This is a genomic window from Duganella zoogloeoides (assembly GCF_034479515.1).
Taxonomy (GTDB): domain Bacteria; phylum Pseudomonadota; class Gammaproteobacteria; order Burkholderiales; family Burkholderiaceae_D; genus Rugamonas; species Rugamonas zoogloeoides.
Window position 1 is genome coordinate 3,265,710 of sequence record NZ_CP140152.1, and the last position, 115,343, is coordinate 3,381,052.

At 63.9% G+C, this 115,343-nt stretch carries 101 protein-coding genes, 2 tRNA genes and 2 riboswitches (2 of these 105 cut by a window edge); of the genes, 44 read left to right on the forward strand and 59 right to left on the reverse strand.

Annotation, left to right across the window (positions count from 1 at the left end; all coding sequences use genetic code 11):
- Positions 1 to 348 carry the 5' end (the start) of a 30S ribosomal protein S2 gene (gene rpsB, locus SR858_RS14380; protein WP_019919692.1) on the reverse strand. 402 nt of this gene lie to the left of the window's left edge, so only the first 348 of its 750 coding nucleotides appear in the window; it begins with the start codon at positions 346 to 348; its stop codon lies beyond the left edge, outside the window.
- 359 nt (positions 349 to 707) lie between these two features.
- Here rpsB and map point away from each other — a divergent pair, with 359 nt between their 5' ends.
- The 6 genes from map (at position 708) to SR858_RS14410 (ending at position 10,142) form a co-directional block, all read left to right on the forward strand.
- Positions 708 to 1,520 carry a type I methionyl aminopeptidase gene (map, locus tag SR858_RS14385; protein ID WP_019919693.1) on the forward strand — a complete coding sequence of 271 codons (813 nt, stop codon included), beginning with the start codon at positions 708 to 710 and terminating at the stop codon, positions 1,518 to 1,520.
- An 8-nt stretch (positions 1,521 to 1,528) separates the two neighbouring features.
- A complete protein-coding gene (locus SR858_RS14390) occupies positions 1,529 to 4,096 on the forward strand; it encodes a [protein-PII] uridylyltransferase (RefSeq protein ID WP_019919694.1) in 2,568 nt (855 codons plus the stop codon).
- Positions 4,097 to 4,132: 36 nt separating this feature from the next.
- Positions 4,133 to 4,882 (forward strand): pseudouridine synthase, encoded by a 750-nt coding sequence (locus SR858_RS14395; protein WP_026636889.1) that lies wholly within the window; start codon positions 4,133 to 4,135, stop codon positions 4,880 to 4,882.
- Between the two features lie 209 nt (positions 4,883 to 5,091).
- The gene (locus SR858_RS14400) at positions 5,092 to 5,763 is read left to right on the forward strand and encodes a flagellar brake protein (protein ID WP_019919696.1); all 672 of its coding nucleotides are present in this window, start codon (positions 5,092 to 5,094) and stop codon (positions 5,761 to 5,763) included.
- A gap of 37 nt (positions 5,764 to 5,800) precedes the next feature.
- The gene (locus SR858_RS14405; protein ID WP_026636890.1) at positions 5,801 to 9,226 is read left to right on the forward strand and encodes a hybrid sensor histidine kinase/response regulator; all 3,426 of its coding nucleotides are present in this window, start codon (positions 5,801 to 5,803) and stop codon (positions 9,224 to 9,226) included.
- Positions 9,216 to 10,142 (forward strand): response regulator transcription factor, encoded by a 927-nt coding sequence (locus SR858_RS14410; protein ID WP_019919698.1) that lies wholly within the window; start codon positions 9,216 to 9,218, stop codon positions 10,140 to 10,142. The genes SR858_RS14405 and SR858_RS14410 overlap by 11 nt, the downstream gene beginning before the upstream one ends.
- 69 nt (positions 10,143 to 10,211) lie before the next feature.
- On the opposite strand, the gene SR858_RS14415 is transcribed toward SR858_RS14410, so the two are convergent.
- The 6 genes from SR858_RS14415 to proV form a co-directional block, all read right to left on the reverse strand.
- The gene (locus SR858_RS14415; protein ID WP_322533646.1) at positions 10,212 to 12,608 is read right to left on the reverse strand and encodes a TonB-dependent siderophore receptor; all 2,397 of its coding nucleotides are present in this window, start codon (positions 12,606 to 12,608) and stop codon (positions 10,212 to 10,214) included.
- Between the two features lie 94 nt (positions 12,609 to 12,702).
- Entirely contained in the window at positions 12,703 to 13,716 is a 1,014-nt protein-coding gene (locus SR858_RS14420) for a FecR domain-containing protein (protein WP_026636891.1), read from the reverse strand.
- Positions 13,713 to 14,207 carry a sigma-70 family RNA polymerase sigma factor gene (locus SR858_RS14425; RefSeq protein WP_019919701.1) on the reverse strand — a complete coding sequence of 165 codons (495 nt, stop codon included), beginning with the start codon at positions 14,205 to 14,207 and terminating at the stop codon, positions 13,713 to 13,715. The genes SR858_RS14420 and SR858_RS14425 overlap by 4 nt, the downstream gene beginning before the upstream one ends.
- 61 nt (positions 14,208 to 14,268) lie before the next feature.
- Entirely contained in the window at positions 14,269 to 15,318 is a 1,050-nt protein-coding gene (proX, locus tag SR858_RS14430) for a glycine betaine/L-proline ABC transporter substrate-binding protein ProX (RefSeq protein WP_019919702.1), read from the reverse strand.
- 12 nt (positions 15,319 to 15,330) lie between these two features.
- On the reverse strand, positions 15,331 to 16,467 hold the full coding sequence (proW, locus tag SR858_RS14435) for a glycine betaine/L-proline ABC transporter permease ProW (protein ID WP_019919703.1): 1,137 nt from the start codon (positions 16,465 to 16,467) through the stop codon (positions 15,331 to 15,333).
- A complete protein-coding gene (gene proV / locus SR858_RS14440; protein WP_019919704.1) occupies positions 16,464 to 17,699 on the reverse strand; it encodes a glycine betaine/L-proline ABC transporter ATP-binding protein ProV in 1,236 nt (411 codons plus the stop codon). Before proV ends, proW begins: the two co-directional genes overlap by 4 nt.
- Positions 17,700 to 18,196: 497 nt before the next feature.
- On the opposite strand from proV, the gene SR858_RS14445 reads away from it, so the two are divergent.
- From SR858_RS14445 to SR858_RS14455, 3 genes are all read left to right on the forward strand, one after another.
- Positions 18,197 to 18,898 (forward strand): response regulator transcription factor, encoded by a 702-nt coding sequence (locus SR858_RS14445; protein WP_019919705.1) that lies wholly within the window; start codon positions 18,197 to 18,199, stop codon positions 18,896 to 18,898.
- Positions 18,891 to 20,177 (forward strand): sensor histidine kinase, encoded by a 1,287-nt coding sequence (locus tag SR858_RS14450; protein ID WP_019919706.1) that lies wholly within the window; start codon positions 18,891 to 18,893, stop codon positions 20,175 to 20,177. The genes SR858_RS14445 and SR858_RS14450 overlap by 8 nt, the downstream gene beginning before the upstream one ends.
- A gap of 77 nt (positions 20,178 to 20,254) precedes the next feature.
- Entirely contained in the window at positions 20,255 to 21,121 is an 867-nt protein-coding gene (locus tag SR858_RS14455) for an alpha/beta hydrolase family esterase (protein WP_019919707.1), read from the forward strand.
- Positions 21,122 to 21,278: 157 nt separating this feature from the next.
- On the opposite strand, the gene SR858_RS14460 is transcribed toward SR858_RS14455, so the two are convergent.
- Positions 21,279 to 22,148: a cupin-like domain-containing protein gene (locus SR858_RS14460; RefSeq protein ID WP_019919708.1), complete on the reverse strand. Its 870-nt coding sequence runs from the start codon at positions 22,146 to 22,148 to the stop codon at positions 21,279 to 21,281.
- Positions 22,149 to 22,238: 90 nt separating this feature from the next.
- On the opposite strand from SR858_RS14460, the gene SR858_RS14465 reads away from it, so the two are divergent.
- Entirely contained in the window at positions 22,239 to 23,039 is an 801-nt protein-coding gene (locus SR858_RS14465; RefSeq protein ID WP_026636892.1) for a substrate-binding periplasmic protein, read from the forward strand.
- Positions 23,040 to 23,042: 3 nt separating this feature from the next.
- On the opposite strand, the gene SR858_RS14470 is transcribed toward SR858_RS14465, so the two are convergent.
- Genes SR858_RS14470 through SR858_RS14485 form a run of 4 tightly spaced genes read right to left on the reverse strand, consistent with a single transcriptional unit; the run spans position 23,043 to position 27,227 of the window.
- On the reverse strand, positions 23,043 to 23,363 hold the full coding sequence (locus SR858_RS14470; RefSeq protein WP_154819691.1) for a hypothetical protein: 321 nt from the start codon (positions 23,361 to 23,363) through the stop codon (positions 23,043 to 23,045).
- A 20-nt stretch (positions 23,364 to 23,383) separates the two neighbouring features.
- Positions 23,384 to 25,909: a cbb3-type cytochrome c oxidase subunit I gene (locus tag SR858_RS14475; RefSeq protein ID WP_019919711.1), complete on the reverse strand. Its 2,526-nt coding sequence runs from the start codon at positions 25,907 to 25,909 to the stop codon at positions 23,384 to 23,386.
- Positions 25,906 to 26,865, reverse strand: coding sequence for a cytochrome c oxidase subunit II (locus SR858_RS14480; protein WP_019919712.1), 960 nt, complete (start codon positions 26,863 to 26,865; stop codon positions 25,906 to 25,908). The genes SR858_RS14475 and SR858_RS14480 overlap by 4 nt, the downstream gene beginning before the upstream one ends.
- Positions 26,862 to 27,227, reverse strand: a complete 366-nt coding sequence (locus SR858_RS14485; RefSeq protein ID WP_019919713.1) for a c-type cytochrome — start codon at positions 27,225 to 27,227, stop codon at positions 26,862 to 26,864. Before SR858_RS14485 ends, SR858_RS14480 begins: the two co-directional genes overlap by 4 nt.
- Positions 27,228 to 27,349: 122 nt before the next feature.
- On the opposite strand from SR858_RS14485, the gene SR858_RS14490 reads away from it, so the two are divergent.
- Positions 27,350 to 28,243, forward strand: coding sequence for a c-type cytochrome (locus SR858_RS14490; protein ID WP_019919714.1), 894 nt, complete (start codon positions 27,350 to 27,352; stop codon positions 28,241 to 28,243).
- Position 28,244: 1 nt separating this feature from the next.
- On the opposite strand, the gene urtE is transcribed toward SR858_RS14490, so the two are convergent.
- The 7 genes from urtE to SR858_RS14525 form a co-directional block, all read right to left on the reverse strand.
- Positions 28,245 to 28,943 (reverse strand): urea ABC transporter ATP-binding subunit UrtE, encoded by a 699-nt coding sequence (urtE, locus tag SR858_RS14495; protein ID WP_019919715.1) that lies wholly within the window; start codon positions 28,941 to 28,943, stop codon positions 28,245 to 28,247.
- Positions 28,944 to 28,954: 11 nt separating this feature from the next.
- The gene (gene urtD, locus SR858_RS14500) at positions 28,955 to 29,791 is read right to left on the reverse strand and encodes an urea ABC transporter ATP-binding protein UrtD (protein WP_019919716.1); all 837 of its coding nucleotides are present in this window, start codon (positions 29,789 to 29,791) and stop codon (positions 28,955 to 28,957) included.
- Positions 29,788 to 30,870 (reverse strand): urea ABC transporter permease subunit UrtC, encoded by a 1,083-nt coding sequence (gene urtC, locus SR858_RS14505; protein ID WP_026636894.1) that lies wholly within the window; start codon positions 30,868 to 30,870, stop codon positions 29,788 to 29,790. Before urtC ends, urtD begins: the two co-directional genes overlap by 4 nt.
- Positions 30,867 to 32,495 (reverse strand): urea ABC transporter permease subunit UrtB, encoded by a 1,629-nt coding sequence (gene urtB / locus SR858_RS14510; RefSeq protein ID WP_407654674.1) that lies wholly within the window; start codon positions 32,493 to 32,495, stop codon positions 30,867 to 30,869. The genes urtC and urtB overlap by 4 nt, the downstream gene beginning before the upstream one ends.
- Before the next feature lie 112 nt (positions 32,496 to 32,607).
- Positions 32,608 to 33,846, reverse strand: coding sequence for an urea ABC transporter substrate-binding protein (gene urtA / locus SR858_RS14515; RefSeq protein ID WP_026636895.1), 1,239 nt, complete (start codon positions 33,844 to 33,846; stop codon positions 32,608 to 32,610).
- Between the two features lie 66 nt (positions 33,847 to 33,912).
- Positions 33,913 to 35,061: a porin gene (locus tag SR858_RS14520; RefSeq protein WP_322533647.1), complete on the reverse strand. Its 1,149-nt coding sequence runs from the start codon at positions 35,059 to 35,061 to the stop codon at positions 33,913 to 33,915.
- 105 nt (positions 35,062 to 35,166) lie between these two features.
- Entirely contained in the window at positions 35,167 to 36,912 is a 1,746-nt protein-coding gene (locus SR858_RS14525; protein ID WP_019919721.1) for a S41 family peptidase, read from the reverse strand.
- A 120-nt stretch (positions 36,913 to 37,032) separates the two neighbouring features.
- On the opposite strand from SR858_RS14525, the gene SR858_RS14530 reads away from it, so the two are divergent.
- The 5 genes from SR858_RS14530 to SR858_RS14550 all read left to right on the forward strand — a co-directional run bounded on the left by SR858_RS14530 (position 37,033) and on the right by SR858_RS14550 (position 40,056).
- Positions 37,033 to 37,260, forward strand: coding sequence for a hypothetical protein (locus SR858_RS14530; RefSeq protein WP_019919722.1), 228 nt, complete (start codon positions 37,033 to 37,035; stop codon positions 37,258 to 37,260).
- A 77-nt stretch (positions 37,261 to 37,337) separates the two neighbouring features.
- On the forward strand, positions 37,338 to 38,420 hold the full coding sequence (locus tag SR858_RS14535) for a DNA topoisomerase IB (RefSeq protein WP_019919723.1): 1,083 nt from the start codon (positions 37,338 to 37,340) through the stop codon (positions 38,418 to 38,420).
- Positions 38,421 to 38,508: 88 nt separating this feature from the next.
- Positions 38,509 to 38,940: a hypothetical protein gene (locus tag SR858_RS14540; protein ID WP_019919724.1), complete on the forward strand. Its 432-nt coding sequence runs from the start codon at positions 38,509 to 38,511 to the stop codon at positions 38,938 to 38,940.
- A gap of 83 nt (positions 38,941 to 39,023) precedes the next feature.
- The gene (gene yiaA, locus SR858_RS14545) at positions 39,024 to 39,446 is read left to right on the forward strand and encodes an inner membrane protein YiaA (RefSeq protein ID WP_026636897.1); all 423 of its coding nucleotides are present in this window, start codon (positions 39,024 to 39,026) and stop codon (positions 39,444 to 39,446) included.
- A gap of 121 nt (positions 39,447 to 39,567) precedes the next feature.
- Positions 39,568 to 40,056, forward strand: a complete 489-nt coding sequence (locus SR858_RS14550) for a hypothetical protein (protein WP_154819692.1) — start codon at positions 39,568 to 39,570, stop codon at positions 40,054 to 40,056.
- A 10-nt stretch (positions 40,057 to 40,066) separates the two neighbouring features.
- On the opposite strand, the gene SR858_RS14555 is transcribed toward SR858_RS14550, so the two are convergent.
- Positions 40,067 to 41,104 (reverse strand): DUF4034 domain-containing protein, encoded by a 1,038-nt coding sequence (locus tag SR858_RS14555; RefSeq protein WP_019919727.1) that lies wholly within the window; start codon positions 41,102 to 41,104, stop codon positions 40,067 to 40,069.
- Positions 41,101 to 42,246 (reverse strand): hypothetical protein, encoded by a 1,146-nt coding sequence (locus SR858_RS14560; RefSeq protein WP_154819693.1) that lies wholly within the window; start codon positions 42,244 to 42,246, stop codon positions 41,101 to 41,103. The genes SR858_RS14555 and SR858_RS14560 overlap by 4 nt, the downstream gene beginning before the upstream one ends.
- Positions 42,247 to 42,477: 231 nt before the next feature.
- On the opposite strand from SR858_RS14560, the gene SR858_RS14565 reads away from it, so the two are divergent.
- Positions 42,478 to 45,333, forward strand: coding sequence for a M16 family metallopeptidase (locus tag SR858_RS14565; RefSeq protein WP_019919729.1), 2,856 nt, complete (start codon positions 42,478 to 42,480; stop codon positions 45,331 to 45,333).
- Here the strand turns inward: SR858_RS14565 and def are convergent, their stop codons facing one another.
- From def to SR858_RS14590, 5 genes are all read right to left on the reverse strand, one after another.
- A complete protein-coding gene (gene def, locus SR858_RS14570; protein WP_019919730.1) occupies positions 45,334 to 45,870 on the reverse strand; it encodes a peptide deformylase in 537 nt (178 codons plus the stop codon).
- Positions 45,871 to 45,880: 10 nt separating this feature from the next.
- Positions 45,881 to 48,220, reverse strand: coding sequence for an NAD-dependent DNA ligase LigA (gene ligA, locus SR858_RS14575; RefSeq protein ID WP_019919731.1), 2,340 nt, complete (start codon positions 48,218 to 48,220; stop codon positions 45,881 to 45,883).
- A 14-nt stretch (positions 48,221 to 48,234) separates the two neighbouring features.
- Positions 48,235 to 49,527: a cell division protein ZipA C-terminal FtsZ-binding domain-containing protein gene (locus SR858_RS14580; protein ID WP_019919732.1), complete on the reverse strand. Its 1,293-nt coding sequence runs from the start codon at positions 49,525 to 49,527 to the stop codon at positions 48,235 to 48,237.
- Positions 49,524 to 53,051 (reverse strand): chromosome segregation protein SMC, encoded by a 3,528-nt coding sequence (smc, locus tag SR858_RS14585; protein ID WP_026636898.1) that lies wholly within the window; start codon positions 53,049 to 53,051, stop codon positions 49,524 to 49,526. Before smc ends, SR858_RS14580 begins: the two co-directional genes overlap by 4 nt.
- 103 nt (positions 53,052 to 53,154) lie before the next feature.
- Positions 53,155 to 53,787, reverse strand: coding sequence for a phosphatase PAP2 family protein (locus tag SR858_RS14590; RefSeq protein ID WP_019919734.1), 633 nt, complete (start codon positions 53,785 to 53,787; stop codon positions 53,155 to 53,157).
- 182 nt (positions 53,788 to 53,969) lie between these two features.
- Here SR858_RS14590 and SR858_RS14595 point away from each other — a divergent pair, with 182 nt between their 5' ends.
- Entirely contained in the window at positions 53,970 to 54,599 is a 630-nt protein-coding gene (locus tag SR858_RS14595) for a LysE family translocator (protein ID WP_019919735.1), read from the forward strand.
- A gap of 20 nt (positions 54,600 to 54,619) precedes the next feature.
- On the opposite strand, the gene SR858_RS14600 is transcribed toward SR858_RS14595, so the two are convergent.
- Positions 54,620 to 55,189 (reverse strand): ATP-dependent Clp protease proteolytic subunit, encoded by a 570-nt coding sequence (locus SR858_RS14600; protein ID WP_019919736.1) that lies wholly within the window; start codon positions 55,187 to 55,189, stop codon positions 54,620 to 54,622.
- A 156-nt stretch (positions 55,190 to 55,345) separates the two neighbouring features.
- A riboswitch (glycine riboswitch) is annotated at positions 55,346 to 55,432 on the forward strand.
- Positions 55,433 to 55,451: 19 nt separating this feature from the next.
- Positions 55,452 to 55,549, forward strand: a riboswitch (glycine riboswitch).
- Positions 55,550 to 55,625: 76 nt separating this feature from the next.
- Between SR858_RS14600 and gcvT the strand changes: the two genes are divergently transcribed.
- From gcvT to gcvP, 3 genes are all read left to right on the forward strand, one after another.
- Positions 55,626 to 56,747, forward strand: coding sequence for a glycine cleavage system aminomethyltransferase GcvT (gcvT, locus tag SR858_RS14605; RefSeq protein ID WP_019919737.1), 1,122 nt, complete (start codon positions 55,626 to 55,628; stop codon positions 56,745 to 56,747).
- Positions 56,748 to 56,797: 50 nt separating this feature from the next.
- On the forward strand, positions 56,798 to 57,178 hold the full coding sequence (gcvH, locus tag SR858_RS14610) for a glycine cleavage system protein GcvH (protein ID WP_019919738.1): 381 nt from the start codon (positions 56,798 to 56,800) through the stop codon (positions 57,176 to 57,178).
- A gap of 145 nt (positions 57,179 to 57,323) precedes the next feature.
- On the forward strand, positions 57,324 to 60,218 hold the full coding sequence (gene gcvP, locus SR858_RS14615) for an aminomethyl-transferring glycine dehydrogenase (RefSeq protein WP_019919739.1): 2,895 nt from the start codon (positions 57,324 to 57,326) through the stop codon (positions 60,216 to 60,218).
- An 80-nt stretch (positions 60,219 to 60,298) separates the two neighbouring features.
- Here gcvP and SR858_RS14620 read toward each other — a convergent pair whose 3' ends face one another.
- On the reverse strand, positions 60,299 to 60,802 hold the full coding sequence (locus SR858_RS14620) for a hypothetical protein (RefSeq protein ID WP_019919740.1): 504 nt from the start codon (positions 60,800 to 60,802) through the stop codon (positions 60,299 to 60,301).
- 219 nt (positions 60,803 to 61,021) lie between these two features.
- Between SR858_RS14620 and SR858_RS14625 the strand changes: the two genes are divergently transcribed.
- The 5 genes from SR858_RS14625 to SR858_RS14645 all read left to right on the forward strand — a co-directional run bounded on the left by SR858_RS14625 (position 61,022) and on the right by SR858_RS14645 (position 64,101).
- Complete coding sequence (locus SR858_RS14625) at positions 61,022 to 61,276, forward strand: hypothetical protein (protein ID WP_019919741.1); 255 nt, start codon at positions 61,022 to 61,024, stop codon at positions 61,274 to 61,276.
- A gap of 125 nt (positions 61,277 to 61,401) precedes the next feature.
- Positions 61,402 to 61,917: a cupin domain-containing protein gene (locus tag SR858_RS14630; protein WP_019919742.1), complete on the forward strand. Its 516-nt coding sequence runs from the start codon at positions 61,402 to 61,404 to the stop codon at positions 61,915 to 61,917.
- Positions 61,914 to 62,552: a CDP-alcohol phosphatidyltransferase family protein gene (locus SR858_RS14635; protein ID WP_019919743.1), complete on the forward strand. Its 639-nt coding sequence runs from the start codon at positions 61,914 to 61,916 to the stop codon at positions 62,550 to 62,552. Before SR858_RS14630 ends, SR858_RS14635 begins: the two co-directional genes overlap by 4 nt.
- Positions 62,549 to 63,163: a lysophospholipid acyltransferase family protein gene (locus SR858_RS14640; RefSeq protein WP_019919744.1), complete on the forward strand. Its 615-nt coding sequence runs from the start codon at positions 62,549 to 62,551 to the stop codon at positions 63,161 to 63,163. The genes SR858_RS14635 and SR858_RS14640 overlap by 4 nt, the downstream gene beginning before the upstream one ends.
- Complete coding sequence (locus SR858_RS14645; RefSeq protein ID WP_019919745.1) at positions 63,160 to 64,101, forward strand: phosphatidate cytidylyltransferase; 942 nt, start codon at positions 63,160 to 63,162, stop codon at positions 64,099 to 64,101. The genes SR858_RS14640 and SR858_RS14645 overlap by 4 nt, the downstream gene beginning before the upstream one ends.
- On the opposite strand, the gene SR858_RS14650 is transcribed toward SR858_RS14645, so the two are convergent.
- A complete protein-coding gene (locus SR858_RS14650; RefSeq protein ID WP_019919746.1) occupies positions 64,098 to 65,201 on the reverse strand; it encodes a PQQ-dependent sugar dehydrogenase in 1,104 nt (367 codons plus the stop codon). The genes SR858_RS14645 and SR858_RS14650 overlap by 4 nt on opposite strands.
- 82 nt (positions 65,202 to 65,283) lie before the next feature.
- Positions 65,284 to 66,486 (reverse strand): MCP four helix bundle domain-containing protein, encoded by a 1,203-nt coding sequence (locus SR858_RS14655; RefSeq protein WP_019919747.1) that lies wholly within the window; start codon positions 66,484 to 66,486, stop codon positions 65,284 to 65,286.
- Positions 66,487 to 66,628: 142 nt separating this feature from the next.
- Between SR858_RS14655 and SR858_RS14660 the strand changes: the two genes are divergently transcribed.
- Entirely contained in the window at positions 66,629 to 66,958 is a 330-nt protein-coding gene (locus SR858_RS14660) for a DUF6677 family protein (protein ID WP_019919748.1), read from the forward strand.
- Here the strand turns inward: SR858_RS14660 and SR858_RS14665 are convergent, their stop codons facing one another.
- The 5 genes from SR858_RS14665 to SR858_RS14685 all read right to left on the reverse strand — a co-directional run bounded on the left by SR858_RS14665 (position 66,959) and on the right by SR858_RS14685 (position 71,451).
- The gene (locus SR858_RS14665) at positions 66,959 to 68,395 is read right to left on the reverse strand and encodes a hypothetical protein (RefSeq protein ID WP_154819694.1); all 1,437 of its coding nucleotides are present in this window, start codon (positions 68,393 to 68,395) and stop codon (positions 66,959 to 66,961) included.
- Positions 68,392 to 69,267 carry an ABC transporter ATP-binding protein gene (locus tag SR858_RS14670; RefSeq protein WP_019919750.1) on the reverse strand — a complete coding sequence of 292 codons (876 nt, stop codon included), beginning with the start codon at positions 69,265 to 69,267 and terminating at the stop codon, positions 68,392 to 68,394. Before SR858_RS14670 ends, SR858_RS14665 begins: the two co-directional genes overlap by 4 nt.
- A 38-nt stretch (positions 69,268 to 69,305) precedes the next feature.
- Positions 69,306 to 70,739: a hypothetical protein gene (locus SR858_RS14675; protein ID WP_019919751.1), complete on the reverse strand. Its 1,434-nt coding sequence runs from the start codon at positions 70,737 to 70,739 to the stop codon at positions 69,306 to 69,308.
- Positions 70,736 to 71,134 (reverse strand): GntR family transcriptional regulator, encoded by a 399-nt coding sequence (locus SR858_RS14680; RefSeq protein ID WP_019919752.1) that lies wholly within the window; start codon positions 71,132 to 71,134, stop codon positions 70,736 to 70,738. The genes SR858_RS14675 and SR858_RS14680 overlap by 4 nt, the downstream gene beginning before the upstream one ends.
- Before the next feature lie 68 nt (positions 71,135 to 71,202).
- The gene (locus SR858_RS14685; RefSeq protein ID WP_019919753.1) at positions 71,203 to 71,451 is read right to left on the reverse strand and encodes a hypothetical protein; all 249 of its coding nucleotides are present in this window, start codon (positions 71,449 to 71,451) and stop codon (positions 71,203 to 71,205) included.
- A gap of 100 nt (positions 71,452 to 71,551) precedes the next feature.
- Between SR858_RS14685 and SR858_RS14690 the strand changes: the two genes are divergently transcribed.
- From SR858_RS14690 to SR858_RS14705, 4 genes are read left to right on the forward strand one after another with little or no spacing between them, the layout of a single operon-like run.
- Entirely contained in the window at positions 71,552 to 72,025 is a 474-nt protein-coding gene (locus SR858_RS14690) for a DUF421 domain-containing protein (protein WP_019919754.1), read from the forward strand.
- A gap of 8 nt (positions 72,026 to 72,033) precedes the next feature.
- Positions 72,034 to 72,819, forward strand: a complete 786-nt coding sequence (gene xth, locus SR858_RS14695; RefSeq protein ID WP_019919755.1) for an exodeoxyribonuclease III — start codon at positions 72,034 to 72,036, stop codon at positions 72,817 to 72,819.
- Entirely contained in the window at positions 72,819 to 73,640 is an 822-nt protein-coding gene (locus SR858_RS14700; RefSeq protein ID WP_019919756.1) for a histidine phosphatase family protein, read from the forward strand. Before xth ends, SR858_RS14700 begins: the two co-directional genes overlap by 1 nt.
- Positions 73,637 to 74,599: an NAD(P)H-hydrate dehydratase gene (locus SR858_RS14705; protein ID WP_019919757.1), complete on the forward strand. Its 963-nt coding sequence runs from the start codon at positions 73,637 to 73,639 to the stop codon at positions 74,597 to 74,599. The genes SR858_RS14700 and SR858_RS14705 overlap by 4 nt, the downstream gene beginning before the upstream one ends.
- Before the next feature lie 108 nt (positions 74,600 to 74,707).
- On the opposite strand, the gene SR858_RS14710 is transcribed toward SR858_RS14705, so the two are convergent.
- From SR858_RS14710 to SR858_RS14740, 7 genes are all read right to left on the reverse strand, one after another.
- The gene (locus SR858_RS14710) at positions 74,708 to 76,396 is read right to left on the reverse strand and encodes a peptide chain release factor 3 (RefSeq protein ID WP_019919758.1); all 1,689 of its coding nucleotides are present in this window, start codon (positions 76,394 to 76,396) and stop codon (positions 74,708 to 74,710) included.
- 79 nt (positions 76,397 to 76,475) lie between these two features.
- Positions 76,476 to 81,146 (reverse strand): pilus assembly protein, encoded by a 4,671-nt coding sequence (locus SR858_RS14715; protein WP_040377333.1) that lies wholly within the window; start codon positions 81,144 to 81,146, stop codon positions 76,476 to 76,478.
- 2 nt (positions 81,147 to 81,148) lie between these two features.
- Positions 81,149 to 81,718, reverse strand: coding sequence for a pilus assembly PilX family protein (locus tag SR858_RS14720; protein ID WP_154819695.1), 570 nt, complete (start codon positions 81,716 to 81,718; stop codon positions 81,149 to 81,151).
- Positions 81,715 to 82,950, reverse strand: a complete 1,236-nt coding sequence (locus tag SR858_RS14725; RefSeq protein WP_322533648.1) for a PilW family protein — start codon at positions 82,948 to 82,950, stop codon at positions 81,715 to 81,717. Before SR858_RS14725 ends, SR858_RS14720 begins: the two co-directional genes overlap by 4 nt.
- Positions 82,922 to 83,446 carry a type IV pilus modification PilV family protein gene (locus SR858_RS14730; RefSeq protein ID WP_322533649.1) on the reverse strand — a complete coding sequence of 175 codons (525 nt, stop codon included), beginning with the start codon at positions 83,444 to 83,446 and terminating at the stop codon, positions 82,922 to 82,924. The genes SR858_RS14725 and SR858_RS14730 overlap by 29 nt, the downstream gene beginning before the upstream one ends.
- Positions 83,443 to 84,081: a pilus assembly FimT family protein gene (locus SR858_RS14735; RefSeq protein WP_019919763.1), complete on the reverse strand. Its 639-nt coding sequence runs from the start codon at positions 84,079 to 84,081 to the stop codon at positions 83,443 to 83,445. The genes SR858_RS14730 and SR858_RS14735 overlap by 4 nt, the downstream gene beginning before the upstream one ends.
- The gene (locus tag SR858_RS14740) at positions 84,069 to 84,497 is read right to left on the reverse strand and encodes a type IV pilin protein (RefSeq protein WP_019919764.1); all 429 of its coding nucleotides are present in this window, start codon (positions 84,495 to 84,497) and stop codon (positions 84,069 to 84,071) included. Before SR858_RS14740 ends, SR858_RS14735 begins: the two co-directional genes overlap by 13 nt.
- A gap of 166 nt (positions 84,498 to 84,663) precedes the next feature.
- Here SR858_RS14740 and SR858_RS14745 point away from each other — a divergent pair, with 166 nt between their 5' ends.
- Together SR858_RS14745 and SR858_RS14750 are read left to right on the forward strand one after the other, a co-directional pair.
- Positions 84,664 to 84,975 (forward strand): cupin, encoded by a 312-nt coding sequence (locus tag SR858_RS14745; RefSeq protein ID WP_019919765.1) that lies wholly within the window; start codon positions 84,664 to 84,666, stop codon positions 84,973 to 84,975.
- Positions 84,972 to 85,367: a hypothetical protein gene (locus tag SR858_RS14750; protein WP_154819696.1), complete on the forward strand. Its 396-nt coding sequence runs from the start codon at positions 84,972 to 84,974 to the stop codon at positions 85,365 to 85,367. The genes SR858_RS14745 and SR858_RS14750 overlap by 4 nt, the downstream gene beginning before the upstream one ends.
- A gap of 104 nt (positions 85,368 to 85,471) precedes the next feature.
- On the opposite strand, the gene SR858_RS14755 is transcribed toward SR858_RS14750, so the two are convergent.
- Together SR858_RS14755 and SR858_RS14760 are read right to left on the reverse strand one after the other, a co-directional pair.
- On the reverse strand, positions 85,472 to 86,539 hold the full coding sequence (locus SR858_RS14755) for a sensor histidine kinase (protein ID WP_019919766.1): 1,068 nt from the start codon (positions 86,537 to 86,539) through the stop codon (positions 85,472 to 85,474).
- The gene (locus SR858_RS14760) at positions 86,536 to 87,228 is read right to left on the reverse strand and encodes a response regulator transcription factor (protein ID WP_019919767.1); all 693 of its coding nucleotides are present in this window, start codon (positions 87,226 to 87,228) and stop codon (positions 86,536 to 86,538) included. Before SR858_RS14760 ends, SR858_RS14755 begins: the two co-directional genes overlap by 4 nt.
- Positions 87,229 to 87,470: 242 nt before the next feature.
- Here SR858_RS14760 and SR858_RS14765 point away from each other — a divergent pair, with 242 nt between their 5' ends.
- A complete protein-coding gene (locus tag SR858_RS14765) occupies positions 87,471 to 88,277 on the forward strand; it encodes a Crp/Fnr family transcriptional regulator (protein WP_019919768.1) in 807 nt (268 codons plus the stop codon).
- A gap of 152 nt (positions 88,278 to 88,429) precedes the next feature.
- Here SR858_RS14765 and SR858_RS14770 read toward each other — a convergent pair whose 3' ends face one another.
- The 12 genes from SR858_RS14770 to SR858_RS14825 form a co-directional block, all read right to left on the reverse strand.
- On the reverse strand, positions 88,430 to 89,890 hold the full coding sequence (locus tag SR858_RS14770; protein ID WP_019919769.1) for a CHASE3 domain-containing protein: 1,461 nt from the start codon (positions 89,888 to 89,890) through the stop codon (positions 88,430 to 88,432).
- 152 nt (positions 89,891 to 90,042) lie between these two features.
- Complete coding sequence (locus SR858_RS14775; RefSeq protein ID WP_026636903.1) at positions 90,043 to 90,675, reverse strand: response regulator; 633 nt, start codon at positions 90,673 to 90,675, stop codon at positions 90,043 to 90,045.
- Positions 90,676 to 90,832: 157 nt separating this feature from the next.
- A complete protein-coding gene (locus SR858_RS14780; RefSeq protein WP_026636904.1) occupies positions 90,833 to 91,252 on the reverse strand; it encodes a MerR family transcriptional regulator in 420 nt (139 codons plus the stop codon).
- A gap of 16 nt (positions 91,253 to 91,268) precedes the next feature.
- On the reverse strand, positions 91,269 to 91,616 hold the full coding sequence (locus SR858_RS14785) for an integration host factor subunit alpha (RefSeq protein WP_019919772.1): 348 nt from the start codon (positions 91,614 to 91,616) through the stop codon (positions 91,269 to 91,271).
- Between the two features lie 191 nt (positions 91,617 to 91,807).
- Positions 91,808 to 94,234: a phenylalanine--tRNA ligase subunit beta gene (gene pheT, locus SR858_RS14790; protein WP_019919773.1), complete on the reverse strand. Its 2,427-nt coding sequence runs from the start codon at positions 94,232 to 94,234 to the stop codon at positions 91,808 to 91,810.
- 68 nt (positions 94,235 to 94,302) lie between these two features.
- Positions 94,303 to 95,322 carry a phenylalanine--tRNA ligase subunit alpha gene (pheS, locus tag SR858_RS14795; protein WP_019919774.1) on the reverse strand — a complete coding sequence of 340 codons (1,020 nt, stop codon included), beginning with the start codon at positions 95,320 to 95,322 and terminating at the stop codon, positions 94,303 to 94,305.
- Positions 95,323 to 95,417: 95 nt separating this feature from the next.
- Positions 95,418 to 95,777, reverse strand: a complete 360-nt coding sequence (rplT, locus tag SR858_RS14800) for a 50S ribosomal protein L20 (protein ID WP_026636905.1) — start codon at positions 95,775 to 95,777, stop codon at positions 95,418 to 95,420.
- A gap of 26 nt (positions 95,778 to 95,803) precedes the next feature.
- Complete coding sequence (rpmI, locus tag SR858_RS14805; RefSeq protein ID WP_026636906.1) at positions 95,804 to 96,001, reverse strand: 50S ribosomal protein L35; 198 nt, start codon at positions 95,999 to 96,001, stop codon at positions 95,804 to 95,806.
- 217 nt (positions 96,002 to 96,218) lie between these two features.
- Positions 96,219 to 96,758, reverse strand: coding sequence for a translation initiation factor IF-3 (gene infC, locus SR858_RS14810; RefSeq protein WP_255360930.1), 540 nt, complete (start codon positions 96,756 to 96,758; stop codon positions 96,219 to 96,221).
- Between the two features lie 20 nt (positions 96,759 to 96,778).
- Positions 96,779 to 98,686, reverse strand: coding sequence for a threonine--tRNA ligase (gene thrS / locus SR858_RS14815; RefSeq protein ID WP_019919778.1), 1,908 nt, complete (start codon positions 98,684 to 98,686; stop codon positions 96,779 to 96,781).
- Between the two features lie 197 nt (positions 98,687 to 98,883).
- Positions 98,884 to 98,960 (reverse strand) — tRNA-Val (locus SR858_RS14820).
- A 57-nt stretch (positions 98,961 to 99,017) separates the two neighbouring features.
- A tRNA-Val gene (locus tag SR858_RS14825) sits at positions 99,018 to 99,094 on the reverse strand.
- A 139-nt stretch (positions 99,095 to 99,233) separates the two neighbouring features.
- Here SR858_RS14825 and SR858_RS14830 point away from each other — a divergent pair.
- From SR858_RS14830 to SR858_RS14860, 7 genes are all read left to right on the forward strand, one after another.
- A complete protein-coding gene (locus SR858_RS14830) occupies positions 99,234 to 100,193 on the forward strand; it encodes a cation diffusion facilitator family transporter (protein WP_051120245.1) in 960 nt (319 codons plus the stop codon).
- Positions 100,190 to 102,097, forward strand: coding sequence for a hypothetical protein (locus SR858_RS14835; protein WP_019919780.1), 1,908 nt, complete (start codon positions 100,190 to 100,192; stop codon positions 102,095 to 102,097). Before SR858_RS14830 ends, SR858_RS14835 begins: the two co-directional genes overlap by 4 nt.
- Complete coding sequence (locus SR858_RS14840) at positions 102,094 to 103,218, forward strand: hypothetical protein (protein ID WP_019919781.1); 1,125 nt, start codon at positions 102,094 to 102,096, stop codon at positions 103,216 to 103,218. Before SR858_RS14835 ends, SR858_RS14840 begins: the two co-directional genes overlap by 4 nt.
- Before the next feature lie 4 nt (positions 103,219 to 103,222).
- Positions 103,223 to 104,413, forward strand: a complete 1,191-nt coding sequence (locus SR858_RS14845; protein WP_154819697.1) for a hypothetical protein — start codon at positions 103,223 to 103,225, stop codon at positions 104,411 to 104,413.
- A gap of 4 nt (positions 104,414 to 104,417) precedes the next feature.
- Positions 104,418 to 105,068, forward strand: coding sequence for a CatA-like O-acetyltransferase (locus SR858_RS14850; protein ID WP_019919783.1), 651 nt, complete (start codon positions 104,418 to 104,420; stop codon positions 105,066 to 105,068).
- Positions 105,069 to 105,185: 117 nt separating this feature from the next.
- Positions 105,186 to 107,054, forward strand: a complete 1,869-nt coding sequence (locus SR858_RS14855; protein WP_154819698.1) for a hypothetical protein — start codon at positions 105,186 to 105,188, stop codon at positions 107,052 to 107,054.
- 97 nt (positions 107,055 to 107,151) lie between these two features.
- On the forward strand, positions 107,152 to 108,453 hold the full coding sequence (locus SR858_RS14860) for a TraB/GumN family protein (protein ID WP_019919785.1): 1,302 nt from the start codon (positions 107,152 to 107,154) through the stop codon (positions 108,451 to 108,453).
- Positions 108,454 to 108,472: 19 nt separating this feature from the next.
- Here the strand turns inward: SR858_RS14860 and SR858_RS14865 are convergent, their stop codons facing one another.
- The 3 genes from SR858_RS14865 to SR858_RS14875 form a co-directional block, all read right to left on the reverse strand.
- Positions 108,473 to 110,743 carry a RelA/SpoT family protein gene (locus SR858_RS14865; protein ID WP_019919786.1) on the reverse strand — a complete coding sequence of 757 codons (2,271 nt, stop codon included), beginning with the start codon at positions 110,741 to 110,743 and terminating at the stop codon, positions 108,473 to 108,475.
- Positions 110,744 to 110,750: 7 nt separating this feature from the next.
- Positions 110,751 to 111,101, reverse strand: a complete 351-nt coding sequence (locus tag SR858_RS14870; protein WP_019919787.1) for a RidA family protein — start codon at positions 111,099 to 111,101, stop codon at positions 110,751 to 110,753.
- 71 nt (positions 111,102 to 111,172) lie between these two features.
- Positions 111,173 to 112,051, reverse strand: a complete 879-nt coding sequence (locus tag SR858_RS14875) for an alpha/beta fold hydrolase (RefSeq protein ID WP_019919788.1) — start codon at positions 112,049 to 112,051, stop codon at positions 111,173 to 111,175.
- A 118-nt stretch (positions 112,052 to 112,169) separates the two neighbouring features.
- On the opposite strand from SR858_RS14875, the gene SR858_RS14880 reads away from it, so the two are divergent.
- The 3 genes from SR858_RS14880 to SR858_RS14890 all read left to right on the forward strand — a co-directional run.
- Entirely contained in the window at positions 112,170 to 112,964 is a 795-nt protein-coding gene (locus tag SR858_RS14880; RefSeq protein ID WP_019919789.1) for a 3-hydroxybutyrate dehydrogenase, read from the forward strand.
- Positions 112,965 to 113,105: 141 nt separating this feature from the next.
- Positions 113,106 to 114,413, forward strand: coding sequence for a dicarboxylate/amino acid:cation symporter (locus SR858_RS14885; RefSeq protein WP_019919790.1), 1,308 nt, complete (start codon positions 113,106 to 113,108; stop codon positions 114,411 to 114,413).
- A gap of 171 nt (positions 114,414 to 114,584) precedes the next feature.
- Positions 114,585 to 115,343 carry the 5' portion of a DUF3466 family protein gene (locus SR858_RS14890; protein ID WP_019919791.1) on the forward strand. Its footprint extends 312 nt past the window's final position, so 759 of the gene's 1,071 nt are visible here — the first part of the coding sequence; its start codon is at positions 114,585 to 114,587; its stop codon lies off the right edge, out of view.

The following is a 115,343-nucleotide window of genomic DNA, read 5'->3' on the forward strand; positions in this document are numbered from 1 at the left end:
CATGTCTTTCAGACGCTTGATCGAGGTTTTGATGGTTTTGAAGTTGGTCAGCATGCCGCCGAGCCAGCGCTGGTCAACGAAAGGAACGCCTGCGCGTGCAGCTTCAGCAGCGATGATGTCGCGTGCTTGACGCTTGGTGCCGACCATCAGGATGGTGCCACGGCTTGCAGCTACTTGCTTAACATGCTTCATCGCTTCTTGATACATACCCATCGTCTTTTCCAAGTTGATGATATGGATCTTGTTGCGGTGACCGAAGATGAACGGAGCCATCTTTGGGTTCCAGAAACGGGTTTGGTGACCGAAGTGGACACCGGCTTCCAGCATTTCGCGCATAGTTACGGACATTTTTTAACTCCAGGGTTGGGTCTGGAATCCGACCAGTGACCCGGTTGTTACGCCAGGCACCCTTGTCGATCGGATTCGAGTTTATTAACAAAAATAGTGATTTTTACTGCGTTACCTGAATGAGAATTCAGGCAACCCGGGATTTTACACCAAATGCCGCCCGACTGGCAAGCGCGGCCACTGCAGAAGACCCGGACCGTGCCAACTTGGTGCGCACGCCACGCCACCTCGGTCACGCTGGTGCACGCCGTGCACAACGGCAACATTATTTGCACCAAATTGTTGCATGGCACACATGGGCATAGCGGTCGTTTATAATCCTCACATTAAGCTCTTACATTGCAGATTGCGATTCTTTTATGTCCATTTCCATTAAAACCGCCGAAGATATCGAAGGCATGCGCATCGCCGGCCGCCTCGGCTCCGAAGTACTTGACTACATCACCCCGTTCGTCAAGGCTGGCGTCACCACCGGCGAACTCGATCGCCTGTGCCACGAGTACATGACCAATGTCCAGGGCACCATTCCCGCACCGCTCAACTACAGCCCACCTGGCTACACGCCCTACCCCAAGGCCATCTGCACGTCCGTCAATGACGTGATTTGCCACGGCATCCCGGGCGACAAGGTGCTCAAGAGCGGCGATTCGGTCAACCTCGACATCACCGTCATCAAGGACGGCTACCACGGCGACAACAGCCGCATGTTCCTGATCGGCGAACCGTCGATCATGACCAAGCGCTTATCGGAGATCACCTACGAATGCATGTGGCTCGGCATCGCGCAAGTGAAACCGGGCGCGCACCTGGGCGACATCGGCCACGCCATCCAGCAGCACGCGGAAAAAGCGGGCTACAGCGTGGTGCGCGAGTTCTGCGGCCACGGCATCGGCAAGGTGTTCCACGAAGAGCCGCAGGTGCTCCACTACGGCAAACCGGGCACGCTCGATGAACTGCAACCCGGCATGATCTTCACCATCGAGCCGATGATCAACGCCGGCAAGCGCGAGATCCGCGAAATGGGCGACGGCTGGACCATCAAGACCAAGGACCGCAGCCTGTCGGCGCAATGGGAACACATGATCCTGGTGACCGAGACCGGTTACGAAGTACTGACCCTGTCCGCCGGCAGCCCGCCGCCGCCAGCCTTCATCACCAACGCCGCCAAGTAATCCACTCCATGGACAAGGAAATCCGCGAACAACTGAAACGCCAGCTGAAGGCCGAACGCCAGGTCATCATCGGCACCTTCCGCACCGACGGCATGCCGGAGAAGCTGCTGCGCAGCCTGCGCCAGAGCGTCGATGCGGTGCTCACGGCCGCCTGGCACCACGCGCGCCTGCCCGCCAACACGGCGCTCGTCGGCGTGGGCGGCTACGGCCGTGGCGAGTTGTTCCCGTATTCCGATGTCGACCTCTTGATCCTGCTGGAAGTGGCGCCGGACGCCGAAACCACCGAAAAGCTCGAAGGACTGGTGCAGCTGCTGTGGGACCTGGGGCTGGAAATCGGCAGCAGCATCCGCACCGTCGATGAATGCCTGACCGAGTCGAAGGCCGACATCACCGTGCAAACCAGCCTGCTCGAAGCGCGCCTGATCTGCGGCGACGAACCGCTGTTCGAACAGCTGCAGGCGCGCTACGACGAGGCCATGGACCCGCAGGCCTTCTTCCAGGCCAAACTGCTGGAAATGCGCCAGCGCCATGCCAAGTACGAAGACACGGCCTTCAGCCTGGAGCCGAACTGCAAGGAAAGCCCGGGCGGCCTGCGCGATTTGCAGGTGATCCTGTGGCTGGTAAAAGCGGCCGGCCTGGCCAACTCGTGGCGCACGCTGGCCACCAGCGGCCTGATCACCCAGGCCGAAGCCAAGGGGCTGATGGAAAAGGAGCGCGCCTTCAAGGACATCCGCGTGCGCCTGCACCTGCATGCGGGCCGGCGCGAAGACCGCCTGGTGTTCGACGTGCAGACGGCGATCGCCGAATCGCTGGGCCTGGAGAATACCGGTTCGGGCGTGGAGATGCGCCGCGCCAGCGAATACCTGATGCAGCGCTACTACTGGGCCGCCAAGGCGGTCACGCAGCTCAATACCATCCTGCTGCAAAACATCGAGGAGCGGCTGTTCCCGCGCGAAGAGCACGCGGTGCAGATCAACGCCCGCTTCAACGACGTCAATGGCCTGATCGACATGCGCGACGACGACACGTTCACGCAAACGCCGTCGGCCATCCTCGAGATTTTCCTGCTCATGACCGAGCGCCCGTCGCTCAAGGGCATGACCTCGCGCACCATGCGCGCGCTGTGGAACGAGCGCTTCCTGATCGACACCGCCTTCCGCGCCGATCCGGCCAACCGCGCGCTGTTCCTGCGCATCCTGCAGGCGCCCAAGGGCATCATCCATGCGCTGCGGCGCATGAACGACCTGTCGATCCTGGGCCGCTACCTGCCCAACTTCCGCAAGATCGTCGGCCAGATGCAGCACGACCTGTTCCACGTGTATACCGTGGACCAGCACATCCTGATGGTGGTGCGTAACATGCGCCGCTTCTCGATGGCCGAACACGCGCACGAATACCCGTTCTGCAGCCAGCTGATGGCCAACTTCGGCCAGCCCTGGCTGCTGTACCTGGGCGCGCTGTTCCACGACATCGCCAAGGGCCGGGGCGGCGACCATTCCACGCTCGGGCGCGTCGATGCCGAGCAGTTCTGCCGCGACCATGGCATGAGCGACGCCGACACCGAGCTGGTATCGTTCCTGGTCGAACACCACCTCGACATGTCGCAGGTGGCGCAAAAGCAGGACCTGTCCGACCCCGACGTGATTGCCGCCTTTGCCCGCAAGGTGGGCGATGAGCGCCACCTCACCGCCCTGTACCTGCTGACGGTGGCCGACATCCGCGGCACCAGCCCCAAGGTGTGGAACGCCTGGAAGGCCAAGCTGCTCGAAGACCTGTACCGCGTGACCCTGCGCGTGTTGGGCGGCCAGCCGCACAGCGCCGACCACGAACTGCAAAACCGCCAGCAGGAGGCGCTGGCCACGCTGCGTCTGTACGGCCTGGCGCCGGACGCCCACATGGCGTTCTGGAAGCAGCTCGACGTCGCGTACTTCCTGCGCCACGACGCTTCCGACATCGCCTGGCAAACGCGCGCCTTGTACGACCGCTTTAACAGCGAGCAGCCGGTGGTCAAGTGCCGCCTGGCGCCAATCGGCGAAGGCTTGCAGATCGCCGTGTACCTGCGCGACCAGCCCGACCTGTTCGCGCGCATCTGTTCGTACTTCGACCGCAAGAATTTCAGTATCCTCGACGCCAAGATCCACACCACGCGCCACGGCTACGCGCTCGACACCTTCCTGGTCACCGAGCAGAATTTCGCCAAGAGCTACCGCGACATCATCAACCTGATCGAGCACGAACTGTGCGGCGCCCTCACCCACCCCGAGCCGCTGTCGTCACCATCGAAGGGCCGGCTGTCGCGCCTGTCGCGCACGTTCCCGATGCAGCCCACGGTGGACCTGCGCCCGGACGAGCGCGGCCAGTACTACCTGCTGTCGATCGCCGCCAACGACCGTACCGGCTTGCTGTACGCGATCGCCAACGTGCTGGCCAAGTACCGCCTCAACCTGCACACCGCCAAGGTGATGACCCTGGGCGAACGCGTGGAAGACGTGTTCCTGATCGACGGCGCCGCGCTGGGCAACCCGCGCAACCAGCTGCAACTGGAAACCGACCTGCTCGACGCCATGAAGGTCTAGCGCGCGGGTCGTCAACTCTCACTATAAAGAAGCATCATGTCAGAAGAATTATTACGCCTGTCCAAACGCATGTCCGAACTGGGCTTGTGCTCGCGCCGCGAAGCCGACGAATGGATCGCGCGCGGCTGGGTACGCGTCGATGGCAAAGTGGTGTCCGAACTGGGCACCAAGATTTATCCGAGCCAGCGCGTGTCGGTCGAACGGCAGGCCGCCGCCGAGCAATCGAAGCGCGTGACGGTGCTGATCAACAAGCCGATGGGCTACGTCAGCGGCCAGGCCGAAGACGGCTACCAGCCGGCCGTGGTGCTGATCAAGCCGGAAAACCGCTGGGCCGAAGACCCCTCGCCCGAGCAGTTCCACCCGACCCAACTGCGCTCGCTGGTGCCGGCCGGCCGCCTCGACATCGACTCGGTGGGCCTGCTGGTGCTGACGCAAGACGGCCGCGTGGCCAAGCACCTGATCGGCGAAACCACCGACGTGGACAAGGAATACCTGGTGCGGGTCGAATACACCAAGCCCGGCAAGCTGCCCGACAGTGACCTGAAAAAGCTCAACCATGGCCTGTGGATGGACGGAAAGGCGCTGCTGCCGGCCAAGGTGCGCTGGCAAAACGACGACCAGCTCAGCTTTACCCTGCGCGAAGGCAAAAAGCGGCAAATCCGCCGCATGTGCGACATGGTGGGCCTGAAAGTGATCGGCCTCAAACGCGTGCGTATCGGCAAGGTCAAGCTTGGCGATCTGCCGGTGGGAGAATGGCGTTATTTGCGCCCTGACGAACAGTTTTAAAAAAAACGGCACCAAAGGTTAAAATGACTTGCCAAAAAGCAAGCCAAACGCCGCAATAAAATATACACTGTGCGGTCCGACCTCGCACAGTGAAGTTAGCAAAGTGATATGCCGTCGTGAACGATCCCATACCCAATGACATGCGCCGTGGACCGCCGCTGCTGAAAGACGCGGTGGAACCGATACCGTCCGGCTCCCACCCGCATGAAATGCTCGACGAGCATGACATCGCGGAGGCGCTGACGCTGCTGGCGCAGAACGGCGACCCGGTGTCGATCTACCCGTCTTCGTCCACCAACGTGGTGCTGGGCCGGATCAAATCGGTCCACCCCGAACTGCCGCACTTCACGTTCGAATTGAACGAGGGCGAATTCATTCCGCCCGGCGAAGCGACCTTTGTCGCCTGGCTGCGCTCGTCCAAGATGCAGTTCAACCTGGCCTATGACAACTGGACCCCGGTGCCGGACCAGCCGACCATCGTCCCGCTCGACTTCCCGCTGCGCTGCCTGGTGCTCAACCGGCGCTCCTCGACGCGCCTGGAAACCCCGCTTGGCATCTACTACATGGCGTCGTTCGTGTTGAACGGCAAGCCGTACGAATTGCAGCTCTACGATTTTTCTGCCGGCGGCGTGGGCATGCGCGCACCGCCGCGCGACACCGTGGGCCTGCACGTGGGCCGCAAGCTGCAACGCGTGCGGCTCGAACTAGGGCCGGACACGGTGATGATCGCCGACCTGGAAGTGCGGCTGTCGCGCACGTTCCGCTCGTTCCTGCTGGGCGAGCAGGTGCAGATCGGCTGCCAGTTCGTGAACCTGTCGCCGGCCATGCAGGAAGAACTGACGCGCGTGCTGCAGGAATTGAACGCCAGCCGCCAACGCTGATTCGGTTTTAGGTACACTTTTTGCTTGATAGTTCGGCATGACTATAAGCGAGACAGTGACCGGGCCGGAACCCACCCAGCGCATCATCAAGATCCGCCGCGACTACAATACGTGGGTGGCCAGCGAGACCATCGAGGACTACGCGCTGCGCTACACGCCGCGTTCGTTCCGGCGCTGGTCGGTGTTCCGCGTCTCGAACACCGCGTTCGGCGCTATCTCCTTCCTGGTGCTGGAAGCCATCGGCGGCACCATCGCCGTCAACTACGGCTTCATCAACGCGCTGTGGGCGATCCTGGCCGTGGGCCTGATCATCTTTGCCACCGGCCTGCCCATCAGCTACTACGCCGCCAACTACGGCGTGGACATGGATCTGCTCACCCGTGGCGCCGGCTTCGGCTACATCGGTTCGACCATCTCGTCGTTCGTGTATGCGTCGTTCACGTTCATCCTGTTCGCGCTGGAGGCGGCCATCATGGCCTACGCGCTGGAACTGTATTTCGGGCTGCCGCTTTACCTCGGATACATGGTCAGCGCGCTGGTGGTGATTCCGCTGGTGACCCACGGCGTGACCCTGATCAGCCGCATCCAGATGCTGACGCAGCCGGTGTGGCTGATCCTGATGGCGCTGCCGTTCATCGCCATCCTGCACAAGCAGCCCGAATTGCTGCCGCAGCTGTTCGACTACGCCGGCCGCGATGGCCAGCACGGCCACTTCAACATGCTGGCCTTCGGCGCCGCCACGGCGGTGGGCGTGGCGCTGATCACGCAGATCGGCGAGCAGGTCGATTTCCTGCGCTTCATGCCACCCAGGACGGCCGAGAACCGGTGGCGCTGGCACTTTGGCGTGCTGATCGCCGGTCCGGGCTGGATCCTGCTCGGCATTGCCAAGATGCTCGGAGGCGCGCTGCTGGCGTTCCTGGCCATCCGCGCCGCCGTGCCGCTCGAGGAAGCGGTCAATCCCACCCATATGTACCTGAACGGTTTCGCTCTGGTATTCGACCATCCGCAACTGGCGCTGCTGGCCACCACCGTGCTGGTGGTGATCTCGCAGGTCAAGATCAACATGACCAACGCCTATGCCGGCTCGCTGGCGTGGTCGAATTTTTTTGCGCGCCTCACGCACAGCCACCCGGGCCGCGTGGTGTGGGCCGTGTTCAACGCCCTGATTGCCGTGCTCTTGATGGAGCTCGACGTGTTCCAGGCGCTGGACCAGGTGCTGGGCCTGTACTCGAACATCGCCATCTCGTGGATTACCGCCGTGGTGGCCGACCTGGTGATCAACAAGCCGCTGGGCCTGAGCCCCAGGGGTATCGAGTTCCGCCGCGCCTACCTGTACGACATCAACCCGGTGGGCGTGGGAGCGATGGTGCTGGCCTCGATCCTGTCAGTGGCGGCGTTCATGGGCGCCTTTGGCGTGCAGGCGCAGGCGTTTTCCGCCTTCATCGCGCTGGTGACCGCGTTGATCACCTCGCCGCTGATCGCGCTGGCCACGCGCGGCAAGTACTACGTTGCGCGCCCGGCGCCCCACGTCCATTCCCGCACCTGCGTGATCTGCGAAAAGGAATACGAATCGGAGGACATGGCGCACTGCCCGGCCTACCAGGGTTCGATCTGCTCGCTGTGCTGCTGCCTCGATGCGCGCTGCAACGACGCCTGCAAGCCGCACGCGCGCGTATCGGCCCAGTGGCAGCAGGCGATGCGCGCCATGCTGCCGCAAGCGACCTGGCGCTACCTGAGCAACGGCCTCGGACACTACCTGCTGCTGATGATCGTCACGGTGCTGTTCCTGGGGGCGCTGCTGGGGCTGATCTACTATCACGAACAGTCGGTGCTGTCGGCCGCCGATGCGGCGCTGCTGCCGCAACTGCGCCTGGCGTTCGTCAAGGTGTTTGCGGCGCTGCTGCTGGCGTCGGGCATTGTCGCGTGGTGGCTGGTGCTCACCAGCGAAAGCCGGCGCGTGGCGCAGGAAGAATCGAACCGCCAGACCGGCCTGCTCACGCGCGAGATCACGCTGCACAACGAGACCGACGCCCAGCTGCAGCAGGCACGCAAGATCGCCGAGGAAGCCCGCAAGACCGCCGAGCAGGCCAACGAGGCCAAGAGCCGTTACATCGCCGGCATCAGCCACGAGATCCGCACGCCATTGAACGGCATCCTTGGCTACGCCCAGCTGCTCGACAACGACCCCGCGATTCCAGCCCACCGCCAGCAGGCCGTGCGCGTGATCCGCAGCAGCGGCGAACACTTGCTGTCGCTGATCGAAGGCACGCTCGACATCGCCCGCATCGAGGGCGGCAAGCTGACGTTTGCCACGCGCGAAATCGACTTCCCCGAATTTATCGGCCAGCTGGTGCGCATGTTCGAACTGCAGGCCGCCAACAAGGGCCTCACTTTCCGCTACGAGGTGACCGGCGCCCTGCCGCGCGTGGTGCGCGCCGACCGCAAGCGACTCGGGCAAATCCTGATCAATGTGCTCGGCAACGCGGTCAAGTTCACCAGCGAGGGCGGCGTGGTGATGCGGCTGCGCTACGCGCGCGAAATCGCCTCGTTCGAAATCGAGGACACCGGCCCCGGCATCCTGCAGGAAGAACTCGACCACATCTTCGAGCCGTTTACACGCGGCAGCGCCAGCGCCCAGGCCAACGCGGGCGGCACGGGCCTGGGTCTGCCGATTTCGCGCATGCTCACGCAACTGATGGGCGGCGAGATGCGCATCCGCAGCACCGTTGGCGCGGGCAGCACCTTCCACGTGCGGCTGTTTCTGCCCAGCGTGCACGTGGCCGGCAAGGCGCTGGCGGAGACCCTGGCGCCGCCGCGCCAGCGCAACGGCTACCTCGGGCCGCGCCGGCGGGTGCTGGTGGTCGATAACGAGCAGGTGGACCGCGAACTGCTGGTCGACATTCTCGCGCCGCTGGGCTTCGAAGTGGCGCAGGCCGCGTCGGGCCTGGAAGGTATCGACCTGCACGCCTCGTTCGAGCCGCACGTGGTGCTGATGGACCTGGCCATGCCGGGCATGGACGGCTGGGAGACCAGCTACGTGCTGCGCCGCCGGCACAACTCGCAGGCGGCGATTGCCATCGTCTCGGCCAATGCGTTCGACAAGGGCATGGACAACGCGGCCGGCATCACCGCCGACGACTTCATCGTCAAACCGGTCAATATCGCCGAGCTGCTCGACTGGATCGGCCGCCGCCTGGCGCTGGAATGGACCCACGAACCGGAGGCGCCGGCCGCGCCACCGCCGTCAGCGGCGCTGGTGCTGCCGCCGGACGAACACCTGTCCGCGCTGGCCGAACTGGTACGCATCGGCTATGTGCGCGGCATCAAGGCGCGGCTCGACGAGATCGATGCGCTCGATCCGCGCTACCGCGCCTTCACCGACATCCTGCGCGGCCACGCCGCGCGCTTCCAGCTGGACCTGATGGCAGACTTTATCCGAAAGAGCAAAGACCATGAACTTTAATCCTGCTGCACCGGGCATCGTCCTTGTGGTGGACGACGTGCCCGAGAACCTGGCCGTGCTGCACGACGCCCTCGACGAATCGGGCTACACCGTGCTTGTGGCCAACGGCGGCGAAGTGGCCCTGGTGCGCGCGGCCGAGGCGCAGCCGGACATCATCCTGCTCGACGCCATGATGCCCGGCATGGACGGTTTCGAGACCTGCCGCCGCCTGAAAGCGAACCTGGCCACGCGCCACATTCCGGTCGTGTTCATGACGGGGCTGACCGAGTCCGAGCACGTGGTGGCCGCCTTCGAGGCCGGCGGCAACGACTACGTGACCAAGCCGGTGCGCACCAGCGAAGTCCTGGCGCGCATCGCCGCCCACCGCCAGACCGCGCGGCTGATGGACCAGGCCCGCAGTGCGCTCGACGCCTTCGGCAACGCGGTGATTGCCATGTCGCCGCACGATGGCAAGATCGTCTGGCAAACCCCGCTGGCGCGCACGCTGATGCAGGGCTACGCGGTGGAAAAGGAATTGCCCGAGTGGCTCGCTGCCACCCAGGCAGCGCATGCGAAAGGCCAGGCGCACCCGCCGCTGACTTTACTGCGCGGCGCGCGCCGCCTGATTTTTTCGGCGGCCGAGTACAGCGAGGACGAACAATGGATGATCGTGCTGCGCGAGGAATCGGACGCGGCCCAGATCGAAAAACTGATGGCGGCCTTCAAACTGACGCAGCGCGAATCGGAGGTGTTGAACTGGCTGGTCAAGGGCAAGACCAACCGCGACATCGGCGAAATCCTCGGTACCAGCCCGCGCACCGTGAACAAGCACCTCGAGCACGTGTTCGTCAAACTGGGCGTGGAGACCCGCACTTCCGCCGCCGCGCTGGCCATCAGCAAGCTGCATGGCGGGCGCGGCGAGGAGCTCAGCGCCTGACAACGCCCCCATGGCTGCGTTGCGGCGTCTCGCCCTGAAGGCCTTGCCAGGCGCTGAGGGGTTGAGGAATTACAGCTTGTACTGCAAGGTCACCGTGGCATTGCGCGGCGTGCCGTACATATTGCCGCCGGTGGTCCAGCCGATACCCTGGTAGTAGGTCTTGTCGAACACGTTGTTGACATTCAGGCGCACGCTGAGCTGCTCGGAAAACTGGTAGCCGGCGTGCAGGCCCACGTAGGTGTAGCCGCCCTGGCGGATATTGCTGTCGTCCGACGAGAAGATGCTGTTTTGCGCGTACAGCGAACCACCCACCCGCCAGCGCTGCAAGTCGCCCGGCAACCGGTAGCTGGTGGCTACCTTGAGCTGGTGGCGCGGCAGGTCCGGGTCGAACAGCTTGCCGTTGTTGGTGGCGTCTGTGTCGCGCTTGAACTTGGCCTCCACGTACGTGTAGCCGGCGCTGGCCTGCCAGCCCGGCGTGATCTCGCCGCTCACTTCGAATTCGATCCCACGGCTTTCCACCTCGCCAGCGGCGCGCGTGCAGAACGTGCTGCCGGTGCTCGGGCATGGCGACGGGCCGCTGCGGTCGGTCATGGGCCGGTTTTCCTGGCGGATGTCGAACACCGCCGCGCTGGCGTTGAGCAGGCCGCCGAAATACTCGCCTTTCACGCCCGCCTCGTAGTTGGTGCCGGTGAGAGGCTTGAGCAGGTCGCCGCGCGCATCGACGCCGCTTTGCGGCTGGAAGATCTCGGTCCAGCTGGCGTACAGCGAGTGAATGGCGTTCAGGTCGTATACCAGGCCGGCGTACGGCGTGATTTCGCGCGTGACCTTGTAGCCGGTGCCGGCGCGGTCGTTGGTGTAGTCGTACCAGCTCGAACGCGCACCGACGATGACGGCCAGCGGATCGGTGATGCTGAACCGCGCGGAACCGTACGCACCGGTCTCGCGCAGTGTGCTGCCCAGGCCCCAGCGCTGCAGGTTGGGCGTGGGCTGCGCAGCCGCATACGCGTTCCAGTTGAACGGATCGAACGGCAGCGGCGTGGCGCGCACGCCCCAGTCGCCGAAGTTGTTGTTGACAGCCTTGCGGCGACTCAGTCCCACCGTCATCTCGTGCTTGCGGCCCAGCAGCACGAACGGCCCGCCCGCCATCGCATCGAAGCTGCTTTGCACGTTGTTGAGGCCATAGACCTGCGTGTTGTGGGTGTAGCGGCTCTCGCTGCCGCCCAGCGACGTGAAGGCCATGTCCAGGTCCTGCCACTTGCGGGTGGCCGCCAGCCGGGCTCTCCAGCCGTTGTCGAAGCGCTGGTCGATTTCGGCAAACACGGTCTTGTCGGTCTGGTCCCAGAAGTCGTAGGCGTTACTGAGGTTGGCCGAGCGCGGCAGGCCAAGCTGGTCGCCGTTATCCCTGGTCGGCAGGCCCTGGGAACCGCCGTCGTTGTTCATGCGGCGGTAGTGCGCGCCGAGAGTGAGCGTGGCATCGCGTGCGATATCGGCTTCCACGATGCCGTACAGCTGCCTGGTGCGGTCGTGCGCCACGTCGTAAAACTGGTCCTGGTCCTGGCCCGCCACCACCACCCTGCCGCGCACAGACTTGGCGTCGTTGAGGGCGCCAGCCGCGTCGAACTGCAATTGCACGTCGTTCCAGCGACCGATGCTGGCAGTCGCCGTGGCCTGGCGCTGCGCGGTCGGGCGCTTGCGCACCAGGTTGAGGGTGGCCGACGGATTGCCGCTGCCGCTGGTCAGGCCATTGGCGCCGCGCACCAACTCCACCCGGTCGTAAATCACCAGGTCGGCGTTGTCGGCATTGAAGGTGCCGTTGGCGCCCATGCTGGTGGGCAGGCCGTCAAGCATCATGTTCGTGATCGGAAAACCGCGCGCGCTGAAGCTGCCGGAATTGCCGGCGTAGTAGCCCTTCTGCGCCACCAGGCCGGTGATCGCCATCACGGCATCGTCGAGCGATACCAGGCCCTGGTCCTCGATCTGCTGGCGGGTAAGCACGCTGACCGATTGCGGCGTCTCGCGCAGCGACAGCGCCATGCGGGTGGCGGTGCTGGCGGCAGCTGCCGTGTACGAGCCGGAACCCTCGGTCACCGGCGAGACGGCAGCGCTGACGGTCACCGCACGCAGCGTGGTGGCATCGGCTGCCGGTGGCGCGGCGCGCAGTACGTAGCCGCCATTGTCCAATCGGACCACGTCAAGGCCCGTTCCCTCGAGCAGTCGCGCAAAGCCATCCGGCACCCCGACAGCGCCGCGCAAGCCGGCGGTGCGCTTGCCATCGGTCTGGTCGGCGGTGAACGTGAGCGCCACGCCGGCGCGCATGGCAAAGCTGCGCAGCGCGGGACCGAGCGCGCCGGCGGCGATTTGATAATCCTGTTGAACCGATTGCGCGGGCGGTGTTTGCGCCTGGACCGGCATGGAGACCAGCAAGGCGACCGCACAGGCGATCGGGCCTGCGATCGGAAAGAGCATGTTTTTGTTCTGCATAAGGTATCCCCGGACAATTAGAAGCGATGTGCTTGTCTATGAGTGCCGCGAGATCGTCAACCGGGCAGAAAAAAGTGCATTATTTTTTCGGGGCGTGCGCAGGATCGGCTTGCACCGACACCCAATACCGCGTATGCAGCCGCACCCGTACCGGCAGCGAATTGGGCAGCATGGCGAGGATGCGGTCGGTGTCCTGTAACGGGAAGACGGCCGAGAAGCGCAGGTCGGCCACGGCGGGATCGCAGCGCAGCACGCCGCGCCGATAGCGCCCCAGTTCAGCGAGAAAATCGGCCAGGCGCATGTCGTCGGCCACCAGGCTGCCCAGGGTCCAGGCGATATCGTCGCTGCCGGCAGCCACCGGCGGGGCGGCCTGGCCCGACGAGAACCACGTGCGTTGGCCGGCCCCCAGCACCAGCGGCACAGCCTTCGTCGGCGCCAGCGCCACCGCGCCGTGCTGCACCACCACGTCGGTGCGGCCGTCGCGCTGGCGTACGGTGAAGGCAGTGCCCAGCGCACGTACCCTGCCCTGTGCGGTTTGCACGGTAAACGGCCGCCGATCGCCATCGGCGTGGCCGGTAACCACGCAGATTTCGCCGGCCACCAGCACTAGCAAACGCTGGTTGCTGTCGAACCGCACATCGACCGCGCTGGCGGTGTTGAGGACCAGGCGGGTGCCGTCGTCGAGCGTCCAGGTGCGGCGCTCGCCAACGCCGGTGCGCAGGTCGGCCACCAGCGACTGCAAGACAGTGGAGCGGTGCAGATGCCAGCCGGCGACACCTGCCACGCCAACGCCGGCCAGCAGCGCCAGCGCCCGGCGCCGGCCGGCGTGGCTGGTCTGGCCGCCATCTGGCGCTGACAGCGCCCGGTAGGCGCCGTTGCCATGCAAGCCTTGCAGGCGCGCGCACACCGCCTCGAGGTGCAGCCAGGCGCGGTCGTTGTCAGGGTGTTCGGCACGCCACTGGCGCCAGCGCGCGCGGTCGGTTTCCTCGACCGCACCGGACATGAAGGTGGTGAGCCATTCGGCCGCGCCGTCGGCGGCGGCAGCGCTGATCGGCTGGCCGCCAGCCAGCGGGACGTCACTGCTGCCCATCATGCGGGCAGCGCGAACAGGCACTGGCGGTTGGCGCGGGTAAGGTACTGCTTGACCGAGCTGGCGGACACCTGCAGGCGCTGCGCGATCTGGTCGTAGGTCAGGCCCTCGAACTGGGCCAGCAGGAAGGCTTCGCGCACCGGCGCCGGCAAACCGTCGAGCGCGCGGTCGATCTGTTGCAGCGCTTCGAGCGCCAGCAAGCGTTCTTCGGGAGATGGCGCCAGCGCTTCGGGCAGCGCCGCCAGGGCTTCGAGATAGGCTGCCTCCAGCACGTGGCGGCGGTGGCGATGCGCCAGCAGGCGCTGCGCGATCGTCGCCAGGAAGGGGCGCGGCTCGCGGATGTCGGCGGCCTGCCCCGCCTTGATCACGCTGACAAAGGCATCGTGGGCCAGGTCGGCCGCCTCGCTGCGGTTGTCGAGACGCCGGTTGATCCAGCCGCGCAGCCAGGCGTGGTGATCGAGATACAGCGCTTCGACAGGGTTGACACCGGGCATACCAGATTATATGTGAATGAGAATTATTCCCAATAATAATCCATGTCGCCCGGTTTGTCGATCAGTGACTGGCGGCGGCGCGCGCCTCGGCCAGCCAGCCGTCGAATTGCTGCTGATGGAACTTGATCCAGCCGGCCGCATGGCGGGCAATGTCGGCCTGGGTATTTTCGCCGGTGCGCATGCGTTCGTTCTGGGCGTTGATGTCGGCGATCGGCAAACGCATCACTTCGAACAATTTGAGTGCGGCTGGATTTTTGCCGGCCCAGGCGCGGTTGACCACGATGCGCGTGGTGTTGACCGCGAAACCGTAGTCGCTGCCGTCGTCCATGCGGGTATTGGTCTTGTCCGGGTTGGACGAGAACGGTACCTGCAACCACACCACGTCCTTGCCCGGCACCAGCACGCCGCTGACCCAGTACGGCGTCCAGGTGTAGTACAGGATCGACTCGCCGCGCTGGTAGCGGCCGATGGTGTCGGCGATCAGCGCCGAGTAGCTGCCCTGCACGTGCTGCACGGTTTCGCGCAGCTTGTAGGCGTCCATGTGGTTTTCGATCATCGCCTCGCAGCCCCAGCCCGGATTGCAGCCGGTGAGATCGGCCTTGCCGTCGCCGTCATGGTCGAACAGCTTGGCCAGGGTGGGATCGCGCAGCTGGTCGATATTGGTGATGTTGTACTTGTCGGCCGTGGCCTTGTCGATCAGGTATCCCTGGGCGGCAGGACCGGCGTACTGGCCCACGCGCATCAGCTTGGCATCGCCGCCGGCATTGTCGTAGTAGTCCTTGTGCAGCGGGTCCCAGTGCACGGCCAGGAAGGTGGCGTCGCCGTTGGCGATGGCGATGTGCGCGGTCGGATATTCGACTTCCTTGATCGGCTGCATTTCGTAGCCAAGTTTTTCGAGCGCCCGCTCGACCAGCATGGTCTGGAAGGTTTCTTCCGCAATCGAGCTTTGCAGCGCCTGCACCTTGATGCCCTTGCCGGGCAGGTCGGTGGCAGGCGTTTGCGCCATGGCCAGGCTGGTGCCCAGCACCATGGCGGCAATGCCCAGGAACGAGAGCCATTGGAACTTGCGTTGCGATTTGCGGGTTTCTTTGAACTGTGCGACTTGATTCATGGAGTTCCTTTCTTATTGTGTGGCCAGCTGCGCTGGCGCTGCATCCTGGGTCGGCGCCGGCGTTGGCGCCGGATCGCGGCGCACCAGGCGCATCACCAGGCCGGCCGGGCCGGTCTGGTACCAGTGGCGCACGCCGCGGCGCGGCTGGCCCATCGCCTGGGTCAGGCGGTCGAGCGTAATGGCCAGCAGCACGATGCCCAGGCCACCGACGGTAGCGAGGCCCATATCGAGGCGGCCGATGCCGCGCAATACCATCTGGCCCAGGCCACCTACCGCGATCATCGAGGCGATCACCACCATCGACAGCGACAGCATCAGCGACTGGTTGATACCGGCCATGATCGACGGCATCGCCAGCGGGAACTGCACGCGGGTGAGCAGCTGCCATGGCGAAGCGCCGTAGGCGCGCGCCGCTTCAATCAGGTCGGGACGCACCTGGCGGATACCGAGGTTGGTCAGGCGCACCAGCGGCGGCAAGGCGAAGATGATGGTGACGATGACGCCGGGAGCGTTACCGATACCGAACAACATCACCACCGGCACCAGGTAGACGAAAGCTGGCGTGGTCTGCATCGCGTCCAGTAAAGGACGCAGCAGGTTCTGCGCGCGGTCGCTGCTGGCCAGGAATATCCCCAGCGGTAAGCCGATCAATAGGCAGAACGCCAATGAGGTCAGCACCAGCGACAGGGTAATCATCGCCTCGGGCCAGATGCCCAGCATCGACACGACCAGCAGCGCCAGCACGGTGCCAATCGCCAGCGCGCGGCTGGTGAACTGCCAGGCCAGCACGCCCACAATGGCGATCACCGCCAGCGCCGGCGCGGCCAGCAGCACGTCGCTGACACCGGTCAGGGTCGCGTCGATTGGCGCGCGCACGGCCTGGAAGAACGGCCGGAAGTTGGCGACCACCCAGCCCAGGCCCTGGTTGATCCAGGACTCGAGCGGCAGCGAGCCGTCGAAGATTTGCGACACGTGGAAGCCGGTGGCGTGCGCCGGTTCCGCAGCTGGCCCGGCAGCGTCAAGCCACGAGGTATCGGTCGGTGGCTGCGGCAGCCACGGGTTGACCTGCGCGGCCTGCTCTACTGCCGGCTGTGCGGTGTGAGCTGCATCGGCGGCGACCGCGGTATGTGCGAGGTTATCTGCTTTCATGCTTGTCCTTTCTGTGCTTGTGGTTCTGCAATCGGTGGCGTGTCGCGGTCGAGAAACTTCAGCAAGGTGGTCTTGCTGATGGCGCCGCGGAAGTTGCCATCGTTGGCGACCACGGGAACGGCATACGGCAGCTGCGCCACCTGGCCGAACAGGCCGGCCACCGGTTCATCGGCATCGATGGTCGGCACGTCGGGCAGGTAGGCATGGGCCAGGCCGAGCGGGCCGACATGGCCGTCGAGCGCGGTGCGCAGCGAGTCGGCCGATACCACGCCCAGGTATTTTTTCTGCGGGCTGACCACGTAGGCGTAGGCGCGGTCCTGCTCTTCCAGCATCGACAGCGCGGCGCGCGAGCCGCGCGTGGGTGATTCCGACACCACGATCTGGCTCTTGCGGGCAATGTCGCCGGCCTTGAACACGGCCGCCGCATCGACGCCGCGCACGAAGTTGCGCACGTAATCGTTGGCGGGCTTGCGCAGGATTTCCTCGGGCGTGCCTACCTGCACCACGTGGCCGTCCTTCATGATGGCCACGCGGTCGCCGATGCGCATCGCTTCATCGAGATCGTGCGAAATGAAGACGATGGTGCGGCGCTTGATCTGCTGCAGGCGCAGCAGTTCCGACTGCATCTCGGTGCGCATGATCGGATCGAGCGCGGAAAACGCTTCGTCCATCAGCAGGATCGACGGATCGCACGCGAGTGCACGGGCCAGGCCCACGCGCTGCTGCATGCCGCCCGACAGCTCGTCCGGGTAGCTGGCGCCGTAGCCGGCCAGGCCGACCTGTTCGAGCGCCTGCAGGGAAGCGGCATTGCGCTCGTCCTTCGGAATGCCGGCCAGCTCCATGCCGAAGCCGGTATTTTCCAGCACCGTGATCTGCGGCAGCAGCGCAAACGACTGGAATACCATGCTGATATCCTTGCGCCGCAGCGCGCGCAGCTCCTTGTCGGGCAGCGTGTTGATGTCGTTGCCGTCGATCAATATGCGGCCGTCGGTGGGCTCTATCAGGCGATTGAGCATGCGCACCAGCGTCGATTTGCCGGAGCCGGACAGGCCCATGATGACGAAAATCTCGCCGGCTTCGATGGTAAAGGTGGCGTCGAATACGCCAATCGTGCATTCGGTTTGGGCCAGGATGTCCTGCTTGCTGGCGCCCTGGCGGACCAGGGCCAGTGCTGCGTCGGGCTGGTCGCCGAAGACCTTGAATACATGATCGATAATAATTTGTTTAGCCACGTCGTGGTTCTCCCTCGATGAAACGAATGGATGAAACGCTGCAAGCCATACGGCTGCGGCGGCGTATATGTTGCGATAGTGCGAATTCGAAGCGAATTCCGTCGGCGATGTCGCGGCGCAAGGCGCACGCAAGCAAGTGACGTGTAGGGGGCGGACGCCGTTGCGGCATGGCGCCGGTTAGTCCTGATACGGGCGGAGGGCCCATGGTTGCGTTTCACGCTTGAGGTGAAATGCAGTGTGTAGCGGAAGGTGCTACCTGTTACAGCTGTTGTAAATATGCATCAATTATAGCAAGAAAAAGTGCGCTTGTCCAATAGCTTTCCGGCTCGAAACGTGCTAGCAATGTTAGTCAGCGCACATACCTCGCCACAAACATGAGACTGGTTTAACGTTTTGGTAGCGATGAAAAGATTGCTTTCAGTATCAAAACGGCAAATTTATCAACGCCGTGCGATGTCAGGATATCATCGCGCCATCGCTGTCACTTCCATGCCACCATGCGCCACGCTGCCCTGTCCATCCTGGTCGTCGAAGACCACCCGACCATCGCGCGCCAGATCGTGGCATTTCTCGACGGGCTGGCGTGGCAGGCCGACCACGCCGCCACCGGCGCGCTGGCCATCGACCTGGCGACCAGTAACATCTATGACGTGGTCCTGCTCGACCTCAACCTGCCCGACATCGATGGCCTGGGAGTATGCCGCGCCATCAAGGCGCGGGCGGCGCGCAATGTGCCGGTGCTGATGCTCACCGCGCGCGACGCGTTCGAGGACAAGGCGCGCGGCTTTCACGGCGGCGCCGACGATTACCTGACAAAACCGTTCGACCTGCGCGAACTGGCGCTGCGCTGCGAAGCGCTGGCCCGCCGCAACGCGTTGCACCGCGACCAGCAAACCACGATCGGCCCGCTCACGCTGCACCTGCGCGAGCGGCGCGCGCTGTGCCACGGCGCGCCGGTGGCGCTCACGCAAACCGGCTTCCGCGTACTGTCCCTGTTATGCGACGCTTACCCGCATGCGGTGGGCCGCTCGACGCTGATCCACGCGCTGTGGGGCGACGATCCGCCGGACAGCGACGCGCTGAAATCGCACCTGTACGCGCTGCGCAAGCAACTCGACCTGGCCGGCGCGCCGGACCTGATCGTCACGATTCCGCAACTCGGTTACCGCCTGGCATTGGCAAGCGGCGACCATGTTTAGGTCGATCCGCCACGGCCTGTTTGCCGCGCTGGCCGGCTTCACGGTGCTGATCTGCGTGGGCTACACGGGACTGGCGCTGGTGATTTCCTACGTCACCGAGGACATGCTGGTCGATCGCCTGCTGGCGCGCGAGGCCGACGGCATCACCGTGCACTTCCGCCAGCATGGCGAAGTCAAGCCGCCGGATTTGACGCTCATCCGCGTCTATCGCAGCGTGGCGGATTTGCCGCCCGAGGTGGAAGGCGCAGTGACGGCCGGGTTCCAGCGCGCCGAAATATCCACCGACACCGGTCCCCACTACCACCTGCGCACGCTGGATCTGCGCACGCCCGGCGGTGGGCAACGGCTGTACCTGGTGGCCGATGTCGGTCCGCTGCTGGTGGTGGCCAAGCTGTTCCAGGAAGTGGGCGGCTTGCTCACCACCGTGGCGCTCGGATTGCTGGCGCTGGCGCTGCTGCTGGCCTACCTGCTGTCACGCAGGCTGGTGGCGCCGTTGCAGGTGCTGGCGCAGGAGGTGCGCGCCGCATCGGTAGCAGCGCCAGGTAAGGCGGTCCGGTTCAGCGCCAGCGGCCGGCGCGACGAAATCGGCTACCTGGCCGACAGGCTGGGCGCCACCATCGGCGACCTGCACGCGGCGCTGCAACGCGAAACCGATTTTACGCGCGACGTGGGGCACGAATTGCGCACGCCGCTGACCGTGATGCAGAACGCGCTGTCGCGCAGCGGTGGTGCCGGTGCCGGTGCGTTCGCCGGTGGTAACGCTGGCGTCGGGGCTGCGGCTGGCGCCAGCGCTGCAATTGGCAGCGCCGACGCGGAACAGTTACGCGAAGGAGTATCGGAAATGCGCGCTACTGTTGACGTGCTGTTCGCGCTGGCGCGCGCAGAACACATCGCTGCCGAGACCTTCGATCTGCGCGCCCTGAGCGAAGAGCGGTTGCTGCGCCTGGTCGAGGACGAGGGCTGGGACACAGCTGGCCTGGTGCTGGCACTGCCGGAACGGCTGCCAGCAACAGGCAACCGCCACCTGTGCGGCCTTCTGCTCGACAACTGCCTGCGCAACGCCGTCTTCCACGGCGGCGCCGGCTGCCGCCTGCAACTGGCGTTCGCGGACGGCACGCTCGCCATCGTCAACACGGTGGCGCCGCAACAACCGGCATCCACGCACGGTTTCCGCCACGGCCAGCACCTGCTGCTGCGCATTGCGGCGGCGATGCGGTGGCAGATCGCTTTCGACGCGGTGGAAGACGGCTACCGCGTGACCATCACGCCAACCATTTAAAAAATACGGAAAATTTCACCGGCATTTCACCAGCGCCCCTGCATGCTGCGACCTCCACCCAACAGCCGGAGTCGCACATGAAAATTCTCGTCAGCCTGTTGCTGATCGCCTGCACCACCGTCCCCGCCGCCGCGCTGGCCCAGGTCAAGTCGCTGGTGCACAAGGACGAAAAGCGCCGCTACCTGGTTTACACGCCGCCATCGTACGACCGGCAGCCGCAAAAATCCTACCCGGTCGTGTTCAATTTCCACGGCAGCGGCATGACCATGGCCGAGCAGATGCTGTACACGCAGATGAACCGCGCCGCCGACCGCCACCAGTTCATCGTGGTGTATCCGGCAGGCGTCAAGCAGGACTGGAACGTGGGCTTCGGCATGTCGTACCTGGACGGTCCCGACGATATCGGCTATACGCAGGCGCTGCTGGCAAAGCTCAAGCAGGACTACCGCGTCGATGACCGGCGCGTGTACGCCACCGGCCTGTCGCGCGGCGGCTTCTTCGCCCTGCGCATCGCCGCCGAACTGCCGCAACTGTTCGCGGCTGTCGCCTCGGTCGGTGCGCCGATGCCCGAACCGGTCATTGCCCATCACACCGGCAAAGGAAAAATAGGCGTACTGCAGCTGCACGGCACTGCCGACCAGGTGGTGGCCTACGCCGGCAAGCCGGCCGGCTACCTGTCAGCCGAGGCGACCTACACCTACTGGCTCGAGCGCAACGGCATCGCCGCAGGCACCGCCACACCGGTCGAGATCGGCGCCGACGTCAGCTGGCAAGAACAGAGCAATGGCCACCAGCGCGTCGCCCTGGCCACGATCCGCGACGGCGGCCACACCTGGCCCGGCGCCGATCCCTTCAACATCGGCCTGCCAATCGGCAAAACCACCACCACCGTCGACGCCAACGAAACCATCTGGCAATTCTTCACCCACCACCACCACCGCTAACTTCGGGGTCAGTGCCGACATTCGGACATCGCGGAACTTTTTTGTTGAAGCTAACAACAACGGAAAAGTTCAAAAATGTCCGAATGTCGGCACTGACCCCTGAAGTTCTCTGACCCCTGAAGTTCTGACCCCTGAAGTTCTGACCCCTGAAGTTGGGTCAGGTGAGGGAGTACGGGACGCCGCGCGCCCAGTGGTTGGAGGACAGCGAGAACGTCAGCGCGCGCACCTGGTGGTACCAGCCGGCGGGAACGAACAGCATGTCGCCGGGGTTGACGATCACTTCGACGCAGTTGGCCTGGCGCGCCAGCGGGTAGCGGTCGTAATCGGGCGCTTCGGGGTCGAACGGGGAGCCGAACAGGATGGCGTTCGCTTCCTTCGGGTACAGGAATTCGTCATGGTGCGGCGGCGCCAGGTAGATGCGCTTGGTGCCCCAGATTTGCGCGAACACGTTATCGTCGTAGTCGCAGTGCAGCGGCGTCATGGTGCGCACGGGGCCGAGCCAGAAACGCGGCGGTCCCATTTTCTGGAAGTAGCCGGGCCAGTGGCACATGCTGTTCAATTCCCGCAGTTCGAGGTTGCCAACATAGGGCGGCAAATCGTCGGCGCCAGCCAGCGAGATATCGAGGTATTCGCGCATGGTCATGTCGCGCATCGGGCGGTCGGCGGCAAAGGCGTTGGCGATGTAGTCGCCCACGCGGGCGCGTACCGGCACGTCGCCATATTGTTCGCGCAGCTGCTCCGGCGTAAGGCGGCACAGCGGCCAGCGGTCCACCACGCCCGTGATCAGGAATGGCAGCCCTTGCGCGGCACGGGCGCGGAAGGCCGCTGCGTCGAGATGGCCATAGCGCGGCACTTCCGTGATCGCGGGCAGATCGCGGCTCACGCGGCGGATGGCGTGGCGCATTTCATCGATCGACGGCACGCCGCGCACCTGGGCGTCTTTCAGCTCGCGCGCGTGCTTTCTGGCCAGTGCCTCTTCGGGCGTGTCGATGAATTTTCGGGGCGGCAGGCGTGATTCTCTGGACATGCTGGGCAATGGTTGTGAGGGCAATGAAACAAAAGGCGGTAGTATACCGGTTCGTCACGCTCTCAACGATCCATGATGCAAACCGGCGGCATGCGTATTTTTCGACTTTCCCTCGCAGCCGCGCTGCTGGCCGGCGGCGTGGCGCGCGCGGCCGACATCCCGGTCACCATTTATGCCGATGCCGGCTACCCGCCCTATTCCTACGACAAGGATGGCAAAGCCGCCGGCCTGTATCACGAAATCGTGAAGGCCGCGCTGGCGCGCATGCAAGGTTACAAGGTCGATATCAAGCCGGTGCCGTGGAAGCGCGGCATGGCGCTGCTGCAGTCGGGTGCCGGCTTTGCGCTGTATCCGCCGTACATGAACACCAAGGACGAACCGTGGACCTGGCCCTATTCGCGCCCGCTCTACGAGGAACACGTGGTGGCGTTTTGCCGCAAGGACCTGCTGGGAGGCCGCGGCCGCACGCGCTGGCCCGAAGATTTTTATGGTCTCACCATCGGCAACAATTCCGGCTTCATCGTCGGCGGCGAAGCGTTCGACCAGGCGGTGCGCGATGGCCGCATGCGGGTGTCCGAAGCGCGCGACAGCGCCACCAACATCCTCAAACTAAAGCTGGGCCGTATCGACTGCTACATCAACGACCGCTATTCGATCGCGTGGACCATGCGCCAGCTCAAGGCCGAAGGCCGCATCAACGACCGCGCCGGCCAGGCCGAGGTGGTGGAAGCAGCAGTGATCGCGGTGAAGAACGGCTATCTCGGCTACACCAACCGCGACCAGGGACGCTTCCCGTTCAAGGCCGACTTCGTGCGCCAGTTCGATACCGCCATCGACAGCCTCAAACGCAGCGGCGAACTCGATCGCATCGTGCGCGGCTACCTCAAGTAGCACTCAGACCGACGCGGGCCCCGAACACATCTCGACCATCAGCATCGGCACGCACGTCCACACGATGGCCACCAGCGACAGCGCGGCCGTCACCAGCGTGGCCCAGTCGTGCAGTGCCGGTGCGGCATCGCCCTGACGGCAAACACGGCGCAGCGACCGGGCGAACAACAGCGCTGCCGCCCCCACCGCCAGCACCGACACCGCGCCCAGCACCCACACCGGGTCGCCGCCGCGCTGGCAGGCCACTGCCGCATACGCGTAGCAAAAGAAGAAATGCACGCCCCAGATCACCAGCGGCAGCACGGCGGTCAAAGTGCGGGTCAATAAACGGTCCTGGGCGCGCATCATGGCTCCATCAGCTTGGGCAGCACTTGCAGCACTACCGCGATGATCACGCCCTGCAGCGTGGCGTAGTGCCACACCAGCGCGCAGTTGTCGAGCGTGGCGCGGTTGACGGCGGACAGCCGGCCGGTCCACGACCGTGCGATCAGATACACGGCAAGGATGGTGAGCACCACCGCGTGCAGTCCCTGGTACGACAGCATGGCGGCAATCGTCGCCGCCCAGGCGTTGGCGGTCGGATCGAGACCGGCCAGGAACTGGCTGCGCAAGTCGCCGGCAAAGGCGCCCAGCACGCAGGCCAGCGCCACCAGCACGAGCAGCCGGTGCATGCCAGATTTACCGTCGCTGCGGCGGGTCCATTCGATCAGCGCCGAACCAATGATCAACAGGCTGCACGAGAGCAGCGGCCAGATCGCGTCCGGCACGCGGCTGCCCGGCGGCGGGCACACGTCGAGCCGCATGGTGGTGTGAATGTGGGCGAACAGGAACGACGCGAAGATGGTGCCATCGACCACCAGCATGATCATCGTGCCCCACCACGAGTGCGATGCCGGCCCGCTGGCGCCCACCGGCAGCGTCACCGTGTCGCTCACCTTGGCGGTGCGCTGCATCGGCAAGCGGTCCGACTGCCACATCCAGATCACCATCGCCACCACGGCCACCACGCCGCAGGTGGCCGAGACCAGGGTCCACTGGATAGTGAGCAGCAGGAAGAAGCCGGCCGTGCCCACGGCAGCGATCAGCGGCCACCAGCTGTCGGTGGGCAGCACTTGCAGGTACAGCGGGCGCGCACTGATCGGGCTGGTGATGATGGTTTCGCGGCGGCCGGTGACGGTGCCGGGCAGCCAGTGCCGGCCCTCCGGCACTTCGGTCATCAGCTCGGGACGGTCCCACAGCGGCTCGTGCGAGCGCACGTCCGGGATGCTGCGGGTGGCGTAGTCTTCGTTCGGGATCCACTCCAGGGTGGCGGCGTTCCACGGGTTGCCGGCGTCGCCCTTGGGCAGACGCAGCGTGCGCACCGCATCGACGATGAACAGCAGCACACCGAGCGCCAGGATCAGCGCGCCGATCGACGACGCCAGGTTGTAGCCATCCCACCCCATCTCGGTACCGTACGTGTACACGCGGCGCGGCATGCCGAGCAGGCCGGCGATGTGCATCGGGAAGAAAGCCAGATTCATCCCCACGAACATCATGCCGAATACCCAGCGCCCGACTTTTTCGGACAGCTTGTTGCCGTTAATGAGCGGCATCCAGTAATACATGGCCGCGAACATCGGGAACACCAGCCCGCCGATCAGCACATAGTGCAGGTGGGCGACGATGAAATACGTGTCGTGCGCCTGCCAGTCGAACGGCAGCAGCGCCACCATTACACCGGTCAGGCCACCGAGCACGAAGATGAACATGAAACCGAGCAGGAACAGCGTGGGCGCGACCATGCGCATCTGGCCGCGCCACATGGTGGCGAGCCACGCAAACACCTGCACCCCGGTCGGTATCGCCACGGCCATGCTGGCCGCAGACACCAGGCTGGTTTCCAGCACGCCCAGGCCGGCCGTAAACATATGATGCGCCCACAAGGCAAAGCTGAAGAAGCCCACGATCACCAGCGCGGCGACGATGGACCTGTGGCCGACCAGCTGCGTGCCGGCCAGCGCCGGGATCATGGTCGATACCATGCCGGCCGCCGGCAGGAAGATGATGTACACCTCGGGATGGCCGAAGAACCAGAACAGGTGCTGCCACAGCACCGGGTCGCCGCCGCGCGCGGGAATGAAGAATGGCCAGTCGAATGCGCGCTCCATTTCCAGCAGGGTGGTGCCGGCGATGACCGCCGGGAAGGCAAACACGATCATCACGCCCACCACCAGCATGGCCCACGCATACACCGGCATGCGCGCGAGCGTCATGCCCGGCGCACGGGTAAACAGGATGCCGACGATCAGTTCGATGGCGCCGGCAATCGCGGAGATTTCGATAAAACCGATCCCCAGCAGCCAGAAGTCGGCGTTCAGACCCGGCGAATACTCCTTGCTGGTGAGCGGCGGGTACATGAACCAGCCGCCATCGGGCGCCAGGCCCACGAACAGGCTGGTGAAAAATCCGAGGCCGCCCACGGCGTAGGCCCAAAAGGCATACGCGGACAGGCGCGGAAACGGCAGGTCGCGCGCACCCAGCATGCCGGGCAGCAGGTACACGGCAATCGCCTCCACCACGGGGATCGCAAACAGGAACATCATCACCGTGCCGTGCATGGTGAACACCTGGTTATAGGTGGCAGGCGTGAGCAGGCCGGCGTCGGGCACGGCCAGCTGGGCGCGGATCATCAGGCCCAGGATGCCGGCCAGCACAAAGAACAGCAGCGCGGTGCCAATGTACAGCAGGCCGATATTGGTGTTGTTGACAGTGGTGAGAAACGCCAGGCCGCGCGGCGTGCGCCACACGCGTTCGAGCTTTTCCACCTCGTCGGGCGGTCGTGGCAGGGAGCTGGGCAGCTCGTTCATGGTGTCGCTTGCTGCGGTCATTTCAAACTTTCCAGGTAAGCGGCCAGCGCGGTGAGCGTGGCGGGGTCCATGTCGGTACTGGCGGGCATGCGCACGCCGGGCTTGGCCACGTGCGGGTTGGCGATCCACGCGGCCAGGTTGGCGCGGTTGTTCGGCTGGGCGCCGGCGCCCAGGTACAGGCGGCTGCCGAAGTGCGTGAGGTCGGGTGCATTGATTTGCGCTGCCTGCACCGTGGGCACGGCGACGGCCGGATCATCGACACCGCGCACCGTGTGGCAGGCGCTGCACCGCTGTTCGACAAAGGCGCGGCGGCCGCGTTCCACCTGGGCGCTGGCGGCTGTCGATGCCGGCCGCGCCTGCGCTGCCAGCCAAGCCTGGAATTGGTCGGGCGGCTGCGCCACGATGTGCAGTGCCATGCGCGCATGCTGCTCGCCGCAGTATTCGGCGCACTGGGCGCGATACACGCCGGCGCGGTCGGCCTGCAAGGTCATGCCGTGCACGCGGCCCGGGATCATGTCCACCTTGCCGGCCAGCGACGGCGCCCAGAAGCTGTGGATCACGTCCGCGCTGGAGAGGCCCAGGTACACGGGCTGGCCCACCGGCAGGCGGATCTCGTTGGCCAGCACGATGTCTTCGCGCCCGTCGGGGTGGCTGTAGCGGATCTCCCACCACCACATGTGGCCGATGACGGCGATCTTGACCGCGTGCTGCGACGACGGCTGGCTCAGTTGGACGGTGCGCCAGGTGCCGAACACCAGCAGCGCCGACAACAGCACCAGCGGCAGCAGCACGCCGCCACCGAGCAGCCAGTACATCGGGCGGATTTTCTCGCCACGCCGCAGGCTCAGGGCGCACAGCACCATCACGCCGACAAACAGCACGGTGCCGCCGATGAACAGGATCCAGCTCAATTGCGTGATGATGGCGGCATCGGGTCCGGCCGGATGCAGCACCGACTGTTGTGCGAAATTGCTCATCGCAGCTCCGTCAGGTAGGCGGCCATGTGGCGCGCATCGTCGAGCGAGACGCCCATGGCCGGCATGGTGGTGCCGGGCTTCATGGCGGCCGGATCGACGATCCAGCGCGCCAGCGCCTCGGGCGCGTTGGGCACGTGGCCGGCGATATAGCTGCGGCGCCCATACCCGTCGAGCGCGGGACCGATCACGCCGCGCGCGGCCGGCACCTCGGCAATCGCGTGGCACGAGCCACAGTGGTATTGCGCCAGCAGCAGTTTGCCGCGCGCTGGGTCACCGCTGGCCGGTGCGAGCGGCGCTTTGTCACCGTTGTCGCAGCCGGCCAGCAAGGCGGCGCACAACAACAGCAGGGAATAAACAGGCATGCGCACGATAGCAATCCGGTGTTAGTCATTGAATAGATATAATACAAGAAACACATTAATTTCATAAAGGCAACAGAACGCGTGCTTGCATGCCGCTGCCTCCTCTCGTACCAGGAAAATCGATGATCAACACCCGCCGCCGCCTCATCCTTACCACTGTTGCCGCCACGCTGGCGGCTGCTGGCGTCGTGGGCGGGATCATCGGCCTGGCGGTACTGTATGGTGGTTTTTATAATATTAGCGCCACCAAGTCGCATTTCCCGCAAGTACACCGGATCCTCGAACGCGGCTTGCTGGAGTCGGTCAGCTTTCATGCGCGCGATGTGCAGGTGCCGAAAGAGATCACGCTGGAAGCGGATACACCGCCCGGCGCGCCTTCGGCAGCGTTCCGCGCCAAGCCGCAGGTGGTGCGCGGCGCCGGCCTGTACCGCGACAACTGCGTGGTGTGCCATGGTGCGCCGGGCGTGGCGCAGGGCGATATCGGCAAGAGCATGCAGCCCGTACCCGGGCCGTTGTCGGACGCGGCGCGCCGCTGGCGCCCGAATGAGCTGTACTGGATCACGCGCCACGGTATCAAGATGAGCGGCATGCCGGCGTGGCAGTACCACCTGGCGGAAGAAGATATCTGGGCGGTGGTGGGCTTCCTGGTCGCCCTGCCCTCGATGACGCCGAAGGACTACGCGGACATCACCACGCAGTCAGGCGCGCAACCGCGTGCGCCGCGGCCATCGTTCGCGCAACCGGACGTGGAGCGCGGCCGCCTGGCGTTCACCCAGTACGCGTGCCACGCCTGCCACATGGTGCCGGGCGTAGTGGGGTCTGAGACGTCGGTGGGGCCCGCACTGGGCGACCTGAAGTCGCGCAAGTTCATCGCCGACGATTTGCCAAACGATGCCGCCAACCTGGCCCACTTCATCCGCGATCCGCAAGCCATCAGCCCCCACAGCGCCATGCCGGCCATGGGCGTGACCGAATCGGACGCGCGCGACATGGCGGCGTACCTGCTGGCGCAATAACTTATACCGCCAGGTGGCGCTTGACCTCCGGGTCGCCCATCTGCGCCTGCATGCCCGCCGCCACCACTTCCCCGCGCGAGAGCACCATGAACTGGTCGGCCAGCTCGTGGGCAAAATCGAAGTACTGCTCACACAGCAAAATCGCCATGTCGCCCCGTTCGCGCAGCAGCCGGATCACGTTGCCGATATCCTTGATGATCGACGGCTGGATGCCTTCGGTGGGCTCATCGAGAATGATCAGCCTTGGCTCGGCCAGCAAGGCGCGCGCGATCGCCAGTTGCTGTTGCTGTCCACCCGATAAATCGCCACCGCGCCGGTGCAGCATCGATTTGAGCACAGGGAACAGTTCGTACACTTCACCCTTGATGGTGCTGGCCTTTTTGCCGCTGTGGGTCGCCAAGCCCATCAGCAGGTTTTCTTCCACCGTCAGCCGCGCGAAAATTTCGCGGCCCTGCGGCACGTAGGCGATGCCGGCCCGCGCGCGCTGGTGCGGCGCCAGGCGGGTGATGTCGCGCCCTTCCAGCCTGACCGTGCCGCTCGCTGCCGGCAGCACGCCCATCAGGCATTTCAGCAGCGTGGTCTTGCCCACGCCGTTACGGCCCAGCAGCGCCATGCACTTGCCCCGTTCCAGTTCGAGCGAGACGCCCCGCAGCGTGTGCGCGGCGCCGTAGTACTGGTTGATATTTTCCACTTGCAGCATGTCGGTTCCCTTCAGCGTCCGAGATAGACTTCGATCACACGTTCATCGGACTGCACTTGCGCCATCGTGCCCTGCGCCAGTACCGAGCCTTCGTGCAGCACCGTCACCACGCCCTGCTGGGCGATCTCGGTGACGAAACCCATGTCGTGTTCGACCACCATGATCGAGTGCTTGCCGCGCAATTCGTTGAGCAGTTCGGCCGTGCGCGCGGTTTCGGCGTCGGACATGCCGGCCACCGGTTCGTCGAGCAGGATCAGTTGCGGCTCCTGCATCAAGAGCATGCCGATTTCAAGCCACTGCTTCTGGCCATGCGACAGCAGGCCGGCCATGCGCGTTTCGCTGCCGTTCAGGCGGATCAGGCGCAGGATCTCGTCGATCTTGCCCTTCTGCTCCGAACTCAATCGGGCGAACAGCGTGGGGCGCACGCGCTTGTCGGCCTTCATCGCCAGCTCCAGGTTTTCGAACACCGTGTGGTGCTCGAACACCGTGGGCCGCTGGAACTTGCGGCCGATGCCGGCGTGGGCGATCTGGTGTTCGGCCATTTTCGACAAATCCATGGTCTGGCCGAAGAATGCGGTGCCGGTCGTGGGCCGCGTTTTGCCGGTGATGACGTCCATCATCGTGGTCTTGCCAGCGCCATTGGGGCCGATAATGCAGCGCAGTTCCCCCACCGAGATATCGAGCGACAGCTTATTCAGGGCGCGAAAGCCGTCGAACATCACCGTGATCTCTTCCAGGTACAGGATGGCGCCGTGCGAGGTATCGACGCCATGGCCGGCCACGCGGCCGTACGACGGGCCCTGCGCGCCGATCACGTCCGGGCCGTTGTTGATTGCGTTGGCTATCATGCTTGCTCCTTGCGCCAGCGCGCGGTCAGTCCTGCCAGCCCTTGCGGCAGGTAGATGGTCACCAGGATGAAGATCAGGCCCAGGGCGAACAGCCACAGGTCGGGGAAGGCGCCGGTGAACCAGCTTTTTAGGCCGTTGACCGAGAACGCACCGACGATGGGACCGAGCAGCGTGCCGCGGCCACCGACGGCGGCCCAGATCACCATTTCGATTGAATTGGCCGGCGACATTTCGGACGGGTTGATGATGCCCACCTGCGGCACGTACAGCGCGCCGGCAATCCCGCACAGCACCGCCGACAAGGTCCACACGAACAGCTTGAACCACAGCGGGTTGTAACCGATGAACATCAGACGCGACTCCGAATCGCGCACACCCTGTAGCACGCGGCCCAGGCGCGACTTGACGATGGCGCGGCACAGCAGCAAGGCGCCCAGCAGCGCGGCCAGCGTCACCAGGTACAGCACGGCCTTGGTACCGGGCGCGCTGATCGAGTATCCGAGGATGCGCTTGAAGTCGGTAAAACCGTTGTTGCCGCCAAAGCCGGTGTTATTGCGGAAGAACAGCAGCATGAACGCATACGTCATGGCCTGCGTGATGATGGAGAAGTACACGCCCTTGATGCGCGAGCGGAAGGCGAAGTAGCCGAACACGAAGGCCAGCATGCCGGGCACCAGCACCACCAGTGCCAGGCAGTACCAGAAGCTGTCGGTACCGGCCCAGAACCACGGGTAGGTTTTCCAGTCGAGGAAGACCATGAAGTCCGGCAGGTCGCTGGCGTAGCTGCCTTCGCGGCCGATGGCGCGCATCAGGTACATGCCGTGGGCATAGGCGCCCAGCGCGAAGAATACACCGTGGCCCAGCGACAGGATGCCGGCGTAGCCCCACACCATGTCCAGCGCCAGCGCGGCCAGCGCGTAGCACATGAATTTGCCGATCAGGCTCACCATGTAGCTCGGTACGTGCAGCGGGTGGCCGTCGGCAAACAAGAGGTTTAATAATGGCAGCGCCGCCAGCACCACGCAGCACACCACGATGCCGGTCCACGCCTGCCGGGAAAAAAGAGATGGGGATGTCATTCTACGCTCCTGCCTTTCAGGGCAAACAGGCCTTGCGGGCGTTTCTGGATAAAGACGATGATGAAGACCAGGATGCCGATCTTGGCCAGCACGGCGCCGGCAAACGGCTCCAGGAATTTATTGGCTTCACCGAGGCCGAAGGCGGCGATGATGGTGCCGGCCAGTTGGCCCACGCCACCGAGCACCACGACCATGAACGAATCGACGATGTACGCCTGCCCCAGGTCGGGCCCAACGTTACCGAGCTGCGACAGCGCGACGCCACCCAGGCCGGCGATGCCGGAGCCGAGGCCGAAGGTCATCATGTCGATCTTGGCGGTCGATACGCCCACACAGCCGGCCATGCGGCGGTTCTGCATGACGGCGCGCACGAACAGGCCGAGACGCGTCTTGTTCAGGATCAGCCACACGCCAGCGACGACCACCAGCGAGAACACGATGATGACGATGCGGTTATAGGCCAGCACCAGGTTGCCCAAAACCGTCACACCGCCCGTCATCCAGGCGGGATTGGCCACTTCCACGTTTTGCGCGCCGAAGATGGTGCGCACGGTCTGCATCAGGATCAGGCTGATGCCCCAGGTGGCCAGCAGGGTTTCGAGCGGCCTGCCATACAGCCAGCGGATCACGGTGCGCTCCATCGCCACGCCCACGGCTGCCGTCACGAGGAAGGCGGCCGGCAGCGCGGCAAACAGATAGGCGTCGACCGCCGACGGAAAGTAGTGGCGGAAGGCCATCTGGCACATATAGGTGGTGTAGGCGCCGATCATCAGCAACTCGCCGTGCGCCATGTTGATGATGCCCATCAGGCCGAACGTGATGGCCAGGCCGAGGGCAGCGAGCAGCAGCACGCTGCCCAGAGAAATGCCGTAAAAGACATTGCCAAGGAACTCGGTGCGCGCCAGGCGGCTGTCGATCGCGGCCAGGGTTTTGGCGGCGGCCACGCGCACGGCTTCGTCAGGCTCCACCGGGGTGCCGTCGTCATTCTTGTCCTGCATCGCTTGCAGGGCCGGGCGCAGGCTGGCGTTGCTGCTGCCGGCCAGCGCTTCCACTGCCGCCTTGCGGCGCGCGGCGTCCGGCGACTGCAGGTTGGCAGTTGCCGCGACCAGTTGCAGCTGTTCGCGAATCTGGGGGTCCTGTTCGGCGGCCAGCGCCTTGTCGATCAGCGGGGCCTGCGCAAAGGTCACGCTTTTTTGCAGCTCGCCCACGGCGGCTGCGCGTTCGGCGCGGTCTTTCGAGAACAGCTTGAGCGCCGACAGCGCCTCTTCGACGGCGCCGCGCAGGCGGTTGTTGAGCATCACGCCGTCCAGGCCTTCGGGCATGGGACCGGTGGTATCGAGCACGGGATCGTAGGCCTGGTCGTCGGTGACGATCAGCAGGCGGCCGTCCGGGGTTTTGTAGAGCGCATCGTTGTTCAACGCGGTGAGCAGGCGGGTGGCGTCGTCGTTGGCGAGGGCGCCGATTTTTGCGATGGCCTCGAGCTTGGGATCGAAGTCGTCGCCGGCCAGGGGGGCCAGTAACGCCGGGGCGATGGCTGCCTGCGCCCCGCCGCACAGCAGCAGGCAGGCGATGAATAGGAGTTTTTTCACTTGGTGTTTCCTGTCGGGGGAAATCATGCTCGGCATGGATCCCCGCGTACGCGGGGATAACGGAGGGCGCAGTGGTAATGCTGCGTGCTCCGTTGGTTTGGGCGGAGCCGCAGCAGTTGACATTGCCCGCTCCGCCAGTCAAAGCGCCTTACAGTTTTTGCTTGGCCTCGTTACCCTTGATGTAAGGGCTCCACGGCTGCGCGCGCACCGGGCCCGGGGTTTTCCAGACCACGTTGAACTGGCCGTCACCGCGAATCTCGCCGATGAATACCGGCTTGTGCAGGTGGTGGTTGGTCGGGTCCATGGTCAGGGTCATGCCCGACGGCGCCTTGAAGGTCTGGCCGGCCATCGCGGCGATCACCTTGTCGGTGTCGGTCGATTTGGCCTTCTCCACCGCCTGGGCCCACATGTGGATGCCCACGTAGGTCGCTTCCATCGGGTCGTTGGTGACCACGGTTTTCGCGTTCGGCAGCTTCTTGGCGACGGCGTACGCTTTCCACTTCTTGATGAAGTCCGCGTTGACCGGGTTCTTGATCGACTCGAAGTAATTCCAGGCCGCCAGGTGGCCGACCAGCGGCTTGGTATCGACGCCGCGCAGTTCTTCCTCGCCCACCGAGAACGCCACCACCGGCACGTCGGTTGCCTTGATGCCGGCGTTGCCCAGCTCCTTGTAGAACGGCACGTTGGAGTCGCCGTTGATGGTGGAGATCACCGCCGTCTTGCCGCCGGCCGAGAACTTCTTGATGTTGGCGACGATGGTCTGGTAGTCGGAGTGGCCGAACGGGGTGTACACCTCGTCGATGTCGCTGTCTTTCACGCCCTTGGATTTCAGGTAGGCGCGCAGGATTTTATTGGTCGTGCGCGGATAGACGTAGTCGGTGCCCAGCAACACGAAGCGCTTGGCGCTGCCGCCCTCCTTGCCCATCAGGTAGGCCACGGCGGGAATCGCCTGCTGGTTCGGCGCGGCGCCGGTGTAGAACACGTTCTTTTCCAGTTCCTCGCCCTCGTACTGCACCGGATAGAACAGCAGGCTGTTGAGCTCCTTGAACACCGGCAGCACCGACTTGCGCGACACCGACGTCCAGCAGCCGAAGACGGCAGCAACCTTGTCCTGGGCGATCAGCCCGCGCGCCTTTTCGGCAAACAGCGGCCAGTTCGAGGCCGGATCGACGACGACCGCTTCGAGCTTCTTGCCCATCACGCCGCCCTTGGCGTTGATCTCGTCGATGGTCATCAGGGCCACGTCCTTGAGCGACGTTTCCGAGATGGCCATGGTGCCGGACAGCGAGTGCAGGATGCCGATCTTGATCGTGTCCGCGGCCTGGGCCAGGCCTGGCAGCAGGCTGCCGGCGGCGACCAGCGAGGTGGCGGCGGCGATGCGGGTCATGGTGCCGATGAAGTCGCGGCGATTACGAATTGGGTTTTTCATGGTCGGGCTCCGGAGATGGTGGGATTAGTATTGGAGTTGCAGGGTTACGGCAAACTTGTCGGTGTCGCCGGCACGGGTGATCTTGGTCTTCGAGTACACGGCGCTCACTTGCGCGTTGTAGCCGTCGATGATGTAGTTCACGCCCGCATCGACCTGCTTGGTATCGATGTTGGTGTCGGCGCTGAACTTCTGGTAGCGGGCGAACGGTTGCAGCTTGCCCCAGCCGGCCTTCTGTTCGAAGATGTACGAGGCGCCGGCCGAATAAGCCTTGCCCTGTTCGGAGAGCACGATGTTGTCGGTGTCGTAGTCGTAGTACGCGGCTTCGATGGCAACGGCGCCCGAGCCCTTGAAGCGTTTCTCCATCAGGAAGTCGACGTTGTAGGAGCTGTATTTGCCGGTGCGCGCCACGGTCAGGATGCCGTCTTTCTGGTAGCGGCCCGCCACGCCGATCGACAGGATGTCGGCATTGCCCAGGTAGTTGCCGGTGCCGTAGTAGCCCGGTTCCGCATCCCAGAAGTCGTATTGCAGGCGGCCCGCGTACATCAGGGCGTCGTCGGCTTTCACGCCGGCCGCATTGGCCTGCGACTGGGTGAGCGTGCCGATGCCCAGGGTGTGGCCTTCGAAGGCGCCGAACGAGTAACCGAGCTTGCCGTCGGCCACATTGCCCCACACGACCACGCCGTCGTCGCGGCCACGGAAAATGCCGCCGTTGTAGCCGTAGCGCGAGGCCACGCCGGCCCAGTAGCCGCCGCCCAGCGAGTAGTACGGGCCGGCCATATTGGCGCGGTCGGACGGCGACAGCAGGCGGCCGGCCCAAATATTGAATTCCGGTGAAATGGCAAACTGGCCGGCGGCATCCAGCACGCGGATCTTGTCGCCGTCCCACTCGGTGTTGAACATGCCCTTGATGTTCTTGTTGAGCGTGGCGCCGAAGTACAGGCGGCCGCTGTCCAGGTTGAAGTCGCTGGAGCGCTTGCCGCCGCCGGGCGCGCCGTCTTCGGCACTGGTGTAGCTTTCGCGCAGGCCGAAGCCCACGGAGACCGATTTTTCGTCGTCGATCTTGATGGTGGCCCCGGCGTGGGCATGGCCCACGGCGCAGGCGCCGGCCACCAGCGCGGCGGCTGCCAACAAGCTTCTACCGCTGCTGCGGCTGTTCTTCGTTACACGACCCATTCCATTCCCCTTGTTTTGGCTAGTCTTGAACCTGTTGATCAAAGGGTTTGCGCCTTTGACATGTTGCAAGATTAGCCAGCGGGGTCCGGTCGGGGAATACGTCAATTAACGTAGTGGTGGTGATGCAACCTCGCCGCCGCGCGTTTTTAGGTGGCGCAGTGCGGCGGCAGCGCGCTCCAGCGCCAGGTCGCGCCCTGCGCGCAGGTCGGCAACCGTCTGCGGCACCTCGACATCGGGCGCGATGCCCTGGCCGACGAACGTGGAGCCGTCGGCATAGACGTCGCGCTTGACGCAGATGCGCGCCCAGCCGCCGCCGGGCAAGTAGAAACCCAGCGGCTGGCCGGTGCTGCCGCCGGTGGTTTCGCCTACGACGATGCCGCGTTTCATGATCCTGAACATGGCGGTGAAATCCTCGGCGGCAGACAGCGTCCGGACGCTGGTGAGCACCGCGACAGGGCCGTCGAACACCTGTTTTTGCGCATGCTTGTGCTCGTAGCCGCTGCGGCTCCAGTCGATGATCGGGCTACCCTGAGCGCGGGCGAAGACGTTGTCATTGCGGGTCATGCTATCCATGAACCTGATCGGCGCGCGGGTAAGATGCGCGAGTACCTGCAAGCCGTAGCTGCCATTGCCGCCGCCATTGCGGCGCACATCGATGACCAGTCCTTTGGCCGCCAGAATGTGCGGCAGCGCCGCCTCGAACGCCTTGACGGCGCTGTCGTCGCCGAACTGGTCGAGCGCGATATAGGCGATGCCGCCGTCCAGCAGTGTGAGGCCGGCGGCAGGCGGGGCGGTGACGGGGCCAGAGCGGGCCACCGTTTCGGTCCGCTCGGCGCCGTCCGGCGCACGCAGTCCGACCACCACCGGCCGCGTGGCGTCGCCGGCAAACAGCTGGTCGTTGAACGTGCGCGCATCGCGGTCGCGCTGCGTGTTGGCGCTGACCAGCGGGGCGACGCGCTCGCGCCCGTACTGGCGCACCGGCACGCCGTCGATGGACACGACTTCGTCGCCGCGCCGGATGCGCGCCGCCAGGTCGGCTTTGCCCACTTGCAGCACGATGACCTTGTCCTCGATCAGCGCCGTACTTACCGGCGCCGTTGCATAAAACACCTGCGCCAGCTGTTGCGGCGCGATGATGTTGGTGTGGGCATCGTGCAGCAGTGGCGCCAGCGTCATCATCACGCGATAGTAGTCCTCGGTGGTGGGGGCGGCAATCACCTGGGCCAGGTAGTCCATGTACACCTGGTCCCACTGCAACTGCGGCACATGGTCGAAATAGACGAAATTGCGCCGGGCCTCGGCCCAGAACAGCGACAGGCCGGCTACCTTTTCTTCCGTCGTGAGTACCGGCTTCCAGGGCGTGGCGATGGCCGACGCATTGTAGAGCCGTTCGGGCAGCATCATGGCCGCCTGCAGCGCCCGGAAACGCGGCTCGTCGCGCAGCGCCGCCAAGCCCTCGTGCGCCAGTGCGCGCTCGATGGACGGCTTCCACGCCAGGTTGGCCAGCCGTTCCAGCGCCGCCAGCGCTGCCTGCTTGTTGCCCAGCTTTACATGGGCCGACGCCTGCGAATACTCGAGATTGACCTGTTCGGCGATCAGCGATTTGTCGCCAAACGCCTGTTCCCTCGCCGCAGGAGTGGCCAGGTAATCGAGCGCCTGCTGGTACAGCGCCACCGCGCGCTGCACATCCTCCGGCTTCGCCCCGGGGCCGGACAGCGGTTCCGCCTCTGCCCGCAGCGCTTGGGCGTACTGGAGACTGCTGCTGGCGTTGGCATCGGTTGGTGGGAGGGCGGCGGCGTGGCCGAGCGAGGTGGCAACAGCCAGGGCAATGGCAATAACAGTACGCTGCATGGAAAGGGTTCAGTGAGAAGGTGGCGGATGTTGCCATAAAAGCATAGCCGCCGCAATCAAGGAAGTGGCAGCCGCCGTCGCGGCGTGTCAGAATACCGGCTTCACTTTGAAGGAACCGCCATGACCGTATTTGCCGCCGCTGTTTTCGATGCCACCGTGATCTACCAAGGCAATGAACTGTTCAAGGGCCAGGGCGCCGCGCGCGGCTGGGCCGAAAAGCTGGCCCGGGAACTCGAATGCCCGATCGACGTCGAAAAGATCGGCACCGGCTGGGCGCTGGTGGGCACTGTCGATGGGGAGCCGCGCAAGTGGGGTATCGTCGGCCAACGTTTAAAGAGTCTGGACTGAGGTCGGTGCGTTCGCGCACAACGCGTCGCGGGCGCCGGGAGTAGCATCGTTACGATACTGCTCAACGAAGGACAGCGATGAAGCGCGACGACTTACCTGAAGTACCGGGCGGCGTGGCCGATGCGCCAGCTGCCGCCAAATCGGCCGGCCTGCGCTACGTGCACGACGACCAGCCCGGCATCACCCGCAAGCAGCGCGGCAAAAATTTTCACTACGTCGATGCCGACGGCGCCGCCGTCAAGGACGAAGACACGCTTGCGCGCATCAAATCGCTGGTGATTCCTCCCGCCTACCAGGACGTCTGGATCTGCAAGCACGCCAACGGCCACCTGCAAGCGACGGGGCGCGACGCGCGCGGGCGCAAGCAGTACCGCTACCACCCCAAGTGGCGCTCGGTGCGCGACGAATCGAAGTACGAGCGCATGCTCAGCTTTGGCAAGGCGCTGCCGAAGATCCGCCGCGCGGTGGACGAATCGCTCAAGCTGCCCGGCCTGCCGCGCGAAAAAGTCCTGGCCACCATCGTCTATTTGCTGGAGGCGACCATGATGCGGATCGGGAACGAAGAGTACGCGCGCGAAAACAAGTCGTTCGGGCTGACCACGCTGCGCGAACGCCACGTGCGGCTCGACGGCAGCAAGGTGGAATTCCGTTTTCGTGGCAAGAGCGGCGTCAATCACGCGGTGCAGGTGCAGGACCGGCGCCTGGCCAACATCATCCGCCGCACGCTCGACTTGCCGGGGCAGGACCTGTTCCAGTACGTCGATGACGACGGCAATCCGCACACGGTCGGTTCGGCCGACGTGAACGAGTACCTGCAAGGCATCGCCGGCGAGGATTACACCGCCAAGGATTTCCGAACCTGGTCCGGCACCGTGCTGGCGGCAGTGGCCCTGCTCGAGTATGAAAAATTCGACTCCGAGGTGCAGGCCAAGAAGAACGTGGTGGCCGCGATCGAATCGGTGGCCAAAAAGCTCGGCAATACGCCGACCATCTGCCGCAAGTGCTACGTGCACCCGGCCGTCATCGAAACCTACCTGAGCGGCGCCATGAAAACCGCGCTGCGCAAACGCGCGCAGCAGCAGTTGCAGGACGACGTGCATGCGCTGCGGCCCGAAGAGGCGGCCGTGCTGGCGCTGTTGCAGCGGCGTTTGCAGCCGTAGCGTGCCTTACGCGCGTTCAGGCGGCCCACGTTCGGGCGGCCCGCGCTCGGGTTAGAATCGGCTTTTAACCACCTGTGCGCCGACGACCATGTCACCCGCCCTGCCCTTCCCGATCCGCAAGGAATGCCCGCCCGGCGCATGCGAGTGCCGCCACGGCGAGCTGCTGGACGCCTGGGAGCGCGACCCGGCCACCGACATCCGCATCCTGCGCCTGACACGCGAAGAAGAAAAAGCGCTGGTCGCGCGCATCGAAGCGATCGACAACTACGAGGCGCTGGGCCGCATCGAGCAGCGCCTGTACGACCTGCTGGGCATCCGCCTGACGATTACCCCCAGCGCCAACGGCGTGCGCACCGTGCGGGGCCTGACCATCAGGCTGGCCGACCAGCCCGGCCTGTGCCGCCGCACGCGCGAGATACTGCCCGCGGCGGTACGGCGCTGCCTGGCCGAGCACCCTGACATCGTGTATGCGCTGCTCGATGCCCGCGATTTGCTGGGAAATATTCCAGATCAATCGTAGCTTGCCAAGCGTCAAGATGGAAACGCCTGCTTCTGGTGTGATGGTCAATGGGCATTCCCATCACCACCATCGGAAGGAAACTCATGACTGAACCCTCTGTCCCCCACGCGCCAACCGCTGCCTTTATCGGCGCCTCCTGGCTGGCCCTGGTTGCCGGCGCCGCCACCTACCTGATCGGCCTGTTCAACGCCGAGATGGCCTTGAACGAAAAAGGCTATTACCTGACGCTCCTGATGTATGGTCTGTTTTCGGCGGTCTCGCTGCAAAAATCGGTGCGCGACCGCGCGGAAAGCATCTCGGTGAGCGGCCTGTACTTCGGGCTGTGCTGGCTGTCTCTGCTGCTGGCCTTGCTGTTGCTGCTGATCGGCTTGTGGAACGCCAACCTGGCGCTCAGCGAAAAAGGCTTTTACGGCATGGCTTATCTGCTCAGCCTGTTCTCCTCGGTAGCGGTGCAGAAAAATGTGCGTGACGTGAGCCTGGTCCGGCAAGCAGCGCCGGCGAAATAGAACCAACGGGGAAAGCCGGCGCGAAGGACCGCGCTGGCAGTCTTCGTGCCTGAAATAAATTCCTTTCGGGGTTATCCAAAGTATATGATGTCCGCAGTGCATTCCGCCGAGACAAGGACACATGAAAATTCCCTCGTTGATCAACCTGGCAACCGCCCTGGCCATCGCCATGGCAAGCGGGTCAGTTGCTGCCTCCTGTAATGTCCGGCCAGGTCTTGCATCGGACACTGCGCAAACTATCGTTGAACTGGCGGTGCATAACAGCAGTGCTGTGTTCACCGCCCAGGTCACCGCAATCGAGTACATTCCGGCCGAGGACCAGCAAGTCAAGGGCCGAAAGATGCAGGTGGTGAAGCTGGCAACGGGCACATGGTGGAAAGGCACGCCAAGCGAGCAGATTACTCTGCACACCAATATACCCAGGGATGCCGACGGCACCGACTACATCGTCTCGACCGAGTACCGGTACGAAGTGGGACGCAGTTACCTGATTTACGCGACCAGCGCCGGCGGCCACCTGTACGCCGACGGCTGCACCCGAACGCGCAAGCTCGCCGCGGCGACCGGCGATATCACAGAGCTCGATGCATTGAAGGCCCAGGCCAACTAGCCCGGCAGGCTCAGGTCTGCTGCGCCCACTTGGTACAGGTCTCGAAGGCGCGCTGCGGATTCACTCCCCAGGAGCCCGCGATGAAGCCGGTGCCGATTTCGCCCAGCAGGCGCTGCAAGGTTGGCCTGTCCTTGGCAATGCAGGCCACGTAGGCATAGTTGTTGCGCCGGGCGGCGCCGTCCGGGTAGCGTGCCAGCATGTCCTCGTAGCCCTGTTTCATCTTGTCCCAATCCGCGTAGCTCGACTCGAACAACGCCGCGCCGAACTGGTTGTCCATGGCGTCCGCATACAGGCGCGCATACATGCCGGTGCCGAACTTGGCGCTGGTGGCGGCGGTCACCTTGCGGATGTATGTATCGAGCACCTTCGGGTTGCCGCCCCACTTGGGCACCAGCCCGAGAGCGACCATGAAATACAACTGGATATCGTCGGGATTGCGCGCGATGCCCGCCTCCGCGATCGCCTCCATCCGGGCCTGGTCCCACGACAGGCCGCGGCCGATCTCGAGCAGCACCATATGGCCGGAGCTGTCGGTCGATACCAGGTCCATGTGCTGCTTGACATAGGCGAGAGCCTGCTCCACGTAGCGCTGGTAATAGGCCCAGGCTTCGGGCGGGACGTCCTTGACATAGCTGGTGCCGCGATAGGATTGGGCGTGCGCCAGCAGCGACCGCGCATGCAGGATGTGGGCGCAAGCCGATTGCGGATTGTCGCGGGCCCACTGCAAGGTCAGGGCATCGAGTTCGCTCAGGTAAGCCTCGCTGTTCTTGACCACGTAGGAGAACACGGTGTTGGTCCCGGTACGGAAATAATCGAGCCGGTTGCGGCCATTGGTCTCCAGCGGGCCCGGTTGCCGGTAAGTCGCGTTCATTTTGTCGAGCGCGGCAAAATCGCCTGTCCAGAAGGCTTCCGTGGCGGCCAGCTGGACCGGAGATACTGCCGGCTTGTCGTTGGCGGCGCCGACAGGCCCGGCCCAGGCCAGCGCAGTAGCCAGCGCCAGTGCGCGCACCAGGCCCGCGCGGCGTTGCGTGTTCGATGTAGTGCTCATTGACTTGCCTCCCCGGCCGCCTTGGCAGGCGTGCCCTCTTGCTCATACGTTATGCCCCATACCAGCTTGACCTCCGGCGGTAGCGGAATCCCGGTTACCGCGCCCATCGCCGGATTGAGGCCGCCCTTGAGCGTCCCCTTGTCGAAAGTATCTTCGAAAGCAATCGGACGCATGCCGCGGATGCCGGGCACGGTGATCTCGCGGGCCGACACGGTGGCGCGCACCGGTTTGCCGCTGGCGTCGAAGGTGCGGCGCACCTTGGTTACCCCGCTGACGCCATACCGGCTGGCCAGCCCGGGAAAGGCCGGCCTGCCGTCGGCCCGCTCTTCGGGCGCCTCGCCGGCCGGCGGGTCGAACGCCCTGCCGAAACGGACCGTGGCGGTGACCAGGGTGCCGTAGCGGAAGGCATTGAGGGCAGTCGCCGGCGCCACGCCTTGCGCCAGGCTTTCCATGAGCCACCAGCGCTGCGCATGGCAGTTGACCTCCGGCGGCAGATCGTCATAAGGGCGGCCTTCCGACAGCAGCAGCCAGGCCAGCACCGGCGGCAACGGTGTCAACGGCCGCTTGCCGCCGCTGGCGATGCCCGCCACGGCATCGACAATCTGCTGCCGCGCTGGCGTTTCCGGCCACGGCAACGGTTCGGCATGCGGCTTGCCCCAGCGCTCCAGCAGGCGGGCTTCGGCTTCCAGCGCGGCTGCACGCTGCGCTGGCGGCATGACCTGGATGCGCGCGATCCGGCGGGCAAAGTCGGCCGTGTGCGGCAACTCGCCGATCTTGCACGCCGCAGGGGAAGTCTTGATCAGCTCGATCGTGGCGCGCTCGTAGGCCGCGTCGCCCGGTTCGATATGCCAGTACGCCAGTTCGTTGAGCACCCGTGCCGCTACTGCGGTATAAGCCAGCCGCGCCTTTTGACTGGTCGTATCGTTGAGGGCGAGTTTTTCTTCCAGCAGCCAGCCTGGCAGCTGGTTCTCGATACGTTTTACCTGGTCTGCACCGATTTTTTCGGCAGCGGTGCGCAGTTCAGGATCGAGCTGCTGTACCTTGGGCACGGTGAAAGCGCGCGCCACTTCCTTTTTAAGACTGGCCAACATTTCGGCCTGTTGCGGATATTCCTGCCCCTCCGCTGCAGTGGCCAATGCCATACTGCCCGCCGCTGCCATGACCGCCACCTGCAACAATCCGATTCCGATTCGTTTCAATTCATGCCTTTCTTTTTATCTCACTTGCTCACACGCAATCCACCAGCGTGATTAAGCATGATCGATAGCAAATAGTCAATACCAATGATCGCTCACGGGGTTGAGCACCAGCTTATTGCCGAAAAGATATTTCTCGCTTACAGTCTGATATAGAAATCAATCACGGGAATTCGCATGACCAAACATTTGCGCTTGTCCGCCCTGCTCGCCGGCCTGCTGCTGGCCATCTCGGCGGTGGCCGCGCCGGTCCTTACCGACCGCCTGCCCCTCGACCCCAACGTCAAGATCGGCAAACTCGACAACGGTCTCACCTACTACATCCAGAAGAACGCCAAGCCGGCCCAGCGCGTGGAACTGCGGCTGGTGGTCAATGCCGGTGCGGTGCAGGAGGACGACGACCAGCGCGGCATGGCCCACCTGCTCGAGCACATGGCCTTCAACGGCAGCACGCATTTCAAGAAGCACGAACTGATTGCCTATCTGCGCTCGATCGGCGTGCGCTTCGGGCCCGACCTGAATGCGTCCACCGGCTTCGACATGACCATGTACATGCTGCCGATTCCGACCGATAAACCGGGAAATCTCGAGCAAGGCATGACGGTGCTGGAAGACTGGGCCCACGGCCTGACGCTGACCGACAAGGATATCGACGACGAGCGCCAGATCGTGCTCGAAGAAAAGCGTTTGCGCAGCGGCTATGCACAGCGCAGCCTGGCCGCCATCCTGCCCAAGCTGGCCAACGGCTCGCGCTACCAGGACCGGCTGCCGATCGGCACCGAGGACTCGATCCTGCACGCCAAGGCCGATGCCGTACGCCGCTTCTATGCCGACTGGTACCGTCCCGACCTGATGGCCGTGATCATTGTCGGCGATATCGACCCGGTCGAGGCTGAAAACATGGTCAAGCGCCATTTCAGCGGCCTCAAAATGCCACCCAAGCCGCGTCCGCATATCGCCTACCAGTTGCCGCCGCTTGGTGCGCCCGACGCGCTGGCCTTCCTGGACCAGGAAGCGCCCGCCAATAACGTGCAGCTGGTCTATTCCACCTTCGGGCGCCAGCCGGGCCAGACCGTCGGCGACTTGCGCGACGCGCTGGTGCGGCGCATGTTCAGCCAGTTGATGGCGATGCGCCTGGGCCGCCTGACGCAGATTGCCGAGCCGCCATTCGTTGCCGGCACCGCCGGTGAGAGCCCGATTCCGTTCGGCCTGCACCAGTACAGTTTTTCGGCCAGCGCCACCGTGGGCAAGGCCGGCGTGAATGCCGCCATCGACACGCTGGTGCAGGAAAATGCACGGGCGCGCCAGTTCGGCTTTTCACCGTACGACCTCGACGTGGCCAAGCGCAATCTGCTGGGCAGCTACGACTTTGCCGTGAAGTCGCGCGCCACGCGCGACTCGGCCGCCATCCCGGGCGAGTTCATCCGCCACTTCCGCACCGGCGGCGCGATGCCGGGCGTGGACATCGAAGCCGGCTATGCGCGCGACCTGGTACCCACCATCACGCTCGACGAAGTCAACGCCTACGCCAAGACCATCATTCCGGCCACGGCGCCCAAGCTGGTGCTGTACACGGCGCACACCAACAGCGTTGCCGCCGGCCAGGCTGCGCCCACCGGCGCCGACCTGCTGGCGCGCGTTGATACGGCCAGCAAGCTGCCGGTGGCAAAGCTCGAGGAAAAGGCGCTGCCGGCCAACCTGATGAGCTACAAGCCCGATCCGGGCAGCATCACCGCCCAGGTCGAAGACAAGGTCACGGGCGTGACCACGCTGACGCTGTCGAATGGCGTGAAGGCGCTGCTCAAGCCGACCGACTTCAGCAAGGACATGGTGCAGATGCTGGCGGTGCGTCCCGGCGGCCGCTACGCGTACAGCGATGCGGAAAAGAGCGCCGTGCGCTTTGCCAGCGACGTGCAGAAGGCGATGGGCGTGGGCTCGTACAGCCCGTCCGACCTGCAGCGCGTGCTGGCCGGCAAAGGCCTTGCCTATAACGCCGCGCTGGGGCCGTATAACGACACATTGAGCGGCAACAGCCGCAGCGGCGACCTCGAAGCCGTGCTGCAAATGAATTACCTGACCATCACCAACCCGCGCCGCGACGAGAACCTGTTCCGCTCGTTCGTCACGCGCGGCGCCGAAGCCGTGCGCAACCGCTCGGCCTCGCCGGAAGCGCGCTTTGCCGAAGCGCGTACCCGGACCGTGTATGGCGACCATCCGCTGCTCGAACTGCCACCCAGGCCCGAAGACTTCGAGAAGATCAACCTCGATCGCAGCCAGAACCTGCTGCGCGCGCGCCTGTCCAGCGCCCGTGGCATGACCTTCATTTTTGTCGGCGACTTCGAGATCGAAGCGATCAAGCCGCTGCTGGCCACCTACGTGGCAACGCTGCCGGTCGGCGACGTGTCGCTCGCGTACAAGGACCCGGGCATCCGCCAGGTGCCGGGCGTGGTAAGGCGCGAAGTGAAGGCAGGTCTCGAAAAGAAGAGCACCGTGATCGTCGATTTCGGCGGCGACATGACCTATTCCTACCCCGACTCCTGGTCGCTGGGCATGTTGAACGACGTGCTGAACCTGCGCATCACCGACGAGCTGCGCGAACAGCAAAAACTGATCTACTCGGGCGGCTCCAGCGTCAGGTATGAAAAGATCCCGAGCGGCCGTTACGGCGCCACCATCGTGCTGCCGACCACGCCGGACAAGGTGACCAAGGTGGAAGCGGCGTTATGGGGCGAAATCGAAAAACTGCAAACCGACGGCCCGCAGGCGGACGACCTGAACAAGGTCAAGCAGGCCAGGCTGCAGACCTATCGCCGGGCGCTGCGTGAAAACGGCTACTGGATGAACTACCTGCGCCTCAATGTCCTCGAAGGCCTCGATCCGCACGAAATCCTCAATATCGCCAAGCGCATCAACGGCGTCACCGCCGACGATGTCAAGGCAGCGGCGCGGCGCTACCTCGACCGCAAGAATTACGTGGAGATGGTGTTGCTGCCGGAGGATGGTGCGGTGGCAGCGGTGGGCAAGCCCGACTGATCAGTCGTCGTCGTTGGGATCGAGGTCCGGGAACATCACCGAGGTGAAGCCGAACTTGGTGAAGTCCCTGATCCGCGCCGGGTACAGGATGCCCAGCAAATGATCGACCTCGTGCTGCACCACGCGCGCGTGGAAGCCGTCCACTTCGCGCCGGATCGGCTGCCGGTGCTGGTCCACGCCTTCGTAGCGCAGGCGCGTGTAACGTGGCACGCTGCCGCGCAGGCCCGGTACCGACAGGCAGCCTTCGAAGCCCTCTTCCATGTCATCGTCCAGCGGCGTAAGCACTGGATTGATCAAGACCGTTTCCGGCACCTGCGGCGCGTCCGGGTAGCGCAGGTTTTCCTTGAAGCCGAAGATCACCAGTTGCAGGTTGACGCCGATCTGCGGCGCGGCCAGGCCGGCGCCGTTGGCCGCGATCATGGTATCGAACATGTCTTCGATCAGCTGGCGCATGGCCGGCGTGTCGAACTCGGTGACCGGTTCGGCCACGCGCAGCAGGCGCGGATCGCCCATCTTCAAAATTTCACGTACCGCCATCACGCTTCCTTTATTTTGCCGCCAGCAGCGCCAGCAGGCCTGCTTCGTCGAGGATGGTCACTTCCAGTTCCTGGGCCTTGGCCAGCTTGCTGCCGGCGTCTGCACCGGCCACCAGGTAGTGGGTTTTTTTCGAGACCGAACCGGAGACCTTGCCGCCTTCGGCCTCGATCAGTTCCGCCGCCTGGTCGCGGCCCATGGTGGGCAAGGTGCCGGTCAGCACGAACGTCTTGCCGGTCAGGTGCCCTTCGCTGGCCACCGTGGCAGGCAGCTGCGCCAGCAGATCTTCGCGCAACGCCGCCAGCGCTTTGACCTGCTGGCGGTTGGCGGCAACGTCCATCCAGGCTTGCAGCGCATCGGACACCGTGGCCGGCAGGCCGAACACGTTGTAGATGGTGAGATGCGCCAGCACGTCGAGCGAGACTTCCTGTTCGACCAGCTGCTTGCTGCGCGGTTCCGTCAATTTCGGAATCGCCAGCGCGGCCATCAGCTTGACCGCATCGAGTTTTTCGCGCAGCTTGGCGCTCGGGGCGTGTTCACCTTTGGGCGTGACGCCTGCCTTGAGCAAGGCGTCGATCGCTTCCTGGTTCTTCGGCTCGGCAAAGAACTCGGCGATCGAGATGGCGACGATGCCGCCGATGTCGGGCAGCACGCGCAGCAGCGCGGCCGGTACCCGGCGCACCAGGTCGAAGCGGCCGAGCCACTCGGCCAGCGTCTTGGCGGTCGATTCGCCCACGTGGCGAATGCCGAGCGCGAACAGCAGCCTTTCCAGCGGCGGGTTCTTGCTCGCTTCGATGGCTTCCAGCAGGTTTTCCGCCCACTTGGTGGCGACCTTGCCGTTGGCAACCGTCTCGGGAGTAGTACCGTCGCGCTCATCGGCCAGCCGCTTCATTTCCAGCAGGTCGTCGAGCGTGAGCGCGTACAGGTCGGCCACGCGTTTGACCTTGCCGTGTTCGACCAGGTTGTCGATGTAGCGGTCGCCCAGGCCTTCGATGTCCATCATGCGGCGGCCGGCAAAGTGGCGGATCGCTTCCTTGCGCTGGGCCGCGCACGTGAGACCGCCGGAACAGCGGGCAATCGCCTCGCCCTCTTCGCGCACCACGTGCGAGCCGCAGACCGGGCAGGTTTTCGGCAGCACGTACATGGGCGGCTCCGGCTGCGGGCGGCGCTCCAGCACCACCGCCAGCACCTCCGGTATCACGTCGCCGGCGCGGCGCACGATCACGGTGTCGCCCACGCGCACGTCCTTGCGGCGCACTTCGTCCTCGTTGTGCAGCGTGGCGTTGGTGACATTCACGCCACCGACAAACACCGAGGCCAGGCGCGCGACCGGCGTGATGGCGCCGGTGCGGCCCACCTGCACTTCGATGGCCTGCACCGTGGTCAGCGCCTCCTCGGCAGGGAATTTATGGGCCAGCGCAAAGCGCGGCGCGCGCGAAACGAAACCGAGCGTGCGCTGGTCTTCCAGCCGGTTGGCCTTGTAGACCACGCCGTCGATCTCGTACGGCATGGCCGGACGGGCGGCGCCGATGGTCTGGTAGTACTCCATCAAGCCGTCGTAGCCGCGCACCACGGCCGCCTCTTTTGCCACCGGCAGGCCCATGGCCTGGTACCACTCGAGCAGCGCGCTGTGCGATGCCGGCATGTCGGCGCCCTCGAGCAGGCCGATGCCGTAGGCGAAGAAGCGCAGCTTGCGCTGGCGCGTGATGCGCGAATCGAGCTGGCGCAGGCTGCCGGCGGCCGCGTTGCGCGGGTTGACGAATTCCTTCTGGCCTGCTTCGCGCTGGCGCGCGTTCAATGCTGCAAAGTCGCCCTTGAACATCAGCACTTCCCCGCGCACATCCAGCACCGCCGGCGGGTTGTCTGTATCAAGACGCAGCGGGATCACGCTGATGGTGCGGATGTTGGCGGTGACGTCTTCACCGGTGTATCCATCGCCGCGCGTGGCCGCCTGCTCCAGCAGGCCATTCACGTAGCGCAGGTTGATGGCCAGGCCGTCGTACTTGACCTCGGCCGCGTATTCGACGGCAGCCGACGTATCGAGGCCGTCGCGCACGCGGCGGTCGAAGTTCTCGATATCGTCGTCGGTGAAGCCGTTATTGAGCGACAGCATCGGCACCGAGTGCGTCACCTGGTCGAACTGCGGCAGCGGCGCCGCGCCCACGCGCCGGGTGGGCGAGTCGGGCTGCACCAGTTCCGGGTGATCGAGTTCGAGCTGCTGCAGCTCGAGGAACAGCTTGTCGTATTCCGCATCCGGGATGGTCGGCGCGTCCTGCACGTGGTAGGCGTGCAGGTGGCGGTTCAGTTCCGCGCTCAGCGCTGCGATGCGGGCTTGGTAATCTACTTCAGTCATTGCAGGTACTCGGTTCAGCTAAACAGGCGCATGGCGCGGGTGGAACCGGCCGGGATGTCGGCGTCGTTCATTTCAGTGTAGAAGTCCTGCACCTGCTTGGCGATTTCGGCCAGGGCGGCATCGGACAGCGGCTGGTTGTAGTCGTCCACGATGGTCGCATCGAGGCGGCCCATCAGCGACTTGGCGCAGGCGATCATGGCGCCGAAGCCGTCGCGCGCGGGCGCCACGCATGGCACGTCGAGCAGCAAGGTCAGGCGCGACGTGGTTTCTTCGGCCAGCGTGACATTGGTGGACAGCGAGAACAGGAAGCCGCCGTCGCCGTCGGGCATCACGTAGCGGCCGTCCGGGCGCAAATCGAAGCCCTGCTTTTCCAGCGCGCCGATCAGGGTGGAAATCGCCCATGGTGCGCCATTGCTGTGCAGGTTCACGCCCAGCTGGGCGTCGTGGCTGGCGACAAAACGATGCAGGTTGCGCGCTTCGGCCATCACTTCGATCATGTCCGGCACTTCCGGCTCGGCGCCGATTTCGTCGGACATGGCGCGCAGGCGCGTGACCAGTTCCGAGTATTCGAGTTCGTTGAGCGCGGTGCTGCGGCTGGCCAGCTGGATGCCGCCCTGCAGCCTGGTGTACACGCCGCCGTAAGCGATCGGTTCCCAGTCGCCGGAGACAGCCAGGCCGATATAGTGCAGCGGCTTGTTGCCGACCATGCGCAGCGTTTGCAGTACCGGCAGCAGCTTGTCGCCGCGCAGCGGGGCTTCCAGCGCCAGCGGCAGCAGGCAGTCAATCAGCGGATCGACCAGCGCGGTGGCCTGCTCGGCGGCAGCCGCCGCTGCGGCGTTGGCGCGGGCGGCCAGTTCGTCCACGTCCGGCTCCGGCGCGCCGGGCGCCACCGGATCGGTGGTGAATTCGGGGATCGGTGGCAGTGCCGGACTGACCGGGCTCAATACCGCGCCCAGCGCTGCGGCGGACGCCGTGGCTTCGGCGCCGGCAACGCCCGGTGCATCGGGCGCCGGTTCATCGAGCGAGAAGCTGGGTTCCTGGCGCACGGCGGGGCCGGCAACCGGGCTGCTGGCGGCGCGCACGGTGGCCGGCGTCGGCGGCGCCGCCGGTACCGGATTCTGCGCGTAAGAGGGAGCGGCCGCGGCATCGGGCGCATTGGGATCACGCATGAGCACGTCGTCGTGGTCGGTGCCGAACGCGCGTTCCACGCTTTTCTTGGCCTTGTATTCCTGGATCTTGTTATAGGTGAAGACGCCGGCGACGAACACGCCCGCGAGCCCGATCAAACTCAGTTGGAGATCTGTCATGCTGCTTGTACCTCAGTTGCAAAATTGGCGGCGGACTGCATGTCCACCGCCACGATGCGCGACACGCCCTGCTCCTGCATCGTCACACCGATTAGTTGATTGGCCATCTCCATCGCAATCTTGTTGTGCGAGATGAAGAGGAATTGGGTATGTTCCGACATGCGCTTGACCATGCGGCAGAAGCGCTCGGTATTGGCGTCGTCCAGCGGCGCATCGACCTCGTCGAGCAGGCAAAATGGCGCGGGATTCAAGCGGAACATGGAGAACACCAGCGCAGTTGCCGTCAGCGCTTTTTCACCACCGGACAGCAGGTGGATGGTGGCGTTCTTTTTGCCCGGCGGCTGCGCCATGACTTGCACGCCGGAGTCGAGAATCTCGTCGCCGGTCATGATCAGTTTGGCCTGGCCGCCGCCGAACAGGATGGGGAACAACTCGGAAAAATGCCCGTTCACGCGGTCGAACGTATCTTGCAGCAGGTCGCGGGTTTCCTTGTCGATCCGGGTAATTGCGTCTTCCAGCGTGGCGATCGCTTCCATCAAATCAGCATTTTGCGCATCAAGAAAATTCTTGCGCTCCGACGCCGTGGCCAGCTCGTCGAGCGCGGCCAGGTTCACCGCACCGAGCAGAGCAATGGCATTGGTCAGGCGCGTGACTTCCCCTTGCAGGTACGACGCCTTCATCTCGGGATGGAGTTTTTCGGCCAGCGCCGCTTCATCCGCCTGCGCCTCGGCCAGCTGGGCGGCGAACTGCTCCTGGTTCAGGCGCGCGGCCTGTTCCTTCAGTTGCAGCTCGGTGATCTTGTCGCGCTGCGGTTGCAATGCGCGCTCGGTGGACATGCGCCCTTCCTCGAACGCGCGCATCTGCTGCGCCACCTGGTCGAGTTCATGGCGGGCGTCGGACAGCGCTTTTTCCTGGTCGGTGCGGCGATCGAGCAAGTCCTGCAAGCCGTCGTTGGCGGCGCCGGAATCGAGATTGGCCAGCTCCAGGTGGCCGGCCTCCATGCTGCCGGTCACCTGTACCACCTGGGCGCTGGCGGTGGCGATTGCCCGGCGCAGTTCCTCGATCTTGTTGCGGTGGGTTTTTTCGGCAAACACGATCTCCTGGGCGGCGCGTTCGAGGTCGCGGGCGGCGTCGCGGGCATCGGCCAGGCGCTGTTCCTGTTCCAGGAACACGGTCTGGCCGTCTTCGTGTTCGCCTTGCAGATCGCCCAGTTCCATGTCGAGCTGCTCGAATTTTTCTTCCGATTCGAGCTTGATCTGGGTTTGCTCTTCTTCCTGCGCCACGATCTCGGCCAGGTCCGCCGCGATTTGCGTGCTGCGCTGGTTGAAGCGCGCTTCGATCTCGGACAGTTTGACGACGTCGATTTGCAGCTTGTGCACCGACTGCTGCAAGCTTTGCAGCTTGATGCGGGCGTCGCCCAGCGCGCGCGTGTGGCCGCTCAGCGCCGCCTCGGCGCGCACGGCGCGGGCGCGCGCTTCGTCGGCCAGCATTTGCTGGGCACGCAGCTGGCGCGTGAGGTTTTCGATGTCCTGCTGGCGGCCCAGCATGCCGTCCTGTTCGGAATCGGCCGCGTAAAACCGCACGCTGGCCGCACTGATCACGTGGCCCTGCGGCGTGACGAAACTGCCGCCGGCCGGCAGGCGCGCACGCTCGGCAAACGCGGTGGCCGCGTCCTGCGCCTGGTACACATTGTGCAGCCAGTCCTGCAGCAGGCCGCGCAGGCCGGGGTCATTGAGTTTCAGCAGGTCGATGAACGGGGTCAAACCGGAAGTATCGGCCGGTGCCAGCGGTGCGCTGCTCGACGGCGCATACAGGGCAAGCTTGGCAGGCGGCGCATCGGCAAAAAACGCTTTGGCCCATTCGATATTGGACAGTTGCAGCGCCGACGTGCGTTCGCGCAGAACGGCTTCGAGCGCGGTTTCCCAGCCGGCTTCGATGTGCAGCTTTTGCCACAGGCGCGGCAAGGTGTCGAGTTCGTGCTTTTGCAGCCACGGCGTGACTTTACCTTCGGTCTGCACGCGCTCCTGCATTTGCCGCAGCGCGTTCAGGCGCGCTTCGAGCTGGGCATTGGCCGCCGTCTCGGCGTTCACCTGCTGCTGGGCGTCGCGGCGCTCCTGCTCCAGCGCCGGCTGCTGCGCCGTCAGTTCTTCGAGCAATCCGGCCTGTTCCTCGAGCTGGTACTGCTGCTCTTCCTGCTGCTCGCGCAGGTTGGACAAATGCGCGCTGTCGGGCAGGCTCAGGCCGTGCTTTTCCTGTTGCAGGCGCTCGCGCCGCACGGCCAGGCTATTGAGAATATTGCTGGCATTGCGCTGGTGCGCCGATTCCAGTTCCAGCTGCTGCTGCGCCTGCATGATGCGGGCGCGCGATTCGGTGCTTTTCTCTTGCGCCGCGCGCCAGGCTTGTTCGAGCAGCGGCAGCGATTCGGCCTTCTGCTCGGCGCGCATCTGCGCTTCTTCCACTTTTGCGCCCAGTTCTTCGAGCGTGTATTCCGCTTCCTCGATCTGGCCGCCGTAATCAAGCGCTTGCTGCTGCCACTGGTCGCGCTGGGCGGTAAGCGTGGCCAGTTGCGATTGCAGGCGGCTGCGCGATTCGATCACGAACTTGATCTGCGCCTCCAAACTGCCGATTTCGGCATTGGTCTGGTATAGCGCGCCCTGCGCCGTGTGCAGGCGGTCGCCGGCGGCAAAGTGCGACTGGCGCAGGTGTTCCAGCGACAGCTCGACGTTGCGCAGCTTGGCGGTTTGTTCCTCGAGGTCGTTCTGGGCCTGTTCCATCTCGCGGAACACGCGCTTTTGCTCGTTTTCCGCCTCGACTTTGCGCAGCAGCCAGAGCAGCTTCTGCTTCTCTTCCTGGTCCGCCTGCAACTGGTGGAAACGGGTGGCGACCGCCGCCTGGCCTTCGAGCTTTTCGAGGTTGCTATTCAGTTCGCGCAGGATGTCTTCGACACGCAGCAGGTTTTCGCGGGTGTCGTGCAGGCGGTTTTCGGTTTCGCGGCGGCGTTCCTTGTATTTCGAGACGCCGGCCGCCTCTTCCAGGAACACCCGCAGCTCTTCCGGGCGCGACTCGATGATGCGGCTGATCATGCCCTGGCCGATGATGGCGTAGGCGCGCGGGCCGAGGCCGGTGCCGAGGAAAATATCCTGGATATCGCGCCGGCGCACCGGCTGGCCGTTGATGTAATAGGTGGAGGTGCCGTCGCGCGTGAGGGTGCGCTTGACGGCGATTTCGGCGTACTGGCCCCACTGCCCTGCAGCCTTGCCGTCGGCATTGTCGAACACCAGTTCCACCGACGAGCGGCCGGCCGGCTTGCGGTGGGTGGAACCGTTGAAAATCACGTCCTGCATCGACTCGCCGCGCAGCTCGGACGCCTTCGATTCGCCCAGCACCCAGCGCACGGCGTCGATGATATTGGACTTGCCGCAGCCGTTGGGCCCCACCACGCCAACCAGTTGCCCCGGCACCTGGAAATTGGTGGGATCAACGAAAGACTTAAATCCCGACAATTTAATGGAAGAGAGACGCACGTTGGATTCAGGGGAATTTGGCTGTATAGGTTCGCAATAATACCATTTAGCTTATCGACCAAGGCCAAAAACCAGCACTGCAAGCGTGCGGCGGCGGCCGCGCCTAGTGCGCGACGCTGGAGTCATTATGGCGCCACATCTCGCGGGTGTAGGGGTGATCGCGGCCCGACAGCTTGAGCGCCACCTGGGTGATCCAGTCTTCCGCCGGAATCGGCTCCACGTTCGGGGCCACCAGCACGATGGGCAGGCACAGCACGGCCAGCATGCGGCTCAGCGCCCAGCGGTGTTCGCGGCTGGCAAAATAGATGAAGGCGCCGGCGACCGCCAGGCCGAGTATCGCGCCGGTCACCACTTCGGAGACCGAATGCGCCAGGGTCGGTACGCGCGAGATCGAAATGAGCACGGCCAGGATCACGCCGACGGCGGCGCCCACGTAGCGGGCATACGGGCCGCTCGACCGCAGCACCAGGTAGCCGGCCACCGGGTACACGGCTGCCGCGCGCATGGCATGGCCGCTGAAGCCGGCAAACTCGACGGATTCGACGCCCAATCCCCATCCCATGAACATCATCTTGGTGATCACCACCAGCGCCATGCCAATGCCAAACAACATGGCCCACGCGAATGTCAGTCGCCATTGCTTGCCTGCGACCAGGTAAATCGCGATGGCCGCGCCAATGGGGCCGGTAACGGCCAGGCTGCCGATCATGCTCAAGAGGTGCCAAAAATACATCATCCGTAAAGCCTTTCATTTATTGCATTGCACCATACTATTTAAACACAGCAGCGGCGTCACGGCCAATTAATACCGCGCCGCAACTTTTGACTTTTGGTCACTGGCAGCGCAGCTTTTTGCCCCATGGCATACTGTCAACCCCTGTCGTGGTGCAGTGCACTACACGTTTGCCTGGAGTTGTCATGACTGTTTCGACCTGGTTGCTGTTTATTTCCGTCTCGCTCGCTGCGGCATTCTCGCCCGGCCCCGGCGTGTTGATGGCCATCTCCACCGCCGGCACCCAGGGTCCGGGGCGTGCGCTGTACAGTTCCGCAGGCAATGCGCTGGGCGTGTTCATCGTGGCCACCACGGCGGTGGCGGGACTGGGGCTGGTGCTGAAAACCTCGGCGTTCGCTTTCGGCGCACTCAAGCTGGTCGGCGCGGCGTACCTGATTTATCTCGGCATCAAGACCTGGCGCCAGTCGTCGCGTACTGCCAACCCGGCAGCGGTCGTGGCACAGGCACAGGGGCTGTCGCGCGCGGCGATTTTCCGCTCGGGCTTGCTGGTGGCCGTGAGCAATCCGAAGGCGATCCTGTTCTTCACCGCCGTGTTCCCGCAGTTTATGCCGCCCGATCACGTCGATCCGGTGCGGTTCCTGGCGCTGACGTCGGTATTTACCGCGTGCACCCTGCTCTCGCACCTGTTCTACGTGGTGGGTACCGCCTGGCTCAAGCGCCGGGTCACGCAAAGCGCGGCGCGGTCACGCCTGGCCAAGCGCGTGACCGCGGTCGTCTTCATGGGCATGGGCGGCGCGCTGCTGACGGCCAGGTAGGCGCTGGCCGCGCGCGGCTGCTAGATATTGGTGACGCGCTGGCCGCGCGGGGGAATGAAATCCTTGACGTCGTTGATCATGCCGACGTCGCGCGCGTCCGATGCCGTCAGGTGCAGGTCGGAATAGGCGTGGGTGCGCCAGTGTTCTTCGGACAGCTGCACGTGCTCGCGCAGGATCTGCTCGGTGCGGGCGTCGTCGGCCTGCAAGCCTTCGACGATGATGCGCAGCGCGTCCGGGCGCGCGCCGTGCGGGGCGCTGGCGTGCGACTTGTGCACCATGAAGCGCGAGGTGTCGCTGGCGTAGCGCTCTTCCCCGGCCAGGAACAGGATCACCGCGATCGACGCGACGGCGCCGGCGTTGTAGGTAATGATCTTGATCGGCAGCTTGCTCAGGTAGTTGTACAGGCAAATACCGTCGCTGACATAGCCGCCGTTGGACTGGATCAGGATGTGGGCAGTCGTGATGCGGTCTTCGGTCATGTCGGCAACCGCGTCGAACACGCGGCGCACCATGTCGCTGTTGACATCGCCAGACAGCGTGAACCACGCCTGGCCGGCGTAGGTTTCTAAGGATGATGGGTCTTGGCTCATGGCTGGGCTCTCAAAATTGTGTAATTTATTCTAGCAAAAAGTTGTCTTTTGAGCTTTTTGCTTGGACGCCATTCGTGCGGTGGTCGGCAAGCTCGTCTGTACGGTGGCTCACGGCCCCTCAAGATTGACTTATAGGCCCGTCTGACTTATATTTCCGAGTCTTGATCGGGAGAGGGCAAACCAGCGTTGCCGCCGAAGGGGCACTACCCAAAAACTCTCAGGCAAAAGGACTGGTCAAGGGGCGTCGCATGGCAACATGCGCGGCTCAAACTCTGGAGAGCGATTGCCACAGCAATCCACCGAAGGGGCGCACGGGGTTACTCCCGTTATCTCTCAGGTACCAAGGACAGAGGGGTCTGCAACATTGCGGAATGGCTTGGCGTTTAGCCCGGTCACTCCTTGTATGCTCTGTTAACCCTCCTTGATCTGGACCGCCATGACGCTCAAAGCCACACCCCTCAATAACGCACACCGCGCAGCCGGCGCCCGCATGGTCGATTTCGGCGGCTGGGACATGCCTGTCAACTACGGCTCACAGATCGAGGAACACCATGCCGTGCGCACCGACGTCGGCATGTTCGACGTGGCCCACATGTGCGTGGTCGATGTCAAGGGCGACAACGCGCGCGCCTTCCTGCGCGGCCTGCTGGCCAACAACGTCGACAAGCTGCAAGTGTCAGGCAAGGCGCTGTACTCGTGCATGCTCAACCCGCAAGGCTTCGTGATCGACGACCTGATCGTCTATTTCATCAACGAGAGCTGGTTCCGCCTGGTGGTCAACGCCGGCACCGCCGAAAAAGACGTGGCGTGGATGCAGGCGCAGAACGACGCGACCAATAGCGGCCTGACCATCACCCAGCGCCGCGATGGTGCAGACGCCATGGCGCTGATCGCCGTGCAAGGCCCGAACGCCCGCGCCAAGGTATGGCAGGTGATCCCCGAGTCGCAAGCTGGCACCGCCGAGATGAAACCGTTCAACGTGGCTTTCGCCCAGAGCGCGCAGTTCGGCGAGGCGATGATCGCCCGCACCGGCTACACCGGTGAAGACGGTTTTGAGATCGGCGTGGCCGCCACCCAGGCCGAAGCGCTGTGGAACGCGCTGGTTGCCGCCGGCGTCAAACCGGCAGGCCTGGGCGCGCGCGACACGCTGCGCCTGGAAGCCGGCATGAACCTGTACGGCCAGGACATGGACGAAACCGTCAATCCGCTCGACGCCGGCCTGGCGTGGACCATCGACCTGGTGTCCGACCGCGATTTTATTGGCAAGACCGCATTGCAAACCATGGGCCAGAACAGCCAGTTCGTGGGCCTGATCCTGCGCGAAAAAGGCGGCGTGCTGCGCGCCCACCAGAAAGTGATCGTGGCCGGCAGCGATGCGGCGGGCGAAATCACCAGCGGCACCTTCAGCCCGACCATGCAGCAAGCCATCGCACTGGCGCGCGTACCCAACGGCGTGGCCGTGGGCGACACCGTACACGTGGAAATCCGCGACAAGAAACTGGCCGCCTCGGTCGTCAAACTGCCGTTCGTGCGCAACGGCAAGATCCTGGCCGTTTAAACTTTTTCGATTTTTTTGCCATACACCACCCCACCCCACTGGAGCTTTACATGAACATTCCTGCCGACCTGAAGTACACCGAATCCCACGAATGGGTACGCACTGAAGCCGACGGCACCGTCACCGTCGGTATCACCGAGTTCGCGCAAGATGCCCTCGGCGACATCGTCTTCGTCGAACTGCCAAAAGTGGGCACGACCTACGGCGCCGGCGACGATGCCGCCGTGGTGGAATCGGTCAAGGCCGCCAGCGACATCTACGCACCAGTGGCCGGCGAAGTGGTGGCAGTGAACGACGACGTGGTCAATGCACCAGAGTCGATCAACGCCGACGCTTACGCCAACTGGCTGTTCAAGATCAAGCCTAGCGACGCAGCCGCCGTTGACGGCCTGCTCGACGCTGCCGCTTACGGCAGCGCTACTGCTTCCTGATTCGCCAGTAACGCTTCCACCGTCATTCCCGCGCAGGCGGGAATCCATAGAACCTGCGAGTCGTTCAAACGTCCTATGGATCCCCGCGTGCGCGGGGATGACGGCTCAGAGTTCCCGTCTCAATATTAAAGCTCCCCGCCCTCATATGACCCGCACCAGCCTGACCCAACTCGAAGCCCGCGACGCCTTCATCGCGCGCCACATCGGCCCGGACGCCGCCGAACAGCAAGCCATGCTGGCGACGCTCGGCTACCCCACCCGCGCTGCCCTGATCGACGCCATCGTTCCGGCCAACATCCGCAACCAGGCTGCCCTGCCGCTGGGCGCCTACTCCGCGCCGCTGCCGGAAAGCGAAGCGCTGGCCAAGCTGAAAAAAATCGCCTCGAAAAACAAGGTGCTCAAGTCGCTGATCGGCCAGGGCTACTACAACACCACCACGCCAGGCGTGATCCTGCGTAACATCTTCGAGAACCCGGCCTGGTACACCGCGTACACGCCGTACCAGCCGGAGATTTCGCAAGGCCGCCTCGAAGCGATCCTGAACTTCCAGCAAACCATCACCGACCTGACCGGCATGGGCATCGCCAATGCGTCGATGCTCGACGAAGGCACCGCCGCCGCCGAAGCGATGACGCTGATCCAGCGCGTGGGCAAGTCGAAGTCAAACACGTTCTACGTGGCCGACGACGTGCTGCCGCAAACCCGCGAAGTGATCGAAACCCGCGCCAAGCCGCTGGGCATCACGGTCAAATCGTTCCCCCCGGCCGAGCTGGCCAGCGTCAATGACGCCTTCGGCGTGCTGCTGCAATACCCTGGCGTGAACGGCGTGGTGCGCGACTACAAGGCTGGCGTGGAAGCAGTGAAAGCCACCGGCGCGATGGTGGTCGTCGCTGCCGACCTGCTGGCGCTGACCCTGCTGACGCCACCGGGCGAATGGGGCGCGGACGTGGTGGTCGGTAACAGCCAGCGCTTCGGCGTGCCGCTGGGATTCGGCGGCCCGCACGCCGGCTACCTGTCCACCCGCGACGAATTCAAGCGCAGCATGTCGGGCCGCCTTGTCGGCGTGACCGTCGATGCGCAAGGCAACAAGGCCTATCGCCTGGCGCTGCAAACCCGCGAACAGCACATCCGCCGCGAAAAGGCGACCTCCAACATCTGCACCGCACAGGTGCTGCTGGCGGTGATCGCCTCGATGTACGCCGTGTACCACGGCCCGAAAGGCCTGCAACAGATCGCCCAGCGCGTGCACCGCTACACCGGCATCGTTGCCGCCAATCTGAAAACGCTCGGTTACACCGTCACCAACGAGACTTACTTCGACACGCTGACGATCGCCACCGCCAACGCCGAACAGCTGCACGCCTCGGCCCACTCTCATGGCGTGAACCTGCGCGTGATCGATGCCTCGCACGTCGGCATTTCGCTCGACGAGACCACCACCCGCGAAGACATCGCCCTGCTGTGGACCGTGTTCGCCCATCCAGTCGGCGGCCCGGCCCACGGTCCGGACTTCGACACCGTCGAAGCACAAGTTGCCGAAGCCTTCCCGGCCACGCTGGCCCGTACCAGCGCGTACCTGTCGCACCCGGTATTCAACCGTTACCACTCCGAAACCGAAATGCTGCGCTACCTGCGCAGCCTGGCGGACAAGGACCTGGCGCTGGACCGCACCATGATCCCGCTCGGTTCGTGCACGATGAAGCTGAACGCGACGTCCGAAATGATCCCGGTCACCTGGCCCGAGTTCTCGAACATCCACCCGTTCGCACCGGACAGCCAGACCGTGGGCTACCGCGAAATGATCGCCCAGCTCGAAGAAATGCTGTGCGCCGTCACCGGCTACGCCGCCATCTCGCTGCAGCCGAACGCCGGTTCGCAGGGCGAATACGCCGGTTTGCTGGTGATCCAGGCTTACCACCAGTCACGCAATGAGGGCCATCGCAACATCTGCCTGATTCCATCGTCGGCGCACGGCACCAACCCGGCATCGGCCAGCATGGTCGGCATGCAGGTGGTGGTCACCGCCTGCGACGCCAACGGCAACGTCGACCTGGCCGACCTGAAAGCCAAAGCGGAACTGCACTCGAAAAACCTGGCCTGCGCCATGGTCACCTATCCGTCCACGCACGGCGTGTTCGAAGAAGGCATCCAGGAACTGTGCCAGATCGTGCACAGCCACGGCGGCCAGGTGTACATCGACGGCGCCAACATGAATGCACTGGTCGGCGTGGCCGCACCGGGCGCGTTCGGCGGCGACGTCTCGCACCTGAACCTGCACAAGACGTTCTGCATTCCGCACGGCGGCGGCGGTCCTGGCGTGGGTCCGATCGGCGTGGGCGCGCACCTGGCCAAGTTCCTGCCGAACCAGCGTTCGAACGGCTATATCCGCGACAACGCCGGCATCGGCGCAGTGAGCGCGGCGCCATACGGCTCGGCCAGTATTCTGCCGATTTCGTGGATGTACATCGCCATGATGGGCGCCGAAGGCCTGACCGCTGCGACCGAAAACGCCATCCTGGGCGCCAACTACATCGCCCGCCGCCTGTCGCCGCACTACCCGGTGCTGTACACGGGCCACGACGGCCTGGTCGCCCACGAGTGCATCATCGACCTGCGTCCGCTGCAGGATGCCACCGGCATCACCAACGAGGACGTGGCCAAGCGCCTGATGGACTTCGGCTTCCACGCGCCGACCATGAGCTTCCCGGTACCGGGCACCCTGATGATCGAGCCGACCGAAAGCGAATCGAAGGTCGAGATGGACCGCTTCATCGACGCCATGATCGCCATCCGCAACGAGATCGCCAAAGTGGAAAGCGGCGAGTTCGACAAGCTCGACAACCCGCTCAAGCACGCCCCGCACACGGCCGAAGTGCTGACCGCCGACAAGTGGGAACGCAAGTACTCGCGCGAAGTGGCAGCTTATCCAGTGCCATCGCTGCGCAAGCAAAAGTACTGGCCACCGGTCGGCCGCGCCGACAACGTCTACGGTGACCGCAACCTGTTCTGCGGCTGCGCGCCGATGAGCGACTACGAGTAATCCACAGCAACACCTACTTCGGGGTCAGTGCCGACATTCGGACATTTTGTCCGAATGTCGGCACTGACCCCGAATTTATTTCAGGGCGCGATGACGGTTATCGCGCCTTTTTCCGGATGTTCGGCCAGTTGCTGGCGAATGGCCGCTTGCATCTCGGCGATGCCAGCGGTCGGGCTTTCGCTGTGCCGGGTCATCTCGATCGTGACGCCGCGCGGGTCATGGCAGGACAACGCGGCCTGCGCTACCTTGCAGCGCAGCTCCATGTCTTCGGGCCGTTGCGGCGGACGGATATCTGCAGGTAGTGCGCGTGTCTGCAGCTTGTCGCCCTCGAGCGTGGCCTGCATCGGGGTGCCGATGCGCAACGGCAGGGCTTGCAGGTAGCCTGCATGCCGCCTGGCGCCGACCAAGACCGCCGCCCCGTCCGGTGCAAGATACAGGTCGATCTGGCGGGTGCCGCCTTCATACGGTGTTTCACCCGTGCCCCAAGTGCCGGTGAGGCTGGCAGGCAACGGCGGCGCAGCCAGCGCGCCTGTGTGGCAGGCCACGATCGCCACGCAGGCGAATAAAGATGTCACTGAATTCATGGCAGTAGTTCCAGGTGGAGGAAATGACAACATCGTACCTGAAACATGATACGGGCAACTGTTGTCCTTGCAAGTAGTCAGGTTCGGACCGACAGGTACGTCCTACACGTACACAGCATGGTGCCTGATGGCGACCATGACAGGCACCGCCTATGATGAGTTCACCCCGAACAAACGGGGCCGACCTTACACCACGGCATATAACCACCGGAGACGATCATGGCTAACCAGAACAATCAGCAAGGCAATCCGCTCAATCCAGATCAACGCAATCCCGACCAGCGCAATCCGATGCAAGACCCTTCGCAAGACCGTACCCAGCGCCGCGACGAGGGCAACCAGCAAAGCGACCGTCCGCTGAGCGAAGATGACGAGCTCGACGGCGACTACGGCAATTCCGAAAGCGGTTCGCGCAGCGGTAGCCAGGAACAGGGCCAGCAGCCAGGACGCCAAAACCAGCGGATCGACCGCTAGGCGCCGCTTAATCAGCCCAGTATTGCGGCCTTCGGGCCGCTTTTCCGTTTACCTGCAAGAGCCGCCACTTGTGAAAAATGTTGAATAAAGGTAAATTGCCAATTTAAGAATATTGAATTGGCGAAATGACGCGCACATTGCTGGAACAGGTGGCGGCCCTGCGATTGGGGCCCGACCCAACCGATCAACAACTGGCCGAGGCCGGACGGCTGATGCTCGCCTGGCTCGCTTCGCCTGACGCCCTGCCCGCCGATGTACTGAGCCTGCCCAAGGCTGCCGGCCAGCAAGAGCTGCTTTATCCGTTGCACGTCACCCCGGACGAGCCGGCGCTGTACCTCGTCTCCGACGGCCCCGGCGTGGCCAGCCCGCCGCATGAACACTCCACCTGGGCGGTCATTGTCGGCGTGTCCGGCAACGAGCGCAACGTGTTGTACCAGCGCGACCTGGCCTCTGGCGCCCTGCTCCCGCTGCGCACGGTCGATATCAAGGCGCATGACATGATCCACCTGCGCGCCGACGCCATCCATGCCACCGTCGCGGTGGATGATCTGCCGACGTTTCACCTGCACCTGTATGGCAAGCCGCTCAACGAGCTGCCGCCGTTCGCCTCCCGCTGCTACCCTGCCGAGATTGCCCCATGACTGCCCCCCTGCAAGAAGAAACCAATCGCCGCCCCATCGCTGCACGTTCCACCGGCTGGGCGCGCCGGTTCAGCGCTGCATTGGCGCGCTCGTCGGTCACGCCGAACCAGATTTCCATGCTCAGCATCGTATTTGCCGCTGCCGGCGCTGCCGCCCTGCTGCTCATGCCGGGCTGGCCGGGCCTGGTGCTATGCGCGCTCGGTATCCAGGGTCGGCTGATCTGCAACCTGCTCGATGGCATGGTGGCGATGGAAGGCGGCAAAAAGTCGGCGCTGGGGGCGGTGTATAACGAGTTTCCCGACCGCGCGGCCGATTCCATTTTCATCGTGGCGCTCGGCTACGCCATCGGACAGCCCTGGCTGGGCTGGGCCGGCGCGCTGGCCGCAGCCCTCACTGCGTACGTGCGGGTGTTCGGCGGCGCGCTGGGATTGCCGCAGGATTTTCGCGGGCCGATGGCCAAGCAGCACCGCATGGCCGTGCTGACCGTCGCCTGCCTGGGCGGTGCTGCCGAAGTGGCACTGAACGGCACCCAGTGGCTGTTGCTGGCGGCGGCGTGGACCATCATGATTGGTTCAAGCATCACCTGCGTCACGCGCACCAGCGTCATGGCGCGCTTGCTCAGGGAGCGCGCATGAGCATTTACGGCCTGTTGTCGCGCCCGCTGCTGATCGGCCTGGTCCGGCTGCTGGTGGGCGCCATGAGCATGTGGAAGGGCTGCGCCCCGGTGCCGCGCCAGCGCATCTATTTTGCCAACCATACCAGCCACCTCGACACCGTCGCCCTGTGGTCGGCGCTGCCCTCCGAGCTGCGCGAGCAAACCCGCCCCGTGGCGGCGCGCGACTACTGGGACGCGACCGCCCTGCGCCGCTACATCGCGCTGCGCGTGCTCAACGCCATCCTGATCGACCGCCAGCGCAGCGATCCCGCGCACGATCCGCTCGCGCCGCTGATCGAGGGCCTCGAACAAGGCGACTCGATCCTGATCTTCCCCGAAGGCACTCGCGGCGAGCAGCGTTTGCCGGCGCCGTTCAAGAGCGGCCTGTATCGGCTGGCGAGCCGCTTCCCCGACGTGGAACTGGTGCCGGTGTACCTGGAGAACCTGCACCGCAGCATGCCCAAGGGCCGCTACCTGCCGGTGCCGATCACGTGTTCGGTATGGTTCGGCAAACCCATCTCTTTGCAAGCGGGCGAGACCAGGGAAGACTTCCTGGCCCGGGCCCGGGAATCGATCGTGGAGCTGGCATGAGCGCATCGCAAAAATTCTGGTATCTGATCGGCGGCCTGGCGCTGGTGCTCGTCATTGCCAGCACCATCGGCTTCATCCTGCGCCGCCGCATCACCACGCTGCGCGGCCAGCACATCGTACACAACATGATCGAGCGCACCAACGCCTGGTGGGGCATGGTCGCGATCCTGGCCGTGGCCTTTGGCGCCGGCCGCGTGAGCGCCATCCTGCTGTTCGTGCTGATCTCGTATTTCGCGCTGCGCGAATTCATCACGCTGACACCCACGCCGCCGGGCGACCACAACGCGCTGTCGATCGCATTTTTTGTCGCGATTCCATTCCAGTACTACCTGATCTGGACCAACTGGTATTCGCTGTTCACCATACTGATTCCCGTGTACGGCTTCCTGCTGCTGCCGTCGATCAGCGTGCTGTCGCAGGACACCGGTAATTTTCTCGAACGCGCTGCCAAGATCCAGTGGGGCCTGATGATCACCGTGTACTGCATCAGCCACGCGCCGGCGCTCCTGATGCTCGACATCGCCGGCTACGAAGGCCAGAACGCCCTGCTGCTGCTGTACATGATGCTGGTGGCGCAAAGCAGCGACGTGTTCCAGTACGTGTTCGGCACCCTGTTCGGCAAGCGCAAGGTGGCGCCGCTGGTCAGTCCCAACAAGACCGTGGAAGGCCTGGTGGGCGGCGGGCTATGCGCGATTGCCACCGGCGCGGCGATGTGGTGGATCACGCCGTTCTCGCCGTGGGAAAGCGCCGGCATGGCGTTCGCCATCGTGGCCATGGGTTTCCTCGGTGGGCTGGTGATGTCCGCCATCAAGCGCAGCCTCGGCGCCAAGGACTGGGGCAGCATGATCAAGGGACACGGCGGCATGCTGGACCGGCTCGATTCGATCTGCTTCGCCGCGCCGGTGTTCTTCCACCTGACGCGGTACTGCTATACCTAATCCAGCGGGATGCTGACGATGCGGTCGTCGCCGGTGCGCGGCGTGCCGCGGCCGTCGGTGTTATTGGTCACCATCCACAGCTTGCCGTCCGGTGTGACCACCACGTCGCGCAGGCGGCCGTATTCGCCACTGTAGCGGTCCACGGCGGTCGATGGCGTGGCCAGCGGGATTTGCCGCAGCCGCTCGCCGCGCAGGTTGGCGATATAGATCGAATTGCCGCTGATCGCCATGCCGCTGGGACTGGCCGTGGCGGTGCTCCACTGCTGCAGCGGATTGGTGTAGCGGCTGTCCGTACCCATGCCTTCCACCACCGGCCAGCCATAGTTGGCGCCGGCCGTGATGCGGTTCAGTTCATCCCAGGTATTCTGGCCGAATTCGGACGCGTACATGGTGCCGTCGGCAGCCCAGGCGATGCCTTGGGGGTTGCGGTGGCCGAGCGTGTAGATGTACGAGCCGGCGAAGGGATTGTCGCGCGGGACCGCGCCGTCCGGCGTCATGCGCAGGATCTTGCCGCCCAATGAAGCCATGTCCTGGGCGCGCGCGGTGTTGGCGGCGTCGCCGGCGGTGGCGTACAACATGCCATCAGGGCCGAACGCGATGCGGCCGCCGTTATGGGTGCTGGCGGCCGGTATGCCGTTCAAGATCGACTGCACCGCGCCCAGGCGGATACTGGCGCCAGTGCCCGACAGCGGATAGCGCACGATGCGGTTCTGGGTACCTGCGGTGAAATACACGTACAGGTAATCGTCGCGCACGGCGATGCCGAGCAGGCCGCCTTCGCCGCCACCATTCACGCCGGCGATCACCGCCACCTCGCTCAAGGCGCCGTTGCTGCCGACGGCGACGATGCGGTCGGTGTCACGCTCGCTCACCAGCGGCGTGCCCTTGTAGAACGCGATCGACCACGGCGCCTGCAAGCCGCTGGCCACCACTGTCGGCGTGGTGGGCGCGGTAGGCGTACCGGGATTGACGGGCGGATTGACGACAACCACGGTGTCGTCGCTGGAGCCGCCGCACGCGGCCAGTCCGAGAACGATGGCAAGCGTGCAACCGTGGGCGGCCAGCCGGGCCGGGCGTAACGCAGGGATGGTGCGGGTCATGGCGGTCTCCTGGGTCGTGGCGCGACCGGGGTCGCGGTGGAGATGCCAAGCTACCTGTTTTCCGCGATGGCCGGCGCACTGCTCAGCTGCGCACCGAGGCCAGGCGCAGGCGTACCACTCCCGGCCCGCCAGCCAAAGGTGCTGCCACGCCATCGGCGGCAAAGCAGCCGGATTCACCGTCGGCCTCCAGTTTGAAACGCGCCACCGCCGCCGACAGCAGCCCTGCCTGGTGTTGCAGGTTGCCGGCATCGAGCGCGGCCTGGCGTACCCGCGCCACGCTTTGCTGGGTGACGCGATCGACTTCGACGATCGCAGCGCAGGCGTCGCCGTAACCGTTCGTGCTGTCGTCCGCGCCCAGTGCCCGCACCATGCCACTGGCTTGTTGCAACGAGGCGGCCTGGCGCTCGGCGCGGGCGCGCACTTCGGCAGTGCTGCGCGCCACCTGGCGCGCGGCAGCGTCCAGCGCTTGTGCGGAGGCCAGGATGGTCTTGAGCGTGGTATTGAGATTGCGTACGCTGGTGTCGAGCGCGCGCGCGGTCGCGGCGATTTCGTCGCCGCCGTATTCGCGGTTCTTCACTGCCAGGTTGCCTTCAGCCAGGTCCACGGCAGCGACGCCGATAGCGCGCACCTCCGTGAGCAGCGCGTTGCGCACGGCGCTCGTCACCAGCAGCGCCAGGCCCACCGCCGCCGCCACCAGCGCCGGCATCCAGAGCGACAGCGTCATAAAGTCCGCTTCGGCAGCACGGTAATCGCGCTCTCCCAGCGCCTGTTCGAGCAGCGACAACTGCTCGAGCCGCTGCGCCACCACGTCGAACGCGCGCCCAGCTTTGGACATGGCATTGGCGGCAATCGCATGGTCGTCGATGGCAATGTCGAGCGCGTCGGCCACCGCCTTCACGTACTGCCCGTAGGCGGCTTGCGCCTCCACCACGAAGCGGCGCTCGGCCGGATCGGTCTGGGTGATGCGTTCGAGCCGGGCGAACTGGCGCTCGAGCGCGGCGTGGCGAGCGTGGGTTGCGCGCACCAGGCCATCGGTACGATTGAACGTGAAGCCGGCGTTGAGCCAGGCGAGCAACTGGTAAGCTTCGGTATGGGCGCGGCTGGTGCCGGCCACCAGGTCGCCGACTGCCTTCAGGCGTACGGCGCGTTCCTGCATGATGGTGTCGAGCGACTGGTTTTGCCGCGCCATGCCAAGATAGGCGCCGGTCGCCAGGATCAGCAGCAGCACCAGCACGATGCCGGGCGCGAGCAACAGCTTGGGGCCGATGCGCAGCTTGTTCAGCATCGGCGCGCTCGGTCGGCAAACAGGACACGCATGGCGGTCTCCGGCAGGTAAGATTACCTACTGTAAGCTGCTGCTTCCGCGCAAGTTTGCGTTGAATCAATAATAAATCCTCACGGCAAATTTACAACGGAATCGATGACGCATGAAAGCAAAAACCAAGGCAGTATTGATCTCGGCACTGCTGTTCCCCGGACTGGGCCACTTCGTGCTCAAGCGCGCCATGCGCGCCTGCCTGTTCATCGTACCGACCCTGCTGGCGATCGGCGTGCTGCTGCGTACCACGCTGGCCCTGGCCGACCAGCTGGTGGCGGAAATCCAGAGCGGCGCCCTGCCCCTCGATATTCCATTGATCATGGAGCGCATCAGCGCCGCCGGTGGCGACGACACCAGCACCAACGTGGCCTCGCTGGTGATCGTGGTGTGCTGGCTGGGGTCGATTCTCGATGCGTGGTGGCTTGAGCGCGGCAAGTAATCAGGGCGCGATCCGCGCCGCCGGGTACAGCGGCGGTGCGGCCATCAGCCGCATCCACTGCCAGCGCGTCGCTGCGGCCAGCACGATGACCAGCGCCAGTGACGGCCACCACCAGTTGAAGTCCCTGAGCCTGGCGTCGAGCCATGGCACCACGTAATACAGCAGCACCATCGACATCGGCGCCACGATGATGATCGATGAGCTGCCGCCCCTGGACTTCGGCGCAGCCGCATGGTTGCACAGCAGGGGCAAGCCGCTCAGCAACCATAAAGCCGCCTGCATGGCGCGCATGCCGTTGGCAGGCCAACCGTGCTCGGAAACTACGGCCAGCGCCACCAGGCACGCCGCCGACACCGTCCATACCAGCAGGAAGCGGCGCAGAACGATGCTCGCCCACACCCGGTTCAACCGGCTTCGCTCCGGTGCGCGTGGCGCCAGCCGGTACAGTTCCTGCTCCACGCCGGTCGCACCCAATGCAGCGATCACGTACGCCGCGTACAGGGCCGGCGCCATGAACAGGCACTGGATCATGAACGGCGCCGTCGCGATCTCCGCCATCAGGTCGTGATCTACCAAGCCGGTCGCCATCGTGCCCAGCATCAGCACCGTCGGCACCAGCGCCAGCAGCATGGCGGTACCCGCGTGCCGCCCTGCCCCCATGGCGTGCAGCATCAACGCCGCCTGGTCGCCGCTGGCAATATCGCGGCGCAGCACCACGGCGTGCAGCGCCCTGGCGGCGCGGGCCAGGCGGCCGACACCGGTAGCGAACCACGGCCCCTGCGCCCCGGCCGCCACGGCGCTCGCTTGCCGGCGGCCTGCCATGTGGCGATCGCCTGGACGCGGCAGCGCCAGACGCATCGCCCACGCCAGCGCGGCCAGTTCCAGCAGCACCGCGGCACCGGTCCATGCCAGCTCCACCGTGGCGGAAATCTCGCGGCCACCATCGACCAGGCGGCGCAGGATCAACCAGCCGACGACCATCAGCGGCGCAAGCAGGACCAGCGCGGACCGCGCACTGAGCAACAGCAACCCGCACATCAGCGCACCGGCGCCCAGCAGCAGCGCGGTAAAATGCCGGCCGCCGAACCCCGCTGCGAGCACCACGGCGATCAGCAACGCGCCCAGTACGCCCGCCATGAAACAGTGGCGCAGCAACCGCCGCCGCAAGCCCGGCGCCAGTACCGCAGTGGCCGACGCGTTCTGCTGACCGGCGCTGACGAACCATAGCACGCACCAAGCGGCGATGAACAAGGCAATCAGCATGGCCGGCTGGCGCAACAGCACCCCCATCGCGTACAGCAAGCCGGTGACCAACAACACCAGCATCAATACCCACGGCTGCAACATCCGGTACGGAAGCGGTGTCCAGCGCCAGTCCGGCAGCAGGCCACGCAGTGCACGCCGATCTTTGTCAGGACGGCTCAGATCAGATGTCACCGGGTCACCTCGACAAACAGGTCTTCCAGGCTCAGGGTATCGACCTTGAGGCCGGTGCGGGCGCGCAGTTGTGCGTCCTCCTCGGCGCTCAGGCGCGCCAGTACGGTGACGCTGCCATCGGCGTGCCCGTGGCGGCGCACTTCGCGTTGCAGGCGCAGCGCGTCGATGGCGCCGGCGTCGCCCGAGATGCGCGACGCGCTTTCCAGCAGCTCGTCAAGCGCGCCCTGCAAGGCGATCTGGCCGTTCTGCAGGAAGGCGACATCGAGCGCCACCCGTTCCAGGTCGGACAGGATGTGGGTGGAAAAGATCACCGTGGTATCGTGCTCGATCACGTCGTTCACCAGCTCGTGCAGGAAGTCGCGCCGGCCCACGGGGTCGAGGCTGGCCACCGGTTCGTCGAGCACCAGCAACGCCGGATCGTGGGCCAGCGCGCGGATGATCGACAGGCGCTGCTTTTCGCCGCCCGACAATTTGCTGATCGGTTTCCCGCAGGCCTGGGCATCGAACCCCCAGCGCGCCAGCAGTGAGGTGACCTTTTGCGCGTTCCAGCGCGGGTACAAGGCCTTGAAATAGTCGAGCATCTGGATCGGCGTCATCCACTCGAACAGCTCGGACTTTTGCGGCACGTAGCCGATGTTGGCGCGGACGGTGTCGCTGAGTGCTGTGACCGGTTCGCCCAGCAGTGTGCAAGCGCCGCGATCGGCCTCGCGCAAACCCAGCAGGCACTCGAGCAGGGTCGATTTACCGGCGCCATTGCGGCCAAGCAAGCCGACAATGGTGCCCGGTTCGATGGTCCAGTTGACGCCTTGCAGTACCGGCTGCTTGCCGAATGCCTTGTGCAGACCGGCGACATGGACGATGGGTGTCTTCATTATTATTCCTTGTGTTGGTATCGAGGGTATCGTTGGTGTCAGTGAGGTAAGGTGGCGATGACGCAGGACTGGCGGCACGCCGGAAAAGCAGGCGCCGCGCGCACCATCGCTTGCCATTGCTGTCGCAACACCAGTGCGATCGCTGCTGTCAGAACCAGGGCAGGCGTCCCCCAGTCCAGCGTCGGCAGCGCGCGGATGTAAGCAAATGAAAAGATGTAGAAGCCTGTCACGAAGCCTATCGTCAGCAATGGCGCCAGATTGTTTTTAGCGGCAGGCATGGCCGCATAGTCGCGCAGCAAGAGGCCAGCAAATGGCAGTGCCAGCAACGCCTGCAATACCAGCATCCCGGCAGTGCGCGCCAGGTCGCCTGCCCCCCACGCCACCAGCCCCAGGCACAGCACCGACACCAGCCAGACTTGCATATAACGGCTCAGCAATTCAGCGGCCAGCACCCGGTTGAACTGCCCCGCCGCAGGGGCGGCTGGCGCCAGGCGATACAACGCCTGTTCGCCGCGCAAGCTGGACAGCGTGCCCCATACGCCCACGGCATACATCGGCGCTGCCGTCACGACTAGCGCCTGGAACATCTGGCTACCTTGCAGGGTACCGAAGCGGCTGAGGGCTTCGACGGTACCGGCCACCGCCGGCAGCATTGCGATCGCCATGATCGCCTGTACCGCCCCCATTACCATGGGCAACATCGGGTAGGACATGCTCAGGGCATGCATCATCATCTTGCCCGGGCCGGCGCTCCGGCGTCCGGCGCTCCGGCGGCTGTCGCGCGCCAGCACGCGGGCATATCCCAGCCCGGGGAGCGAGGTGCGAGAGCCCATCTCGGATGCTGCAAAATTACCTTGCCACATAGGTACAACTGCGCGCAGCCGCTGATGCCAGGCTATGTGCCGATCACCAGCACGAGGCAACGCGAGCCACAAGCCTGCCGCCAGCAGCGCCAGGTCAAGCAACAGACCGACCGCAAACCACGACGGTTGGCCGAGTATGGCGCCGAGTACGACCAGGTGGTGATCGAGGCTGGTCCATTTTGCGGTCAGGATCGCCACCACCAGCAGCACCAGTGATACCTTCGGTTGCACGCGCCGGGCGATCAGCCACGCCCCCGGCACCGCACCGGCAAGGATGGCTGCGCCAGCCATACGATGGACTCCCAGTACAATCGCCACGCCTGCCGCAATGGACAGCGTGGACAGTCCCCAAGCCAAGGCAGCCCTGCCCATCAGGCGCCGCCGAAAGCCCGGCACCAGCATGGCGTTGGCGGGACTGTTTTCCCGAACACAGCTGGCGTGGTAACCGATGCATAAAAGAGCGACAAGGCCGCAATAGCTCGCCAGCAGCAATTGCGCCAGCGGCCACATGGCCGTGGCATATGGCAAGCCTACATGACCCAAAGTCCAGGCCAGGGCCAGGATCAGTGCGCTCATCACGAAGGGAGTGGCAGGATGCGCCTTGGTCATGATTGTTCCTTGAGAAGTTTTTCCAGCATGGCCAGTACGGTGGCCGGATCGAGTTCGAGCTGGCGCGCCTCGGCGGCCAGGCGTTCCATGGTCGGGTGTATCAATGCCATTCGCTCGGCTTCGCTCGGCGCGGCAGACCGGCGCTCGGCCACCAGCATGCCGATGCCACGGGCGCGCGACAGCAGCCCTTCAGCTTCCAGCATGCTGTAAGCCTTGGAGACGGTCATCGGGTTGACGGCCAGCGCCAGCGCCACCTCGCGCACCGACGGCAGCGCATCACCGGGCGCCAGCATGCCGGCCGCAACCAGGCGGCGCACCTGCTCGATCAGCTGCCGGTAGATCGGCTCGGACGAGCCGGTCGCGATTGAAAACAGCGTGGCGGTATGAGCAGTCATCAGGCCTTGTATTGGTGTATTAATTGGGTAATACAGTAAACACCAATTAAGGTCTAGTCAACCTGTTTTTATTTTTCAGGGGAATCGTCGGTATTCTTGAAAGCGCCGCGCACATTGGTGACTACCAGGCACAGCTGGAGAATGATCAATGCCCAGGCCTGGTCATGCACGCCCCACGCCACCCACAGCGCATTACTCGCCAGAAAGCACCAGAAGCCGAGCTTGCGGCGCCCGTGATGCGCGGAACCGACCAGCCAGGCGGCCAGCAGGGTGACGGCCATCGCGGGCCATTGCAGCAAATTGATCCAGTCGTCCATGCCCCAACCATAGCGACTGGTCGGGCCGCGCACTGTTAGCGAACCCACCTTCACCTGAGAAAACGATGCTTATAATGCATGACATTGCGAGGAGATCCCCATGTTCGAGCTGGACTTGCCCTGGTGGGAACTGGTGCTGCGCGCCGGCCTCATCTATATCGCCCTGCTGGTCATGATGCGCTTTACCGGCAAGCGTACGGTGGGCCAGTTCACGCCGTTCGACCTGCTGGTCGTGATGCTGCTCTCCGAAGCGGTATCGAACGGGCTGTCGGCCGGCGAAGATTCGGTCGCCGGCGCGCTCATTTCGGCCGGCACGCTGATGGTGCTTAACGCGTCGATTGCCATCGCCACGTCGCGCAGCGAAAAATTCGCCAAACTGGTCGATGGCGAAGCCGTGCTGCTGGGCCGCGATGGCCAAGTGTTCAAGGATGCCATGAAGCGCCAGCACGTTGCCAAAGGCGACTTCGAACAGGCGCTGCGCGAAGCGGACTGCCCGCTTGATAAAATGAAATATGTCTTCCTCGAAGCGAACGGCCAGATCACCGTGCTGCGGGAAGAGTCATCATCCACATAAGGAACTCCATGCGCATCGCCACCTTCAATATCAACGGCATCGGCGCCCGCCTGCCGGCCCTGCTGCAATGGCTGCAAGAAACCCAGCCCGACGTGGTCTGCCTGCAAGAGCTGAAAGCGCCGCAGGAAAAATTTCCAGAAGCGGCCCTCCAGGAAATCGGCTACGAGGCCATCTGGCACGGCCAGAAAAGCTGGAACGGCGTGGCCATTCTGGCGCGCGGCGTCAAACCGATCGAAGTCGGACGCGGCCTGCCCGGCGATTCCGAAGATGAACAGAGCCGCTATATCGAGGCCGTGGTCAACGGCGTGCTGATTTGCGGCCTGTACCTGCCCAACGGCAACCCGGCGCCCGGCCCCAAGTTCGATTACAAGCTCAAATGGTTCGAGCGCCTGATCGCGCACGCGGCCGGCCTGATGGAAGCGGGTACGCCCACCGTGATCGCCGGCGATTTCAATGTCATGCCCACCGACCTCGACGTGTACAAGCCGGAGCGCTGGCTTGATGACGCCCTGTTCCGCCCCGAAACGCGCGACGCCTTCCACCGCCTGGTGGCGCAAGGCTGGACCGACGCCCTGCGCACCATGCACCCGGGCGAAAAAATCTACACGTTCTGGGATTACTTCCGCAACGCGTACGGGCGCGATGCCGGCATCCGTATCGACCATTTGCTGCTGAGCCCGGGCCTGGCGCCGCACCTGAAAAAGGCCGAAGTGGACCGCGACGTCCGCGGCCGCGAAAAGCCCAGCGACCACGCACCGGTATGGATAGAACTCGACCTCGACGGAGACCATTGATGGGCATACTCACAGACCAGCCGGATGACGACGTCGCCGACCTTTTTACCGACACGCCAGTGCAGAAGTGGCCACAGAAAATCTGGCTGGTGCGCCATGGCCAGAGCGCCGGCAACGTCGCGCGCGATGCCGCCGAAGCGGCGCAGTTGCACCTGATCGACATCGCCGACCGCGACATGGACGTGCCGCTGTCCGAGCTGGGCAAGCGCCAGGCCGAGGCCATGAGCCACTGGTTCCGGGCACTGGGCCCGGACGGCCAGCCCACCGTGGTGCTGTACTCGCCCTACGTGCGCGCCCGCGCCACCGCCGCTGCGGTCATCGACAAGGTGGGCCGCGACAACCTGGTGGCGTCGGTGGTGGACGAGCGCTTGCGCGAAAAGGAATTCGGCATCCTCGACCGCCTCACTCCCCTGGGCATCCATGACAAGTATCCGGAACTGGCCGAGCAGCGCCAGCACGTGGGCAAATTCTATTTTCGTCCGCCCGGCGGCGAGAGCTGGTGCGACGTCATCCTGCGCCTGCGCAGCGCGCTCGACACCATCATCCGCGAGTACCGCGGCGAACGGGTGCTGATCGTGGGCCACCAGGTGATCGTCAACTGCTTCCGCTACCTGCTCGAACGCATGGATGAAGAAACCATCCTGGCGATCGACCGCGAGGCCGATGTGCCCAACTGCGGCATTACCGAATATCGCTACGATCCCTCCCTGGGCAGGCACGGCAAGCTGGTACTGGTACAGGCCAATTTCGTCGCGCCGCTCGAAGACACCGGCACGCCCGTCACCGACCAGCCGGACATGCCGGCTGCGCCCAAGTCATGAACGCCCCGGCCGAACACGCTGGCGGCGGCACGGCTGCCGAAGCTGTGCACGACATCACGGCCGGCATGCTGCGCGACTGGCCGCTGCCCATGCCGGGCGCGCACGCCGACAAGGAAGTGCGCGGCCACGTGCTGATCGTGGCCGGTTCGCGCGAAATGCCGGGCGCCCTGCTGCTGGCCGCCACCGCCGCCCTGCGCGCGGGCGCCGGCAAGCTGACCATCGCCACCGCTGCCAGCGTGACGGCGGCGCTGGGCGTGGCGTTGCCGGAAGCGCGGGTGATCGGGCTGGAGGAAACACCGGAGGGCGGACTGCGTGCACGAACGCCGACCGACTCAGCCGATGCAGCCGATGCAGCCTCAGTGATGCCAGCGCTGCAGCAAGCGTGCGAACGCGCCAGCGCCATCCTGATCGGTCCCGGCATGCAGGACAAGCAGGCCTGCGCCGCGCTGGTGGCAGCGCTGCTGCCCTGCTGCGGCAAGGCTCCGGTGATCCTGGACGCGGGCGCCATGTGCGTAGCAGGCGGTGACGACTGCATGCGCTTCGACACGCCGGTGCTGCTCACGCCTCACGCGGGGGAGCTGGCCGGACTGACCGGCGAAGACAAACAGCACATCGCCGCCGATCCGCAGGCGGCAGCGCGCGCAGCGGCGCAGCGGCTGAACGCGGTGGTAGCTCTCAAGGGCTCGACGACCATCATCACCGCACCCGATGGCGGCACGTGGTCGCACACGGGCGGCAATACCGGGCTGGCGATATCAGGATCGGGGGATGTACTGGCAGGATTGATCGCCGGCCTGGCTGCACGCGGCGCCACGCTGGAGCAAGCGGCTGCCTGGGGCGTGGCCTTGCACGCGATGGCCGGCGAACAGCTATCGCTGCGCCACGGCCCGCTCGGCTACCTGGCCCGCGAAATCAGCACCGAGGTGCCGGCGCTGCTGCGGGCGTTGTCGGCGCATTGACGAAATTGGATTCCCGCCTGCGCGGGAATGACGAAATACCTGCCAGTGGTACTGTTAATTTTACCGCTCTCCGGAGCGCCGTCATTCCCGCGCAGGCGGGCCAAGTGCTTACACCAGCTTGGCCGAATGCTCGCGCGTGGCATGGAACTGCAGCTTCGGCCAGCGTTCCTGCGTCAGGCGCAGGTTGACGCCCGAGGTGGCCAGGTAGGCCAGGTTGCCGGCGGCGTCGTAGGCGACGTTGTGGCCCAGCGCGTCTTCGAAGTCGGCCAGTGCCTTCTTGTCGTCGCTCGACACCCAGCGCGCGCTGCTGATGCTCGTGCCTTCGAACACGGCATCGACGCCATATTCGTTGAGCAGGCGGCTTGCCACCACCTCGAACTGCAGCACGCCGACCGCGCCCAGTACCAGCTCGCCGCCCTGCACCGGCTTGAAGACCTGTACCGCGCCCTCTTCGCCCAGTTGCTGCAAGCCCTTGTGCAGCTGCTTGATCTTCAGCGGATTGCGGATGCGCACCGAGCGGAAGAAGTCCGGCGCGAAGTACGGAATGCCGGTAAAGGTCAGCATCTCGCCTTCGGAAAAACTGTCGCCGATCTGCATATTGCCGTGGTTGGGCAGGCCGATGATGTCGCCGGCGTAGGCCTCTTCCACCTGCTCGCGCGACGATGCCATGAAGGTCACCACCGACGATACCTTGATCTCGCGGCCCAGGCGCAAATGCTTGACCTTCATGCCGCGCTCGAAACGTCCCGAGCACACGCGCAGGAAGGCGATGCGGTCGCGGTGAGCCGGGTCCATATTGGCCTGGATCTTGAACACGAAGCCGGTAAACGGCTGCTCTTTCGGATCGACCTCGCGCACGGTGGCGTTGCGTTCGCGCGGGGCCGGAGCCCAGTCCACCAGCGCCGACAGAATCTCGCGCACGCCGAAGTTGTTGATGGCGGAGCCGAAGAACACGGGCGTCTGCACGCCGGCCAGGAATTCTTCGAGGTCGAACGGGTGCGATGCGCCCTTCACCAGTTCCACTTCCATGCGCAGCTGATCCATCTCGAGCGGGAACATCTCCTGCAGGCGCGGATTGTCGATGCCTTCGATCAGTTCGAACGCGCCATCGGCTTTTTCTTCACCAGCCTTGAACAGCATGATGGTGTCGTTGAGCAGGTGGTACACGCCGCGGAAGTTCTTGCCCATGCCGATCGGCCAGGTCACCGGCGCGCACTGGATTTTCAATACCGATTCCAGCTCGTCGAGCAGTTCCAGCGGATCGCGGGTTTCGCGGTCCATCTTGTTCATGAACGTGACGATCGGCGTATTGCGCATGCGGCAGACGTCGAGCAGCTTGATGGTCTGCGCTTCCACGCCCTTGGCGGCATCGATCACCATCAGCGCCGAGTCCACGGCGGTCAGCACGCGGTAGGTATCTTCCGAGAAGTCCTGGTGGCCGGGGGTGTCGAGCAGGTTGACCACGTGGTCGCGGAACTCGAACTGCATCACCGACGAGGCGACCGAAATGCCGCGCTGCTTCTCGATTTCCATCCAGTCGGACGTGGCGTGGCGGCCCGATTTACGGGCTTTCACGGTACCGGCCATCTGGATCGCACCCGAGAAGAGCAGCAGCTTTTCGGTCAGCGTGGTCTTACCCGCGTCCGGGTGGGAGATGATGCCGAAGGTGCGGCGGCGCAGCACTTCGCGCGCGATCAGCGCCGGCGTCTTGGCGCTGGCGGCGCTGGCAGACGGGGCGCCGTCGTCGTTAATCTCGCTGTTATTCTCGGGTATTACGTTTTCGATATCGTTGGACATGTTAGCGATCTGGGGCGGGTTCTGCAAAACCCTCGATTTTACCGATACTTCGCCACCCCGTGTGAACTTTCCAACCACTCTACTCGCCCCTGACTCTGCGCCACCCCACGCGGTGCGCCTCGGCCGACACCTCCTCCACCCCGCGATCGGTCTTTTTGCTGCCATCGGCCAGCGTGGTGATGATTTTTTGCTGGCCATCGGGCAGCCGCACCACGATATACCCCACCGCCGCCGAGGCGCTCGACAGCGTAACACCCGCCGGGTAGCTGCGCACCGAATGGCCGTTGCACACGTTGAGCTGGTACAGATTGCTCGAGCCGCCCACCGAGCACGAAGACGACGACGTCGGCATATTGGTCACCAGGTTGGCCACGCCGCTGATGATCTGCGGGTCGAGGTTCATCCGTTCGCCGGCGTTGAGCGAAAAATCGAGGTACCAGCCGTCGCGCTGGGCCAGGTCCACCGCGTTGTCGGTGATCGCATAGGTCGCGGAATTGGTGCCGTCGTTGGACAAACTCAGGGACTGCCGCACCATGGTCGAGCCGCGCACGTTGACGGTGGCGCCGCTGTCCTTGACCACGTACAGGCTCTGGAGATCGGTGTTTGACGTATCGGGAATATCGAGCAGCCGCCCCGTGCCGAAGAGGACCATGCGCATGCCCTGCAGCACGGTACTGGTCACGCCGTTGCTGGTACTGGTGGCCGGCACGCCGCACAGCGTGACGTCGGGCCGGGTGGTGATCGGCTTCAGCGCGCCCGCGTCGCCCATCTTGAGCACCGCCACCGCGCCGCTGGTGGCAGTAAAATCGAAGCGCCACATCTGGCCCAGCAGATCGCCGCCGTACACGTAGGTCGCACGCGGATCGGTGGCCGGGTCGTTCGAGATCGCCGTGATGCGCGCCAGCCCCGAGGGCGTGGTGGTGTCGCCAGAACCGGTGGGGACTTTTTTCAGCAGCTCGCCCGTGTACGCATCGAGCACGTACAGATAGCCCTTGCCGTCGCCGCCGGCCACGCCGTCGATGCCGGGCACGTTGTTGTAGCCGGACGTGAGGAACACCACCCAGCGGCCGTCGGCCAGCGTGCCGAATTGCGGATTGCCGAAAGTGAGGCCGATGTCGGCATCGCTGTGCGCGCACACGCTGGCGTCGGCGCAGAACTCCCACAGCTGCTTGGGCGCCGAATGCGTGTCGGTGATGTCGAGCGCATAGTAGCCACGCCCACCGGCGTTCAGGCCCGCCACCAGGACCGTGCGCCACTGCTTGCCGGCGCCAATGGTCACCTTGATGTCCGCCACCTCGGGCGAGCCGTCGGTGGTGTACTGGTGGTTGGTGCCGTAGGTGCTGCTCGCAAGGCCGGGCAGTTTTTTCATGGTAATGCGCGGCACGTAAGCCCACAGCTCGTTGCCGCTGGCGCCATCGAACGCGTGGACCATGCCGTCGTTGGCGGCGACGAACACCGCGCCGCGCCGGAACAGGGGGTTGCCGGGGTCGGTGCGGGCGTCCTTGAAAGCGTCGTAGCTGGTGTCCGGGTAGTCGGCCAGCGGCGCGCGCACATAGGCCGGCTTCGACGAGGCGATATCACCGAGCACGATCGGCAGCGGGCCGGTGGCGCCGGCGGGCGTGGTGGGCGTGATGCTGTAGGCGCGGTAGCGGATATCGTCGGCATACTGCTGCTGGCCGCGCAGCCAGTTGACCATGTTGGTGCCGTCGTTGACGATGGCCTTGTCGGCGGTGGACAGCTGCGTGCATTGCGCCAGCACGCCGCACTTGTTACTGAACCAGCCGGCCATGGCGCCGCTCATGTTGGCAAAGGTGAACGGCACCGTGTCGCTGCCGGCCACCCCGCCGGCATTCATCATGACGATGGTGCGCGCGTCGGTGGCGGCGGCCACCTGCCGGCCCAGCGTGCTGTGGCTGCTCCAGACCGGCGCCGTGTTGGCCGTGCCGTCGGTGATGTCGATCTTCTGGTCCAGCAGCTCGCCGAACCATTTGACGGTGGTGAAGGTGCTGGAAAAGATATCGTTGTCGGACTGGGTGACATTGGGGGTGGACGTGGCGGCAGCGGCTGCCGCCCCGGTGCGGATCTGCATGTTCGACAGCGCTTCGCTCAAGCCGTTGACCACGTCGCGCGGCTCCTGCGCGCTGAAGTATTTGCCATGACCATTGATGGCGGCGTGCCACAGGTCGTCCACCCGCTCCTGCACCGTATTGGCCGACACGCCGGTCTGCGGATCGGGCCACACGTACGGGCCGTTGTTGTTCCACGGGCAACCGGTAGCGGCAGCCGTGATCAGGTTGTAGAAATCGCCGCCGGTGCGCGGCGCCTTGTCGTAATTGGGCTCGTACGTCATCACGCCGTCCACGCCCAGGCCGAGGGTGTAGGTGTTCATGTGCAGGTGGGTATTTTCGCCGGCGCCGGCCGGCACCGAGCCGGGCTTGGTCATGTCTTCGAGCTCCGGCCGCAGCGACGTGGTGCCGGTGCTCGAGCCGCCGTTATACCAGTGCAGCGCCACGTCCGAGATCGACGGCTGCGCCTGCACCCGCGCATCGACGCAGCCGCGCGCCTGGGTGCAGAAACGCGACGGGTTTTCCACGTTGTCGTTGTTGCGGACGTTGGCGGTGCTGCTGCCGTTCCAGTAGCCGTCGGTGGTCAGTATCAAAAAATTCTGCTGGCACGGGTACTGTACTACCTCGGCCCCCTTGTCGTACGCATACGGCGACAGGTTGGCAAACATGCGGCCCACGTTGTCCATCGCGGTGCGGATCGGCGTGGCGCCCGACGAGGTGGTGTTGTACAGCAGCGAATACCAGCTCTCGCGCGCGCTGCCGGTGAAGTCGGCCGGTTTCAGGTCGATGGCGCCGCCCGCCCCTGCCGTCGATAATTTGACGTAGCCCACCTTGTAGTTGCTGGTGATCGGCGAAAACGCGATGCCCAGCGACGTCTTCATCATTTGCAGCCGGCTCTTGTAGTACACATACCAGTTGGCGAAGTTGGTCATCTCCTCGGCATAGGTGCAACTGGCGCCGGCACAGTCGATGCGGTCGGCCGCCTTGGGATAGGTACGGCCGCTGACGATGTTGACCCGCACGAACGGATTGGGCGCGCCGAGGCCACCCGAGATCGACGCGGTGCTGGTGGGTATGGCGTCGTTGACGGCCGGCGCATAACCGCTGGTGGCGCCGCGCACCCAGCTCAAGCCGCCCTGGTTGTCGATGGTGAAATTGCTGATCGCCGCGTTGTTGGACGTAACGCCGTAGTTGATCAGGCAGACATTGCTGCTGGACAGGCCCGGGCACAGCGCATTGCCGCCGATGTAGGCGCGGATATTGCCGCTGGTGCCGATTTTGCCGGCAATCGCATTGGCGACATAAGCCGGGCTGCGGTTGCGGCCCAGGTCCAGGTAGCTCGGGTTGCTGAAGACGCTGTTGCCGATCAGCGTGGTGGAACCGAGCGCCAGGTTGCGCACCACGGCGTTCTGGCTGGTCGAGGTATTCGAGCCTGAAAACGTGATCACCGAGCGCGCCGGCGTGGCGCTGGCCACCTGCACCTGCGGCGAATCCACCGTCAGCCCCCACCCCTGACGGCTGAGATCGTTCACCACCACGCAGTTGGTCAGGCTCTTGGTGTTGCCCACGCAAATCAGGGGTACGACGGCCACGACATTCTCGGCGCCGATGGTGATGCCGAACAGGCTGCATGCAGGCACGGTCGATTGGCCGGTCGGTGTTTTCACGCATGCATACATCTGCCGCAACGCGTTGTTGGGCGTGGCGATGATGGCTGCCGCCAGGGCGCTTGCCATGGTTTGCTGCTTGAACGCGGTGTTGGTGCCGGTAGGCGCTGTGACGGTGTTGGCGATCAGCTCGCTGGTGTTGCCCTGGGAATCGGTCAACGTCACGCCACTGATGCCCAGCGACGTGGCGGTGGCCGAGGCGCCGATGGAAATGGTGCCGTAGGCGGCCAGCGCCCCGCTCGGCTGAGAATAGGCCGGATAGATAAAATTGCCCACGCGCTTGCCCTGGCATTGCGTCAGTTGGCGGTCGCTGCACCAGCGCACCTTCACCGGCACCGGGTAGCCGGGCGGCGCGTTGGCGCCGATGGCGGTCGAAACGCAGCTGCGCAGGGTGTCGTCGGCGCAGTACTGGCCCACGCCGATGGTGTAGTAGTACGGGCCGGTGGTGGTGGCGTACGGCGTCTGGTACAGCAGGTCCGGGTAGGTATAGCTGGAGGTGTTGGTCTGGCAGGTCAGCGTGTTGTTGATGATCACGCACCAGCGCAGGTCGGGAAAACCGGTGACCAGGTTGATGTTGCTGCTGACGCTGTTGCCGGCCAGGTCGGCGCGGCTGACGCCGTAACCGTCGCCGCTCACCGACGTCCAGTCCCGCGTGTTGGCGGCGTTTTGCACCGGATAGGCGCTGCCATCGGCACGCACCGGCACCGCGTAGCGAATCTGCGGGTTGTAGTACTGCTTGTTGAAGTCCGGGCTCATGAATGGCGGATGGCCGACCGCGCAGGCCATCACGCCGAAAGCGAGACTGTAGCTGCTGCGGCAAATGTTGTCGTTGACGTAGTCGGGCGTATAGGTCTGGTCCATCGAGCCGGAGTTGTCGAATAACAGCATCAGGTTGGGCTTGACGGTACCGGTGCCGGTGATATTGAGCAGCGGCACCTGGGCGATCTGGGTTTGCGCGGCCATCGCGGACCAGGGCGCCAGCGCCAGCAGAAGCAGAGGTCGAAGCAAATGTTTCATGATCATGGTCCTTTCAGCACCACCGCCTGCGTTACCACGTTGCCGCCGCGCGGGCCATTGATGCGTGCCGTCACCACGTAGTGCAGCTGCGGCTGGGTGGCGTAGCGCGCGCTGCCCAGCGCCAGCGAACTGCCGAACGCTACCGGCGTTGGTGCGTCCGGCCGGGCCGACGTCTTGATGCAGTTGTTGCCGTTATAGGGGCCGGGAAAGTCGCACATGCGGTGGATCACGTATTCGACCCGGTCGCCGGCAGCATTGGCCGCCATGGTGACCGAGCCGGTCCAGAACGCCGGCGTGCTGACGGTCCAGGTGGACGTGAGCGTGGCGACGTAGCCGTTGGCCGGTTGATTGGTGTCGAGATCGGCCTTGTTGGCGACCGTGCGCAGGTAGGCAAACCCCGCGTGCAGGCCGGCGTCCGCTGCCTTGGCCAGCGCCGAATCGTAGGCCAGGTTGGCCGTGGTGAGCGCGCTCGACGTGCTGGATTTGATCAGGTAGATGCCGCTGACCATCATCACGGTGAGCATGATCAGCATGATGGGCAGCGCAATCCCTTGTTGGCGGTGGGTCATCATGGCCGCCATTGGGCATTGCGGATCGGGACGATGGTCTCGAACACGCGGTAGCGGTAGCACTTCCAGTCCACCGGGTCCCCGGTCACGGCCACGTTGACCTGGATCGGCGCGGCCGCCACGCTGGCCGGCGCCGCCTGCGCGAACACGGTGGGCAGCACGGTGGTGGCGGTACACGCGCCGTTGGCGCCGGGACGCTCGGTGGTCTTGCTGCGCGCCACCACGGCCAGGCGTACCGCCCCCACCCGCTGGTAGTCGCCGGCGCCGCCGACCAGGCCGTCGCCGTCGGCGTCGATCATGGTGGCGCTCCAGGCGCCGATGCGCATGCCGGTGGCGGTGGTCTCGCCCCAGCTGCTGTTGCCGGGCGTATTCGGGTTGTAGTTCGGTACGGTACGGTTGTCGAAGCCGTACTGTGCCTTGAGCGAGACGATGTTGTCGCTCACCGACGCGCCATCGGCTTCCGAACCCGGCATGTCGGTGGCGCGCAGCAGCAGCACGCCGGCGCGCACCGACCAGGTGTGGAAGTGCAGCCGGTCCGCGCTGCCGAGGTTGTACAGGTATGCCAGGTTGACCTCGTACGGCAAACCCAGCCCTGCCTGCGGATTGAAACGGAACTGGCCGCCGGTGGCGATCGTCAGCCGGTTGGAAGACGCGCCGCTGCCGGCGCCCGACATTTGCATCAGCGTGCAGCGGGCGCCGGCGGCAGCCAGCGGTGCGACCACCAGCACATCGCCGACATTGAAATCGTAGGGATTGCGGCTATCGACCGCGATCGAACTTTCGCCAGGGGAATAATTGGAGGCAAGCTTGACCGAGCCGATGCCGGTCTGCGACGTACCGCTGTAAAACGTCACCAGGTCGGGAGCCGCCCCGCGCGACTCGATCACCACCGGCGCGAGCGGCGTGATGTCGAGGCCGCCGCGCTGGGCCACGGCCATACGGTACCCGCGACTGTCGGAGAATTCCGTATTGCAGCCGGCCAGCATGGGATCGTTCAGGCCCCAGCCGGCATCGGCGGCGTCGTTGCTGAGCGAATACAGCGCCAGCATGCCGTTCTGCATCGCGTCCGATCCGCCCACCGCCGCATCCTTGGCCTTTTCGCCGCCGATCACCAGGCGCGTGGCAAAGGTAATCGCCAGCATGCCGATCACGATGCTGACCATGAGTTCGACGATGGAAAATCCGTGGCGGTGGCTAAGCATGGCGTCAGTTGGCAATGTAGGCGGTGACGACATGGCGATTCTGCTCGCCGGCAGCCTTGCGCTGCCAGCTGATGCCGATATTCACCTGCGACTGCTGGGTTTGATCCACCACGCGCACCGACAGTTTGGCGCCAGGAATCGCCCGCCTGGTTTCCTGCGCCCACTGCGCCAGAAAGCTGTTGGGCGTGGCGTCTTCGGCCAGGTTGTAGCTGGCCAGGTTGGCAATATCGGTATTCATCGTACCCAGCAGTTTTTCGGCAGCCATGGTGGCTTCGGCACGCATGCTGGCGTCCGACAGCGCCGCATAGGCGCGCGCCTGCAGGCCGATCATGCCGAGCAGGCCGATGCCGAGGATGACGATGGCGATCAGCGCTTCCAGTAAAGCGATGCCCGATTGGCGCGCGGCCGGATGCGATCGCGACGGCAGCGCGCTGGCGTGCTTCGACATGGCTTTTTTCGACTTCCTCTCGGCGCCTGGCTTCGCCTGTGAAGTGGCCAGCCCGGCAGCACGGCGACCTGGTGTTTTCATGGCGGACATCCCCGGCTATCGGTACTCGCCACGCTGGGATTGCACTTGGTGGGCATCCCGGCCAGGGTGACCACGAGCGCCACTGGCGGCACGTCGGCGGCGTAGGCGCTGGCCGGAGTCAAGCGCAGGCTCGACAGCCGGTTGCCCACCACCGGATCGACCCAGCCCAGTGCGGTGTAATACACCTGGCTGGCGCCATCGGGCCGGGTGCTGGGCACCAGCACTTCGTGCGGCGGCAGTGCGCTGGCCGCGCGGAACACCGACTTCCAGCCATTCTGCCCCTGCGGATCGGCAGCCGAGGCGGCAGCCGTGGTGGACCAGGCGCCTTCGGCGTCGGTGCAGCGCGCATCGGGCGTCGGGAAGCAGATATCGACCTGCCAGTCCATCTGGCCGGTGGTGACATTCGGCGTGAGCGAAATGCGGCTGTGGCTGTTGTGGGCGATGGCCTGCCGCCGCGCCAGGCTGAAGCCGTCCGCGTAAAATTCACTGGCGGCACGGGCGCGGTTGGCCAGCAGCCAGTGGCTGGCGTTCGGGATGCCGACCGCCAGCATGATGCCGATAATCGACACCGTCACCAGCAGCTCGATCATGGTCAAGCCGTGCTGGCTGGCGCTGACAGCGCTCAGTTGGAACACGTGCCGCCCTTGTGATCGACCCAGCATGAAGTACTGGTACCCCAGCCGGCCGGGCTGCCCGTCGTGGCGCGGGTGCCGTTCTGGTCCACGGTATACACGAAACCGGCGGTCTTGCCGGCGCCGGTGGCGGTAAGCTTGTAGCCGGAGGCACTGGCGTCGGTCAGGGTGTAGGTGAAGTTGGCCGTATTGGCCGGGAAACCGGTCGCAGCGGCAAAGCCATCATAGGTGCGGTTGTTAGACCAGAACTGTTCGGCGGCAGGCTGGGCGCCACCGAGCGCGGAGAACGCTTCGCTCAGGCGGCTGCGGGTGACGTAATCGGTATACAACGGAATCGCGACCGCCAGCAAAATGCCGATGATGGCGAGGCTGACCATCAATTCGATCAGGGTGAAGCCGCGTGGCGAGCGTTGGTGCATGGCTGTCTCCGGGGGAGTGGTTCCTAGAAACAGTGTAGTGCGGCAAGCTTGCATTTCCCTGAGGGAATGCTGACAAATTGCTGACAGCCATGAGATAAGTGGATAGAGTTGCACCTCACGCGGTTCAAAATTGCCGGATGTCAGGGCGGAATCAGAAAGGTCATCGATGAGAATTATTCGTAGTAAAGAGTTCACTGCCACCCGCGCCTGGGGAGCGGATGACATCGCCAATATGGGCGGCGTTACGACGCGTCTTCACTGGACCGACAAGCCCTATCAATGGCACATCAACGACGGTGAGGAAGTATTTGCTGTGCTGGACGGCACGGTCGATATGCACTACCGGGTCGCCGGCATCGAGCACGTGGCAACCTTGGAAGTTGGCGACGTCTTTTTTGCCAGCGTGGGATGCGAACACGTGGCCCATCCTCGTGGAGAGGCCCGCATTCTGGTCGTCGAGAGTGAGGGCAGTGTATGACGAGAATGGAGGCACTGGCGCGCAAACTGGCTTCGCACCTGACATCGTTCGGACTGGCCAGCCTGCTTGCCGCTACCCTGACTTACATTTCCCTGGCAGTTCCAGGGCGCGTGAGCGCGGTTTGCGCCAACGTGGGCACGCCCATCTATTGTCCAGTGCTCGCTTATGGGTTTCCGTTGCCATTCCTGGCAGATAACCAGGGTATCTCGCCGGTTGGTTCAGTCGCCAGAGACCCGTTATCAGTATTGATCGGTGAGGATGATATTTTGTGGGGGCGGTTGGCAATCAACGCTTTGTTCTGGATGCTGGTGTCGATAGCCGCTCGGCTGCTGTGGCTACGCCGACGGCGTAATCATGCCCCAGATTCGAAGAATGAACTCTCAGTTCCATGAGTCAACACCACAGTATTCGGCATGCGCCATGGGCACACCCCCAACGCTATATATTGCTAACGATAGTGGTGATGCCATGATCGATAAAGCTTACGGCTTGCGGCTCAGGAAAAATGTACCTTGAACACCGCCCCCCGACCTGCAATCCCCTCGCCCACCGTCAACACCGCCCCATGCACCTGCGCGATATCGCGCACGATCGCCAGCCCCAGGCCGCTGCCGTGCGATTTGTCATCGAGCCGCACGTACCGGCTGAAGATAGCGGTCCGGCGTGCGGCAGGAATGCCGGGGCCGTTGTCCTCTACCGCGAGAAAGGCGCGCTCCTCTGCGACGCCGCAGCGCACCGTCACCGTCCCGCCCGCCGGCGTGTAGCGCAGTGCATTGTCGATCAGGTTATCGATCAGGTCGCGCAGCAGGAAGCGGTCGCCCGTCACTGGCGCAGGTTGCAATTCAAAACCGAGGTCGATGCCCTTGCGTGCAGCTTGCTCGACAAACAGCTGGATCGCTTCGCCTACCAGGGCCTCCAGCGCCAGCGGTTCGAGCCGGGCCTTTTCAAAGTGATGCGGTTCGGCGCGCGCCAGTGACAGCAGCTGGTTGGTCTGCCTGATCATGCGCTCGGTGGCCGCTTGCATCAGGCGCACCGATTGCGCCGTCTCGCGTTCGGCGTGGCGCGCGCCCAACCATTCGAGCTGGGTTTTCAGGCCGGCCAGCGGCGTGCGCAGCTGGTGCGCCACGTTGGCCAGGAAATCCTGGCGCGCCCTGGCGCCCTCGCCCACCTTTTCCAGCAAGCCGTTCATGGCGGACACCACCGGTTCAAGCTCGTACGGCACCCGCGCCGGGTCGAGCGGCGCTAGCTCGTCCGCTTCGCGTGCGCCCAGGTCGGCGCGCAGGCGGCTCAATGGCCGCAGGCCGTTGCTGACTGAAAACCAGATCAGGCCTATGCTGGCGACGGCAAACACGCCTTCCATCAACAGCAGCGCGCGCAGCACGGCCTGGCGCAACTGCTCCTGCTTGCGCACGGTGTCGGCGGGAGCCTGGGTGGTGGCCGCTGTCGGTGCCGCCAGGGGCGCCGACAGCGAGGCCAGCTTGTAGGCCAGCACGCCGCCTGCCAGGTTGATCAGCAGGATCGGACCAATCAGCCACTTGAGCAGCCGCAGCCGGATGCTGGTCATGGCGCGGTATCGGCAGCCGGGGCCGGAGCCAGTTCCAGCATATAGCCAAAGCCCCGAATGGTGCGGATCGCCACGCCAGCGTCGGCAATTTTCAGCCGCAGGCGCGACACATAGACTTCCACCGCGTTGAACGTCAGGTCGTCGCCCCACGGCAAGATCGCCTCGATGATCTGCTGCTTGGAGACCACCCGTGCGCCGTGCTGGAGCAGGTACTCGAGCACGGTCCATTCGCGCACCGACAGGTCCACCACGCGGTCGCGCACGCGGGCGCGGCGGGTGGCGCAGTCAAGCGTGAGCTCGCCCATGGCCAGCACCGCTGGCGGCTCGCCATGGCGCCGCGCCAGCGCCCGCACGCGCGCCACCAGCTCGGCGCTGGCAAACGGTTTGACCAGGTAGTCGTCGGCGCCGGTTTCCAGACCGCGCACGCGGTCTTCGATGGCGTCGCGTGCAGTAAGCAACAGCACCGGCACCCGGCCGCCGCGCGCGCGCAACCGCCGCACCACTTCGAAGCCGTCCATGCCGGGCAAGCCGATATCGAGCACCACCACCTCGGCGGCATCGGCGCGGCGCAGCAGCTGGTCGGCAGCGTTGCCGTTATCGACCACCTGCACCGTCATCCCCTGCGCTGTCATCACGCGGCACAAGCCGTCGGCAATCACGCTGTCGTCCTCCACTACCAGTATCTGCATGGTGTGCGCCGTATTTGTTGGATATATGCATTATGCGCCCGCGCCGCTCAGAAACCTACAGTGCGGCGTAGGACCAGGCCTACAAGGCTGTGTAGCCCATACCTACAAGGGGGCGCCCCCTCGTCTTATGTTCGGGAATTAACATTGCCCATACGATGTGACCTATACGTGAGGTAACTCACACAAAGCTTTTAATGTAGCGCCTGAAACATCGAGTTAGTCAGACATCAGCGAGGAAAAATATGATCAACGTCCAAAACAACGCCACCATCGCACCGGTACCGCGCCGCATTCCAGCTGGCGCCGACCACGTCAAGGCGTCGTTGCGGCCCGTGGTCACTTACAGCGGCACCCAGCAAAATGAATTGCTGGCCGCGCTCCCGCGCGACGTCCTCGAATCGCTGTTCGAGCACCTGGAACTGGTGACCCTGCCCTTCGGCAAGGAACTGTTCGAGTGCGGCGGCACCATGGATTATGTGTACTTCCCCACCACCGCCATCGTCTCGCTGCTGTACGTCATGGAAGACGGCGCCACGACCGAGATTGCCGTGGTAGGCCATGAAGGAGTGATCGGCGTGTCGCTGTTCGATGGCGAGCGCGCCATGTGCAGCGCCGTGACGCAAGCCGCCGGCTATGGCTATCGCATGAAAACCCAGCACCTGCGCGCAGCGTTCAGCCAGGGCGGCGCCCTGCCTGCATTGCTGATGCGCTATAACACGGCGCTGTTCGCGCAGATGGCGCAAAACGCCGTCGGTGGCCGCCACAGCTCGATCGAACAGAAACTGTGCCGCTGGCTGCTCGACCGTCTCGACCGCTCGCCAGGCAATGCGCTGAAGGTCACGCAGGAAATGATTTCCATCATGCTTGGCGTGCGCCGCGAGAGCATCACCGCCGCAGCCGGCAAGCTGCAGGACGAGGGTCTGATCACCTACCGCCGCGGCAATATCACCGTGCTCGACCGCTCGGCGCTGGAAGCGTATGCCGGTGAATGCTACAAGGTCGCCAAGACCGAATACGACCGCCTGCTGGTCGATGTCGGCCGCTGCTGATCGCAGGCCGTTATCGCCGCTGCGCCGTTGATCAACGTATCTCTTGCTTGCGCTACCACCGGCCGTAACGAGCCGCGCATCATGGTTTCAAGAACTCCCCGGCCAAGGCGGTGGCGCGCAAGCAGCGCCTCTTTCCTTACCGGGAAAGCGTTCTAAGCGGCAGGCGCAGCCCGGCGCTCTTCCATCATGAAAACGGGCGCGGCCCGTTTTTCTTCTTGCGGCGCCACATTGTCATGTACGGGTATCGCCACTTCGATGCAGGTGCCGCAGTCATTGCGGCCGCGCCGGATATTCAGGGTACCGCCCAGCAGCAAGGCGCGTTCGCGCATGCCCAGCAAGCCATGCGACATCGGCTTGGCGATATTGGCGGCGGAAATGCCGACGCCATCATCGATGATGCGCAGCATCAGTCCTTCCTGGTTACGATTGAGCATGACCGACACCCGGCTGGCCTTGGCGTATTTGCGAATATTGTTCAGCGACTCCTGGACTATGCGGAAGAGCGCAATCGACAGGTCGCCGGCATCGCGCGTCAGCAATTCGATCTCGTCGTCCACGTCGCAGTCGCAGCGCACCGTCGCCATGCGGGAAAATTCCTGGCAATAGCTTTCAATCGCCGCGCACAGGCCCAGGTTGTCCAGCAGGCTCGGGCGCAGGTTCTCGACGATGCGGCGCTTCATTTCCACCACTTCCACCAGCGAACCGCGCGCACGCTTGAGCTGGGCCGCCAATTCGGGATCGGTCTTTTGCAACTTCATGGTGACCGCTGCAATATCCATGTTGATGGACGTCAAATGAGCGCCGATTTCATCGTGCAGCTCGCGTGACAGCCTGACTTTTTCTTCCTCGCTGATGCTGATCAGGTGGCGCGACAATACAGACAGCTGCTCGGTGCGCTGCTCGACCTGCGATTCCAGGTTTTCGTTGGCAATTTTCAGCGCGTGCTCGGCCTCGGCGCGGGTGGCGAAGCTGCGCCCCACCAGTTGATAAAACATGATCAGCACCACGATGGCAACGGCATTGATGCCCATGCCCAGTATTACAGCCTTCTGGTATTCCTCGTAGAACATGGCGCTGCGGGCCTTGAGCGTTTCGTTCTGCTCCTGCTCCATGATCACCACCTGCAGACGGATCTCATCCATGCTGGCGCGGCCGTCGCTCACGCGCGCGATCTTGACGATTTCGCTGAGCCCGCCTTCGCGATAGACGTCGAGCGACTGGGTCATGATGGTCAGCCGGCGGCGTACCAGGGTTTTTAATTGCGCCAGGTTTTTCAGCTGGTTGGGATTATCAGCCAGCAGCTTTTCCAGCTCGCGGAACTCCGCTTCGCTCTCGGCCAACGCGGTGCGCGTAGGGCCGAGGTAAGCGTCATGGTCGGACAGGAAATAGCCGCGCATGCTGCTCTCGGCGTCGAGTACCAGCACGTTCAGGTATTGGAGACGGTCGGCGACGCGGGCGGTCTGGCCGATCAGGACCTGGGCGCCGCGCAGCGCCTGCAGGTTGTGGAACAGGCTGAACCCGTTAACGATCAACAATAAGGCACAGGTGACGCACAGGACAGTCTTGTACAGCGGCAAGCGACGATGCGGCGCTGAATCGACGGTGAAATACATCCTCTTCCTTCAATCAGTAAGGCGACAGCACGCCCAAGCCAATCAATTATAGACGGGAAGTAAGATGAGTGCGCACTGCAACAGTGCGCAAAGAAAAGATAGATGCCCGCCCGCACCACAGGAAATTTCCCCGTGGAATCAGGCATGGTTTGTTAGTCAAGCAGATTGTTTTTCATGGCGTAATAGGTCAAGTCGCTATTGGACTGCATGCCCATTTTTTCCATGATGCGGGTACGGTAAGTACTCACGGTTTTGATACTGAGCGACAGTGCCACACCGATATCGGACACGGTGGCGCCACGCGCCAGGCGCAGAAATACCTGGAACTCGCGGTCCGACAACTCAGTGTGCAGCGCCGTGTTGGGGTCGCGGTCGAAGCTTTGCGCCAGCAGTTCGCCGACGGTGGAGCTGACATAACGACGGCCCTGGTACACGGTGCGCACGGCGGTCATCAGTTCGTCCGCTTCGCATTCCTTGTTCAGGTAGCCGTTAGCGCCCATCTTGAACAGGTTGAGTGCGTACTGCTGCGCCGGGTAGCCGGACAGGATCAGCACCGGAAGGTCGGGCTGGCCTTGTCGGATGGTGCGCAGGGTATCGATGCCGCTTTGATCCGGCATGGCGATATCGAGCAACAGCACATCGCAGATTTCGCGGCGTGCAATGTCGAGCGCTTCACGCCCGGTACCGGCTTCCGCCACCACGTCGAAATCGTCCGAAGACGAAAAAATCTGTTTGAAACCTGCTCTTACTATTTGATGGTCGTCACAAATGGCAACGCGTATCATTGTTTCCTCTCGTCGTGTCCGGCATACGCGCTCTGGGCGCGGGCCGGACTTCACGCCACCGTATTTCAGCAGTCGCTGACTTATTAAATAATATTGAAAGTATATCAGCAATCACACTTTTGACGCATCGTTCGCCAGCGGTGTGCACCACGAGGTGTTATTGCCCTTGCCTGAGCAGACCGAGAATATCGAGCAGTTCGCTACGTATCAACTCGCGGTCCAGCGGAGCAGGAACGTCCACCGGGGCAATGTCGTTGACAGACGCTTGCGCATCATACTCTTCCTGGATGCCGCCGTAGGCACGGCTGTCGAGTTTATTGCGTGCACCGCTGATCGTGAACCCTTGTTCATACAGCAGTTCCCGGATACGGCGTATCAGCAACACTTCGTGGTGTTGATAATAGCGGCGGTTGCCGCGCCGCTTGACGGGCTTGAGCTGGGTGAACTCCTGCTCCCAATAACGCAACACATGCGGTTTGACGCCGCACAGCTCGCTCACTTCGCCGATGGTGAAGTAGCGTTTGGCGGGGATCGGTGGCAAAGCCACCAGCTCGGACTTGGCGGGACGATCGTTTATCAAGAATCAGCTCCGGTCAGGCGGCGCGCGCCATCGGATTACTCTCTTCGACCATGCCCTTGAGTTTTTGGCTGGCATGGAAGGTCACGACGCGCCGCGCCGTGATGGGAATTTCTTCCCCGGTCTTGGGGTTGCGGCCAGGACGCTGCGGCTTGTCGCGCAACTGGAAGTTGCCGAAGCCGGACAGCTTGACCGCTTCGCCGCGCTCGAGCGCGTTGCGGATTTCATCAAAGAAGGTTTCCACCATGTCTTTGGCCTCGCGCTTGTTCAGGCCCACTTGTTCGAACAGCAGTTCGGCAAGCTCCGCCTTGGTCAGCGTGGGCAAATCTTTTTCTGCATCCTGGCGTACCTTGGCCACTTGCATGGCCCGGTGCAAATCGGCAGCCAATGCTGACTGGAGTACGGCGGAATCAACGTCGTGATTATTAATTTTCCTGCCCTGCCTTTAAAAACGCATGAGCCCGGCCAAATGGCCGGACTCCCGGATGATAAAAAGAAACGTTTGTGCTGGCTCAGCTACAGCTTAGCCAAGCTTTTTGCCAGCCCGCTATGCTATCACGCCCGCAGGCGCGCACCATGTTTCTGCTGTGCGGCACTCGCCGCTGCGGTCATGATGGCCTCGACCACATCGTCCTGCAGAGTGTTTTGAGTATCTTGTAAGCTAAACCGGAAAGCAAGCGATTTCTCATCCGCCTCCAGGCCCTTGCCGCGATATTCATCAAACAAAACAATGGCTTGCACCAACTTGGCTTGCGGACTTGCTTGCACTGCGGCATGGAAAGCATCGAGCACATCCTGCGCCGCCACGCCCTGCTTGACCACCACAGCCAGGTCGCGCGTGGCGCCCGGGAACTTGGAGATCTCGACGTATTCTGGCACAGTGCGTTGCTGCAAAGCAACCGCATCGACTTCGAACACGACCGGTGCATTCGGCAGCTCGTACTTTTGCATCCAGCGCGGGTGCAGTTCGCCGATGAGCCCGATCACCGCGCCGTTCAGCAGCACGTTGGCCGAGCGGCCCGGGTGCAGCGCCGGGTGTTCCGCTTTTTCGAAGCGCAGCGTTTGCGGCGCAAACAGGTGCTCGAGGTCGGCTTTCAGGTCGAAGAAATCGACCGCGCGGCTGTCCTGGCCCCACTGCTCGTCGGCCACGCTGCCATACGCTAACGCAGCCACGCGCTTGGGCTGCCGGTAGCCAGCGACCGCCAGCGGGCCGTCGGCCACGCTGTCGTCGCGCTGGTAGATGGCGCCTACTTCGAACACGCGCACGCGGTTGGTTTTGCGGTTGAGGTTGTAACGGACGTTGGCCACCAGGCTGCCGACCAGGGTCGAGCGCATCACGCTCATCTGGCTGGCGATCGGGTTTTGCAGCTTGATCGGATTGGCGTTGCCACCGAAGTCCTGTTCCCACGCCGCTTCCACAAAGCTCATGTTGACCACTTCCTGGAAGCCCAGGTCGGCCAGCTGGTGGCGCACGGCAAACAGCGAACGGGTATTTTCCGGCGCGATCACCATGGTGTTGGCAGCGATGGGCGCCACGGCCGGAATGTTCTCGAAGCCGTACACGCGCGCCACTTCCTCGATCAGGTCTTCCTCGATCTCGATGTCGAAACGGTAGCTTGGTGCGGTCACCGAAAACACGCCGTCCGCCAGCGTGAACGGCAGCGCCAGGCGGGTGAAGATGTCGGCAATGACTTGATCGTCGAGCGGCACGCCGATGACTTTTTGCGCGCGCGCGGTACGCAGTTGCACCGGAGTGCGCTGCGGCAGGTTGACGACCTGGTCATCGACCGGACCCACTTGTGTGGCGGCGGTGCCGCAGATCCCCACCAGCAGCGCGGTGATGCGCTCGATGTGTTCGACCACGGTGGCGTAATCGACGCCGCGCTCGAAGCGGTGCGCCGCGTCGGTGGAGAAGTTGAACTTGCGGGCACGCCCCTGGATGGCGCTTGGCCACCAGAACGCCGCTTCGAGGTAGATCGATTCGGTCTCGAGCGACACAGCGGTGGCATCGCCACCCATGATGCCGGCCAGAGATTCGATTTCCTGTTCGTCGGCGATCACGCCCACCCATTCGTTGAGGGTGACGGTGTTGCCATTCAACAGCTTGAGGGATTCGCCCTCTTTCGCCCAGCGCACGTCCAGGCTGCCGTGGATCTTGGCCAGGTCGAACACGTGGCTCGGACGACCGAGTTCCAGCATCACGTAATTGGAGATGTCGACCAGTGCCGACACCGAACGCTGGCCGCTGCGCTCAAGGCGCTGCTTCATCCAGTCCGGCGTGGCGGCTTTGGCGTTGAGGTTGCGGATGACGCGGCCGGCGAAACGGCCGCACAGGTCCGGCGCCGACACTTTTACCGGCAGCACTTCGTCGCTGTTGACGGCCACCGCAGCGAACGTCGGCGCATTGAGCGCCGTACCGGTCAGCGCCGACACTTCGCGCGCCACGCCCAGCACCGACAGGCAGTCCGCCTTGTTCGGCGTGAGCTTGATGGTGAACTTGAGGTCGTTGAGCGCGTAGTAGTCGCGGAAGTCCTGGCCGACCGGCGCATCGTCCGGCAGTTCCAGCAGGCCACTGCCCTCTTCCGACAATTTCAGTTCCTTCGCCGAGCACAACATGCCTTGCGACTCGACGCCGCGCAGTTGCCCCACCTTGATTTCAAACGGCTTGCCATCGGCGCCGGGCGGCAGCACAGCGCCGGCCTTGGCGCACACCACGTGCAGGCCGGGGCGCACATTCGGTGCGCCGCAGACGATGGTCAGCAAGGTGCCGGTGCCAACGTCCACCTGGCAGACGTTGAGGCGGTCGGCGTTCGGGTGCTTGGCCATGTCGCGCACCAGGCCGACAACCACGTTGGAGAACGGTGGCGCGACCGGTTCGACCTCTTCCACTTCCAGGCCGGACATCGTCAGCAGGTGGGCCAGTTCGTCCGAAGTCATCTTCGGATCGACCATGGTGCGGAGCCAGTTTTCGGAGAATTGCATAATCTAGCTTTCTAAGAATTGTTCCACGGGAGCGCCAGCACGGGCGGCGCTCGACCGTCGCTGAGGTGTTAGTTGAACTGCTTGAGGAAGCGCAGATCGCCTTCGTAGAACAGCCGCAGGTCGTTCACGCCGTAACGCAACATGGTCAGGCGCTCGAGGCCGGAGCCGAACGCGAAACCGATGTATTTTTCCGGGTCGAGGCCGAAATTGCGCACCACGCTCGGATGAACCTGGCCGGAGCCGGAAATCTCGAGCCAGCGGCCCTTGAGCGGACCCGAGCCGAACGCGATGTCGATCTCTGCCGACGGTTCGGTAAACGGGAAATACGACGGACGGAAGCGCACTTGCAGGTCGTCGGTCTCGAAGAAGGCCTTGACGAAGTTGAGGTACACGCCCTTCAAGTCGGCAAAGCTGATGTTCTCGGCGATCCACAGGCCTTCAACCTGGTGGAACATCGGCGAGTGGGTGGCGTCGCTGTCGACGCGGTAGGTGCGGCCCGGGGCGATCACCTTGATCGGCGGCGTGTGGCTGCGCGCGTAGCGCACCTGCATCGGGCTGGTGTGGGTGCGCAGCAGCAGCGGCTTGCCTTCGCTGTCGTTGCCGTCGATATAGAAGGTGTCTTGCATCGAACGGGCCGGGTGATTTTCCGGGCTGTTCAGGGCAGTAAAATTGGTCCAGTCGTTTTCGATTTCGGGGCCGTCCGCCACGTCGAAACCGATCGAGCGGAAGATCTCTTCCACCCGTTCCCAGGTACGCATCACCGGGTGCAGTCCACCGCCGGCGCGTCCGCGGCCTGGCAGGGAGACGTCGATCGCCTCGGCGTTCAAACGGGCTTGCAGCTGGGCGTCGGCCAGCGCGTCGCGCCGGGCCGTCAGTGCCGCTTCGATCTGCTGCTTGGCAGCGTTGATCAGGGCGCCTTGCGCCTTGCGTGCTTCCGGGTCGAGCTTGCCCAGGCCCTTCATCAATTCGGTGATCTGGCCGGTCTTGCCCAGGTATTTGGCTTTGGCATTTTCCAGTGCGGCGGCGTCGTCTTGCGCAACCGTGAAATCCTGCACTGCTGAGGCAACGAGTTGTTCCAGGGAGTACATGCGTTTCTTATCCTCAATCAAAAACGGGGCACAGGTTCACACCTTTGCCCCGTCCTTTACGCTGCCCCGCGAAGGGCCGCATCATCAATCAATGCTTACGCAGCGATTTGTGCTTTGACTACGTTGACAATCGCAGCGAATGCTGGCTTGTCCATCACTGCCATATCGGCCAGGACTTTACGGTCCAGTTCGATTGCAGCTTTCTTCAGACCGTTCATGAATACGCTGTACGTCACGCCATGCTCACGGGAAGCGGCGTTGATACGGGCGATCCACAGGCGGCGGAAGACGCGCTTCTTGTTACGACGGTCGCGGTAGGCGTACTGGCCAGCGCGCATGACTGCTTGCTTGGCAACACGGTAAACCTTGCTACGACGACCACGGTAACCCTTGGCCAGGTTTAAGACTTTTTTATGACGGGCACGAGCTGTAACCCCACGTTTTACTCTAGGCATAGTAACTCCTTAAATTGAGTGTGAGATTAAGCCGATGGCATCATGCGCAGAACCGATTTCACGTCTGCCGCATCGACATTGGTGATACCGCGCAGCTGGCGCTTGGATTTGGTGGTTTTCTTGGTCAGAATGTGACGCTTGAAAGCGTGGCCACTCTTAACGGTACCACCTGGGCGTACGCGAAAACGCTTTTTCGCGGAGCTCTTGGTTTTCATTTTTGGCATAGATATTCTGTCGTTTTACGGACAGCTCCATATCGAAACAGGATTACAGGTGGTAACTACGTTACGCTTAGATGCCTGCTCTCACTTGTTTGTGCAGCGGATGCGAGTCCACTACATTTACTACAGCCGGCGATTATAGCCGACTTTCATTCAAGATGCAGCAAATAAAAAAGGCGTCCGCGCTGGACGCCCTTCTTTGCCACATTGTCACGGCAGCTTACTTCTTTTTCTTAGGAGCAAGGACCATGATCATCTGGCGGCCTTCCATTTTCGGGAACTGCTCGACCTGGCCATGTGGCTCGAGGTCGGCTTTCAGGCGTTCCAGCATACGGAAGCCAATATCCTGGTGCGCCATTTCACGGCCGCGGAAACGCAGCGTGATCTTGGTCTTATCGCCTTCTTCGAGGAACTTGATAAGGTTGCGCAGCTTGATATTGTAGTCGCCATCATCGGTACCCGGACGGAATTTGACTTCCTTCACGGAGATGATTTTCTGCTTCAATTTCGCCTCGTGAGCTTTTTTCTGCTCCGAGTACTTGAATTTGCCGTAGTCCATCAAACGGCAAACCGGCGGGACCGCCGTAGGGGCGATCTCGACCAGGTCGACGTTTGCCTCTTCCGCCAGGCGGAAGGCTTCGGCCAAAGTCACGATACCGAGTGCTTCGTTATCGACCCCGCTCAAACGCATTTCGGGGGCAGTGATTTCGCCATTGATGCGATGCGACTTGTCAGTAGCTATGGTGATTCCTTTTAAAATTTGATAACTGGCGCGTGCGATCAGGCTTTGTTGGCGATGTCTTGCGACAGACGCTCGATCAGGGCATCGATGGACATGACGCCCAAATCGACATTACCCCGGGCCCGCACGGCCACAGTGTTGGCATCCCGCTCCTTGTCGCCCACCACGAGGATGTACGGCAGTTTTTGGACGGAATGTTCACGTATTTTATAGTTTATTTTCTCATTACGCAAATCGGTCTGCACGCGGAACCCGCTGCGGCGCAGCTTTTCAGCCACTTGTTGCACATATTCGGCCTGCGCATCCGAGATATTCAGGACCGATACCTGCACCGGCGCCAGCCATGCCGGCAGCGCACCCGCATAGTTTTCGATCAGGATGCCGATGAAACGCTCCATCGAACCGACGATCGCCCGGTGCAGCATGACCGGCACCTGGCGCGTGTTATCCGCCGCCACATATTCGGCGCCCAAACGCTCCGGCATGAAGAAGTCGACCTGCATGGTGCCCACTTGCCATGGACGGCCGAGCGAATCCTTCAGGTGGTACTCGATCTTCGGACCGTAGAACGCGCCCTCGCCCGGCAATTCGGTCCAGGTCACGCCGCAGGCGCGCAGACCCGAGCGCAGCGCTTCTTCGGCCTCGTCCCACACTTCGTCGGTGCCGATGCGGTTGTCCGGGCGCAGCGCCAGTTTCACTTCGATATTATGGAAATGGAAATCGGCATACACCTCCATCGCCTGGGTGTGGAACGACACCACTTCCGGCTCGATCTGCTCGTGGGTGCAGAAAATATGGCCGTCATCCTGCGTAAAGCCGCGCACGCGCATGATGCCGTGCAGCGCGCCCGACGGCTCGTTGCGGTGGCATTGGCCGAACTCGCCGTAGCGCAGCGGCAGGTCGCGGTACGAACGCATATTACTGTTGAAAATCTGCACGTGGCCCGGGCAGTTCATCGGCTTCAGTGCATACGAGCGGTTTTCCGACTCGGTGACAAACATGTTTTCGCGGTAGTTGTCCCAGTGGCCGGTCTTGCCCCACAGGCTGGCGTCGAGAATCTGCGGTGCCTTGACCTCTTGATAACCATTGACCTGGTACTTGTGGCGCATGTATTGCTCCACTTGCTGCCAGATGGTCCAGCCTTTCGGATGCCAGAACACCAGGCCCGGCGCCTCATCCTGGAAATGGAAGAAGTCGAGCTGCTTGCCCAGCTTGCGGTGGTCGCGTTTTTCCGCCTCTTCCAGCTGGAACAGGTATTGTTCCTGGTCTTCCTTCTTGGCCCAGGCCGTGCCGTACACGCGCTGCAGCATTTCGTTCTTGCTGTCGCCGCGCCAGTAGGCACCGGCCAGCTTCATCAGCTTGAACACTTTCAGTTTGCCGGTCGATGGCACATGCGGGCCACGGCACAGGTCGGTGAAGCCGCCTTCGCTGTACAGCGAAACGTCCTGGTCGGCCGGAATCGAGGCGATGATTTCCGCCTTGTACGCTTCGCCGATCGACTTGAAATAGGCTACGGCCTCGTCGCGCGGCAATACCTTGCGCGTGACCGGCTCGTCCTTCTTGGCCAGTTCCGTCATTTTCTTTTCGATCGCCACCAGGTCGTCGGGCGTGAACGGACGCTTGTACGAGAAGTCGTAGTAGAAGCCGTTGTCGATCACCGGGCCGATGGTCACTTGCGCATCGGGGAACAGCTCCTTGACAGCGTAGGCCAGCAAGTGGGCGGTCGAGTGACGGATCACGTCCAGACCCTCGGGGTCCTTGTCGGTGATGATGGCCAGGTCGACGTTTTTCTCGATCAAGTGGGAAGTATCCACGACTTTACCGTCGACCTTGCCGGCCAGCGCGGCTTTGCCGAGGCTGGTGGCAATGCTGGACGCTACTTGGGCTACGGTGACGGGACCCTCGAACTCGCGGGCGGAGCCATCTGGAAGGCGGACTGAAATCATGAATTTCTCCCTGTGGGCGCATGGCGCGCCTGTTGGTACATTGAATTAAAAAACGCGGACGAAAAAAAACGCGGACTAGCCGCGTTTTCTCTTTTTTTTGAGCAAAAAGGTTCCCGTTCGACTAGCGTCACTCCCAAAGCTTGGTAGTAGTTCGCGGTGTCATAACCGGGATGCCTTTCTCGCTCTTACATGAATTCTGGTGGGCGGTGAGGAATTCGAATCCCCGACCCCTTGGATGTCGACCAAGTATTCTAACCAGCTGAACTAACCGCCCTTTTGTACTGCATTTTACTGCGCTTTTTACTACTCTTTACTGCGATACTGCGAATTCTGGTGGGCGGTGAGGAATTCGAATCCCCGACCCCTTGGATGTCGACCAAGTATTCTAACCAGCTGAACTAACCGCCCGAAGACCAGCATTATAGAGAGCGAAAAGCAGAATGACAAGGGGCTTCATAGGAAAGATTTACGAATAGCACTATGACGATAGCGCGCAGCATCTGCGCTTCCATTAAACTGTGTGTGTCCATTCATCCACAACCATCCCATGTCCGCTCAAAACAACAGCGTCCGCGCCGCCTCCCCTTCCGCCCACTTGCACGAGCACCGCAGCGACGACGCCAAATACAAGCACGTCAGCGTGCAGCGCAGCCAGAAGGTGCTGGCCTGGGCGCTGCTGCTCACGCTCAGCTTTGCAGTCGTGGAAGCAGTCACCGGTTTCATGGCCAACTCGCTGGCCCTGATCTCCGACGCCGGCCACATGGTGACCGACACCGCCGCGCTGGGCCTGGCGCTGCTGGCGCAAATGATTTCCAAGCGGCCGCCGTCGGCGCGCCACTCGTTCGGCTTCGGCCGCGCCGAGGCGCTGGCCGCCTTCGTCAACAGCCTGGTGCTGCTGGTCCTGGTGGTGTGGATTGTGTATGAAGCGGCGCAGCGTTTTTCCAGGCCCGAGGAAGTGCACGGCTCCACCGTGTTTGTCGTGGCGGGCATCGGCTTGCTGATCAACCTGGTGCTGGCCTGGATGCTGTCGCGTGGCGACAGCAATATGAATACGCGCGCCGCCCTCGTGAATGTCATGGGCGACTTGCTCGGCTCGGTCGCGGCGCTGGTGTCGGGCGCGGTCATCTATTACACCGGGTGGATGCAGATCGACCCGCTGCTGTCGCTGTTCGTCGCGCTGCTGATCCTGCGCTCCACCATCGGCGTGCTGCGCGAGTCGTACCACTTCCTGATGGGCGGCGTGCCCGAGCCGATCGACTATCTGGCCGTGGGCGCCGACCTCGAGCACATCGACGGCGTCTGCTCGGTGCACGACCTGCACGTGTGGGACATGTCGCCGGGCGAACCGGCGCTGATCGGCCACGTCGAGATAGTCGAACTGCAGCGCTGGCCGGAGATCCTGCAGGCGATCAAAGCCATGTTGCTGGAGAAGCATGGGATCGACCATATTACGTTGCAGGCGGAGGTGGCGCAGCAGGCGGCGTCGACGCCTCTGCCTCAGCCATGATGCGGCTGCTACTCGCATTTTGCCTGCTCTTCGCACTCCCCGGCGCCTCCGCCTGTTCATGCGTTTTCCGAGAAGAAGCCGGCTTCATCCATGCTAATCTGAACCAACTGCCGGCCAACGCACGCGGCGCATTGTTCCAGTTGCCATATGCGTCCAGGATCACGCTCAAGGCAACGGCATTCACCATCGAGTCGGACCGCCATCCACAACCGCTCAAGGCAGAAATTTCCTGGCCACGACTTGGTACCACAGCGCAACATCTGCTGCGGGAACGCATGCTGGCACGCGTGGGGCCGGTCGGCGGCTTTCAACCCGGCGCGCGCTACACGATTACCTACCACGGCAAAGTGGCCGATTGGGCTTACCCCACCCGTACCGAGTTCACCATCGACACCGCCGCGCTCGATGTCGGCGACTATCAACTCCAGCTTACCAGCGGCCCCGTCCGACGCCTGGTGCAACTCGTCGACGATGGCGGCATGTGCGCCAGCAACCAGCCCGCCGTGGTTGCCGAATTTTCGTATGTGATCCCGGACCGGTACGCGGCCTACCGCAGCGCCATGATCTATGCGTCGGAGACGGTGGACTCGGCAGGAAAAGCACGCCTCATTGCCCATAGCGCCATGCTGTGCGCCCCCTGGACTCTGGTTGCAACCGCCAACGAGAACGGCAGCGATATGGTTCATGCCAGCTGTGAGCGTCCGGGCACAGCGGTTGCCGTGCGCGGACGCGCCGGCCTGCTAGAAGTCGAAGACCAGCTGCGCACCACGAATCTGCTCCCGGTCGATTTCAAGGCGGCCATCGGGCGCGCCTGCACCGGTTACGGCATGCTCAAGGAGGCCATCGCAGAGGCCGATCGCGAGCGCATCGCGGACCTGGTGTGCGCGCTCGGTGCAGAAGCGTGGCGCCCGAACCCGCCACCGCCGTCCGCAGTGCCTTCGTTCACGACACTGTTGGCATTGGGCCGCGCACGTGGCGCGCCACCGAAGGAGTGCGTCTACAACGCGTCGCTGCGCTGGATCGACGATTTTCAAGCCGATCCAGCATTGCTCGGACCTGATCTGCTCGACGACCTGCAGTCCAACGACGAGGCACGTATTGCCCGGGCCACGCAAACGCTTGACTACATCTCCAGGCGCCTGCGCCACCGCGCCCCGCCGGCGCCAAATGGGGCCGTGCATAGTGCTGCGCTGCTGCAGCAAATATTGCCCCAGGCGGTGCAATTGATCGCCGAGGGGCGTTCAGCCAACGCTTCCGCATTGGCAGGTCTTATCGGACCAATGCGCCCTCACATCGCGCCCTACTTGCCAGCTTTGTTCGATGCGGGGGCGCGCCGGTCGGTCGATGCCATCCCGGCATTGGAGGCATTGGCTCAACTGGCGCCGGACGATCCCCGTCTGCACGCGCTGTTACGCCAGGCTGCTGCCACACCTGCGTTGCTGGAAACGGCAGCGACACTATATGACAGGGTGGCGCCGCCAGACCAGGCCGCGGCAGCCATCGCGCTGTTGATCGAGGCCGCGCGCCGAGGCAATAATACTGCCATCTACGCGCTGGGACAGCGCGGCCGTGCCGCGGGCGCCGCCGTGCCAATCCTCGCCGCGCAACTGCGTGACAGCAGTCCTGCCGCCGTCCGCACCAACGCCTACTCGTCCTTGATTGCCGTGTCAAACGGCGAACCGGAAGCGACGGCGGCATTCGAATCCGCACTCCTGCACCACCAACTGCCCGATTTCCTGTTGGAAGAGCTGGAAAAACTCGGCGACAAAGGGAGGTCATTGCTGCCCACGCTCAAACGCATGCTGTTGCCGCCATTACGGAGCAAGCTCGATACGGACCAGCAGCGAGCAGTGAAGCGACTGATACAGCGCCTGCAAACGCCTTCGGCGGCACCGCAGCCATGAAGCGCCTGCCAGTTGCAGTTGCACTGTGCGCACTGCTGGCCACCGGCGGCGCGTCGGCCTGCTTGTGCGAGGGAGAGATTGCCGGCTTCATACACGCCGATCTCAAGCGTCTGCCCGCCAATGCGCGCGGCGCCCTCTTCCAGTTACCGCCCGGGTCCGGCATTGGGTTGGATGCTGCCGCGTTCACGATTGTTTCGGATCGCCATTCCCGGCCCATCAAGGCGGAAATCTCGTGGCCAACGCTCGGCATCCACGATCCGCACCTGCGGTCGGAACGCATGCTCGCCCGGGTAGGGCCGGTCGGCGGCTTCCAGCCCGGCGCCCGCTACACCATTACCTACCACGGCGCTGATACCGGCTGGACCCATCCACTGCGCGCGGAGTTCACCATCGATGCCGCCGCGCTCAAGGTGGGCACCTACCAGTTGGTGCTGGCCAGCTCTCCGGCCCGCCGCATGCTGGCACTGGAGGCCAGCTGGGGCGTTTGCTCCAGCCACCAGGCGGCGATTGTGGCCGAATTCGACTACCGGATTCCCCCACACTACGCACCGTACCGCAGCGCCATGATCTATGCATCCGAAACGCGCGGCGCCGACGGCTCGTCGCGCCTGACCGCGTATTCTCCATCGCAGTGCCAGCCGTGGACACCGGGCGCCACCGCCATGCGCGACGGCCGCGACCTGGTCCACGCGAATTGCCGGCAACCTGGGCCGCCGGTCACTGTGCGCGGCCACGCCGGCCTGCTCGAAGTGGAGGATGCACTGCAGACGACCAACGATTTGCCGGTGGACTTTCGCCAAGCCTCGGGCCAGGCCTGCAGCGGCGGCGGCATGCTCGACGAGGCAGTAGCCCAAGCCGACACCGCGCGCATAAAAGAGCTGGTGTGCGCCGTCGGCGACGAGCCGTGGTACCTGGATGACGCCCCTCGGCCCACCTTGCCGTCGATCACCACCTTGATAAAACTGGCCCGCATGCCGGATAGCCCGCCCAAAGCGTGCCTGACCTCGGCATCATCACGCTGGCAAGACGAAGTGCAGTACAGGTTCAGGCGAGTGTTCATGCCGCTATTGCTTGCCTTCGATTTATTGCGGCGCGAGGTGATGCGCCTTATTTCGGAGTAACCCCATGTACCAATTCGATACCCGCTGCCCCCTTTCCCGCATCCAATACTTGTTGGCGCTATGCGCGCTGCTGGCGATGGTTAATGCATGGGCATGCTCTTGCATGCGGCAATATAACGGCGGATTCATCCACGCCGACCTTGACCGCTTGCCGTCCAATGCGCGCGGAGCATTATTCCAGCTACCGGAAACCAACCCGCCGAAACTGACGCCGAACTCGTTCACGATCACGACCGACCGGCGCCAGGCACGCCTGACCGCCCGGTTGTCGTGGCTGGACGTCGCGACCGCCACTGGCGGGCCGCGCCGACTGGTGCGCGTTGCGCCCGTCGGCGGCTTCCAACCGGGCGAGCGTTACACGATCGCTTATCGCGGCAAGACTGCATCGTGGACCTTTCCCGCCAAAACTACTTTTGTCATCGACCGCGAACCGCTGGCAGCAGGCACTTACCGGATAGCGCTGGTCGACGCTCCGGCGGGCCGCATGCTGAACGTGCCAGATGGCGTGGTCTGCGGCGCGACAGAACCATCCATCGTGGCGCGCTTCCAGTATCAACTCCCGGCACAGCACCTGCCTTATCGCAGCGCCATGATGTATGCGTCGCAAATGCGTACCGGGCCAGGCGCATTTGCCCCGCTCGGCTACTCTGCCGACTACTGCAGCCAGCCACAGCCTGGCACGACGGCATTACCTGACGGATTCGACTTGGTGCACACCAGTTGCCGCAGCGCGCCGCAACGGATCGAGGTGCGCGGCCGAGCCGGCCTGCTGGAAGTGGAAGACACGCTTCAACCGTCCAATGTCATCATCCTGGACCTCAAGTCGGTGGCCAACAGCGGTTGCGACCTGTTCGATTTTTTTCGCACCGCCCATGCCAACGGCGATGCGCAGCGTATCAAAGACGTGCTGTGCGCAATCGGCCCCGGCGCCTATCCGGGCGGCGGCACCACCAATTCGCCGGCCCCAGCCATGCAGACACTGGTGAATCTGGCGCGTGGCAAGCAGCCACCGCCGCGCGATTGCCTTTACGGCGCGGCCCTTGCCATGATCGGCCAGTCCGGGCAGTCGCCGCAACCATTGGCTCCGTTGCTGGCCGAGGACCTGGCGTCCGGCAACAGCGAGCGCATCAAGCTGGCACTGAATACGCAGCACTCGATTAAAACAATGAAATTTCCTTCCCCCACCAAGAAATAGCATCATGCACAACTTCGAAAAACGCCGCGACCGGTATGACCTGTTTGCGTCCTTTGAAAAACCGCTCGTCAACCTCAGCTTCGAGCTGCCGATGCCGGACTTTCGGCCTTATTGCAAGGCCAACGGCCTGCCGCCGTTCCACTTCTTCCTGTATTGCGTGCTCAACGCTGTCAAGGGCATCGACAATTTCATGTACCGCGTGCTCGATGGCGAAGTGATCAAGCTTGACGACTTTGCCGCGTCGTACACCGTCATCAACCACAACAACGATCTGAACATCACCAAGTTCGAGATGACCGACGATTTACCGACGTTCATCGCGCGCAGCCTGGCGGCCAAGCAGGTCGCCGAGGCGCGCACCGAGCTGGCCAATATGGGGCCGTTGATGACGCCGCTCGAGCAGAAGCAGAATGTCCACATCACGTGCATGCCGTGGTTCAAGCTCACCTCGGTCGAGCATCCGATCTACCGCCATGCAGACTACGACATCCCCTCGCTGGCCTGGGGCCGCTTCGGCGACGCCCAGGCCGATGGCATGATGATGGTGCCGTTTTCGGTGCAGGCGCACCATGGCTTTGTCGATGGCTACCACGTGCACCTGCTGGCGCAGTCGATTGCCGCGCGTGCACGAAACCTCATGGCGCAGCAGGAATAATCGGCGCGATGACTATTCGCCGGCAGCCGTGTCACTCATTTATTCCCGGGAGTAAGATAGACATATCGACAACCGGGAGCGCCCATGCCACGACACGCCACAGCAGTCCAGTATGCAATGCGAATACTGATGGCGCTGTTGGCGCTCGGTGCGCTGCTGTGGAGTGAGGCGGCGCTGGCCTGCAGTTGTATCAATCAACCGCGCTCGGGCTTCATCCATGCGGACCTGGAGCGACTGCCGTCGAATGCGCGTGGCGCGTTGTTCCTGGTCCCGCGCCGACACCAGGGCACGGTGGCGCCCGATTCGTTCAGCATCACGTCCGATCGCGACGACGGTCGGCTGCCGGCGCAGGTGACCTGGCCCCGCTTCGACGACAACGACGGTGCATATCCGTCCGTGGCTCGGGTGGGACCGGCTGGCGGCTTCAAGCCCGGTGCGCGCTACACCATACGCTATACCGGTGAGCCCGCCATAGGCATGCGGACGTCCACGCAGTTCACCATCGACGCCACGCCGCTGGCGCCAGGCCCCATTGCCCTGGCGATGGACGGCGCCCCGACGCGCACGATGCTGCCCATGCGGGCCGGCGCAAGCTGTTCCGACATCGAAGCAGTCGTGGTCGGCAATTTTCACTACGAACTGCCCGACAGTTACGCACCGTACCGCAGCATCGTCATGTACCAATCGCAGTCGCGCACGCCGGGCGCAGCGTATGAGCCGATCGAATATGCGTCGTCGTTTTGCGAACGCCGCAAGCTGGGCGTGACCGCGCGCGACGACGGTCGCGACCTGGTCCATGCCAGCTGCACAGCGCCACCGGCGCTGCTGCAAGTGCGCGGCCGCGCCGGCCTGCTCGAAGTGGAAGACGATTTGCAACCTACCGAACCGGTCACGCTTGACCTGGCCAACGCGGCCGGCGCTGCCTGCGATCCGGCAGGCATGTTGCGCGAAGCGCTGGCCAGCGACGATGCCGAACGCATCCGCAGCGTCGTGTGCGGCTTTCCGATCCACTTGCGGGGGAAAAAACTGGCCTCCGAAGCACTGACCGCGCCATCGGCCTTGTTGGCACTGGTCAAACGCGAACAGCCGCCGCCGCGCACATGCATCGCTCGCAGCGCCGCGCGTATCGTGGCGCAAACAGGCGAACCACCGGACGACCTGGGCCGCTTCCTGGCAGAGGATTTTGCATCGGGTGACGAACAGCGCATCGGTGCAGCAGACCAGGTGGCATCCGGGATAGCGCGCGAGCTGAACCGGCGCGAGTTGCCGATCGCCGTGCGCCAGCAGCGCGTGGAAGCTTTCTGGCAGCCGATGTTGCCCGCCATTGCGGGCGTGGTCATCGATGGCAAGGACCGCAACGCCGATCAGCTGGCGTGGATACTGGGAGAGCATGGACAGCACAGCCAGGCATACGTGCCGGCGCTGATCGCCGCCAGCCGCCGGCCAGCGCTCTCGGCGCGCCCCGCCCTGATTGCCCTGACCCGCCTGATACCGCAGGACCAGAGCCTGCGCGTGCTGTTGCGCCACGCCGCCCGCCAACCGGTGCTGCTGGAAACCGCCGCCGTCCAGTTCGCCAAGGTGGCCACGCCGGCAGAGCGGCCCGAAGTCAACCGGCTGCTGGCAAAGGCCATTGATGCCGGCAGCCGCGATGCGCTGTTTGCCGTTGCGCGTGATGGCGAACCGTCGAACGCCGCCGTCCCGGCCCTGCTGCGGCGCCTGCAGCGCGAGCTGCCTGACGGCCAAACCTATGGTGTTTTCAGCGCCCTGCTCCATGTATGGCAAGGCGAGCCGGAAATCGCGACCGCGCTATCGACGGTGTTGCTCTACGACGGCATGACTCATCTGCACCTCTACCTCGAGCTCGTCGCCAAGGCCGGCGCAACCGCCCGCCCGCTTGCGCCCACCCTGCGCCTACTGCTGACAAGACCCCTGCCTGACGTTGAGCGCCAGGCGGCCGAACAAGCCCTGAAGGTCATTACCCGGTAACGTTGTCGCTCTTTACACTTCGATACATGAATGCCGGAATTCAACGATAAGATGAAACCACATTCATGCTTCAGGAGGCGTTGTGCGGAATCTGTCGATGATTTTAACGCTGTGCGCCATGTGCTTTGCTGGTGCTGCGCACGCAACCGCTGCCGGGCCGCTGCCGCCGCGCCTGGTTGCTGCCGAACGCAACGGCCAGCTGATCTTCCTGCTGCCTGAAACGCATGCGGGCATGCGCAGCCAGTACGACCGCTATTTCAAGACCGTGATCGCGCCAGCGTTCGTCGCCTCCAGCCTGTTGCTCAGCGAACGCTCGTCTCCGGTCCAGGCCGAGTCCAGCCTGCGCTACCAGGCCTGCCCCGACGAACATGCGGACGAGGCCCAGGTGGACCCCGCACTGAATGCGGCGTTGCCCGAAGTGCTGCCCACATCGCACTGGGGTGTGTTTCCGCCATCGGCGCCAGTGACCGGCTTCAGCCGCTTCATGCGGTTCCAGCTGGTATTCGAAGACGCCTACTTCAACTCGACAGGACGAAACACGCCGCCGTGGGAGCTGCAGCCAGCACCGGAGTTGCCTGCCCGGCTAACCACCAATTATGCGACCCGTCTGATGCTGGACGACCCGCGGCCGTATGCGTCGGTCGATACGCCGGCCAGCAGCTACCACGCGTATTGCTCGCTGGCGCCGGCACAGCGCACCGCGCTGGCGCGGGCTGCATTGCAAATGCGACTGCGCCAGGCCGGCCATGCGCCGCCGCTCGATCAACTGGGCAAGCCTGAAGATGCTGCAGAGATCGAGCGCCGTGAACTGGAGGAAAAAGCTGCCAAGATGGATGCCAACTACTGGCAATGGGTGCAGCGCATCGCGCTGGCGATAAACACGAGCAACGCCGCAGCCACGGCAATGGCGGAGGACTACCCGACCAGGGCGCCGAACCAGCTCGACACCGATCGCTACCTGCTGGCCGCCCGCAACCGCGAGTGGCTGGCGCGCTTGCCGCAGATGACCGCCGGCCAGCGCTTGCCGTTCATGGTACTGGGCGCCGCCCACCTGCCGGACACGGCGGCAGGACCAGGTTTGCTGCGGCTGTTACGCGAAGCCGGCTACAGGTTGACGCTGGTGCGCGACCATGCGCAGCTGACCGCCATGTTGCACCGCCTGCCGCCGCCGCTGGCCAAGCCATCGCCATCGGCCGACCAACCCTGGCAGCGCACTGTACTTGACGGCCAGTGCACGGACATACCGCATGGCGAACTATGCGGCTGGGCTGGCGGCGGTACGGTGGTAACCCTGGCCGACAAAGGCACCGCATACAACAGGCTGACAGTCTGTGTAACCCACGACACCGCCTGGGGGCCGCGCAACAATTGCTCCACCACCGACGTCCCCCGCCACTAAACTTGGTGTGGCGTCGTGGTTAGCTGCGCCGCGCCTCCTGCACGCCCGCCACTTCGGCAATGGCGTTCAGGGCTTTTTGCAGCTGGGCCGTGGCGCCGATTTCGGCGGTAAAGGTCATGCGCGCAAAGCCCTTGGTACTTTGGGTGTTGACGCCGATGACATTGATTTTCTCGCGCGAAAACACCTCCGAGATATCGCGCAGCAGGCCCTGGCGGTCGTTGGCCAGCACGAAAATATCGACCGGGTAGACCGTGTCGGTGACCGCGCGGCCCCACTCGGTGACGATCACGCGCTCGGGCGCCTTGGCGCGCATCTCGGCAAAATTCTTGCAGGTGGCGCGGTGGATCGAGACGCCCTTGCCGCGCGTAACAAAGCCGACGATGCCGTCCGGCGGCGCCGGCTTGCAGCACTTGGCCAGCTGCGTCATCAATCCTTCGGTGCCGACGACCAGCACGCCCGACTTGGCGCCCTGCTCCGTGCTCGATGCCCGGCTTTTACCGAGGAACACTTCATCGACCGGCTCGACCGGCTCGCCGCTGTCGTGCAGGGCATGTTCGATCTGGCGCAGGCTGAACTCGTCTTTGCCCACCGACAGGAACAAATCATCGACCTTGGCAAAACCGAGCTTGTTGGCCAATGCTTCCAGGTTGACGGCGGTCTTGCCTTCGCGCTGCAAGGTTTTTTCCACCATCGAACGGCCATGCGACAGGGTTTCCTGCATGTCGATGGCGTGGAACCAGGCGCGGATTTTCGAGCGCGTGCGGGTGGCAACCGTGTATTCGTCGCTGAGCCAGTCGCGCGACGGTCCGGCCGTGCCCGGTGCGCCCTTGGCGGTGATCACCTCGCAGGTCTGGCCGTTTTTCAGTTGCGTATTCAACGGCACCATGATGCCATCGACGCGCGCGCCGCGGCAGCGGTGGCCCACGTCGCTGTGCAGGTAGTAGGCAAAATCGATCGGCGTGGCGCCCACCGGCAGTTCGATCACGCGCGCCTGCGGCGTCAGCACGAAAATGCGGTCGTCGAGCGCGGCCGACTTGAGTTTTTCCACCCATTCGCGCTGCTGGTCTTCCTCGCCCACCACCGATTCCGCCACATCGGTTTTCCACGCCAGCAACTGGCGCAGCCAGGCGATCTTTTCTTCGTACTTCTGGCCGACCGAGTTGGCGCCGCCTTCCTTGTAGCGCCAGTGCGCGGCCACGCCGTACTCGGCAAAGCTGTGCATTTCCTGGGTGCGGATCTGCACTTCCAGCGGCCGGCCGTCTTCGGCCGTCACCACCGTGTGCAGCGACTGGTAGCCGTTCGGTTTGGGACGCGAAATGTAATCGTCGAATTCTTTCGGAATCGGCGTCCAGATATTGTGCACCACGCCCAGCACCGTGTAGCAGGTCTTGACGTCGGCCACGATCACACGGAACGCACGCACATCGTAGAGGTCGGTAAAGTCGAGCTCCTTGCCCTTCATCTTGCTCCAGATCGAGTAAATGTGCTTGGGCCGGCCGAACACCTCGGCCTCGATGCCGGCCGCTGCCATCTCCGACTGCAGGCGGGCAATCGCGTTGGTGACAAAACCTTCGCGCATCATGCGCTTTTCTTCGAGCATCTTGGCGATGCGCTTGTACGCATCGGGCTCGATGAAGCGGAACGACAGGTCTTCCAGCTCCCACTTCAGTTGCCAGATGCCGAGCCGGTTAGCCAGCGGCGCGTACAGGTCCAGCGTTTCGCGCCCGTAAGCGCAGGTCATGTCGTTGAACAGCTTGATGTCGGCGAAATAGCGCAAGGTCGTCACGCAGGACGCGAGCCGCACCAGCACCACGCGCATGTCGGACGCCATCGCCAGCAGCATCTTGCGCAGCGTTTCCACTTGCGCCACGGCTTGCTGGGCCGCGTTGCGGCCGCGCGCCGGTCCGCCGGTGGCAGACTGGGCCGGAGCCTGGGTTTGCGTGAGTTCGCGCAAGCGGATCAGCTGGCGCACACCGGCGACCAGGTCGCCGACTTCGGTTCCGAAACGCGGCTCGATCAGCGGCGCCTGGGCCGGGTCGAGCAAGGTCAGCTCGAAGACCAGGCCGGCGATGCGGGTTTCGACGTCGCTGCGCATATAGGCCAGCGTGGCAGCCACGCCGGTGGCAAATTCAAGAGCGCCCTGGCCGCTGCTGGTGACGCGGCCGGCATAGGCCTCGCCGGCAAAGTCGAGCGCGGACTGCATGCGGATGCTGTCATCTGGCGACAGGCCCGACAACAAGGGATCGGTGGTGGCGGACGTGGCGCCAGCCAGCGCGGTGGTTGAAACCATGATGCTCCTAGCGCTGGGCGGCGACGACGACGATTTCGATGCGCCAATCAGGATTGGCCAGTTTGGCTTGCACGGTGGCGCGCGGCGGCGAGTGGGCGCCGGGCACCCAGGCGTCGTACTCCTGGTTCATGCCGTCGAAGTCGGCCAGGTCGGCCAGGTAGATCTGGCAACTGAGGATGCAGGTCTTGTCGCTGCCGCACTCGGCCAGCAGGCGGTCGATATGGGCCAGCACTTCGCGGGTTTGACCGACGATGTCGAGGCTGGTGTCATCGGGCACCTGGCCGGCCAGGTAGACGGTGTTGTTGTGGATGGCCGCTTCGGACAGGCGGGGGCCGACGTGCAGTCGTGTAATTTCCATGGTGGTTTCCTAAAAATTATTATTATGTGGTTGCTTGCTTAGTATTTAATTAGTACGTAGTTGGTATGTTACTAACCCAGCAAAAACGCGCGGGCAATCGCAATCTGGTCGTCGTGGATGAAGGTGGGCGCGTGGCCCACGTCGGCAATCTCCACCAGCGTGGCTTTCGGTCCGCGCTGCGTCATCAACTGCGCGGTATCGCGCGTGAGCAGGTCGGAGTGGGCGCCGCGCACCAGCAAGGTCGGGCACTGCACCGCGTCGTAGGCGGCCCACAGCATGGCCTCGTCGGCCTTGGCGGACTCCGGCGTCACCGAACGGAACGGCAGCGCCAGGCCCATGTCGTAGTGGCGCACCCATTTGCCGTCGGCATCCTGGCGCAGCACGTCGGTGGCCAGCTTGTGCCATTCCTGCTCGGTATGCGGGCCGAACGAGGCCGAGACATCGCGGATGAACTGCGCGCCTTCGTCAAAAGAGTTGAACCGCAAGTCCTGGCCGATATAGTCGCCGATGCGCTGCAGCGCGACCGGTTCGAGCACCGGGCCGATATCGTTGAGCACCAGCTTGCCGATCGGATTGCCGGGCAATGACGCCAGGCCCAGGCCGATCAAGCCGCCCATCGACGTGCCGAACCAGTCCACCGTCTGATCTTCCCTGCCATTGGTCACACGCGCGAGCAAGGTCACCATATCGCTGACATACTGGGGGATGCGGTAGAACTGCGGGTTCTGCAAGCGGCCGGAGCGGCCACGGCCGACCACGTCGGGACAGATCACGCGGTAATCGCCGCACAAGGCGCGCGCCAGGTGGTCGAAGTCGTCGCCGACACGCGTGACGCCGTGGACGCAGATGAGTACACGCGGATTGTCACGGTCGCCCCACTCCTTGTACGCCATCCGGTGCAGACCGGCAGGTGACACGCAGGTGACAAAGTTCGAGGTGGCGTCGGTCATGCGGTTTCCTTGATCATTTTTTAAGTTGGTTCTAATGACATTTTACCGGGCGATGTGCTTAAATCCTAACGCAGTGTAGCGCAGCACGCCTTCTATCTCCAACCCTCCAGAGGACACCATGACGAACAAAAGTTTAACCGGCAAAACCGCATTGGTAACAGGCTCGACATCGGGCATCGGCCTCGGCATCGCACGCAGCTTCGCGGCCGAAGGCGCCAACGTGATACTGAACGGCTTTGGCGACGCCGCCGAGATCGATCGCCTGCAAGCGGACCTGGCCAAGGAGTTCGGCATGCAGGTGCTGTATCACAACGCCGACATGTCCAAGCCGGCCGAGATCGCAGCAATGATCGCCTTTGCCGACGACAAACTGGGCGGCGTCGATATCCTGGTCAACAACGCCGGCATCCAGTTCGTTGCCAATATCGAAGATTTCCCGATCGAGAAATGGGACGCCATCATCGCCATCAACCTGAGCTCGGCGTTCCACACGTCACGCCTGGTCCTGCCTGGCATGCGCAAGAAAAACTGGGGCCGCATCATCAACCTCGCCTCCACCCACGGCCTGGTCGGTTCGGCCGGCAAGTCTGCCTACGTGGCAGCCAAGCACGGCCTGCTGGGCCTGACCAAGGTGGGCGCGCTGGAAACGGCCAGCACCGGCGTCACCGTCAATGCCATCTGCCCCGGCTTCGTGCTGACCCCGCTGGTCCAGAAGCAGGTGGACGACCGCGCCGCCAAGGACGGCATTAGCAACGACGAAGCCAAAAAGGCACTGCTGTCGGATAAACAACCATCGGGCGAGTTCGTCACGCCGGAAGAACTCGGCGCGCTGGCGGTGTTCCTGGCCAGCGACGCGGCCCGCCAGGTACGTGGCGCGGCATGGAATATGGATGGCGGCTGGGTCGCGCAGTAATATCTACGCCCTTCTCATAAGCGACGGCTTACCGGGTTATCACTAAAACGGATGGAACTGCAACACCTGCGGTTTTCCACAATAGTGATAACTGTTATTTTCACGGATGATGACCTCCTCAACTGAACGCGAGGAGACCCCGTGAAAAAACCATTCTATAAGGTACTGTACGTCCAGGTACTGTTCGCCATTGCGTGCGGCATCCTGCTCGGCATATTCCTGCCCAAAGATGCCGTGGCCATGAAGCCGCTCGGCGACGGCTTCATCAAACTGATCAAGATGATCATCGCCCCCGTGATTTTCTGTACTGTTGTGTCCGGTATCGCCGGCATGCAGGACGTGAAAAAAATCGGTCGCGTCGGCGGCAAAGCGCTGCTGTACTTCGAAGTGGTCTCCACCTTCGCCCTGGCCATCGGCCTGGTCGTTGCCAACGTTCTGAAACCAGGCGCCGGCTTCAACGCCGATCCAGCCCACCTGGATGCCAAGTCGATCGAGCAATACACGCACGCCGAAGGCCTGACCACCACCGACTTCATCATGAACATCATCCCGAAAACTTTCGTGGATGCGTTCGCCAAGGGTGACATTCTGCAAGTGCTGCTGATCGCCATCCTGTTCGGTTTCTCGCTGTCGCTGCTGGGCGAGCGTGGCCGTCCGATCACCAAGCTGATCGACGAGCTGTCGCACGTCATCTTCGGCGTCGTCAACATCATCATGAAGGTCGCTCCAATCGGTGCCTTCGGCGCGATGGCCTTCACCATCGGTAAATACGGCCTGGCTTCGCTGATCCCGCTGGCTAAACTGATGGGTTCGTTCTACCTGACTTGCGGCCTGTTCGTGTTCGTCGTGCTGGGCCTGATCGCCCGCTACACCGGTTTCTCGATCTTCAAATTCGTCCGCTACATCAAGGAAGAACTGCTGATCGTCCTCGGTACCAGCTCGTCGGAAAGCGCGCTGCCTTCGCTGATGACCAAGCTCGAACGCCTGGGCTGCTCCAAGCCGGTCGTCGGCCTGGTGGTTCCAACCGGCTACTCGTTCAACCTGGACGGCACCAACATCTACATGACCATGGCCGCCCTGTTCGTTGCCCAGGCAACCAATACCGAGCTGACCCTGATGCAAGAGCTGACCATCCTCGGCGTTGCCATGCTGACCTCGAAAGGCGCTTCCGGCATCACCGGCGCCGGCTTCATCACCCTGGCCGCCACCCTGGCCGTGGTACCAACGATCCCAGTGGCCGGCATGGCGCTGATCCTCGGTATCGACCGCTTCATGAGCGAATGCCGTGCACTGACCAACTTCGTCGGCAACGGCGTGGCAGCGGTAGTTGTCTCCAAATGGGAAAAAGAGCTGAACATGGAAACCATGCATGCTGAGCTGAACAACCCTGGTTCGACCCTGGTCAAGAACGATCTGCCACCTGTGGTGGCACCCGTACCAGCACACTGATCACCGGTAGTGTCGCAAAAAAAACCTCGCACAGCGATGTGCGGGGTTTTTTTTATCCGAAAATGAACAGCACTGCTGTCCGCTTCCGGACATCGGGGCTCGCCCAGCCCTTGACACCGCCATGGCATGGCTCTTGCGCTGCTCCCGTCATTCAAAGACCGAGGAGACAGCATGCCGGCCCTTACCCCTGTAACACTTCCTACCAGCAAAACCGACGCCAGCTTTGCCGTCGCCATCAGCAGCAGCGGCCAGATGGCCGGCACCATCGAGAATGAACACGGCGTGCGCCGCGCGGTACTCTACCGAAAGGACATGGTCGAACTGGGCACGCTGGGCGGCAGCGACAGCTACGCGGGCGGCATCAACCACGCCGGGGACGTGGTCGGCACGGCGCAAAACGCCGACGGCTACTGGCGCGCTTTCGTCGCGCCAGCAGCCCGCGCCGGGAATCCACTGGCCATGCGCGATCTCGGCACCTTGGGCGGACGCAGCAGCCACGGCGCGGCCATCAACGACGCCGGCCAGGTCGTGGGATTTGCCGATACGGCCGATGGCACTTTTCACGCCTTCCGCAGCGACGGCGTGCACGGCCCGGTCGATCTCGGCACCCTCGGCGGCCAGGTCAGCTACGCCACCGACATCAACAACCACGGCGTGGTGGTGGGCGCGGCCGCCCTGCCCAATGGCTACCGGCGCGCTTTCCTCTCCCGGCCGGGAGCGGCCATGCAAGATATCGGCACGCTGGGTGGCCGTTCGAGCGCCGCCAGCGCGGTCAACGACCAGGGCGTGGTCGTCGGCACGGCGGAAACCGCCGGGCGCCGCTGGCACGCATTCATGTGGAAAGAGGGAAAGATGACCGACCTCGGCGCGTTGATCGGCTACGGCAACAGCTTTGCCACCGATATCAACACCGCCGGCCACGTGGTGGGC

Coding starts and splice junctions, on each gene's coding strand:
- map (WP_019919693.1), top strand. CDS start 708: ATGTCCATTTCCATTAAAACCGCCGAAGATATCGAAGGCATGCGCATC.
- SR858_RS14390 (WP_019919694.1), top strand. CDS start 1,529: ATGGACAAGGAAATCCGCGAACAACTGAAACGCCAGCTGAAGGCCGAA.
- SR858_RS14395 (WP_026636889.1), top strand. CDS start 4,133: ATGTCAGAAGAATTATTACGCCTGTCCAAACGCATGTCCGAACTGGGC.
- SR858_RS14400 (WP_019919696.1), top strand. CDS start 5,092: ATGCTCGACGAGCATGACATCGCGGAGGCGCTGACGCTGCTGGCGCAG.
- SR858_RS14405 (WP_026636890.1), top strand. CDS start 5,801: ATGACTATAAGCGAGACAGTGACCGGGCCGGAACCCACCCAGCGCATC.
- SR858_RS14410 (WP_019919698.1), top strand. CDS start 9,216: ATGAACTTTAATCCTGCTGCACCGGGCATCGTCCTTGTGGTGGACGAC.
- SR858_RS14415 (WP_322533646.1), bottom strand. CDS start 12,608: ATGCTCTTTCCGATCGCAGGCCCGATCGCCTGTGCGGTCGCCTTGCTG.
- SR858_RS14420 (WP_026636891.1), bottom strand. CDS start 13,716: ATGATGGGCAGCAGTGACGTCCCGCTGGCTGGCGGCCAGCCGATCAGC.
- SR858_RS14425 (WP_019919701.1), bottom strand. CDS start 14,207: ATGCCCGGTGTCAACCCTGTCGAAGCGCTGTATCTCGATCACCACGCC.
- proX (WP_019919702.1), bottom strand. CDS start 15,318: ATGAATCAAGTCGCACAGTTCAAAGAAACCCGCAAATCGCAACGCAAG.
- proW (WP_019919703.1), bottom strand. CDS start 16,467: ATGAAAGCAGATAACCTCGCACATACCGCGGTCGCCGCCGATGCAGCT.
- SR858_RS14445 (WP_019919705.1), top strand. CDS start 18,197: ATGCGCCACGCTGCCCTGTCCATCCTGGTCGTCGAAGACCACCCGACC.
- SR858_RS14450 (WP_019919706.1), top strand. CDS start 18,891: ATGTTTAGGTCGATCCGCCACGGCCTGTTTGCCGCGCTGGCCGGCTTC.
- SR858_RS14455 (WP_019919707.1), top strand. CDS start 20,255: ATGAAAATTCTCGTCAGCCTGTTGCTGATCGCCTGCACCACCGTCCCC.
- SR858_RS14460 (WP_019919708.1), bottom strand. CDS start 22,148: ATGTCCAGAGAATCACGCCTGCCGCCCCGAAAATTCATCGACACGCCC.
- SR858_RS14465 (WP_026636892.1), top strand. CDS start 22,239: ATGCGTATTTTTCGACTTTCCCTCGCAGCCGCGCTGCTGGCCGGCGGC.
- SR858_RS14475 (WP_019919711.1), bottom strand. CDS start 25,909: ATGACCGCAGCAAGCGACACCATGAACGAGCTGCCCAGCTCCCTGCCA.
- SR858_RS14480 (WP_019919712.1), bottom strand. CDS start 26,865: ATGAGCAATTTCGCACAACAGTCGGTGCTGCATCCGGCCGGACCCGAT.
- SR858_RS14485 (WP_019919713.1), bottom strand. CDS start 27,227: ATGCCTGTTTATTCCCTGCTGTTGTTGTGCGCCGCCTTGCTGGCCGGC.
- SR858_RS14490 (WP_019919714.1), top strand. CDS start 27,350: ATGATCAACACCCGCCGCCGCCTCATCCTTACCACTGTTGCCGCCACG.
- urtE (WP_019919715.1), bottom strand. CDS start 28,943: ATGCTGCAAGTGGAAAATATCAACCAGTACTACGGCGCCGCGCACACG.
- urtD (WP_019919716.1), bottom strand. CDS start 29,791: ATGATAGCCAACGCAATCAACAACGGCCCGGACGTGATCGGCGCGCAG.
- urtC (WP_026636894.1), bottom strand. CDS start 30,870: ATGACATCCCCATCTCTTTTTTCCCGGCAGGCGTGGACCGGCATCGTG.
- urtB (WP_407654674.1), bottom strand. CDS start 32,495: ATGCCGAGCATGATTTCCCCCGACAGGAAACACCAAGTGAAAAAACTC.
- urtA (WP_026636895.1), bottom strand. CDS start 33,846: ATGACCCGCATCGCCGCCGCCACCTCGCTGGTCGCCGCCGGCAGCCTG.
- SR858_RS14520 (WP_322533647.1), bottom strand. CDS start 35,061: ATGGGTCGTGTAACGAAGAACAGCCGCAGCAGCGGTAGAAGCTTGTTG.
- SR858_RS14525 (WP_019919721.1), bottom strand. CDS start 36,912: ATGCAGCGTACTGTTATTGCCATTGCCCTGGCTGTTGCCACCTCGCTC.
- SR858_RS14530 (WP_019919722.1), top strand. CDS start 37,033: ATGACCGTATTTGCCGCCGCTGTTTTCGATGCCACCGTGATCTACCAA.
- SR858_RS14535 (WP_019919723.1), top strand. CDS start 37,338: ATGAAGCGCGACGACTTACCTGAAGTACCGGGCGGCGTGGCCGATGCG.
- SR858_RS14540 (WP_019919724.1), top strand. CDS start 38,509: ATGTCACCCGCCCTGCCCTTCCCGATCCGCAAGGAATGCCCGCCCGGC.
- yiaA (WP_026636897.1), top strand. CDS start 39,024: ATGACTGAACCCTCTGTCCCCCACGCGCCAACCGCTGCCTTTATCGGC.
- SR858_RS14550 (WP_154819692.1), top strand. CDS start 39,568: ATGAAAATTCCCTCGTTGATCAACCTGGCAACCGCCCTGGCCATCGCC.
- SR858_RS14555 (WP_019919727.1), bottom strand. CDS start 41,104: ATGAGCACTACATCGAACACGCAACGCCGCGCGGGCCTGGTGCGCGCA.
- SR858_RS14560 (WP_154819693.1), bottom strand. CDS start 42,246: ATGGCATTGGCCACTGCAGCGGAGGGGCAGGAATATCCGCAACAGGCC.
- SR858_RS14565 (WP_019919729.1), top strand. CDS start 42,478: ATGACCAAACATTTGCGCTTGTCCGCCCTGCTCGCCGGCCTGCTGCTG.
- def (WP_019919730.1), bottom strand. CDS start 45,870: ATGGCGGTACGTGAAATTTTGAAGATGGGCGATCCGCGCCTGCTGCGC.
- ligA (WP_019919731.1), bottom strand. CDS start 48,220: ATGACTGAAGTAGATTACCAAGCCCGCATCGCAGCGCTGAGCGCGGAA.
- SR858_RS14580 (WP_019919732.1), bottom strand. CDS start 49,527: ATGACAGATCTCCAACTGAGTTTGATCGGGCTCGCGGGCGTGTTCGTC.
- SR858_RS14590 (WP_019919734.1), bottom strand. CDS start 53,787: ATGATGTATTTTTGGCACCTCTTGAGCATGATCGGCAGCCTGGCCGTT.
- SR858_RS14595 (WP_019919735.1), top strand. CDS start 53,970: ATGACTGTTTCGACCTGGTTGCTGTTTATTTCCGTCTCGCTCGCTGCG.
- SR858_RS14600 (WP_019919736.1), bottom strand. CDS start 55,189: ATGAGCCAAGACCCATCATCCTTAGAAACCTACGCCGGCCAGGCGTGG.
- gcvT (WP_019919737.1), top strand. CDS start 55,626: ATGACGCTCAAAGCCACACCCCTCAATAACGCACACCGCGCAGCCGGC.
- gcvH (WP_019919738.1), top strand. CDS start 56,798: ATGAACATTCCTGCCGACCTGAAGTACACCGAATCCCACGAATGGGTA.
- gcvP (WP_019919739.1), top strand. CDS start 57,324: ATGACCCGCACCAGCCTGACCCAACTCGAAGCCCGCGACGCCTTCATC.
- SR858_RS14620 (WP_019919740.1), bottom strand. CDS start 60,802: ATGAATTCAGTGACATCTTTATTCGCCTGCGTGGCGATCGTGGCCTGC.
- SR858_RS14625 (WP_019919741.1), top strand. CDS start 61,022: ATGGCTAACCAGAACAATCAGCAAGGCAATCCGCTCAATCCAGATCAA.
- SR858_RS14630 (WP_019919742.1), top strand. CDS start 61,402: ATGACGCGCACATTGCTGGAACAGGTGGCGGCCCTGCGATTGGGGCCC.
- SR858_RS14635 (WP_019919743.1), top strand. CDS start 61,914: ATGACTGCCCCCCTGCAAGAAGAAACCAATCGCCGCCCCATCGCTGCA.
- SR858_RS14640 (WP_019919744.1), top strand. CDS start 62,549: ATGAGCATTTACGGCCTGTTGTCGCGCCCGCTGCTGATCGGCCTGGTC.
- SR858_RS14645 (WP_019919745.1), top strand. CDS start 63,160: ATGAGCGCATCGCAAAAATTCTGGTATCTGATCGGCGGCCTGGCGCTG.
- SR858_RS14650 (WP_019919746.1), bottom strand. CDS start 65,201: ATGACCCGCACCATCCCTGCGTTACGCCCGGCCCGGCTGGCCGCCCAC.
- SR858_RS14655 (WP_019919747.1), bottom strand. CDS start 66,486: ATGCTGAACAAGCTGCGCATCGGCCCCAAGCTGTTGCTCGCGCCCGGC.
- SR858_RS14660 (WP_019919748.1), top strand. CDS start 66,629: ATGAAAGCAAAAACCAAGGCAGTATTGATCTCGGCACTGCTGTTCCCC.
- SR858_RS14670 (WP_019919750.1), bottom strand. CDS start 69,267: ATGAAGACACCCATCGTCCATGTCGCCGGTCTGCACAAGGCATTCGGC.
- SR858_RS14675 (WP_019919751.1), bottom strand. CDS start 70,739: ATGACCAAGGCGCATCCTGCCACTCCCTTCGTGATGAGCGCACTGATC.
- SR858_RS14680 (WP_019919752.1), bottom strand. CDS start 71,134: ATGACTGCTCATACCGCCACGCTGTTTTCAATCGCGACCGGCTCGTCC.
- SR858_RS14685 (WP_019919753.1), bottom strand. CDS start 71,451: ATGGACGACTGGATCAATTTGCTGCAATGGCCCGCGATGGCCGTCACC.
- SR858_RS14690 (WP_019919754.1), top strand. CDS start 71,552: ATGTTCGAGCTGGACTTGCCCTGGTGGGAACTGGTGCTGCGCGCCGGC.
- xth (WP_019919755.1), top strand. CDS start 72,034: ATGCGCATCGCCACCTTCAATATCAACGGCATCGGCGCCCGCCTGCCG.
- SR858_RS14700 (WP_019919756.1), top strand. CDS start 72,819: ATGGGCATACTCACAGACCAGCCGGATGACGACGTCGCCGACCTTTTT.
- SR858_RS14705 (WP_019919757.1), top strand. CDS start 73,637: ATGAACGCCCCGGCCGAACACGCTGGCGGCGGCACGGCTGCCGAAGCT.
- SR858_RS14710 (WP_019919758.1), bottom strand. CDS start 76,396: ATGTCCAACGATATCGAAAACGTAATACCCGAGAATAACAGCGAGATT.
- SR858_RS14715 (WP_040377333.1), bottom strand. CDS start 81,146: ATGAAACATTTGCTTCGACCTCTGCTTCTGCTGGCGCTGGCGCCCTGG.
- SR858_RS14720 (WP_154819695.1), bottom strand. CDS start 81,718: ATGATGACCCACCGCCAACAAGGGATTGCGCTGCCCATCATGCTGATC.
- SR858_RS14725 (WP_322533648.1), bottom strand. CDS start 82,950: ATGTCGTCACCGCCTACATTGCCAACTGACGCCATGCTTAGCCACCGC.
- SR858_RS14730 (WP_322533649.1), bottom strand. CDS start 83,446: ATGAAAACACCAGGTCGCCGTGCTGCCGGGCTGGCCACTTCACAGGCG.
- SR858_RS14740 (WP_019919764.1), bottom strand. CDS start 84,497: ATGCACCAACGCTCGCCACGCGGCTTCACCCTGATCGAATTGATGGTC.
- SR858_RS14745 (WP_019919765.1), top strand. CDS start 84,664: ATGAGAATTATTCGTAGTAAAGAGTTCACTGCCACCCGCGCCTGGGGA.
- SR858_RS14750 (WP_154819696.1), top strand. CDS start 84,972: ATGACGAGAATGGAGGCACTGGCGCGCAAACTGGCTTCGCACCTGACA.
- SR858_RS14755 (WP_019919766.1), bottom strand. CDS start 86,539: ATGACCAGCATCCGGCTGCGGCTGCTCAAGTGGCTGATTGGTCCGATC.
- SR858_RS14760 (WP_019919767.1), bottom strand. CDS start 87,228: ATGCAGATACTGGTAGTGGAGGACGACAGCGTGATTGCCGACGGCTTG.
- SR858_RS14765 (WP_019919768.1), top strand. CDS start 87,471: ATGATCAACGTCCAAAACAACGCCACCATCGCACCGGTACCGCGCCGC.
- SR858_RS14770 (WP_019919769.1), bottom strand. CDS start 89,890: ATGTATTTCACCGTCGATTCAGCGCCGCATCGTCGCTTGCCGCTGTAC.
- SR858_RS14775 (WP_026636903.1), bottom strand. CDS start 90,675: ATGATACGCGTTGCCATTTGTGACGACCATCAAATAGTAAGAGCAGGT.
- SR858_RS14785 (WP_019919772.1), bottom strand. CDS start 91,616: ATGCAAGTGGCCAAGGTACGCCAGGATGCAGAAAAAGATTTGCCCACG.
- pheT (WP_019919773.1), bottom strand. CDS start 94,234: ATGCAATTCTCCGAAAACTGGCTCCGCACCATGGTCGATCCGAAGATG.
- pheS (WP_019919774.1), bottom strand. CDS start 95,322: ATGTACTCCCTGGAACAACTCGTTGCCTCAGCAGTGCAGGATTTCACG.
- rplT (WP_026636905.1), bottom strand. CDS start 95,777: ATGCCTAGAGTAAAACGTGGGGTTACAGCTCGTGCCCGTCATAAAAAA.
- rpmI (WP_026636906.1), bottom strand. CDS start 96,001: ATGCCAAAAATGAAAACCAAGAGCTCCGCGAAAAAGCGTTTTCGCGTA.
- thrS (WP_019919778.1), bottom strand. CDS start 98,686: ATGATTTCAGTCCGCCTTCCAGATGGCTCCGCCCGCGAGTTCGAGGGT.
- SR858_RS14830 (WP_051120245.1), top strand. CDS start 99,234: ATGTCCGCTCAAAACAACAGCGTCCGCGCCGCCTCCCCTTCCGCCCAC.
- SR858_RS14835 (WP_019919780.1), top strand. CDS start 100,190: ATGATGCGGCTGCTACTCGCATTTTGCCTGCTCTTCGCACTCCCCGGC.
- SR858_RS14840 (WP_019919781.1), top strand. CDS start 102,094: ATGAAGCGCCTGCCAGTTGCAGTTGCACTGTGCGCACTGCTGGCCACC.
- SR858_RS14845 (WP_154819697.1), top strand. CDS start 103,223: ATGTACCAATTCGATACCCGCTGCCCCCTTTCCCGCATCCAATACTTG.
- SR858_RS14850 (WP_019919783.1), top strand. CDS start 104,418: ATGCACAACTTCGAAAAACGCCGCGACCGGTATGACCTGTTTGCGTCC.
- SR858_RS14855 (WP_154819698.1), top strand. CDS start 105,186: ATGCGAATACTGATGGCGCTGTTGGCGCTCGGTGCGCTGCTGTGGAGT.
- SR858_RS14860 (WP_019919785.1), top strand. CDS start 107,152: ATGATTTTAACGCTGTGCGCCATGTGCTTTGCTGGTGCTGCGCACGCA.
- SR858_RS14865 (WP_019919786.1), bottom strand. CDS start 110,743: ATGGTTTCAACCACCGCGCTGGCTGGCGCCACGTCCGCCACCACCGAT.
- SR858_RS14870 (WP_019919787.1), bottom strand. CDS start 111,101: ATGGAAATTACACGACTGCACGTCGGCCCCCGCCTGTCCGAAGCGGCC.
- SR858_RS14875 (WP_019919788.1), bottom strand. CDS start 112,051: ATGACCGACGCCACCTCGAACTTTGTCACCTGCGTGTCACCTGCCGGT.
- SR858_RS14880 (WP_019919789.1), top strand. CDS start 112,170: ATGACGAACAAAAGTTTAACCGGCAAAACCGCATTGGTAACAGGCTCG.